102 protein-coding genes, 1 tRNA gene and 1 riboswitch (2 of these 104 only partly in view) are annotated in these 114,729 nt (G+C 65.1%); of the genes, 50 read left to right on the top strand and 53 right to left on the bottom strand.

The annotated features are described in order from the left end of the window. The 5 genes from QO014_RS12605 to QO014_RS12585 all read left to right on the top strand — a co-directional run. Positions 1-496, top strand: the 3' portion of a protein-coding gene (locus tag QO014_RS12605; RefSeq protein ID WP_266349054.1) for an aromatic ring-hydroxylating oxygenase subunit alpha. The gene continues 680 nt to the left of window position 1, outside the view; 496 of the gene's 1,176 nt are visible here — the last part of the coding sequence; the start codon falls outside the window, past its left edge; its stop codon occupies positions 494-496. A gap of 74 nt (positions 497-570) precedes the next feature. Continuing rightward, on the top strand, positions 571-1,545 hold the full coding sequence (locus tag QO014_RS12600; RefSeq protein ID WP_266349053.1) for an aldo/keto reductase: 975 nt from the start codon (positions 571-573) through the stop codon (positions 1,543-1,545). Positions 1,546-1,611: 66 nt separating this feature from the next. Continuing rightward, positions 1,612-3,273: an FAD-dependent oxidoreductase gene (locus QO014_RS12595; RefSeq protein WP_266349052.1), complete on the top strand. Its 1,662-nt coding sequence runs from the start codon at positions 1,612-1,614 to the stop codon at positions 3,271-3,273. Next, entirely contained in the window at positions 3,270-4,079 is an 810-nt protein-coding gene (locus tag QO014_RS12590; protein ID WP_307258134.1) for an SDR family NAD(P)-dependent oxidoreductase, read from the top strand. The genes QO014_RS12595 and QO014_RS12590 overlap by 4 nt, the downstream gene beginning before the upstream one ends. A 109-nt stretch (positions 4,080-4,188) precedes the next feature. Further along, entirely contained in the window at positions 4,189-5,016 is an 828-nt protein-coding gene (locus tag QO014_RS12585) for a TetR/AcrR family transcriptional regulator (RefSeq protein WP_266349051.1), read from the top strand. 43 nt (positions 5,017-5,059) lie between these two features. Here the strand turns inward: QO014_RS12585 and QO014_RS12580 are convergent, their stop codons facing one another. After that, positions 5,060-5,680, bottom strand: a complete 621-nt coding sequence (locus QO014_RS12580; protein WP_266349050.1) for a TetR/AcrR family transcriptional regulator — start codon at positions 5,678-5,680, stop codon at positions 5,060-5,062. Positions 5,681-5,817: 137 nt separating this feature from the next. Then, a complete protein-coding gene (locus QO014_RS12575) occupies positions 5,818-6,762 on the bottom strand; it encodes a nucleoside hydrolase (RefSeq protein WP_266349049.1) in 945 nt (314 codons plus the stop codon). Positions 6,763-6,865: 103 nt separating this feature from the next. Between QO014_RS12575 and QO014_RS12570 the strand changes: the two genes are divergently transcribed. The 10 genes from QO014_RS12570 to QO014_RS12525 all read left to right on the top strand — a co-directional run bounded on the left by QO014_RS12570 (position 6,866) and on the right by QO014_RS12525 (position 19,223). Beyond that, on the top strand, positions 6,866-7,879 hold the full coding sequence (locus QO014_RS12570; protein ID WP_266349048.1) for an isopenicillin N synthase family dioxygenase: 1,014 nt from the start codon (positions 6,866-6,868) through the stop codon (positions 7,877-7,879). 60 nt (positions 7,880-7,939) lie between these two features. Next, a complete protein-coding gene (locus tag QO014_RS12565) occupies positions 7,940-9,268 on the top strand; it encodes an NAD(P)/FAD-dependent oxidoreductase (protein WP_266349047.1) in 1,329 nt (442 codons plus the stop codon). 177 nt (positions 9,269-9,445) lie between these two features. Further along, entirely contained in the window at positions 9,446-10,306 is an 861-nt protein-coding gene (locus QO014_RS12560) for an ABC transporter substrate-binding protein (RefSeq protein ID WP_266349046.1), read from the top strand. Positions 10,307-10,378: 72 nt separating this feature from the next. Continuing rightward, the gene (locus QO014_RS12555) at positions 10,379-11,320 is read left to right on the top strand and encodes an amino acid ABC transporter permease (RefSeq protein WP_266349045.1); all 942 of its coding nucleotides are present in this window, start codon (positions 10,379-10,381) and stop codon (positions 11,318-11,320) included. Positions 11,321-11,367: 47 nt separating this feature from the next. Continuing rightward, complete coding sequence (locus tag QO014_RS12550) at positions 11,368-12,120, top strand: amino acid ABC transporter ATP-binding protein (protein ID WP_266349317.1); 753 nt, start codon at positions 11,368-11,370, stop codon at positions 12,118-12,120. Positions 12,121-12,249: 129 nt separating this feature from the next. Next, positions 12,250-13,188, top strand: coding sequence for an ArsR/SmtB family transcription factor (locus QO014_RS12545; RefSeq protein ID WP_266349044.1), 939 nt, complete (start codon positions 12,250-12,252; stop codon positions 13,186-13,188). 163 nt (positions 13,189-13,351) lie between these two features. Then, the gene (arfA, locus tag QO014_RS12540; RefSeq protein ID WP_266349043.1) at positions 13,352-14,860 is read left to right on the top strand and encodes an arabinosylfuranosidase ArfA; all 1,509 of its coding nucleotides are present in this window, start codon (positions 13,352-13,354) and stop codon (positions 14,858-14,860) included. 400 nt (positions 14,861-15,260) lie between these two features. Continuing rightward, positions 15,261-18,026, top strand: a complete 2,766-nt coding sequence (locus QO014_RS12535; protein WP_266349042.1) for a xanthine dehydrogenase family protein molybdopterin-binding subunit — start codon at positions 15,261-15,263, stop codon at positions 18,024-18,026. Continuing rightward, the gene (locus QO014_RS12530) at positions 18,023-18,538 is read left to right on the top strand and encodes a (2Fe-2S)-binding protein (RefSeq protein WP_266349041.1); all 516 of its coding nucleotides are present in this window, start codon (positions 18,023-18,025) and stop codon (positions 18,536-18,538) included. The genes QO014_RS12535 and QO014_RS12530 overlap by 4 nt, the downstream gene beginning before the upstream one ends. Before the next feature lie 106 nt (positions 18,539-18,644). Next, the gene (locus QO014_RS12525) at positions 18,645-19,223 is read left to right on the top strand and encodes an Isoquinoline 1-oxidoreductase subunit (protein ID WP_370877138.1); all 579 of its coding nucleotides are present in this window, start codon (positions 18,645-18,647) and stop codon (positions 19,221-19,223) included. A gap of 58 nt (positions 19,224-19,281) precedes the next feature. Here QO014_RS12525 and QO014_RS12520 read toward each other — a convergent pair whose 3' ends face one another. The 10 genes from QO014_RS12520 to QO014_RS12475 all read right to left on the bottom strand — a co-directional run bounded on the left by QO014_RS12520 (position 19,282) and on the right by QO014_RS12475 (position 30,570). Continuing rightward, positions 19,282-20,016 carry an ABC transporter ATP-binding protein gene (locus tag QO014_RS12520; RefSeq protein ID WP_266349039.1) on the bottom strand — a complete coding sequence of 245 codons (735 nt, stop codon included), beginning with the start codon at positions 20,014-20,016 and terminating at the stop codon, positions 19,282-19,284. Then, the gene (locus QO014_RS12515) at positions 20,013-21,776 is read right to left on the bottom strand and encodes a branched-chain amino acid ABC transporter ATP-binding protein/permease (protein WP_266349038.1); all 1,764 of its coding nucleotides are present in this window, start codon (positions 21,774-21,776) and stop codon (positions 20,013-20,015) included. The genes QO014_RS12520 and QO014_RS12515 overlap by 4 nt, the downstream gene beginning before the upstream one ends. Before the next feature lie 5 nt (positions 21,777-21,781). Then, positions 21,782-22,819 carry a branched-chain amino acid ABC transporter permease gene (locus tag QO014_RS12510; RefSeq protein ID WP_266349037.1) on the bottom strand — a complete coding sequence of 346 codons (1,038 nt, stop codon included), beginning with the start codon at positions 22,817-22,819 and terminating at the stop codon, positions 21,782-21,784. Positions 22,820-22,894: 75 nt separating this feature from the next. Continuing rightward, positions 22,895-23,923 carry a 4-hydroxy-2-oxovalerate aldolase gene (gene dmpG, locus QO014_RS12505; RefSeq protein ID WP_266349036.1) on the bottom strand — a complete coding sequence of 343 codons (1,029 nt, stop codon included), beginning with the start codon at positions 23,921-23,923 and terminating at the stop codon, positions 22,895-22,897. Positions 23,924-23,936: 13 nt separating this feature from the next. Next, on the bottom strand, positions 23,937-24,887 hold the full coding sequence (locus QO014_RS12500; RefSeq protein ID WP_266349035.1) for an acetaldehyde dehydrogenase (acetylating): 951 nt from the start codon (positions 24,885-24,887) through the stop codon (positions 23,937-23,939). A gap of 8 nt (positions 24,888-24,895) precedes the next feature. Beyond that, positions 24,896-25,705, bottom strand: coding sequence for a 2-keto-4-pentenoate hydratase (locus QO014_RS12495; RefSeq protein ID WP_266349034.1), 810 nt, complete (start codon positions 25,703-25,705; stop codon positions 24,896-24,898). A 50-nt stretch (positions 25,706-25,755) separates the two neighbouring features. Next, positions 25,756-26,916: an ABC transporter substrate-binding protein gene (locus tag QO014_RS12490; protein WP_266349033.1), complete on the bottom strand. Its 1,161-nt coding sequence runs from the start codon at positions 26,914-26,916 to the stop codon at positions 25,756-25,758. Positions 26,917-26,967: 51 nt separating this feature from the next. Further along, complete coding sequence (locus QO014_RS12485; protein ID WP_266349032.1) at positions 26,968-28,617, bottom strand: bifunctional 3-(3-hydroxy-phenyl)propionate/3-hydroxycinnamic acid hydroxylase; 1,650 nt, start codon at positions 28,615-28,617, stop codon at positions 26,968-26,970. Between the two features lie 62 nt (positions 28,618-28,679). Beyond that, positions 28,680-29,591: an alpha/beta fold hydrolase gene (locus tag QO014_RS12480; RefSeq protein ID WP_266349031.1), complete on the bottom strand. Its 912-nt coding sequence runs from the start codon at positions 29,589-29,591 to the stop codon at positions 28,680-28,682. A 31-nt stretch (positions 29,592-29,622) separates the two neighbouring features. After that, on the bottom strand, positions 29,623-30,570 hold the full coding sequence (locus QO014_RS12475) for a 3-carboxyethylcatechol 2,3-dioxygenase (RefSeq protein WP_266349030.1): 948 nt from the start codon (positions 30,568-30,570) through the stop codon (positions 29,623-29,625). Between the two features lie 157 nt (positions 30,571-30,727). Between QO014_RS12475 and QO014_RS12470 the strand changes: the two genes are divergently transcribed. Beyond that, positions 30,728-31,546 (top strand): IclR family transcriptional regulator domain-containing protein, encoded by an 819-nt coding sequence (locus tag QO014_RS12470; RefSeq protein ID WP_266349029.1) that lies wholly within the window; start codon positions 30,728-30,730, stop codon positions 31,544-31,546. A 65-nt stretch (positions 31,547-31,611) separates the two neighbouring features. Here the strand turns inward: QO014_RS12470 and QO014_RS12465 are convergent, their stop codons facing one another. The 7 genes from QO014_RS12465 to QO014_RS12435 all read right to left on the bottom strand — a co-directional run bounded on the left by QO014_RS12465 (position 31,612) and on the right by QO014_RS12435 (position 37,329). Next, a complete protein-coding gene (locus QO014_RS12465) occupies positions 31,612-32,199 on the bottom strand; it encodes a nucleoside 2-deoxyribosyltransferase (protein ID WP_266349028.1) in 588 nt (195 codons plus the stop codon). Position 32,200: 1 nt separating this feature from the next. After that, entirely contained in the window at positions 32,201-32,782 is a 582-nt protein-coding gene (locus tag QO014_RS12460; RefSeq protein ID WP_266349027.1) for an AAA family ATPase, read from the bottom strand. Positions 32,783-32,912: 130 nt separating this feature from the next. Next, the gene (locus QO014_RS12455) at positions 32,913-33,662 is read right to left on the bottom strand and encodes an ABC transporter permease (RefSeq protein ID WP_266349026.1); all 750 of its coding nucleotides are present in this window, start codon (positions 33,660-33,662) and stop codon (positions 32,913-32,915) included. Beyond that, positions 33,659-34,414 carry an ABC transporter permease gene (locus tag QO014_RS12450; RefSeq protein WP_266349025.1) on the bottom strand — a complete coding sequence of 252 codons (756 nt, stop codon included), beginning with the start codon at positions 34,412-34,414 and terminating at the stop codon, positions 33,659-33,661. Before QO014_RS12450 ends, QO014_RS12455 begins: the two co-directional genes overlap by 4 nt. Further along, complete coding sequence (locus QO014_RS12445; protein WP_266349024.1) at positions 34,411-35,202, bottom strand: ABC transporter ATP-binding protein; 792 nt, start codon at positions 35,200-35,202, stop codon at positions 34,411-34,413. Before QO014_RS12445 ends, QO014_RS12450 begins: the two co-directional genes overlap by 4 nt. A 4-nt stretch (positions 35,203-35,206) precedes the next feature. Then, positions 35,207-36,238, bottom strand: coding sequence for an ABC transporter substrate-binding protein (locus tag QO014_RS12440; RefSeq protein ID WP_266349023.1), 1,032 nt, complete (start codon positions 36,236-36,238; stop codon positions 35,207-35,209). A gap of 62 nt (positions 36,239-36,300) precedes the next feature. Next, the gene (locus QO014_RS12435) at positions 36,301-37,329 is read right to left on the bottom strand and encodes an ABC transporter substrate-binding protein (protein WP_266349022.1); all 1,029 of its coding nucleotides are present in this window, start codon (positions 37,327-37,329) and stop codon (positions 36,301-36,303) included. A gap of 101 nt (positions 37,330-37,430) precedes the next feature. On the opposite strand from QO014_RS12435, the gene QO014_RS12430 reads away from it, so the two are divergent. The 6 genes from QO014_RS12430 to QO014_RS12405 all read left to right on the top strand — a co-directional run bounded on the left by QO014_RS12430 (position 37,431) and on the right by QO014_RS12405 (position 43,911). Further along, positions 37,431-38,351: a MurR/RpiR family transcriptional regulator gene (locus QO014_RS12430; protein ID WP_266349021.1), complete on the top strand. Its 921-nt coding sequence runs from the start codon at positions 37,431-37,433 to the stop codon at positions 38,349-38,351. Positions 38,352-38,609: 258 nt separating this feature from the next. Further along, positions 38,610-39,572, top strand: a complete 963-nt coding sequence (ytfQ, locus tag QO014_RS12425; RefSeq protein ID WP_307258124.1) for a galactofuranose ABC transporter, galactofuranose-binding protein YtfQ — start codon at positions 38,610-38,612, stop codon at positions 39,570-39,572. Between the two features lie 107 nt (positions 39,573-39,679). Further along, a complete protein-coding gene (locus QO014_RS12420) occupies positions 39,680-41,173 on the top strand; it encodes a sugar ABC transporter ATP-binding protein (protein WP_266349315.1) in 1,494 nt (497 codons plus the stop codon). Then, positions 41,170-42,171 (top strand): ABC transporter permease, encoded by a 1,002-nt coding sequence (locus tag QO014_RS12415; protein ID WP_266349020.1) that lies wholly within the window; start codon positions 41,170-41,172, stop codon positions 42,169-42,171. The genes QO014_RS12420 and QO014_RS12415 overlap by 4 nt, the downstream gene beginning before the upstream one ends. Further along, positions 42,168-43,145: a galactofuranose ABC transporter, permease protein YjfF gene (yjfF, locus tag QO014_RS12410; protein WP_266349019.1), complete on the top strand. Its 978-nt coding sequence runs from the start codon at positions 42,168-42,170 to the stop codon at positions 43,143-43,145. The genes QO014_RS12415 and yjfF overlap by 4 nt, the downstream gene beginning before the upstream one ends. 1 nt (position 43,146) lies before the next feature. Further along, positions 43,147-43,911 (top strand): FadR/GntR family transcriptional regulator, encoded by a 765-nt coding sequence (locus tag QO014_RS12405; RefSeq protein ID WP_266349018.1) that lies wholly within the window; start codon positions 43,147-43,149, stop codon positions 43,909-43,911. Between the two features lie 18 nt (positions 43,912-43,929). Here the strand turns inward: QO014_RS12405 and QO014_RS12400 are convergent, their stop codons facing one another. The 9 genes from QO014_RS12400 to QO014_RS12360 form a co-directional block, all read right to left on the bottom strand. After that, entirely contained in the window at positions 43,930-45,033 is a 1,104-nt protein-coding gene (locus QO014_RS12400; protein WP_266349017.1) for an AI-2E family transporter, read from the bottom strand. A 179-nt stretch (positions 45,034-45,212) separates the two neighbouring features. Further along, positions 45,213-47,894 carry a bifunctional diguanylate cyclase/phosphodiesterase gene (locus QO014_RS12395; protein WP_266349016.1) on the bottom strand — a complete coding sequence of 894 codons (2,682 nt, stop codon included), beginning with the start codon at positions 47,892-47,894 and terminating at the stop codon, positions 45,213-45,215. A 26-nt stretch (positions 47,895-47,920) separates the two neighbouring features. Continuing rightward, complete coding sequence (locus tag QO014_RS12390; protein ID WP_266349015.1) at positions 47,921-49,000, bottom strand: TRAP transporter substrate-binding protein; 1,080 nt, start codon at positions 48,998-49,000, stop codon at positions 47,921-47,923. Between the two features lie 252 nt (positions 49,001-49,252). Beyond that, entirely contained in the window at positions 49,253-51,175 is a 1,923-nt protein-coding gene (locus QO014_RS12385) for an ABC transporter substrate-binding protein (protein ID WP_266349014.1), read from the bottom strand. Positions 51,176-51,211: 36 nt separating this feature from the next. Then, positions 51,212-52,090, bottom strand: a complete 879-nt coding sequence (locus QO014_RS12380) for an ABC transporter ATP-binding protein (RefSeq protein ID WP_266349013.1) — start codon at positions 52,088-52,090, stop codon at positions 51,212-51,214. Between the two features lie 8 nt (positions 52,091-52,098). Then, positions 52,099-52,935, bottom strand: a complete 837-nt coding sequence (locus QO014_RS12375) for an ABC transporter ATP-binding protein (RefSeq protein WP_266349012.1) — start codon at positions 52,933-52,935, stop codon at positions 52,099-52,101. Position 52,936: 1 nt separating this feature from the next. Then, positions 52,937-53,779 (bottom strand): ABC transporter permease, encoded by an 843-nt coding sequence (locus QO014_RS12370; RefSeq protein WP_266349011.1) that lies wholly within the window; start codon positions 53,777-53,779, stop codon positions 52,937-52,939. 5 nt (positions 53,780-53,784) lie between these two features. Further along, on the bottom strand, positions 53,785-54,783 hold the full coding sequence (locus tag QO014_RS12365; RefSeq protein WP_266349010.1) for an ABC transporter permease: 999 nt from the start codon (positions 54,781-54,783) through the stop codon (positions 53,785-53,787). Between the two features lie 107 nt (positions 54,784-54,890). After that, positions 54,891-56,021, bottom strand: a complete 1,131-nt coding sequence (locus tag QO014_RS12360) for a glycoside hydrolase family 172 protein (protein WP_266349009.1) — start codon at positions 56,019-56,021, stop codon at positions 54,891-54,893. 298 nt (positions 56,022-56,319) lie between these two features. On the opposite strand from QO014_RS12360, the gene QO014_RS12355 reads away from it, so the two are divergent. From QO014_RS12355 to QO014_RS12340, 4 genes are all read left to right on the top strand, one after another. Beyond that, positions 56,320-57,063: a GntR family transcriptional regulator gene (locus tag QO014_RS12355; RefSeq protein ID WP_266349008.1), complete on the top strand. Its 744-nt coding sequence runs from the start codon at positions 56,320-56,322 to the stop codon at positions 57,061-57,063. Between the two features lie 331 nt (positions 57,064-57,394). Next, on the top strand, positions 57,395-59,506 hold the full coding sequence (locus tag QO014_RS12350) for a hydantoinase/oxoprolinase family protein (protein ID WP_266349007.1): 2,112 nt from the start codon (positions 57,395-57,397) through the stop codon (positions 59,504-59,506). Next, entirely contained in the window at positions 59,410-60,981 is a 1,572-nt protein-coding gene (locus QO014_RS12345; RefSeq protein WP_307258118.1) for a hydantoinase B/oxoprolinase family protein, read from the top strand. The genes QO014_RS12350 and QO014_RS12345 overlap by 97 nt, the downstream gene beginning before the upstream one ends. Further along, positions 60,968-62,713 carry a hydantoinase B/oxoprolinase family protein gene (locus QO014_RS12340; RefSeq protein ID WP_266349005.1) on the top strand — a complete coding sequence of 582 codons (1,746 nt, stop codon included), beginning with the start codon at positions 60,968-60,970 and terminating at the stop codon, positions 62,711-62,713. Before QO014_RS12345 ends, QO014_RS12340 begins: the two co-directional genes overlap by 14 nt. Before the next feature lie 12 nt (positions 62,714-62,725). On the opposite strand, the gene QO014_RS12335 is transcribed toward QO014_RS12340, so the two are convergent. The 4 genes from QO014_RS12335 to QO014_RS12320 all read right to left on the bottom strand — a co-directional run bounded on the left by QO014_RS12335 (position 62,726) and on the right by QO014_RS12320 (position 65,630). After that, the gene (locus tag QO014_RS12335) at positions 62,726-63,931 is read right to left on the bottom strand and encodes a trans-sulfuration enzyme family protein (protein ID WP_266349004.1); all 1,206 of its coding nucleotides are present in this window, start codon (positions 63,929-63,931) and stop codon (positions 62,726-62,728) included. A 250-nt stretch (positions 63,932-64,181) separates the two neighbouring features. Beyond that, positions 64,182-64,258 (bottom strand) — tRNA-His (locus QO014_RS12330). A 162-nt stretch (positions 64,259-64,420) separates the two neighbouring features. Continuing rightward, a complete protein-coding gene (locus QO014_RS12325) occupies positions 64,421-64,921 on the bottom strand; it encodes a phasin (RefSeq protein ID WP_266349003.1) in 501 nt (166 codons plus the stop codon). 328 nt (positions 64,922-65,249) lie between these two features. Further along, on the bottom strand, positions 65,250-65,630 hold the full coding sequence (locus tag QO014_RS12320; RefSeq protein WP_266349002.1) for a phasin family protein: 381 nt from the start codon (positions 65,628-65,630) through the stop codon (positions 65,250-65,252). A gap of 264 nt (positions 65,631-65,894) precedes the next feature. Here QO014_RS12320 and QO014_RS12315 point away from each other — a divergent pair, with 264 nt between their 5' ends. Both QO014_RS12315 and QO014_RS12310 read left to right on the top strand, forming a co-directional pair. After that, positions 65,895-68,762: an ATP-binding protein gene (locus QO014_RS12315; RefSeq protein ID WP_307258116.1), complete on the top strand. Its 2,868-nt coding sequence runs from the start codon at positions 65,895-65,897 to the stop codon at positions 68,760-68,762. Between the two features lie 115 nt (positions 68,763-68,877). After that, positions 68,878-69,807, top strand: a complete 930-nt coding sequence (locus tag QO014_RS12310; protein WP_266349001.1) for a glutaminase — start codon at positions 68,878-68,880, stop codon at positions 69,805-69,807. Positions 69,808-69,825: 18 nt separating this feature from the next. On the opposite strand, the gene QO014_RS12305 is transcribed toward QO014_RS12310, so the two are convergent. Continuing rightward, entirely contained in the window at positions 69,826-70,467 is a 642-nt protein-coding gene (locus QO014_RS12305) for a chloramphenicol phosphotransferase CPT family protein (protein ID WP_266349000.1), read from the bottom strand. Next, positions 70,464-71,345 carry a LysR substrate-binding domain-containing protein gene (locus QO014_RS12300; protein WP_266348999.1) on the bottom strand — a complete coding sequence of 294 codons (882 nt, stop codon included), beginning with the start codon at positions 71,343-71,345 and terminating at the stop codon, positions 70,464-70,466. The genes QO014_RS12305 and QO014_RS12300 overlap by 4 nt, the downstream gene beginning before the upstream one ends. 289 nt (positions 71,346-71,634) lie before the next feature. Between QO014_RS12300 and QO014_RS12295 the strand changes: the two genes are divergently transcribed. After that, the gene (locus QO014_RS12295; protein ID WP_266348998.1) at positions 71,635-71,985 is read left to right on the top strand and encodes a DUF1127 domain-containing protein; all 351 of its coding nucleotides are present in this window, start codon (positions 71,635-71,637) and stop codon (positions 71,983-71,985) included. 162 nt (positions 71,986-72,147) lie between these two features. Here QO014_RS12295 and QO014_RS12290 read toward each other — a convergent pair whose 3' ends face one another. From QO014_RS12290 to QO014_RS12280, 3 genes are all read right to left on the bottom strand, one after another. Next, a complete protein-coding gene (locus QO014_RS12290) occupies positions 72,148-72,831 on the bottom strand; it encodes a DUF937 domain-containing protein (protein WP_266348997.1) in 684 nt (227 codons plus the stop codon). Positions 72,832-72,933: 102 nt separating this feature from the next. Next, entirely contained in the window at positions 72,934-73,758 is an 825-nt protein-coding gene (locus QO014_RS12285) for a universal stress protein (RefSeq protein ID WP_266348996.1), read from the bottom strand. A 73-nt stretch (positions 73,759-73,831) separates the two neighbouring features. Next, positions 73,832-75,202 carry a glutamate--cysteine ligase gene (locus QO014_RS12280; protein ID WP_266348995.1) on the bottom strand — a complete coding sequence of 457 codons (1,371 nt, stop codon included), beginning with the start codon at positions 75,200-75,202 and terminating at the stop codon, positions 73,832-73,834. A gap of 181 nt (positions 75,203-75,383) precedes the next feature. Here QO014_RS12280 and QO014_RS12275 point away from each other — a divergent pair, with 181 nt between their 5' ends. Both QO014_RS12275 and QO014_RS12270 read left to right on the top strand, forming a co-directional pair. Next, the gene (locus QO014_RS12275; protein WP_266348994.1) at positions 75,384-76,130 is read left to right on the top strand and encodes an SDR family NAD(P)-dependent oxidoreductase; all 747 of its coding nucleotides are present in this window, start codon (positions 75,384-75,386) and stop codon (positions 76,128-76,130) included. 90 nt (positions 76,131-76,220) lie between these two features. Next, complete coding sequence (locus QO014_RS12270) at positions 76,221-76,586, top strand: PepSY domain-containing protein (RefSeq protein WP_266348993.1); 366 nt, start codon at positions 76,221-76,223, stop codon at positions 76,584-76,586. Positions 76,587-76,591: 5 nt separating this feature from the next. Here the strand turns inward: QO014_RS12270 and QO014_RS12265 are convergent, their stop codons facing one another. After that, positions 76,592-77,506: a DMT family transporter gene (locus QO014_RS12265; RefSeq protein ID WP_307258112.1), complete on the bottom strand. Its 915-nt coding sequence runs from the start codon at positions 77,504-77,506 to the stop codon at positions 76,592-76,594. Positions 77,507-77,878: 372 nt separating this feature from the next. Here QO014_RS12265 and QO014_RS12260 point away from each other — a divergent pair, with 372 nt between their 5' ends. The 3 genes from QO014_RS12260 to QO014_RS12250 all read left to right on the top strand — a co-directional run bounded on the left by QO014_RS12260 (position 77,879) and on the right by QO014_RS12250 (position 83,156). Next, positions 77,879-79,183, top strand: coding sequence for an efflux RND transporter periplasmic adaptor subunit (locus tag QO014_RS12260; RefSeq protein ID WP_266348992.1), 1,305 nt, complete (start codon positions 77,879-77,881; stop codon positions 79,181-79,183). Further along, positions 79,180-82,323 carry an efflux RND transporter permease subunit gene (locus QO014_RS12255; protein ID WP_266348991.1) on the top strand — a complete coding sequence of 1,048 codons (3,144 nt, stop codon included), beginning with the start codon at positions 79,180-79,182 and terminating at the stop codon, positions 82,321-82,323. Before QO014_RS12260 ends, QO014_RS12255 begins: the two co-directional genes overlap by 4 nt. A gap of 131 nt (positions 82,324-82,454) precedes the next feature. Next, complete coding sequence (locus QO014_RS12250; protein WP_266348990.1) at positions 82,455-83,156, top strand: type 1 glutamine amidotransferase; 702 nt, start codon at positions 82,455-82,457, stop codon at positions 83,154-83,156. Positions 83,157-83,173: 17 nt separating this feature from the next. Here the strand turns inward: QO014_RS12250 and QO014_RS12245 are convergent, their stop codons facing one another. After that, positions 83,174-84,025, bottom strand: coding sequence for a LysR family transcriptional regulator (locus tag QO014_RS12245; RefSeq protein WP_266348989.1), 852 nt, complete (start codon positions 84,023-84,025; stop codon positions 83,174-83,176). 99 nt (positions 84,026-84,124) lie between these two features. Between QO014_RS12245 and QO014_RS12240 the strand changes: the two genes are divergently transcribed. Beyond that, positions 84,125-85,096, top strand: coding sequence for a quinone oxidoreductase family protein (locus QO014_RS12240; RefSeq protein ID WP_266348988.1), 972 nt, complete (start codon positions 84,125-84,127; stop codon positions 85,094-85,096). Between the two features lie 12 nt (positions 85,097-85,108). Here QO014_RS12240 and QO014_RS12235 read toward each other — a convergent pair whose 3' ends face one another. Further along, a complete protein-coding gene (locus QO014_RS12235; RefSeq protein ID WP_266348987.1) occupies positions 85,109-85,927 on the bottom strand; it encodes a FadR/GntR family transcriptional regulator in 819 nt (272 codons plus the stop codon). Between the two features lie 107 nt (positions 85,928-86,034). Here QO014_RS12235 and QO014_RS12230 point away from each other — a divergent pair, with 107 nt between their 5' ends. Together QO014_RS12230 and QO014_RS12225 are read left to right on the top strand one after the other, a co-directional pair. Then, entirely contained in the window at positions 86,035-87,174 is a 1,140-nt protein-coding gene (locus QO014_RS12230) for an alpha-hydroxy acid oxidase (protein WP_266348986.1), read from the top strand. Between the two features lie 56 nt (positions 87,175-87,230). Next, a complete protein-coding gene (locus QO014_RS12225) occupies positions 87,231-88,514 on the top strand; it encodes a DUF3422 family protein (RefSeq protein WP_266349313.1) in 1,284 nt (427 codons plus the stop codon). On the opposite strand, the gene QO014_RS12220 is transcribed toward QO014_RS12225, so the two are convergent. Further along, positions 88,511-89,437 (bottom strand): LysR family transcriptional regulator, encoded by a 927-nt coding sequence (locus QO014_RS12220; protein ID WP_266349312.1) that lies wholly within the window; start codon positions 89,435-89,437, stop codon positions 88,511-88,513. The two genes, QO014_RS12225 and QO014_RS12220, sit on opposite strands and share 4 nt — an antisense overlap. A 139-nt stretch (positions 89,438-89,576) precedes the next feature. On the opposite strand from QO014_RS12220, the gene QO014_RS12215 reads away from it, so the two are divergent. The 4 genes from QO014_RS12215 (at position 89,577) to glcF (ending at position 94,228) form a co-directional block, all read left to right on the top strand. Then, positions 89,577-91,004: an FAD-linked oxidase C-terminal domain-containing protein gene (locus QO014_RS12215; protein ID WP_266349311.1), complete on the top strand. Its 1,428-nt coding sequence runs from the start codon at positions 89,577-89,579 to the stop codon at positions 91,002-91,004. Next, entirely contained in the window at positions 91,001-92,167 is a 1,167-nt protein-coding gene (gene glcE, locus QO014_RS12210) for a glycolate oxidase subunit GlcE (RefSeq protein ID WP_266348985.1), read from the top strand. Before QO014_RS12215 ends, glcE begins: the two co-directional genes overlap by 4 nt. Before the next feature lie 334 nt (positions 92,168-92,501). After that, the gene (locus QO014_RS12205) at positions 92,502-92,918 is read left to right on the top strand and encodes an endonuclease domain-containing protein (protein ID WP_266348984.1); all 417 of its coding nucleotides are present in this window, start codon (positions 92,502-92,504) and stop codon (positions 92,916-92,918) included. 5 nt (positions 92,919-92,923) lie between these two features. Continuing rightward, positions 92,924-94,228: a glycolate oxidase subunit GlcF gene (gene glcF / locus QO014_RS12200; protein WP_266348983.1), complete on the top strand. Its 1,305-nt coding sequence runs from the start codon at positions 92,924-92,926 to the stop codon at positions 94,226-94,228. Positions 94,229-94,241: 13 nt separating this feature from the next. On the opposite strand, the gene QO014_RS12195 is transcribed toward glcF, so the two are convergent. The 3 genes from QO014_RS12195 to QO014_RS12185 form a co-directional block, all read right to left on the bottom strand. Further along, the gene (locus tag QO014_RS12195) at positions 94,242-95,051 is read right to left on the bottom strand and encodes a transglutaminase-like domain-containing protein (protein ID WP_266348982.1); all 810 of its coding nucleotides are present in this window, start codon (positions 95,049-95,051) and stop codon (positions 94,242-94,244) included. A gap of 113 nt (positions 95,052-95,164) precedes the next feature. Next, positions 95,165-95,428: a DUF1488 family protein gene (locus tag QO014_RS12190; RefSeq protein WP_266348981.1), complete on the bottom strand. Its 264-nt coding sequence runs from the start codon at positions 95,426-95,428 to the stop codon at positions 95,165-95,167. Between the two features lie 125 nt (positions 95,429-95,553). Further along, the gene (locus tag QO014_RS12185; RefSeq protein ID WP_266348980.1) at positions 95,554-96,189 is read right to left on the bottom strand and encodes a TetR/AcrR family transcriptional regulator C-terminal domain-containing protein; all 636 of its coding nucleotides are present in this window, start codon (positions 96,187-96,189) and stop codon (positions 95,554-95,556) included. Between QO014_RS12185 and QO014_RS12180 the strand changes: the two genes are divergently transcribed. Continuing rightward, a complete protein-coding gene (locus QO014_RS12180) occupies positions 96,116-97,507 on the top strand; it encodes a TCR/Tet family MFS transporter (RefSeq protein ID WP_307258106.1) in 1,392 nt (463 codons plus the stop codon). The two genes, QO014_RS12185 and QO014_RS12180, sit on opposite strands and share 74 nt — an antisense overlap. Before the next feature lie 22 nt (positions 97,508-97,529). Here QO014_RS12180 and QO014_RS12175 read toward each other — a convergent pair whose 3' ends face one another. Beyond that, complete coding sequence (locus QO014_RS12175) at positions 97,530-98,129, bottom strand: TetR/AcrR family transcriptional regulator (RefSeq protein WP_266348978.1); 600 nt, start codon at positions 98,127-98,129, stop codon at positions 97,530-97,532. Positions 98,130-98,198: 69 nt separating this feature from the next. Here QO014_RS12175 and QO014_RS12170 point away from each other — a divergent pair, with 69 nt between their 5' ends. Next, positions 98,199-98,696: a cupin domain-containing protein gene (locus QO014_RS12170; protein WP_266348977.1), complete on the top strand. Its 498-nt coding sequence runs from the start codon at positions 98,199-98,201 to the stop codon at positions 98,694-98,696. A 93-nt stretch (positions 98,697-98,789) separates the two neighbouring features. On the opposite strand, the gene QO014_RS12165 is transcribed toward QO014_RS12170, so the two are convergent. The 5 genes from QO014_RS12165 to QO014_RS12145 all read right to left on the bottom strand — a co-directional run bounded on the left by QO014_RS12165 (position 98,790) and on the right by QO014_RS12145 (position 102,726). Then, complete coding sequence (locus tag QO014_RS12165) at positions 98,790-100,172, bottom strand: ADP-ribosylglycohydrolase family protein (protein ID WP_266348976.1); 1,383 nt, start codon at positions 100,170-100,172, stop codon at positions 98,790-98,792. A gap of 217 nt (positions 100,173-100,389) precedes the next feature. Next, positions 100,390-100,998: an SCO family protein gene (locus tag QO014_RS12160; RefSeq protein WP_266348975.1), complete on the bottom strand. Its 609-nt coding sequence runs from the start codon at positions 100,996-100,998 to the stop codon at positions 100,390-100,392. 1 nt (position 100,999) lies between these two features. After that, the gene (locus QO014_RS12155) at positions 101,000-101,539 is read right to left on the bottom strand and encodes a copper chaperone PCu(A)C (protein ID WP_266348974.1); all 540 of its coding nucleotides are present in this window, start codon (positions 101,537-101,539) and stop codon (positions 101,000-101,002) included. 82 nt (positions 101,540-101,621) lie between these two features. After that, positions 101,622-102,002, bottom strand: coding sequence for a DUF2946 family protein (locus QO014_RS12150; RefSeq protein WP_266348973.1), 381 nt, complete (start codon positions 102,000-102,002; stop codon positions 101,622-101,624). Between the two features lie 121 nt (positions 102,003-102,123). Next, positions 102,124-102,726 (bottom strand): TMEM175 family protein, encoded by a 603-nt coding sequence (locus QO014_RS12145; RefSeq protein ID WP_266348972.1) that lies wholly within the window; start codon positions 102,724-102,726, stop codon positions 102,124-102,126. A 118-nt stretch (positions 102,727-102,844) separates the two neighbouring features. Continuing rightward, positions 102,845-102,958: riboswitch (TPP riboswitch) on the top strand. Between the two features lie 70 nt (positions 102,959-103,028). Here QO014_RS12145 and thiM point away from each other — a divergent pair. The 3 genes from thiM (at position 103,029) to aceB (ending at position 106,206) form a co-directional block, all read left to right on the top strand. Continuing rightward, positions 103,029-103,859, top strand: a complete 831-nt coding sequence (gene thiM / locus QO014_RS12140; protein WP_266348971.1) for a hydroxyethylthiazole kinase — start codon at positions 103,029-103,031, stop codon at positions 103,857-103,859. Beyond that, positions 103,859-104,500, top strand: a complete 642-nt coding sequence (gene thiE, locus QO014_RS12135) for a thiamine phosphate synthase (RefSeq protein WP_266348970.1) — start codon at positions 103,859-103,861, stop codon at positions 104,498-104,500. Before thiM ends, thiE begins: the two co-directional genes overlap by 1 nt. A gap of 110 nt (positions 104,501-104,610) precedes the next feature. Next, entirely contained in the window at positions 104,611-106,206 is a 1,596-nt protein-coding gene (gene aceB, locus QO014_RS12130) for a malate synthase A (RefSeq protein WP_266348969.1), read from the top strand. A 91-nt stretch (positions 106,207-106,297) separates the two neighbouring features. Here aceB and QO014_RS12125 read toward each other — a convergent pair whose 3' ends face one another. The 3 genes from QO014_RS12125 to QO014_RS12115 all read right to left on the bottom strand — a co-directional run bounded on the left by QO014_RS12125 (position 106,298) and on the right by QO014_RS12115 (position 110,823). After that, on the bottom strand, positions 106,298-107,797 hold the full coding sequence (locus tag QO014_RS12125) for an MDR family MFS transporter (protein ID WP_266349310.1): 1,500 nt from the start codon (positions 107,795-107,797) through the stop codon (positions 106,298-106,300). A gap of 213 nt (positions 107,798-108,010) precedes the next feature. Continuing rightward, a complete protein-coding gene (locus tag QO014_RS12120; protein ID WP_266348968.1) occupies positions 108,011-109,063 on the bottom strand; it encodes a LacI family DNA-binding transcriptional regulator in 1,053 nt (350 codons plus the stop codon). 104 nt (positions 109,064-109,167) lie between these two features. Beyond that, positions 109,168-110,823: a GMC oxidoreductase gene (locus QO014_RS12115; RefSeq protein WP_266348967.1), complete on the bottom strand. Its 1,656-nt coding sequence runs from the start codon at positions 110,821-110,823 to the stop codon at positions 109,168-109,170. 264 nt (positions 110,824-111,087) lie between these two features. Here QO014_RS12115 and QO014_RS12110 point away from each other — a divergent pair, with 264 nt between their 5' ends. The 4 genes from QO014_RS12110 to QO014_RS12095 all read left to right on the top strand — a co-directional run. Next, a complete protein-coding gene (locus tag QO014_RS12110) occupies positions 111,088-112,353 on the top strand; it encodes an extracellular solute-binding protein (RefSeq protein WP_266348966.1) in 1,266 nt (421 codons plus the stop codon). A gap of 130 nt (positions 112,354-112,483) precedes the next feature. Continuing rightward, on the top strand, positions 112,484-113,386 hold the full coding sequence (locus QO014_RS12105; RefSeq protein ID WP_266348965.1) for a carbohydrate ABC transporter permease: 903 nt from the start codon (positions 112,484-112,486) through the stop codon (positions 113,384-113,386). Continuing rightward, the gene (locus QO014_RS12100; protein ID WP_266348964.1) at positions 113,383-114,213 is read left to right on the top strand and encodes a carbohydrate ABC transporter permease; all 831 of its coding nucleotides are present in this window, start codon (positions 113,383-113,385) and stop codon (positions 114,211-114,213) included. Before QO014_RS12105 ends, QO014_RS12100 begins: the two co-directional genes overlap by 4 nt. Positions 114,214-114,257: 44 nt before the next feature. Beyond that, positions 114,258-114,729: the 5' portion of a sugar phosphate isomerase/epimerase family protein gene (locus QO014_RS12095; protein ID WP_266348963.1), read on the top strand. 449 nt of this gene lie beyond the right edge of the window; 472 of the gene's 921 nt are visible here — the first part of the coding sequence; its start codon is at positions 114,258-114,260; its stop codon lies beyond the right edge, outside the window.

The raw sequence follows: 114,729 nt of genomic DNA, 5'->3' as shown, positions 1-114,729 counted from the left end.
AAAGACGGCGGAGCCCCATGCGCCGGGTCGCTTCTCCTTTGGCGGCGATGGCGGCAAGGGCTGGACGGTCTGCTACGCGCCCTGGCGCCCGGACCTGCCGATCGAGGAGCGCCACAAGACCGGCCTGCCGGAATTCGAGGGGCTAAGCGAGGAAGTTCTGCGCAATGGCGGCCTCTACGTCATCTATCCGCTGACGCTCTTCAACACCAATTCCGACCGCATCCACTGGACGACGATCATCCCGGTCTCGGTCAACAAGTGCATCTGGTTCCGCCAGGTCCTGGTGAAGCCAGAGGCGCTCGAGCTGCCGAACTACCCGGAGATCATCGAGAATATCCGCGAGACCGGCATGGCGATCTTCATGGAGGATATCGAGGTCAACGACATGCAGCAGATCGGCGCCAAGTCGTCGCTCGCGACCGTCGGCCGGCTCAGCCATCTCGAAAAGACGGTCTGGCAGTTCGCCAATTACGTCCGCGGCCGCATGCGCGACTGATCGCCCGCCCGACTGCGCGACGCCGGCCGTCAAGGCCGGTGTCGCCGCTCGCATCATTCCAAGGAAATCGCCTGATGGACTACGTCAATCTCGGCAGGAGCGGCCTCAAGGTGTCGCGCCTCTGCCTCGGCTGCATGACCTATACGATCCCCGGCAATAGCGGCCATTCCTGGCTGCTCAACGAGGAACAGAGCCGCCCCTTCTACAAGCGCGCGCTGGAACTCGGCATCAACTTCTTCGATACGGCCAATGTCTATTCGGCCGGCGCGAGCGAGGAAGTGCTCGGCCGCGCGATCCGCGATCTCGCCAATCGCGACGAGGTCGTGATCGCGACCAAGCTCTATAATCCGATCCGTCCGGGCGCCAACGCCAAGGGCCTGTCGCGCAAGGCGATCATGACGGAAATCGACGCCAGCCTGAAGCGGCTCGGCACCGACTATGTCGATCTCTATGTGATCCATCGCTGGGACCCGACAACGCCGATCGAGGAGACGCTGGAAGCCCTTTCCGATGTCGTGAAGGCCGGCAAGGCGCGCTATATCGGCGCCTCCTCCATGTTCGCCTGGCAGTTTTCCAAGGCGCTGCAGATGTCCGAGCGCTACGGCTGGGCGCGCTTCATCTCGATGCAGAACCACATGAACCTGCTCTACCGCGAGGAAGAGCGCGAGATGATCGGCCTCTGCGCCTCGGAAGGCGTCGGCGTCACGCCCTGGAGCCCGCTCGCCCGTGGCCGGCTCGCCCGCACGACGCCGGAGACGTCGCGCGCATCGAGCGACCAGTACGCCAACACGCTCTATGCGGCGACCGAAGCGGCCGACAGCGCCGTGGTCGAGAAGCTGCGCGAGGTCTCCGGCAAGAAGGATCTACCACCCGCCCAGGTCGCACTCGCCTGGCTGCTGCAGAAGCCTGCCATCGCCTCGCCGGTGATTGGCGCCACCAAGCTGCAGCATCTCGACGATGCCGTTGCGGCGCTTTCGGTGAAGCTCTCGGCTGACGAGATCGCGGCGCTGGAAGAGCCCTACATCCCGCACGCGATCGCCGGCTTCTAGACAACAAACGAAACGCCAACGAAACGGCGCGGCAACGCGCCGTTGCCCCCCAATTTGCGGCACGTCATGCATCGAGATCTCGTCCAGTCCTGTGACGTCGCCATCATCGGCTCCGGCTCGGCGGCGCTCGCCGCCGCGCTGGTGACGTCGGCCGCCGGCCTGTCCACGGTCATACTGGAGAAGACGGCGAAGCTCGGTGGCACGACGGCGATGTCCGGCGCCGGCACCTGGGTTCCCGCCAATCATCACGCGGTCGCCGCCGGAATCGATGATACGCCGGCCAAGGCGCTTGCCTATATTCGCGCCGCTTCGCCGCCGGGATGGCAGGAGACCGAGGATGCGCTCTGGCAGGCCTTCACGGATTTCGCGCCGGAAATGCTCGCTTTCGTCGAGGCCAGGACGCCGCTCCGCTTCGCTCTGACGCCCGAGCCTGACCCTATGCCGGACCTGCCGGGCGCCCAGCTCCATGGTCGCATGTTGTCGCCGGAACCGCTCAGCCGGCGGCTGATCGGCCGCCTGCGCCATGATCTGCGCCCCCCGATGCTGCCGCATATCTTCACCTATCAGGAGGCGCAGCGGCTCGATGTCTTCCATCGTCCGATCGCGAGCGCGCTCAGCATCTGGCCGCGCCTGCTCTGGCGCTGGCTCACCAGCCAGCGCGCCAACGGCACGGCCCTGGTCACCGGGCTGCTGAAAGGCTGCATCGACCAGGGCTGTCGGATCGAAACCGGCGCGGCCGTCACGGAACTGGTCATGGACGAGGCCGGAGAGGCGGTTCGCGGCTGCATCGTCGAGCAGAATGGCCGGCGGATCGCGCTCGAGGCCCGACACGGCGTCGTCATCGCCACCGGCGGCTTCGAATGGGACGCCGAGCGGCGCGCCCGACATTTTTCCGGCCCGGTCGATTTCGTCACCAGTCCGCCCGGCAATACGGGTGACGGCCATCGCATGGCGGAGGCCGTCGGCGCAGCGCTGGCGCATATGGACCAGGCCAATCTCAGCGCCGCCGCGCCGCACCGCTATGAAGGCGGGCTGCAGGGTCTCAGCCTCTATTTCTTTCGCGAGCCCAACGCCATCGTCGTCGACCGGATGGGCGATCGCTTTGCAAATGAACAGGATTTCAATTTCGGCGAACGGCTCGACGCGCGTTCCGCCGAGACGGGCGAGGCGCTTCATCTGCCGGCCTGGGTGATCAGCGATGCGCGGTTGATGGCGCGCTCGCCGCTGCTGCGTCGGGCCGCACGCCTCCAGCCCGGCTGGCTGCGGCAGGCCGAAACGATCGAGGAACTGGCTGTTCAGATCGGTCTCCCCTCCGACCGGCTCGCCGAGACCGTGGCTCGCTTCAATCGTTTTTGCGCCGAAGGCCGCGATGCCGATTTCGGTCGCGAGGCGAGCGGGCGCGCGATCGGCCTGAAGCCCGCCAAGACCGTAATGCTGCCGATCGATCGGCCACGCTTCGTCGCCATTCCCTGCAATCGATCCTTCGTCTCGACCAAGGGCGGTCCGCGCACCGATGCCTCGGGCGCGGTCCTGCGGCGCGATGGCCGGCGCATAGGCGGGCTCTATTGCGCCGGCGTCGCCATGGCGAACCCGATCGGCACCCGCGCCGTTGGCGCCGGCACGACGATCGGACCCAACCTGACCTGGGGCTATATCAGCGGCCGCGCCATCGTCGCGGAAAGCCGCGTCGCCCATCACGCCTCGAACGATCCGGGAGAAACGACATGATGGAAACGCTTGCACCGCCGCCCGCAAGGCGGCGCCTGGAAGGCCGAGTGGCAATCGTCACCGGCGGTCGGCGCGGCATGGGCCATACCATCGCGGCCGAACTCGCGGCGGAGGGTGCCATCATCGCGATCGTCACCCATGGCGATCTCGCCGCCGCCGAGGCGATTGCTGGTACGTTCGGTCCGGATGCGATCGCGATCGAGGCGGATATCACCAACCAGGCATCGGTGAACCGGATGGTGGACGAGGTGGTGGCGCGCCTCGGCCGCGTCGATATCCTCGTCAACAATGCCGGCTATGGCAAAGCGGCGCCGCTGACTGAGCTTTCCGAGGATGATTGGGACGCGGTCTATGCGGTCAACGTCAAGGGCACGTTCCTCTGCAGCGCCGCGGTGGCGCGTGTGATGATGAAGCAGCAGTCCGGCTCGATCGTGAACATCATCGCGGCTTCAGCGCATCGCTCCTTTCCACGATCGGGCGCCTATGGCTCTAGCAAGGCGGCCGTGGTCAGCCTGACCCAGCAGATGGCGCTCGAATGGTCGCCCTTCGGCATCCGCGTCAACGGCGTCAGCCCCGGCGCGATCCGCGATCCCGAGACGAACTGGCAGGAGGCCGAGCCCTGGCTGATCAAGGAGGTGTCGCGCCTTCCCCTGAAGCGGGCAGGGCTGACGATCGACATCGCCAAGGCGGTCGCCTTTCTCGCCTCGGACGATGCGGCCTACATCACGGCGCAGACGCTGCCCGTCGATGGCGGCGGCGTCGCGACATGGCATCTCTCGGCCTATCTTTACGACGGCGACAAATGAAGCATTTCGAGATCGGCCGATGCGGCGTCCATTCAGGATGTCTCTGCCGCTACAATCCACAGTCGCGTTGCCCTAGCGGCAAACTTCCCTTGACAGGATCGCCGAGAGCATGACGGTCAAGGAAAGCAAGGAGGCGCCGAGTCTGCGCGGCGCCTCCGTGAACGCGCTCCGACAGGGCCACATCAAAGGCCGTCCGTCGAAGGCCAGGAATGACGGGATCCAGATGGTTACACGAGCAGCCTCCGCGCCGAGAGCCCGCAAGTCCGCAGTTGCTGCGGATGGTTCCGGCGAGGAGGTCCCTGCCGCGAAGGCGCCGCGCGGGCGGCTGAAGGCCGTGGCCAAGGGAGACGCGACCCTTTCCGCGTCCGATACGCTGCTCAATGCCGCGCTCGATCTCTTTGCCGAACAGAACTATTCGACCGTCACGATCAAGGATATCGCGCGCGCGACAGGCTTCAATCCGTCGCTGATCTATTATTATTTCGGCTCCAAGGAAGAGCTCTTCCTGCAGGCCGTCGAGATGACCGTCGCGACGGCCTTCGAAAAATTCGACCGCATCCGCGATCACGCCAATACGCCCGATGCCGTCATCTCGTCCTGGATCGAGATCCATGTCACCGAGTTCGCGTTGTTGCAGAAACTGGCCAAGGTCAGCCTTGACTATGCCAGCACCCGCAGCCGCAATGAGCGCATCGACAAGGCGATCCGCCAGTTCTACGACAAGGAATCGGTGGTGCTCGGCCAGGCGATCCGAGAGGGCGTCGAAAGCGGGATGTTCCGCCCGACCAAGCCGAAGCAGATGGCGGTGTTCATCTCGACATTCCTGGACGGCGCGCTGTTTCGCAACATGATGTTCCCGGAATTCAACTACCGGACCGCCATCCGCAACATGCGCACCATCATCCTGGATCGGCTCAGGACGGGGACGGAAATCTGAGCCGGAGCCTTCGAGCGAAGCGGTTAGCGCCGAGAAAAATGCCCTAGCTGGACGGGTCTCCGAGTGGGCCAAGCAGGACCTTGCCATAGAGGGGCTGGTAGCGCTTGCGGTCGGCCGCCGCTTCCTTGAACGACAGCGTGTAATAGCCGATCTGGTGGAAATAGGTGATGCGGGCGCGCACGAGGCTCTCGTCGTCGGGATAGTTCATGGCCCGAAACGCCCGTGTCAGCAGCGAGATGCGCAGATTGTCGATCGCGGCCATTTCGTCGGCGAGTTTGCGCGCTGTGCGCGACCAATCCCTGACGGCGAGATCGAGCAGCGGCCTGTAGGGGGCTTCGTCGACCCAGATCTTCACGATCCGGGTGAAGAAGGCGAGACCGTCCTGCTCCTCGATCCGGTCGAGCGCCTCGAAGGGGCGGCAGTTCCGCGCGCGCCATTCTTCCAGCAGCGCCTCGTGCAGATCCTTGATGCCGGTGAAATGGAAGTAGAAGCTGCCGCGCGTCACTTTGAACTGCTTGGCGAGCAGGTCGATCTTCACGTCTGCGATGCCACGCTTTTCCAGGGCCTTGAGGGCGGCAGCAATCCAGCTTTCCCGGCTCAGCGTCTTGCGCTTCGGCTCGGGTGTCGCCTCCGTTTCACTGGCCGATGAGATCCTCTTGGGCAAATCGGGTTCCTGCCGCCAGCGGGTTCGGTTGTACAACCATCGCAGGGTGTATCTTACGCAGCGTCGGCCTCGTCCGGCCAGTGGCAGGACGAGCCGCGCGCCACCATGCCGCTATGCGAGCGGCCGAGGTCCCGCTCTCACGCGAGCGCGCCGATCCGCTCCAGCATGAGCGCGAAGAACGGGTCGGGATCGATCCGACGCAACACCGTGCAGTTCTTGCGCTTGCCGGTAACGTGCCACCAGTCGACGAGCGTCATGCCGATCGTCTCGGGCGAGACGATGTCGATCGTGACGTTGCAGAGCCGCTGCTCGTAAAGCTCGGGCGCCAGCAGATAGCCGGTAACGCAGGCATCGTGAATCGGCCGCGCGCTGGTCGCGAATTTGTGGCTGCCATACTGGCGATAGAAATCGGCCATGTTGGCAGCCTCGATCGCGGCGCGCTTGCCGGTCGCGCGCAAGCGGTCGAGCCATTCCACCGTCATTTCGGCCGTATAGGTGCAGTCGATGGGGCACATCGTGACCGGCACACCGGATTCGAAGACGACATGGGCGGCGTGAGGGTCGACGAAGATGTTGAATTCGGCGGCCGGCGTCGCATTGCCGCCTTGGAAGAAGCCGCCGCCCATGAGCACGACTTCGCGCAGGCGCGGGATGATCCGCGGCTCCATGACCATGGCCATGGCGAGGTTCGTCATCGGTCCGAGCGTGCAGACCGTGAGCTCGCCTTCCGGCGCGTCCATGATCGCGCGGACGAGGTAGTTGACCGCATGTTCGTCCTGCAGCGGCGTGGTGGGGCGGGGCAGGTCGGCGCCGTCCATCCCGGTGGGCCCGTGCACATATTCGGCTGTCTTGAGCTTCTTGACCATCGGGCCGGGGCAGCCGGCATAGACCGGGATGTCGGCGCGGCCGGCCAGTTCGATGACCTTGAGCGCATTTTCCGCCGTCAGCGCCAGCGGAACATTGCCGCCGACCGTGGTGATACCGACGACCTCCAGCTCAGCTGGAGAGCCGAGCGCGAACAGGATCGCGAAGGCGTCGTCCTGGCCGGGATCCGTATCGATGATGATCTTGCGCGGTGCCACGGACTCTCCTCGTCATGTCGGATGGGAACGGCGCCCGGCGCTTGCCAAGCGGAAAGCGCCAGAATACAGTACTGTATCTTATGTTCAAGGTCGGGTGGAAGCCATGAATAGCGAGACGCGCGGGGACTTTTCAGAGATTCCGATCCTCGATGTCTCGGGGCTCTACACGGGCGATCCGGACGCCGTGGCGGCCGTTGCGGAGACGCTCCGCGGCTATCTGGAAAATGTCGGCTTCCTCTATGTCGCGGGGCATCAGGTATCCCGCGCCGATGTCGAGGCGGTCCGCGAAATGAGCAAGGCGTTCTTCGCGCTGCCCGACGAGGAGAAGCTCAAGCTCAAGATCGACAAGAACTTCCGCGGCTTCCTGCCCTTTGCCGGGTCGACGATCGTCACCTCGTCGGTTGCGAAAGTGAGCAAGCCGAACCAGAGTGAATCGATCTTCTTCATGCACGAGGTGGCGGCGGATGATCCCGGTGCGCTCGCCGGCAAGCCGCTCCAGGGGCCGAACCAATGGCCCGATGAAGCCGTGCTGCCTGGCTTCCGCGCGACCATCGATCGCTATGTCGCCGAGATGAGCGAACTGGCGCGCAAGCTGGTCCGCGCTATTTCGATTTCGATCGGCATGCCGCCCGACAGCATGGATCGCTATTTCGAGCACCCGACCACGTTCCTGCGCCTGCTGCATTATCCGACGCAGCCGGCGGAGGAGGGGCTGTTCGGCTCCGCGCCACATACGGATTACGGCTACATCACGCTGCTCGCGCAGGACAATGTCGGCGGGCTCGAGGTCAAGAACAAGGCCGGCGACTGGATCGCCGCGCCGCCGATCCCCGACACCTTCGTGATGAATGTCGGCGACATCCTCGCCCGCTGGTCGAACGACCAGTTCGTCTCGACGCCGCATCGCGTCATCAACCGGTCGGGGCGCGAGCGCTATTCGCAGCCCTTCTTCTTCGATCCGTCGATGGACGAGATGATCGAAGTGCTGCCGCCCTGTTTGCCCGCCGGCACCGAGCCGAAATACGCGCCCGTGCTCTATGGCGACTATCTGATGGAGCGCATCGACAAGAATTACCACTACCGCAAGGGTACGGCGGCTGCGCCCGTGGCGCCGTAGCGTTCGACTCGATCGTCTGGGCCGGCCCAATGCCGGAGACCGACCGCGAAAGGGCCGAGCTTGGGGCCGCCAATCGATCCCGTCCGATCCTCCGAGACGCTGCCGACATCCGCTGACGTCGTCATCGTCGGTGGCGGCATCATCGGCCTGAGCACGGCGCTGTTTCTGGCGCGTGCTGGCCTGTCGGTGGTCGTCTGCGAGAAGGGGACGTTTGCCGGCGAGCAATCCAGCCGCAATTGGGGCTGGGTGCGGCGCATGGGGCGCGATCCCAGGGAGTTGCCGCTGGTCATCGAGGCCATGCGGCTCTGGGACGAGATGGGCAGCCTTGTCGGCCGCGATGTCGGCTTCCGCCGCACGGGCATATTGTATCTCTGCGAGAGCGAGGCCGACGTGGCGCGGCACGAGGATTGGCTGCACCGCGCCGGACCCTATGCTCTCGATTCCAGGATCATCTCCGGTCCCGCGCTGGCGAGCCTGCTGCCCGGCGCGACGACGACCTTTCACGCTGCGCTCTATACGGCCAGCGACGGCCGCGCCGAGCCGCAGAAGGCGGCGCCGGCGATCGCCGCGGCAGCCGCGAAAGCCGGAGCGATCCTGCTCGGCGATTGTGCCGTCCGCTCGATCGAGACCGGTGCCGGTGCGATTTCGGCGGTCGAAACCGAGCGCGGACGGATCGTCACGCGGAACGTCGTCGTTGCCGGCGGCATATGGTCGAGCCAGTTGCTGCGCTCGCTGGGGTTGCGCCTGCCGCAACTCGGCATACGCTCCTCGGTGCTGCGAACGGGCCCGGTGCCGCGCGGGCCCGATGGTGCCGCGTGGGGGCCGCGCTTCGCCTATCGCAAGCGGCTCGATGGCGGCTACACGATCGCCGACGGCACGCGAAGCCTGCACGATGTCGTGCCGGACAGCTTCCGCTATTTCACCGATTTCCTGCCCATCCTGAAACGCGAATGGCGGCATATGCGCCTCGATTTCGGCGCGCCGCTCCTTGCGGGGCTGGGCCATGGCATGAAGGGGAAGGCTGCGGCCGCCCTCGCGTTCGAGAAGACGCGCGTTCTCGATCCGGCGCCGCGCACCGATACGCTCGATGCTGCCTATGCGGCGCTGAAGGTGACGTTTCCGGTGTTCGAGAACGTTCCGGTTGTCCAGCATTGGGCGGGCATGATCGATGCGACGCCCGACGCGGTTCCTGTCATATCGACCGTCGAGGCGCTGTCGGGTCTCGTGGTGGCGACCGGCTTTTCCGGGCACGGCTTCGGCATTGGCCCGGGGGCAGGGCGCCTCGCCGCCGATCTCGTGCGCGGCGCAACGCCGATCGTCGATCCCGCACCCTTCCGCTACGAGCGCCTGATCGACGGAACCAAGATGCAGCCGACCACGGGGGTCTAGGCGGATGATGATCCCCCTCCGTACCCGGCTCGCCAAGGCGACCATCCCTTTCGAAGTTCAGATCCGGACCCGGCCGACAGAGCGCGGGCCTGATCTTGAAGATCCCCGGCCAGGGCGTGAATCGCGCCGGGGGTGGCAGGCAATGCAGGTCCAGAAACAAATCCAGAGGACAGGGTCATGAAACACTATTTGCGGCACATGGCAGGGCTTGGGCTGGCGATCGGCGTCGTCGCATGGAGCGCGGGCGCGATGGCGGCTGAGATCACCAAATCGCCCGAGGTCGCCAAATCCGGCACGCTGGTCATCGCCAATACGCTCGACTACGCGCCGTTCGAATATCTCGATGCCGACGGCAAGCAGACCGGCATCATTATCGAGCTGGCCGGCGAAGTCGCCAAGATGGTCGACGCCAAGCTCGATATCCAGCGCACGCCGTTCCCATCGATGATCCCCGGCCTCGCCGCCGGGCGCTTCAAGATCGCCTGGGAGACGTTCTCCGCCAATCCCGACCGCTTGAAGCAGGTCGATTTCGTCATGTTCCTGAAGGCCGGCGTGGCCGCCTCGACGACGCCGGATCTGGTGGCGTCGTTCTCGGGCGATCATCCGCTCTGCGGCAAGCGCGTCGGCGTCTCGGCCGGCACGGCGTCCGATTTCCTCGTCGACAAGCTGGATGCGGAATGCAAGACGGCCGGTCTGCCGCCGATCCAGAAATCCGTCTTCAATGCCTCGACCGACATCATCCAGGCGGTGCTTTCCGGCCGCGTCGATGCGCGGCTCGACGATGCGACCGCATCGAGCTATTTCGAGGTGACGAGCGGCGGCAAGCTGGTCGTGCTGCCGACCCTCTATGACGTCGCGCCGCTCGGCATGGCGGTCGCCAAGGGCGATGCTGCGACGCAGACCATGATGGTCGAGGCGCTCGCGGAATTGTTCAAGAACGGCACCTATCAGAAGGTCCTCGATAAATACGGCATGGGCAAATATGCCATCAAGGAACCCTATCTGGTCGACAGCATGGACAAAGTCCGCAACGATTGATCGCGAGTGGCGCCGGGGCCTCTGCGTTCCCGGCGCTTCTTTCTGTCCCTACCTTTCCGGGGGAACATGCGGATGAGCCTGGCCGAGCCGGACAACATGATCGAGCGTCCTTCCGATCCCATTGACGATCTGGTCGTGGTGCCGCGCCGGCATTACGGCATCTGGATTGGCATGGTCGTCGCGCTGTTGTTCGCCTTCGTGATCATCCGTGCGCTCGCCACGAACCCAGCCTTCGCCTGGGATGTCGCTGCCGGCTATCTGTTCCATCCCTCGATCATGCGCGGCCTCGCCAAGACGCTTCTGCTCACTGTCGTGATCATGGCGGCGGCCATCGTCGTCGGCACGATCATCGCCATCATGCGCGTCTCGCCGAGCCTGGTGCTGCAGAGTTTCGCCAGCGCCTATGTCTGGTTCTTCCGTGGCGTCCCCGCGCTGATCCAGCTCATCTTCTGGTTCAACCTCTCGCTGCTCTTCCGCACCTTCTCGCTGTCGCTGCCCTGGATCGGGCCGGTCTTTTCGGTCAACACCAACGATTTCATGACGCCCTTCGTTTCGGCGGTGGTGGCGTTGTCGCTCTGCGAGGCGGGCTATCTCGCCGAGATCATCCGCGCGGGCATCAAATCCGTGCCGAGCGGCCAATCGGAAGCTGCCAGCGGCCTGGGCCTTTCCTACGGCCAGATCCTGCGGCGGATCATCCTGCCGCAAGCCATGCGCTTCATCGTGCCGCCGACGGGCAATGAGGCGATCAGCCTTTTGAAGATGACGTCGCTCGTGACCTTCATCGCCGTGGATGACCTGTTCTATACGGCGCAGAGCATCTATGCCCGGACCTTCGAGACCATCCCGCTGCTGATCGTGGTGGCGTTCTGGTATCTCTTCGTCGTGACCGTGATGTCGATCGGACAGCATTTTCTCGAGCGCTATTACGGGCGGAGCGACAAGCTCGACGAAAGCCCCTTCGCGCGGCTGATACGCCTCGCCTTTGCCCCGCGCCGTGTCGGAGTGCTGCCATGACGCCGAAGGCGGAAAACCAGGCGCGCTTCGGCGTGGCGCCCGATGCCATGGTCTTCGCCCGCGGGGTGCGCAAATCCTATGGTCCGCTTGAGGTCCTGAAAGGGATCGACGCGACGGTCCCCGCCGGTTCGGTCGCCTGCATCATCGGACCCTCCGGCTCGGGCAAGAGCACGTTCCTGCGCTGTATCAACCATCTGGAGCAGCTATCGGGCGGGATCCTCCTCGTGGACGGAGAGTTCGTCGGCTACGATCTGCGCGACGGCAAGCTCTATGAGGTCAAGAACAGCCTGCTCTGCAAGCGCCGCGCAGATATCGGCATGGTGTTCCAGTCATTCAATCTCTTCTCCCACATGACGGTGATGGAGAACCTGATCGAGGCGCCGCTGCGGGTGCGCGGCATGCCGGTCGGTGAGGCCAGGGCCAAGGCCGAGATCCTGCTCGCCCGTGTCGGCCTCTCCGACAAGGCGGCTCGCTATCCTCGTGAACTCTCGGGCGGCCAGCAGCAACGGGTGGCGATCGCGAGGGCGCTGGCGATGAACCCCAAGGTGCTGCTCTTCGACGAGCCGACCTCGGCGCTCGATCCCGAACTCGTCGGCGAGGTGCTGCAGGTCATGCGCGATCTGGCGGCGAGCGGCATGACCATGGTCGTGGTGACGCATGAGATCGGCTTCGCCCGCGAGGTCGGCGACCAACTGATCTTCATGGACCAGGGCGTCATCGTCGAACGCGGCGTGCCCCGCGAGATGATCGCCAATCCGCAATCACCGCGCACCAGGGAATTCCTCTCGCGCGTTCTCTAGCGGTGGCGAAAACGGCTGCTTCCATCGGCGCCGGCGCTGTCGTCGCCTGCGTGACCGTCGACATTATCGAAATTCCTGATATGTACCTTTGATCGCAAGGCCGGCGCATGGACCTTTGGGGATCGAAGCTTGAAGAGAAATTTCCTGACTCTCGACGTCGCCGACAGCTATGCGGCGCTGAAAGGCATCGCGTCCCCGGTGCGCATCGACATATTGCGCCTGCTCCACGACAAGGGGCCGATGAACGTGAACGAGATCAGCGCGGCGCTCAAGCTGCCGCAATCGAGCGTGGCGACGGCCGTGCAAATGCTCGAGGAAGCGGAACTGATCGACACCAAGACCGTGAAGGCGAAGAAGGGGCACCAGAAGCTGTGCTCGGCGCGCTATGACGAGATCGTCATCCGCTTCGATACGGCCTCGAAGACCCCGGATGAGGAGACGATCGAGGTCTCGATGCCGATCGGGCTCTATACGAGTTGCGATACCCGCGCGCCCTGCGGCCTCTGCTCCAGCGAGGGCGTGATCGGCCTGCTCGACGTGCCGAATTTCTTCCTTGATCCGAACCGCATGCAGGCCGGCCTGATCTGGTTTGGCCGCGGCTATGTCGAATACAAATTCCCGAACAACGCCAAGATCTTGAACGAGGCCATCAGCGCGATCGAGTTCTCGATGGAGCTCTCCTCCGAGGTGCCGGGAACCAATCCCGTTTGGCCCTCCGACATCACGCTCTGGGTCAACAATGTCGCCGTCGGCACCTGGACCTCGCCCGGCGATTTTGGCGACAAGCGGGGTGTCTATACGCCGCGCTGGTGGAAGCTCGAAGGCTCGCAATATGGCAAGCTCAAGACCTGGACCATTTCAGCGCGCGGCACGTTCATCGACGGTATCAGGATCTCCGATGTGACACTGGCCGATCTGGACCTGGAGAACCACCATTCCATCCGCATGCGCATCGGCATTGCCGACGAGGCGAAGCATCCGGGCGGCATCAATATCTTCGGCCGCGGCTTTGGCAATTACGATCAGGACATCGTGATGCGGCTCTATCGCGCGCCTGAACGAGCGTGAAAACCGCTGGACGATCCGGCGACGCCAGGCGTCACGGTGGACCGTCTTTCAGCATATGAAATGACCATTGGTTGATTGACACCTCGTCGGGTTCGAACCATACTCAGCGTTATGTATCGAAAATAATGATACAAATACCGGGAAAACGCAGAGTGAGGTTGCCGTGAAAGCGAACGTGACCGTCCATAGGGACTTCGCGATCTCTCCGATTGACGATCGGGTCTACAGTTCATTCCTCGAGCATTTGGGCCGCGCGATCTATACGGGCATCTACGAGCCCGGCCATCCGACGGCTGATGCCGACGGGTTTCGCGGCGACGTGCTCGATCTCGTCCGTGCGGTGAAGACGCCCTATGTGCGCTATCCCGGCGGCAATTTCGTCTCGGCCTATAATTGGGAAGATGGCATCGGCCCGCGCGACCAGCGCCCGACCCGCCTCGACCTCGCCTGGCGCACGCGCGACGACAACCGGATCGGCGTCAACGAATTCGTCGATTGGTGCAAGAAGGCCGACACCAAGCCGATGCTGGCGGTCAATCTCGGCTCGCGCGGCCTCGATGCAGCGCGCAATTTCGTCGAATATTGCAACCATCCGGGCGGTTCCTATTGGAGCGACCTGCGCCGCAGTCATGGCTGGAAGGACCCGCACAACGTCAAGCTCTGGTGCCTCGGCAATGAGATGGACGGTCCCTGGCAGGTTGGCCACAAGACGGCGGAGGAATATGGCCGCCTTGCCAATGAGACGGCGAAGGCCATGCGCCTGTTCGACAAGTCGCTCGAACTCGTCGTCTGCGGCTCGTCCAATTCCGACATGCCGACTTATCCCGACTGGGAGGCGACGGTCCTCGAACACACCTATGATTCGATCGACCACATCTCGCTGCACATGTACTTTGCCAATAACGAGCACGACACGCTCAACTATCTGGCTAAGGCGGAGAAGCTCGATCGCTATATCAACACGATTGGCGGCGTGATCGACTTCATCAAGGCGAAGAAGCGTTCGAAGAAGGACGTGAAGATCTCCTTCGACGAGTGGAACGTCTGGTATCATAGCCGCGAGCAGGACAAGAAGATCCTCGAGGGCGACGAGTGGCCGGATGCGCCGCATCTGCTCGAAGACCTCTATAATTTCGAGGACGTGCTGCAGGTCGGCGGCATTCTCAACACCTTCATTCGTCGCGCCGACCGGGTGAAGATCGCCTGCATCGCGCAGCTCGTGAACGTCATCGCGCCGATCATGACGGAAGAGGGCGGTCCGGCCTGGAAGCAGACCATCTACTATCCGTTCCTCTATGCCTCGCTCTATGGCCGTGGCACCTCGCTGCGCGCGGTCGTCGACGGCCCGACCTATGACAGCACGTCCGGCGACGACGTTCCTTATCTCGACGTTTCTGCGGTCCGCTCGCCCGAGGGCGACGCCGTCACCTTCTTCGTCGTCAACCGCCATCTGACCGAAACGCTCGATCTGACGGCTGCGCTCGAAGGCTTCCCGAAGGCGAGCCTCGTCGAGCACATCCAGATGACGCATCCGGATCTGCGCGCCATCAATACGGCGGCGAACCCGGACAACGTCGTGCCGAAGACCGTTTCGGGCACGCATGTCGAAGCGGGCACGCTCATGTCGAAGCTGCCGCCGCTCTCCTACAATGTGATCAGGCTCTCAGTCTGAGCCTCCCGTCGCGGCCGATGGCATCGGCCGCGACGCTTCATTCCGGATCGGTCGCCGATGCAGCGCTCGTCCTGATCCGCCGCGCGGCCCGGCTGCATCGCTGGACCGGCTCCGCCTCTCATTGCACGCGGTTGAGACCGTGCTTTGGGCTGCATTTCATCACGCGTGACCAGAACCGCATGCCGGCGCTTGATGTCGTCAATTGACGACGAGGACAATATTGGCTCCCGACAAAGCGTGATGCCGTAACTGTTCGGTTTGCGGTGCACAATATTATTTGGAAGACTGCGGCGCCTTCCACGTTCTATGCTGGCGATATCCTGTGCTTCGGAGATTTTCTGGACTATTGCGGCAATAGTCTTGATTTCCAGGAAGCGAAGCGTGTGGGGCGGGGGAAGCCATGAGACCGTCGCGACGCGAGTTTATGCGCTGGAGCATGGTGAGCGGCATTTCGCTCGGCCTGTCACGGTTGGCCTCGGCCGATACGCCGAGCTTTCTCGTGCGTGAGACCTTGCCGGGGCGGGGCGTTCCGAGGCCGGCGACGGGCCGCGTCGATGGCGTCGCCAAGGTCACCGGGGCCAAGCTCTACGCCTCCGATTTTCGCGCGGCCGATCTTCCGGGCTGGCCGGCCGAGACGTCCCATGCCCTGCTCGTACGCGCGGCCGACGCGACCCACTCTTATGAGGGCCTCGATCTGGCGCGGCTCGGCGCGATTGCAAAGCCGACTGTCGTGGTCACGGCCGAGGATCTCGATCGCATCGGGACACGGGTGCCGTCATTCTATGCCGGCGATCTGTTCTGTCCGGTCGGCAAGACGCCGCTCTATCTCGGCCAGCCGGTCGCCCTGCTGATCTTCGAGCGGTTCGACGATTTCGACAAGGCGCGGCTCGCTCTGCGCGACGGCAATTTCCTGAAGTTCGGGGCGGAGACGGGGCCGGTCGCGGTGCCGAACTATGCCGCGTTCCGCTTCACACGCGTTGCCGGAGCGACGCCGGATGCGCCCGACATCTATTCGCCGATCCAGGAGGGCTGGATCAGTCCGGGTTTCCTGGAGAGTTCCGGGCGCCCCATCTGGGCGCCGCTTCCCGTCGCCAAGGGCGGGGAATACGTCAAGGGCGCGGTCTTCGGCGAGAAGATCCGGGCCGAGCTCGGCAGCGGTGACCCGGCGCTGCTGACGCTCGACCGTGACTTCGAGACTCAGTCGGTCGATCCGATGTTCCTGGAGCCGGAATGCGGGCTCGCCTGGTACGATGCGGGGGAGGGCGATCTTTCGATCGTGCTCGGCGTGCAGTCTCCCTTCGAGGCCGCGAGCGCGGTGGCCTTCCTGCTCGGCGAGGCCGGTGACGGCTTCAAGCCGAAGCGCATCGATGCGCAGTTCGCCTATGTCGGCGGCGGCTTTGGTGGGCGCGATCACACGCCGTTTCCGCTCTATGTCGCGCTGGCGGCGATGTTCTATCCGGGCCACGCCGTGCGCCTCGCGCATGACCGCTTCCAGCAGTTCCAGGGCGGCATCAAGCGCCACGCATTCAAGATGCGTACGCAGATCGGCGTCGACCGCGCGAGTGGCAAGATCACGGCCTTTGCCGCCGATCACGTGCTCGATGGCGGCGGGCTGATGAACTATTCGGTCAGCGTCGCCGTCGTCGGTGCCACGGGCGCGATCGGCATCTACGACATACCGAAAGTCGATGTCACCACGGTCGCCGTCCATTCGCGCGGCGTCACGGCCGGATCGATGCGCGGCTACGGCACATTGCAGACCATGACGGCGCTCGAAGTACTGATCGACGAGGTCGCGACAACCCTTCCAATCGATCCGATCGCCTTCCGGCGGCTGAACGCGCTGAAGACCGGCGGCCGGACGATGGCCGGCAACCCCTATTCGGTCTCGGTCCGCACCCGGGAAATCCTCGACAAGCTCGAGGCGCACGCGATCTGGCAGAACCGCGGCGTGGAGAAGGCCGGAGCCAAGCCGGGCTATCTCGTCGGGACCGGGGTGGCGTGCGCGGCGAAGGATTATGGCACGGGGGCGGATTGTGCGCTCGGGACCGTCGAAATCGCGCCCGACGGCCGCATTTCGATCCACGGCGACGCCGTCGAGATGGGTAATGGCATCGGCACTGCGCTCGCGAACCGTGTCGCGATCCATATTGGCGGCATTGCCGACGCGGTGACCGTGGCGCAGGTCGACGTCTTCGACGCGCTGGAACTGTTCACGAGCGGCGATTCCTACACGATCAGTCAGGCGGAACAGGACACGGCCGCAAAGGATACGCGATGGGTGCCGGCGATCAGTTCCGCGACCAGCGCCTCGATCGGCGCCCATGTCGGCACGCAGGCGGCGGCGGAGGCGGCGCGGGTCGTGTTCCGCTTCGGCCTTTGGCCGGCCGCCCTGGCGCTCTGGGGCATTGCACCAACCGATCCAAGGGCGAAGCAGGCGGGCGAAGCCTATTGGCAGGACCGGCACCTCATCATGACCGGCCTTTCCCCGCTGCCGCTCGAAGCGATAGCGGCCAAGGCCCATGCGCAGAAGGGCGTGACCGGCGCGATGGCCCACGCCTTCTCGCGCTGGGCCTGGGCGCAGGCGACATTCGATATCGCCGGCGAGGCTTGGACGGGCGATATCGACGCGCTCGCCATCCGCCGTGGTGGCGATGCCTTCACGCGCCTCGATCGGTCGGTGGTCGCTTTCCCGCCCGCCGATTATAACCGGATCGGCACGGCATTTTCCTCGCTCTGCGGCACGCTCGTCCGCGTCGAGATCGAACGCGCAACCGGCCTGCTGCGCATCGCCAGCGCCTATAGCGTGCTCGAATGCGGCCAGGCGCTCGTGCCCGAGGTCGTGGTCGGCCAGGCGCAGGGCGGTTTCGCTATGGGCGTCGGCTATGCGCTGCTGGAGACGCTGCCGCCCTTCGAGGACGGGCCCGGCAACGGCCAGTGGAATCTCGGCCAATATCTCGTCGCGCGCGGTTCGGACCTGCCGCTGCACGATCTGGAGATCGAGGTGCTGCCGCCGCTCGCGGCCAACGAGCCGCCGAAGGGTATGGCCGAGGTCGTGATGATACCGATCGTGCCGGCCCTGCTGAACGCCATTTTCGACGCCACCGGCCACCGCTTTCAATCGCTGCCGGTGACCGGGGCCATGCTGAAGGGAGCGCTCGCGTGACGAACCTCGCCTTGACCATCAACGGCCGCGCCTATGGCCCGATGGATGTGCGCGACGAACTGACGATGAACGATTTCCTGCGCGAGTTTCTCGGCATGACCGGGACGAAATTCGGCTGCGGGGCAGCGCAATGCCTGAGCTGCGCAGTCATCGTCGATCGGCCGGATGGCAGCAGCTATACCAACCCGACCTGCATCGTTCCGGCGGTGAATTTCGACGGCAAGTCGATCCGCACCGTCGAGGGGCATGCGAGCGATGGCGCGCTCACTCCGCTGCAGACGGCCTTCATCGAGCATTTCGCCTTCCAGTGCGGCTATTGCACGGCCGGCTTCCTCAATGAGGGGCAGGTGCTGCTGGAGCGGCTGGCCCGGCAGAAGGTCGCGCGGGCGGATGTCGAGGCGACCATTGCCGAAGCGCTCGACGGCCATCTCTGCCGGTGCACGGGCTACGTCAAATATCACGAGGCCGTGCGGGCCGTCATACTGGCAGACCCCGGCCGCTATCTGATCTAGGCGCTCTGTATCGCGTGTATGGGCAAGACCCAACCGGTCCCATCGGGCTGAAGGATAGTCGAAGATGAAGCGCGAATGGCGGATTCCGGTCCTCGTCCTGGCGGTGATGGCGATCAATATCGCGGCCGCCTGCCTTGCCGGCTACACGGTCTCGGCGACGACGTCGAACGCTCTCGCCTCGCCCGAGAGCTTCGCCACGATCAGCGATCCGGCGAAGCGTTCGGCCGCCTATTTCACCGAACTCGGGAAGGTGCTGACCAATCCGCGCTGCACGAATTGCCATCCCGCCGGCAATCGGCCGCGCCAGGGCGATATGAGCCGCCTGCACGAGCCGCCGGTCTTTCGTGGTCCTGATGGCTTCGGGCTCGAAACCATGCGCTGTTCCACCTGCCACCAGGACGCCAATTTCGAGCCGGGACGCGTACCGGGGCACCCCGAATGGCATCTGGCGCCGCTGGAGATGGCCTGGGAGGGCAAGACCGTCTCGGAGATCTGCGCCCAGATCAAGGATCCGAAGCGGAACGGAAACCGCTCGCTGCAGGACCTCGTCAAGCATATCGGCACCGACACGCTGGTCGGCTGGGCCTGGGCGCCCGGCTTCGGCCGCACGCCGGCCCCCGGCACGCAGCAGCAGGCGGGCGCACTGGTCGCGGCCTGGGCCAATTCCGGCGCGGCCTGTCCCTGAGCCTGTTCTTCACGCGAGAGGATTCGCGTGAAGACGCCTCGCTCGAGCCCCGCCTGCCTCAGGCGGGGACTGCCTCGCGGAGACCCAGATAGCTCGCGACCACACGGCGGTCATGGATCAGGTCGGCCGCTCGGCCTTCGAGCGTGACCGATCCCGTTTCCATGACATAGGCATAGTCCGCGACCTCGAGGGCGGCGCGGGCATTCTGCTCGACGAGCAGGATGGAGACGCCGGTCGAGCGCAGTTCGACGATGATGCGGAAGATGTCCTTCACGATCAGCGGCGCGAGGCCGAGGCTCGGCTCGTCGAGCATCAGCAGCTTCGGCTCGATCATGAGCGCACGGCCCATGGCCAGCATTTGCCGCTCGCCGCCGGACAGCGTTCCGGCGAGCTGATGGCGCCGCTCGCCGAGGCGCTTGAAGCGGTCATAGATCCGGGCGAGCCGGTCGGCCTTTTCCCCCCGCGTGACCTTGGCGCGAAAGGCGCCCAGCGTCAGGTTGTCCTCGACGCTCATGGTGGAGAAGAGCTCGCGCCGCTCCGGCACCAGGCTCATGCCGGCCATCACGCGCGTCTCGACGGGCTCGTCGCTGCAATCCGCGCCGTCGAACTGGATGCGGCCTTCACCGCGCACCACACCCATGGCGGCATTGAGGAGCGTCGACTTGCCGGCGCCGTTGGCGCCGATCACGGTGACGATGCTGCCGGCGCTGATGTCGAGCGAGACGTTCCTGACCGCCTCGGCCTTGCCGTAGGAGACGGAGATATCGCGCAGGCTGAGAACGGTGCGGGTCATGCGACGCCTCCGAGATAGGCCTCGATCACGACCGGATTGGCCTGGATCTCCGCCGGCGGGCCTTCGGCGAGCTTGGTGCCGAAATCCATGACGACGAGGCGGTTGGTCAGTCCCATGACGAAATCCATGTCGTGCTCGACGAGGAGGATCGCCACACCTTCCTGCGACAGACGCTTCAGTAGCGCGGCCAGCGCCTCCTTTTCGAGGTGGCGCAGGCCGGCTGCCGGCTCGTCGAGCAGAAGCAGCACGGGATCGAGGCAGAGCGCACGGGCGATCTCGAGCACGCGCTGCTGGCCGAGCGCGAGGCTGCCCGCGGGCTTCGCCGCGAGATCAGCGAGGCCGACGCGTTCGAGTTGGTGTTCGGCCTCGCGGAAGATGCGTGCTTCCTCGGTGCGATCGAACCGGAACAGGCCGCGCATCGCACCCGCCTCGCCGCGCAGATGCGCGCCGAGGGCGACATTTTCGAGCACGCTCATGTCCGGCACCAGCTTCACATGCTGGAAGGTGCGCGAGACGCCACGCCGGGCGATCATCCGCGCCGAGAGGGTGGATATGGTCTCGCCGGCGAAGCGGACCGCGCCGCTGGTCGCATGCAGCACGCCGGTCACGAGGTTGAAGGTCGTGCTCTTGCCGGCGCCGTTCGGGCCGATCAGCCCGACGATCTCGCCCGCCTTCAGCGAGAAATTGATGTCGTTGACCGCGACCAGTCCGCCGAACGTCTTGCGCAGATCGGTGACGTCGAGCAGCGCCGAGCCGGCCTCCGGGAGCGAACGGCGAGGTAGCGGCTCGGCATAGCCGGATTTCCGCCGCCGTGCGCCCGGCAGCAGGCGCGCGAAGTGCGGCCACAGGCCGTCGCGCAAAGTCTGCAGCAAGACGATGATCAGGATGCCGAAGATGATCGTCTCGAAATTACCTTCCGTCTCGAAGAGGCGCGGCAGCAGTGACTGGAGCTGGTCCTTCAGCACGATGACGATGCCGGCGCCGAGGATCGCCCCGCCGACATGGCTCGCCCCGCCGATCACCGCCATGAAGAGATAGTCGATGCTTGCGCCGAGGCCGAAGGGCGTCGGGTTCACGGCGCGCTGCATATGGGCGTAGAGCCAGCCGGAGAGCCCGGCGAGCACGGCCGCATAGGTGAAGGCGACGAGGCGGATGCGGATCGTGTTGATGCCGAAGGATTCGGCCGCCCGTGCCGTGCCCTTCAGCGCGCGGATCGCCCGCCCGGTGCGGGAACCGAGCAGGTTGCTCGTTCCGACCGCTGCGAGCACCAAGGCGATCGCCACGACATAGTAGTATTCACTTGATGCGATCAGCGCATGGCCACCAACCGCCAGGGCCGGAATGTCGGCGATGCCGTCATGGCGGCCGAGAAAATCCAGATTGCCGAAGAGGTAGTAGAGGCTGATGCCCCAGGCCAGCGTGCAGATCGGCAGGTAGTGGCCGGAGAGGCGAAGCGTGACGGCGCCGAGGATCGCCGCCGCAATGCCGGTCACGACCAGCGAGATCGGCAGGGTCAGCCAGGGCGAGAAGCCATAATGCGTCGTCAGGACGGCGGTCGTATAGGCGCCGAAGCCGACAAAGGCGGCCTGTCCAAAGGAGGTCATGCCGCCGACGCCGGTGAGCACGACGAGGCCCATGGTGACGATCGAGGCGAGGCCGATATAGTTCAGCAGCGTGATCCAGTAGGGCGGAATGCCCGGGATGGACGGCAGCGCGAACAGGATGAGGATGGCGATAACGCCGAGCAGGCGACGGTCCATGCGGGTTACTCCTCATCCTCGGCGGGGCCGGCGCGCAACGAACGCCAGATCAGGAACGGGATGATCGCGGTGAAGACGATCACCTCCTTGAAGGCGCTGGCCCAGAAGGAGGAGATGGACTCCAGTATGCCGATCAGGATCGCCGCGACCGCCGCGATCGGATAGCTGATCAGCCCGCCGATGATCGCGGCGACGAAGCCCTTGAGGCCGATCAGGAAGCCCGTGTCGTAGTAGACCGTGGTGAGCGGCCCGATCAGTATGCCCGAGAGGCCGCCGAGCAATGCCGCGATCAGGAACACGGTCCTGCCCGAGAGGCTGGTGCTGATGCCGACGAGCCGGGCACCGAGGCGGTTGACGGCCGTGGCGCGGAGCGCCTTGCCGATCATGGTGCGCTCGAAGATGAGATAGAGGCCGAGCATCAGGACGAAGCTGACGGCGACCACCGCAATGCTCTGGCCGGTGATCATGGCCGGGCCGACATTGAACATGGCGTCGGAGAAGGCTTCGGTGCGCGAGCCCTCGGCGCCGAAGAACAGCAGGCCGAAACCGGTCAGCGCCACATGGACGGCCATGGCGGCGATGAGCAGCACCAGCACCGAGGATTCGGCGAGCGGCTGGAATACGATGCGGTAGAGATAGGGGCCGAGCGGCGCGACGAGCGCCAGCGACAGCACGATTTCGACGCCGAGGCCGAGCTTGAGTGGGGCGAGCCAGATAGCCAGGAACGCGAGCAGCACGGGAAGGCCGACATTCCAGCCGAGAATCCGCGGCACGGCCGAGAAGCGGCGATGCCGCAGCGCCTCGACCAGTTCGAAGATCGCTGCAAGACCACCGAAGCCGACGAGCAGCCAGACGATCGATGGCGCGGTGCCCTGCTGCAACTGTGAAAGGGTCAGCGCGCCAAAGGAGATGAACTCTCCCTGCGGAACGAAGATGATCCGCGTGACGGTGAAAACAAGCACGATGGCGAGCGCCAGGAGCGCATAGATCGCTCCTGTCGTCACGCCATCCTGCACGAGCATCAAGGCGATCGTGCCGTCCATTCGTCCTCCCTCGACCCGCCGGCAAGCAGCGGGCCGCTCCTCAGATATCCTCCCCTCCGGCTGCCCTCCTCAGGGTCAGACGGCAGCCTTCTCGGCCAGAAGATCCAGCGCTACGTCGATGATCATGTCCTCCTGGCCGCCGACCATGCGCCGACGCCCGAGCTCGACCAGTATGTCGAAGGAGGAAAGCCCGTATTTCTTCGCAGCCGCCTCGGTATGGCGCAGGAAGCTCGAATAGACGCCGGCATAGCCGAGCGCGAGGGTCTCGCGGTCGACGCGGACCGGGCGCTCCTGCAGCGGACGGACGAGGTCCTCGGCCGCGTCGATCAGGCGACGGACGTCGCAGCCATGATCGAGGCCCATCTTGTCGATGGCGGCGACGAAGGCTTCGAGCGGCGCGTTGCCGGCACCGGCGCCCATGCCGGTGAGGCTCGCATCGATGCGGTCGGCGCCGTGCTCAAGCGCGGTGATGCTGTTGGCGACGCCGAGCGCGAGATTATGGTGCGCGTGCATGCCGACTTCGGTCTCCGGCTGCAGCGTGTCCTTGAAGGCGCGGACGCGATCGGCGACGTCGTACATGTTCATGGCGCCGCCGGAATCGACGACATAGACGCAGGTCGCCCCATAGCTTTCCATCAGCTTCGCCTGCGCGGCGAGGCCCTGCGGCGTATTCATATGGCTCATCATCAGGAAGCCGACGGCGTCCATGCCGAGTTTGCGCGCATGCTCGATGTGCTGGCGGGCAATGTCCGCCTCGGTGCTGTGGGTCGCGATGCGGACGACGCGCGCGCCGGCCTTGTAGGCGGCATCGAGATCATGGGTCGTGCCGATGCCGGGCAGCAGCAGCGTCGCGATCCGCGCATTCTTGACGACCGAGGCGGCGGCCTCGATCCACTCGATATCGGTGTGGGCGCCGAAGCCATAGTTGAAGCTCGAGCCCTGCAAGCCGTCGCCATGGGCGACCTCGATGCTCGCGACGCCGGCGGCGTCGAGGGCGGCGGCGATCGTCTCGATCTGCTCGATCGAATAGCGATGGCGGACGGCGTGCATGCCGTCGCGCAGCGTCACGTCGGAAACATAAATCCTGCGGTTTGCGATGGTCATCGCGATCTCCCTGTCAGCCGGCGACGGCGAGCGACTGGCGCTCCGCCGCCATATGCTCGGCCGCGGCCAGCGCCGCGCTCGTCATGATGTCGAGATTGCCGGCATAGGCCGGGAGGTAATGGGCAGCGCCTTCGACCTCGATGAAGATCGTGACCTTGAGGCCGGTGCGGGTGCCGATGCCGGGGATGGTCAGAGGGTTCGACGCGTCGAAGGCGTCGAACTGCACCGCCTGCTTCAGCCGATAGCCGGGAACATAGCGCTGGACCGCCGCGGCGATCTCGGCGACCGAGGCGACGATCGCATCGCGGTCGGCGTCGAGATCGGTGAGGCAATAGACCGTGTCGCGCATCATCAGCGGCGGCTCGGCCGGATTGAGCACGATGATCGCCTTGCCGCGTGCGGCACCACCAACCTCGACGAGGGCGCGCGATGTTGTTTCAGTGAATTCGTCGATATTGGCGCGGGTGCCGGGGCCGGCCGATTTGCTCGCAATCGAGGCGACGATCTCGGCATAGGCAACGGGGGCGACGCGCGAGACGGCGTGGACCATCGGAATGGTCGCCTGGCCGCCGCATGTCACCATGTTGATGTTGCGCGCCTTGCTGTGCGCTCCGAGATTGACCACCGGCACGACATAGGGACCGACGGCGGCAGGCGTCAGATCGATCACGCGCACATCATGCGCGGCGAGCCGCTTGTCGTGCTCGACATGGGCTCCGGCCGATGTCGCGTCGAAGACGATGCCGATATCGGCGAAATCGGGCAGCGCCAGCAGGCCGTCTATGCCTCCGGCGGTGGTGGCCACGCCGAGGCGGGCGGCGCGGGCGAGACCGTCTGATTTCGGGTCGATGCCGACCAGTGCGGCCATGCGGAGGTGCTTGGCATAGCGCATGACCTTGATCATCAGATCCGTGCCGATATTGCCGGATCCGATGATCGCGACCGCGATCTTCTCATCACTCATGACAGTCCTCATGCGGTGAACACGGCCCTGACCGAGCCGAAACCTTCGATATTGGCGGTGTACGTGCCGGGCTCCGTCACGACGGCCATGGGGCCGAGCGCGCCCGTCATCACCACGTCGCCGGCGCGCAGCGGGGTGCCGATCGCGACCATCATGTCGGCGAGCCAGCAGGCGGCGTTGACGGGATTGCCGAGGCAGGCGGCACCGGCTCCCTTCGAGACTTCCTGACCCGCGCGGTCGAGCGACATGGTGCAGTTGAAGAGATCGACGGCGCCGAGCGACAGCGGCCTGGTGCCGAGCACGAAGCGCGCGCTCGAACCATTGTCGGCGACCGTGTCGAGCAGGCGGATGTCCCATCTGGCGATACGGCTGTCGACGACCTCGATGGCGGCAACGGCATAATCGACCGCGCGCAGGATATCGGCGGTGGTGTTGCGCTCGAAGGTCAGGTCACGGCCGAGGATGAAGGCGATTTCTGCCTCGACCTTCGGCTGGATCAGTCCGCCGAGCGAAATCTCCGCGCCGTCGCCGATCGCCATGGCGGCGAAGAGCGTGCCGAAATCGGGGGAATCGACGCCGAGTTGCTTCTGGACCGCTTTCGACGTCAGTCCGATCTTGCGGCCGACGATGCGTTCGCCTGCATCGCTGCGGCGACGGTTCACCTCGTTCTGCACGGCATAGGCGGCCGAGACCGCGTCGCCGACGGAAAGCGCCGCGATTTCCTCGCGGATCGGCGGGCAGGCGCTACGATCGGTTTCGGCGGCGATGAGCCTGTCGGCGAGCGATCGAATGGCCAGGCTGTTGCTGACGTCGTTCATTGTCCATCCTCAGGTAACGGACCGGGCCGGTTTTTCGGCCCGGTCCGGTCTCACTTCACGAGCTTCCACTGTCCGTCGACGATCTCGATCAGGACGCGAGCATTGTCATCGAGGCCGGTATGGTCCTCGGGTGTCATCGTGTAGACGCCGTGGACGCCGACGAGGCCCTTGGTGTTTTCGAGCGCATCGCGAACCGCCGCGCGGAATTCGGGCGTGCCGGGCTGGGCGGTCTTGAGCGCCGTTGGGACGGCGTTGGCGAAGAGCAGCCAGGAGTCCCACGCGGTTCCCGCCTGCGCCGAGCGCGAGTTGGGGCCGTTCGCATCCTCGATCGCCTTGTTGAAGGCGACGCCGGCCGCCTTGCTCGGGTGACCGTCCGGCAGTTGCTCGGCGACCAGGATCGGTCCGACCGGTATCAAGGTCCCTTCGACGGCCGCGCCGCCGACACGGATGAACTCGCGCGTCGTGACGCCGTGCGACTGGTAGATCTGGCCCTTGAAGCCGCGCTTCTTCAGCTCGATCTCCGGCAGCGTGGCCGGGGTGCCCGATCCGCCGACGAAGACGACCTCGGGATGATAGGCGAGCAGCTTCAGGACCTGCGCGGTCACCGTCGTGTCCTGCCGATTGAAGCGTTCGCTCGCCACCAGCTTGATGTCCGTACCGGCGAGGGCCTTGTCGAGCTCCTTGGCCAGCAGGTCGCCCCAGGCGTCGGCGAAGCCGATATAGCCGACCGTCTTGACCTTCTTCTCGGTCATGTCCTGCACGATGCGGCGGACCATGGAATCCGCGTTCTGCACCGAGCGGAAGACCCATTTCTGCTTGTCGGCCGGCGGCTGATAAGGCGTGAGCGCGATCATGGGTGTGCCGGATTCCTGCGCCACAGGCGTCACGGCCGCGGCGAGGGCGTTGATGCCCGGTCCCAGAATGACGTCGACCTTGTTCTCCGAGACGAGACGCTGGGCCGCGCGCACGGCGGCGGTCGGATCGGTCGCGTCATCGAGAATGACGACCGTGACCTTTTCGCCGGCCAACGTATCGGGGATCAGCGTAATCGCCCGCTTCGTCTCGGCGCCGAGTGCGGCGGCCGGCCCCGTGAGCGGCGCGAGCACGCCGACGGTGATGTCGGCCCGTGCCGCCAGGCTGCTCGCCCCCACCATGAGCAGGGCGACCAGGCCGGTCCCCAGATGCCGCATCGAACCATTGATCATCTTCATTCCATCCTCCCTCGAAAAGTCAGTCGGCCCCGGCTCCCTCCGGGGCCGCGATCAGGCGATCGCCTCCACGTGGCACGACATGGCGCGCGTCAGCGCCACGACGCCGTCATCGATGGATTGCGGCTTGCAGGCCGCGCCGACGAAGCGATCCGGACGGACGAGGATCACCGGATCGGCATTGCGGCCGAACCATTCCTTGAGCCGTCCATCGCGATCGCCGACCACGGTCACGTCGTTGTAGCGGGCATGTTCGTGCTGGAGCTGGACGCTCGGCACCACGGAGATGATGCGCGCCCCGAGCCGATCGAGCGTGCGCCGCGTTGCGGGCGACAGCCAGCGCGAGGGGTCGATGCCCCAGGCGATCAGCGCAAAGCCATTGCCGATGATGTCGTCGAGGCGCACCACGCGCCGGTCGGCGGTCTCGACCATGGGCTGGATGAACATGCGCCCGACAGGCGAGGCGGCGTCGAAACCGTGGCCATAGAAGAGCGCGCCGGATTTGTAGCGCGGCATCGGCTTGAAGCGCATTTCGAGGAAATAGCGCTTCACCGGCGGGATATAATTGAGGAGCCAGGTGATGGCGTCGCGCAGGCCGACGACGATCGGATTGGTCGGCGAGAAGATCCGTCCGGCAGTCTGCGACAGGTCGATCATGGCGCGGGCATGCTCACGCCGCTCTTCCTCATAGGTGTCGAGCAGTTCGTCGCCGGCTATGCCCTTCAGAACCAGAGCGAGCTTCCAGCCGAGATTGGCCGCGTCGCGCACGCCGCTATTGTAGCCCTGGCCCTGCCAGACCGGCATGATGTGGGCGGCGTCGCCGGCGAGCAGCACGCGGCCTTTGCGGAAGTGTTTCGCGAGGCGCGCATTATGCGTGTAGATGCGGGCGCGGATCAGGTCGATGTTGTCGGGGTCGGCGACGACCTTGGCGAGCATCTGGCGCAGCATTTCCGGCGGCACGACGTCGCCCGGTGCCTCGCCCGCAAACAGCATGAACTCGAAACGGCGAATGCCATGCGGCAGCGCGATCGACACATAGGGCCGCGCCGGGTCGCAATGCATGTAGGCGTTGGGGCTGGCGACGGGATCGTTGGCGACATCGATCACGATCCACCGGTTTGAATCGGTGGTGCCTTCGAAGGGAATGTCGAGCGCCTTGCGGATGGCGCTTTTGCCGCCGTCGGCGGCAACCATGTAGCGGGTGCGGATCGTCTGCGTCGTGCCGGTCCGGTCGACGACCTTGAGCGTGACGCCTTCATTGTCCTGCGTGAAGCTATCGAGCCGCGTGCCCAGTTCGAGCGAGACGCCGGGATAGCGTGAGAGGCCGTCGGCGAGCACGCGGTCGACGAGCGGCTGGATGAAGGCATTGCGCCGGGGCCAGCCGAATTCGTCGGTGCGCGGCTCGATCGAGGCGAAGCAGCGACCCTTGCCGGTGACGAAGCGCATCCACTGATTGGGCGTCGTGTGCGGCAGCACGCCGTCGACAAGGCCGACCGCCTGGATCGCCCGCAGGCACTCGTCATCCATGCCGACGCCGCGGGGATAATCGATCAGCTCTGGCAACTGCTCGAGCACCAGCACCGAGAGGCCCTGCGCCCCGAGCTGGTTCGCGATCAGCAGCCCGACCGGGCCGGCCCCGACAATGACGGCGTCCGGCTCGGCTAAGCCGGTCCAGTGATCCGCATCATGTGATGTAGTGCTCATGTCGCCTCCCTCTCATGGCAGGCGACGCGCCTCCGCACGTCGCCGCGTCCTCTCCCCCGTGCCTATGCGGCGACGGGCTGTGCCTCCGGAACCGTTTCTCCCTTGAGGAAGCCGAGATGAATCCGGTTGAACGTCTCGGCATCCTCGAATTGCGGCCAGTGACCACAACCTTCCATGACCGTGAACAGCGCACCCGGGATCATGGATGCGATGCGGCGGCCTTCGCTCACATCGGCCGTCGGATCATCCGAGGTCCATAGAACCAGCGTCGGCGCCTTGATGCGCCCATAGTCGGCCGGATACATGAGGTTCCGCTTCCGGACCTCCATCTCCTGCAGGATCATGTTGTGCTTCATGGCCTCGGCCATGCCGGGCTGGGCGTAGATCGCCTGGCGTGTCGCGACGAGATCGTCATAGGCCTTGGACTTGTCGGCCATCAGCCATTCGACGCGGGCCTTGATGAACTCCCAGGTCGGATCGCTGGCGGCGCGCAGCGAGAGCGTCTTCAGGCGCTCCATCACCACCGGGTCGGCCTGCGAGCCGCCGGCCGTGTTGAGAACCAGGCGGTCCACCTTCTCGGGATGGTCGGCGGCGATGCGCGACGCGACCCAGCCGCCGAGCGATTCACCGCTGAAGGACGCCTTCTCGAAGCCGAGGACCTTCATGACGGCGAGCACGTGCTCGACATAGTGCTTCACCTCGAGATCATGCGAGGCCTTGTCGGTCCAGCCATGGCCGAGCATGTCGATCGCCCAGACATCGAACAACTCGCCATGCGAGCCGAGATTGCGGACATAGGCCTCGGCATGGCCGCCGACGCCGTGCAGCAGGATGAGCGGCGGCAGGCCCGTGCGGCCCGAATGCAGATAGCGGGTCTTCACACCGTTGGCCTCGATGAAGCCCTGCGAGAAGGAAACACCGCGAAGATCGCCCCAGACGCTCTGGAACGGTGCCGGCTTCGCTGCCTCGGACATGAATTGGCTCCTCTTCTTGATAGGCTTGGGATCAGGTGGCCGAACGCGGCGTCGCGGTCGCGATCGCCATGCCGGTGATCCATTCCGGAACGGGCTCGTAGAATTCGACGGTTGTCTGGAAGTGGCCGGCCGCCGACAGGGCACCGAAGGCCGCGATCCAGCTGCGCACTTCATGCGCGCCGCGTCCTGCGGCCTCGGTGATGTCGTCGTCGCGCCAGTCGTCGCCGACCGTCAGGTCTTCACGCGTCAGATGATCGAGGAAGTCGCGATCCCAGGTCGGGTTGAGCGGACGGAGCGGGCTGGTGCCTGAGACATAGGCATGGCCGGCGCCGTGGATCCGCGTCTGGCGCGACAGGCGGGCCGCGTGGCTCGCGGCGCGGCCGTCGATCAGCTTGGCGCGCACATCCGGCGTCGCGCCCTTCATGGCCGGGATCGGCGGATCATGCGACAGGCCGCCCGAGGCCAGGAACAGCACGCGCTGGCTGGTCCGGTTGGCCCAGACGCCGACCGCCTCGCCGAGCGCGCGGACCCGCGCGAAGGTCGGGCGCGGCGGCGCTGCGCAGTTGATGAAGATCGGGACGATGCGCGTCAGCGAATGAAATTCCGAGAGCAGTTCTACCGGCTGCACGGCGCCATGATCGACCTGCATGCGATAGGACAGCGCAATATCGACGCCGGAGCGGGTGCAGGAGGTGGCGATGTCGACGGCAATATCCTCGGGAACATCGAGCTGGCCGGGGACGGAGCCGAAATCGCCGATCGAATTGGCGGCAGCACCGATGCAGAATGCCGGCATCAGGTCGTAGAAGAAGCCGTTGAAATGATCCGGGAAGAAGACGACGCAGAGATCGGGCTCCCACTCGGCGATCTTGCGCGACGCAGATTTCAGCGCCGCGTTGAAGCGGGCTTCGACGCCGGCATCGGCGCGATTGTGATCCATAAGCGGTGAATGGCTGAGGCAGACGGCGCCCGCGATCATCGGCTTATTCTCCCTGTTCGATGTCGTCGGCCGGGCATCGATAATCGCTGTGCGATCGACGTCCTCCCCGGCCGTGCTGGAAGGGAGCTATTCACAAGGGCATGACGTGTCACAATGGAGCTGTTAGAAATGTGCACTAGGTGCACAGAGGTCCGTGATGTCCGACTCGTCCTATCGCAATGTCCGCGCACTGGAACGCGGGCTCGACATCCTGATGGAGCTGAACCAGCGCGGTCATGCGCGCCCATCGGAACTGGCGGAGGCGACAGGGATCGACCGGACGACGGTCTACCGGCTGCTCGCGACCCTCGCCAAGCGCGGCCTGGTGGCCCAGCGCGCGGCTGACGACAGCTACGGGCTGCTTCCGGCCGTGCGCCAGCTCAGCGAGGGCTTCACCGATACGGACTGGATCGCCGCGATCATTGCGCCCGAGCTCGGCAAGCTGATGCCGCAGGTGCTGTGGCCCAGCGATTTCGCGACCTTCGAGAAGGGCTGGATGGTCATACGCGAGACGACCCATCGCTTCAGCCCGTTCTCCGTCCATCGCTCCATGATCGGCCGGCGCCGTCCGCTGACGCGCAGCGCGCTCGGGCTGGCGCTGCTTTCGGCGGCGAGCGAGGCCGAGCGAACCACCATGCTCGAGATCACCGCGCGTGCCGGCACGGTGGACAGCGAGGCGGCCGCCGATCGGCGCACGATCGATCGCGCCATCGCGGATGTGCAGCGCCGCGGCTATGCCTGGAGCATTGGCGGATCGGATAGCGCGATCAGCGCCATCGCCTTGCCGATCCGTGGCCCGCAGCATGTGCTGGGCTCGGTCAACGTGTTGTTCTTCCGCAGCGCCATGAGCATCGAGGATGCGGCGGAGCGCTATCTGCCGGCCCTCAGGGCCTGTGTCCAATCGGCCGAAGAGGCCATCGCGCGGACATCATCCGCCGAGGCGCCGGCGGGGAGCGAACTGCCGCAGGAGCCATAGGCCGTGTCGGTGACGGCGCTGGTCGCGCCGTCACCTTTCCTTTCGTCGAGCAGGCGATGATCGTCTCAGGCGGCGACGCCGAGCAGCCTTGCACGGGCGGCGGCGAGGCATTCCTCGAACGGACCGAGATCGTCGAGCAGGTGCTCGGGCGCGACGGAACGGCGAATGAAGACGCCGCCCATATGCTCGATGCCGCCATCGAGCATGAGGTTGTCGCCCATGTCGTTGTTCTCGACCATCAGCCCGTCCGGTCCGCGCATCATGCCGTCATCGGCCTTGGCGACGGCGCCCTTGTAGTAATCCGCCGTCAGCCGCTCGGCGTAGAGCCGGCCGTCATTGGAATAGCCGAAGGCCGGCTTGCCATGCGCGACCATGAAGCCGAGCTCATAGGCCGTGCCGACATCGGCGCTGATGCCGCGAAACGGCGTCAGGTTGGCGATGATGAAGTCGCTGTCGCGCATCACCGCCTCGTTGGCGGCGCTGATGTGGAGGCCGAAGGCGAACGGCGTCGAATGGGGCGCATCGTCTTCGCCCATCCAGACATTCGGCACGAAGCCATAGCGGCGGGTGAGTTCCTGCTTGGCCGCGATCACTTCGCGGCCATTCTTCAGGAACACGTCTGGACCGGCCAGATAGACCTTCATCGCGGCCATCTCAGCTGAGCTCGCCGGCTTCGATCGCGGCCATGATGCGGTCGCGATAGGTCGGGTCGACCTCGTTGGAGACATTCTCGGTCCGCGAGGCCTCTTTCATGAAATGCTCATAGCCGCGGCCCATTTCCCAGCCGCGCTTGGTGTGCATGTCGATGGCGAAATCGGGGATCGGCGGCGCCTTGTCGCGGCGCTCGATCTCGAGCTTGGCCCAGTTGACCATGTCGTCCGTCGTGCGGTCCTTGGCGCTCGAGGCGAGGATGCGGATCGCATGCGCGGCGAAGAGGAAGCGGTCGCCGATCGGGCGGGGATAGCGCGTGTGGTTGCGATAGAGCGTATCGACCAGAACCGGCGCCATCATGTTGCCGAAGCCGACATCCTCGACCGAGATCACCATCAGCCGGTCCCAGAGCATCTGCTCCAGCTGCGGGCTGGTGATGTACATCTCATAGGCGATGAGCAGCGCGTTCTCGGCCAGTCCGCGGCGCAGGCACTTCTGCAGGCCGGAGATCACCTCGTCGGCCGGCACGCCGTGCCACGTCTTCACATCCTGCCAGGGGTCCTTGGCGAGCGTCACTTTCGTCATGTTTTCTCTTTCCTTCGGGGTTGGTCGAAGGTGTCCGGTCTTGCGATCGGCGAACTTCGGCGGTTCAACGCGGCCCGCCCGGGTCGCGTCATGCGGGATCAAGGGCGACGGGTGTCGCCCTTGCAATGGGTCAGGTCCAGCGCTTCAGCACGGCGCGTTCGGCCGATAGCGCCAGGCCGAAACAGATGACCGAAATGATCGTCGCGACCACGCTGGTGCCGAAGGCGCGGTCGGTCTGGAAGTTGGAAGCGGCGGAGCGGAAGAGATAACCGAGCCCCGACGTTCCCATCAGGAACTCGGCCACCATCGCCGAGAGCACGGCTGGCGGCGCGGCGAGGCGGAAGGCGATCATCCAGTTCGGCACGGCCGAAGGCAGCACCAGCCGCACGAAGCGCGTCCAGCGGCTGGCGCCGAAGACCCGAAAGAGATCGTCGCTGCCGGCCGGCAGGGTCTTGAGCCCGGCCGAGGTGAAGACAAAGGCCGGGAAGAACGAGATGATCACGACGATCGCGAGCACGGTTTTGACGTCATAGCCGAACAGGCGTGCGATGATCGGGATCAACGCCACCACGGGGACCGAGGAGAAGACGAGGCCGAGTGGCGTCAGTATGCCGCTCAATATGTCGGACGACCAGGCGAGCACGGCGACCAGCGTGCCGAGCGCCATGCCGAGCACGAGGCCGAGGGCTGCGAGGAACAACGTCTGGCTGCCATTGCTCAGATAGACGCCGGGCTCGGTGACGATATCGCGTGCGACGTCGATCGGATGCGGCACCACGATGCTGTTGACGCCGGTGATCGTCACCCAGGCCTGCCAGAACAGCAGCACGCCCGCGACGCCCCAATAGCGCGAAACGAAGGTCTTGAGCATTTTCGTCATCGATAGCGCTCATAGGCGAGGCGTTCGGCGAGGCTCATCAGGCCGAAGATCAGTAGCGAGGCGGTCGAGGCGATCAACACGGCGCTCCAGAGCAACGGGATCTGGAAGTTCTGCATGGCGCTGACCATCAACAGGCCGAGGCCGCGGCTCGATCCGAACCATTCGCCGAGAATGGCGCCGATGAAGGCGGCGGGGACGGCGTATTTCATGCCGCTCACCAGAGCGGGCAGGGCGGCGGGCATGTCCAGGCGGCGAAGCTGCGTTAGGCGCGACGTCCCGAAAACCTGGAACAGATCACGATGCGCCGCGCTGCTTGCGGCAAGGCCGGAGGTCGCCGAAACATAGATCACGAAGAACACGCCGAGTGCGGCGATCGCCATGCCGGTCAGTTCGCGCGACAAGAGCACGATGAAAAGCGGCGCCAGCGCGATGGTCGGGATCGCGTGGATGATGCTCGCCAGCCGGTCGAGGCCGGGCCGGAGCGGGGGCACGAGATGGCCGAGCGCCGCCGCAGCAAGCCCGAGGACCAGGCCGATCGCATAGCCAAATGCGATCATGGAAAAGCTCGCGGTCATCGCGCGCAGGAACAAAGGCCGGCGCGATGGATCGAACAGGAAGGCGAGCACGGTCGAAAGCGGCGGCCAGGTCAGACCGGCCCAACCCCGGATGCCGATCAGTTCCCAAAGTGCGAGAAACAGCGCGATGCCGATCGCGCCGAGCGTGATGGTGCGGATGCGCTGGCGATGCTTCATCCGTGCCCTCCTGCCGGCTCGAGTGCGAGCGTGAGTTCATCGACGAGTTCGTGGAAGCGCGGCTCGCGGGTCACGTCGGGGTGGCGCGGACGGGCGAAGGGCACTTCGACCGTCTTCAGGATCTTCCCCGGTCGTCCGGTCATGACGACGACGCGGTCGGCCAGGAACAATGCCTCGTCGACCGCGTGGGTGACGAGCAGCGTCGTGATGCGCTGCTCGCTCCAGATGCGCTGCAATTCGACGTTCATCTGCCGCCGCGTGACGGCATCGAGCGCGCCGAACGGTTCGTCGAGCAGCAGCACGTCCGGCTTCAGCACCAGCGCGCGGGCGATCGAGGCACGTTGGCGCATGCCGCCGGAAAGTTGCTTCGGCCGCGCGGCCTCGAAACCGGCAAGGCCGACCAGCGCGATGAGCGCTGAGACGCGGGCCTTGTCGACCGGCTTGCCGGCCAGTTGGTAGGGCAGAGCGACATTCTGCGCGATGGTGAGCCAGGGCAGCAGAGCGTGGTCCTGGAAAGCGACGCCGAGCCTATGCTGGCGCGATAGTTCGACCGGCGCGCGGCCCTCGATCGTGACAGCGCCGGTACTCGGCTCTTCGAGTGCCGCGACCAGGCGCAGGATCGTGCTCTTGCCGCAGCCCGAGGGGCCGAGCAGGGCCACGAACTCGCCCTTGTCGATCTTCAGCGTCACCTCGCCGAGGGCCGCGATGGTGCCGCCGCCGTCGAGGGTGAACGACTTGCTGATATGATCGAGATGGATCGCCGTGACCGGCGCCGGAACGAGGCTCATCGGATCAGCCCAGAGCTTCCGTCACGACGGAAAAATCGACGATTTTGTCGATATCCGGCAAATTGGTTCGGCCCGTCGCCCTGGCGGCCGCCATCATGTCGCCGGCCATCAAGTCGCGATCCATCGACAGGAGCTTGAAATCGGGCTTCATACCGGGATGGATGATCGGGATCTGCAGCTCGTTCTGGCGCGTCTGCTGCGCGAGATCGAGGCCGAGATCGGCGCCATAAGTGTCGACGGCGAGCTTCGCGGCATAGGCGGGATCGGCTTCGTTCAGCTTCGAGGCGGCGATCAGCGCGCGGATATAGGCGACGATCGCCGGCCGGTTCTCGGCGAGGAACTGGCGCGTGACGAACGGAAGGCCGGCATAGCTCTTGAAGCCGAGCTCGTCGAAGGAGCGGAAGAAGAAGTCCTCGTCGCGCTTCAGGCCCATCTTTTCGAGCGTGATGGTCTGGTTGGTCGCAAAGGCCGTATAGCCGTCGCCTTCGCCGGCCACGAGCGGCTCGGGCGAGAAGCCAGCCGGGACCATGGTCCAATCATCGGTCTTGAGGCCGGCGAGCGCCAGCGTCGCCTCGATCGAGGTCTTCTCGTTCGGTCCCTGGGCCAGGATCTTCGAACCCAGAATATCCTTCGGCGTCAGGATCGGCTTCTTCTTCAGCGAGATGATGCCGAGTGGCGAGGACTGGAACAGGGTTGCGGTCAGCACATAATCATTGCCCTGCGCCACCGCATCGAGGAAGGGCAGCCATGAGGTGTAGCCGATCTGCGCGTCGCCGGCCGCCACGACCACCAGCGGATCCGGCGCGTTCGGCCCGCCGGGCGAGACGGTGACATCGAGCCCCGCCGCCGTGAACAGGCCCTTGTCGAGCGCGATCCAGTGCGCGGCGTGCTCGACATTGGACACCCAGCCCAACTGGACCTTGAGCTTGACCAGTTCCGCCGCCGACGCGGCGCTGGAGAAGAGGCTCGGCAGGATCGGCGCTGCCATGGCGCCGACGGCAAGCGATTTGAGCAAGGAGCGGCGATCGATGGTCATGAGTTTTCCCTGGAAGGCCCGTTTCGGGCGTTTTTGATGGAGGCGTGAGCGTGGTCGATGTGTCAGCTCGCTTTCAGCGCTTCGTCGAGCGGACCGAGATCGACGATCTTCGAAAGCGCGGGCACCGTGCGACCGGAGATCTTGGCGACATCCGTCATCGTCCCGGAGACGAGCGCGGTATCGAACCAAAGCAATTTGTTGGGGCCGTTGGCGGCGATCAGCGGGATCTGCAACTCGTTCTGGCGCAGCTGCTGGGCCGGATCGAGGCCGAGATCGGCGCCGTAATTCTCGGTGACGAGCCTGACCGCGAGACTGGGATCGGCCGCATTGTCCTTCCAGCCCTTGATGAGCGCCTTCAGATAGCCGACCACCTGCGGGCGGTGTTTCTCGAGGAATTCGCGCTTCACCACAATATAGCCCTGGACCACCTTGAAGCCGAGGTCGTCCCAGAGGGTGACGAAGAAATCCTTGTCGCGGACCATGCCCATCTTTTCCAGCGTGATCGGCTGGTTGGTTGCGAAGCAGAAATAGCCGTCGCCATCGCCATTCAGCAGCGGCTCGGGCGAGAAGCCGGTCGGCACCGTCTCATATTCGAGCGGCAGGCCGGCCTTGGTCAGCACGGTGTCGATGATCTGGCGATTATTGGGGCTCTGGATCAGGAACTTGCCGCCGACCAGATCCTTCGGCTCGCGCATCGGCCGCTTGGCAAGCGAGAGCAGGGCGGCCGGGCTCTTCGCCCAGCTGGCGCCGAGGATCACCAGATCGTTGCCCTTGTCGACCGCCTCGAGGAAGGGCAGCCAGTCGGGGCTCGCGACATCGGCGCTTCCGGCGACGAGCGTGACGAGGGCGTCGGGCGCGTTCGGCCCGCCGGGCAGGAACTTCGAGTCAACTCCTTCGGCGGCGAAGTAACCCTTGTCGAGTGCGATCCAGAAGCCCGCGAATTCGACATTGGAAATCCAGCCGAATGCCGTTGTGATCGGCAGGCTTTCGGCGGCGAAAGCGGGCCTGCCGCCAAGGCCGAATGCTGCTGCACCGATGCCGGCTGCCAGCACGGCGCGACGGTTTGGTCTGAACGAATTCGAGAAGGTCATTGGAGCCATCCGCATGAGTGGTTCCCTTGGCCTTCCTCCCCCTGTATTTTTGTTACAGATACGCTACCATATGTAATTATGATTACAAGAGGCGGTATACGATGAGCCGGGAATTCGGCAAGCCAGCGGTTCCGATGCTCCCCGCCAGCGCCATCGTGGCGGAACGCATCGCCGCAGCCTATCCGGAGCTGTCGCAGGCGCTGCGAACCTTCGCGGATTTCGTGCTGGCCGAGCCGCTGCGCATCGCGCGCATGAGCATCAACGACACGGTCGCGGCGTCGGGCGTCTCGGTCGCGACGGCGAACCGCTTCGCCCGGACGATCGGTTTCGACGGCTATGCGCAGTTCCGGCAGGAACTGATCCGGGGCTTTGAATCCGTCCTGTCGCCGGATGACCGGCTGAAGCGGAAGCTGTCGGAGGAATCGACCGCGCGCGAGGTTCTGGTCGCCTCGCTGGAGGAGGATATCGAGAACCTGAAGGCGACGATCCTCAATCTCGACGACGAGCGCTGCGCGCAGGCCGTCACCATGATCGCGCAGGCACGCAAGATCTTCATCATCGGTTTCGACAGGGCGGGAAGCCTGGCGGAATTGCTCGCCAATGGCCTCGAACTCGCCGGCTGCAATGTCCGCATGGTGGAGAATGCCGGGGGCGCTGCCGGCGCGGCGCGGCAGCTCTATCGCTTCGGCGACGAAGACCTCGTCATCTCGATCGCCTTTCCCCGCTATCTCAAGGATACGGTCGAACTGACCCATTATGTCCGGCAGCGCGGCCTCCGCGTGCTGGCGATCACCGACAACCAGAATTCGCCGCTCGCAGCCTTTGGTGATCTCACGCTCTATGTCCGCGCGGCCCGCCAGTACAGCTCCACCTCCGATACGGCGATCCTCGGCCTGATCGAGGCCCTCATCGCCGGCGTCACGCATCAGTGCCGCGCCGTGGCCGGCGAACTCGCCGATGCCTATCTCGATTTCTCCTATCCCTGGCTTTCGACGCCGCGCGGCGGTGGCAATGGCGGCTGATACGCCGCCTCAGCTTCGACGAAGACAGATCGTGCCGGCCGCTTTGAAAGCACGTGTGCCAGACATTGTCTCGCGCCTTCGTTGAGCGCAGGCCCGATATCATGACAGTGTGGGTTGGAGCCATCGGCCCGGATCGGCCGGTTCCCGCCATTCACGGTGCTATTCACTGCGCCGGGGCAGTATTTACATATAATAGTACTAATGGTATCGACTCTCATGCCGCCGAGGGAGGAACGCTCGCGGCTAAGGGAGGAAATCGTGACCTATTTCAAGAAGCTTGCCCTCGCGGCGAGCATCGCTACCGCCTTGTCTTCGTCGGCGATGGCGGCCGACATGACCATCGGCTTCTCGCAGATCGGCTCGGAATCCGGCTGGCGCGCCGCCGAGACTTCGGTCACCAAGCAGCAGGCCGAGAAGCGTGGCATCACGCTGAAATTCGCCGACGCACAGCAGAAACAGGAAAACCAGATCAAGGCGATCCGTGGCTTCATCGCCCAGGGCGTCGACGCGATCCTGGTTGCGCCCGTCGTTGCCACCGGCTGGGACGACGTCCTGACTGAAGCGAAGGAAGCCAAGATCCCCGTGATCCTGCTCGATCGCGGTGTCGATGCCTCGCAGGATCTCTATCTGACCTCCGTCGCATCCGATCAGGTCAAGGAAGGCAAGGTCGCCGGCGACTGGCTGGTCGGCGCCGTCAAGGACAAGGACTGCAAGGTCGTCGAGCTTCAGGGCACGGTCGGCTCGACGCCGGCCATCAACCGCAAGAAGGGCTTCGAGGAGGCGATCGCCGGCCACAACAACATCTCCATCGTCCGCAGCCAGACGGGTGACTTCACCCGCTCGAAGGGCAAGGAAGTGATGGAAGGCTTCCTGAAGGCCGAGAATGGCGGCAAGGGCATCTGCGCCGTCTATGCGCATAATGACGACATGGCGGTCGGCGCCATCCAGGCGATCAAGGATGCCGGCCTGAAGCCGGGCACCGACATTCTCGTCGTCTCGATCGACGGCGTGCCGGATATCTTCGCCGCCATGGTGGCGGGCGAGGCGAACGCCACTGTCGAGCTGACGCCGAACATGGCCGGCCCTGCTCTCGATGCGCTCGCTGCCTACAAGAAGGACGGCACGGTTCCGCCGAAGTTCATCATCACCGAATCGAAGCTCTATACCCCGGCGGATAATCCCCAGGGCGAGTATGATGCACGCAAGGGTCTCGGCTACTGATCGGGTAGCCTGATCTCGGCCTCGCCGGCATCGCGCCGGCGAGGCCATAGCCATGCGTGAACGGTGATCGGTGACAGGGGGGCGAGGTGGAGCAGACGGCCTTCAGGATGGAGGCGCGTGGGGTTTCCAAGATTTTTGGCAATCACACGGCGCTCGATGCGGTCGAATTCGGGCTGCTGCCCGGCGAAGTCCACGCCCTGCTCGGCGAGAACGGGGCCGGCAAGTCCACTTTGATCAAGATTCTCACCGGCGCCTACCAGCCGGATGGCGGCAAGATCCTCGTCGATGGCGAGGAGGTGGTGCTGAACAGCCCGCTGCACGCTCAGTCCTTCGGCATTGGCGCGGTCTACCAGGAAGTGAACCTGCTGCCGAACCGATCGGTGGCTGAAAACCTCTTCCTCGGCCATCAGCCGACGCGGTTCGGCTTGGTCGATCGGCGCCGCATGGATCGCGAGGCGCGCGTGCTACTGCAGCGCTACGGGCTCGGCATCGATCCGTCCAGCGAACTCGGCACCCATTCCGTCGCCGTGCAGCAGATCGTGGCGATAGCGCGCGCCGTCCAGCTTTCCGGCAAGGTGCTGATCCTGGACGAGCCGACGGCGAGCCTTGATCGCGACGAAGTCCAGCGCCTGTTCGAGGTCGTCGCGGGCCTGAAGCGCGACGGGCTCGCGATCGTCTTCATCACCCATTTCCTCGATCAGGTCTTCGCGCTCGCCGACCGCGTCACCATCCTGCGCAACGGCAAGCTGATCGATACGCGTCGTCTCGACGAACTCACCCGCACCGAGCTCGTGCGCAAGATGCTCGGCAAGGACATCGCCTTTTCCGGCTCGACCAGCCTCAAGACCGAACGGCCGGTCACGGATGTGCTGATCGACTATGAGGGCTACGGCAAGAAGCGCAGCGTCCATCCCTTCTCGCTCACGATCCACAAGGGAGAGGTGATCGGTGTCGCCGGGCTGCTCGGCTCCGGGCGGACCGAGATGGCGCGCATCATGTTCGGCATCGATCCCGCCGACCAGGGAACGGCCACGCTCAATGGCCGGCCGGTTGCGATCAAAACCGCCGTCGACGCGATCAAGCACGGCTTCGGTTTCTGTCCGGAGGATCGCAAGGCGGATGGCATCTTCGGCGAACTCTCCGTGCGCGAGAACATCGTCATCGCGCTGCAGGGCAAGCTCGGCTGGTTCCGCGCGCTGAACCGCGACGAACAGCTCGATCTCGCCGGCCAGTTCGGCGAGGCGATGGATATCCGCGCCGCCTCGCTCGACATGCCGGTGAAGCTGCTTTCCGGCGGCAACCAGCAGAAGGTCATCCTCGCCCGCTGGCTCGCCACCGATCCGGCCTTCCTCATCCTCGACGAGCCAACCCGCGGCATCGATGTCGGCGCCCATGCCGAGATCGTCCGCACTATCAACCGCCTGCGCGACGATGGCATGGCGCTCGTCGTCATCTCGTCAGAGCTCGACGAGGTCGTCGCCTATTCCTCGCGCATCGTCGTCATGCGCGACCGGGAAATGGTCGCCGAATTGCGCGGCGAGGATATCAGTCCCGGCGTCATCGTGCAGGCGATCGCCACGCATGGGGAGAAGGCGGCATGAACCGGCTCGCTTTCGGCCGCCTCGTCAATACGCAGACCGTCGCGCTTGTGGGCGTCCTGCTGCTGAACTGGCTGCTCTTCCCCGGCTTCTTCAAGATCGAGTGGCAGGATGGCCGCCTGTTCGGTAGCCTGATCGACGTGCTGAATCGCGGCGCGCCGGTGGCGATCCTCGCGATCGGCATGACGGCGGTCATCGCCACCAAGGGCGTCGACCTTTCCGTCGGCGCGGTGATGGCGATGGCCGGCGCGGTCGCGGCGACGCTGGTCGTGGCCGGCTATCCCACGGCGCTCGCGATTGTGGCCGCCCTCGCGGTCGGACTCCTCTGCGGCCTCTGGAACGGCATACTGGTCGCCCTGCTCGACATCCAGCCGATCATCGCGACGCTGGTCTTGATGGTTGCCGGCCGTGGCATCGCGCAATTGATCACGGAAGGCTCGATCGTCACCTTCTCTGATCCGGCTCTGATCTTCATCGGAACCGGCTCGCTGTTCGGCTTTCCCATGCCGGTCGTCATCGCCTTCACCCTGCTGGTGCTCGTCACGCTCGCGGTGCGCAAGACGGCGATCGGGCTCTTCATCGAGGCCGTCGGCGTCAATCGCTCGGCCGCGACGCTCGCCGGCATTCGCAGCCGCCTGCTGCTGATCGTCGTCTATGCGCTGAGCGGCCTCTGCGCCGCGATCGCCGGCCTGATCGTGACCGCCGACATCCATGGCGCCGATGCCAACAATGCGGGTCTTTGGCTGGAGCTCGATGCGATCCTCGCCGCCGTCATCGGCGGGACCTCGCTGCTCGGCGGACGGTTTTCCATCGCCATGTCGGTCGTTGGTGCGCTGATCATCCAGGCGATGAACACCGGCATCCTCGTTTCCGGCTTCCCGCCGGAGTTCAACCTCGTCGTCAAGGCCGGCATGATCACGCTCATCCTGGTGATCCAGTCGCCCTTCTCCAGCCAGTTCATGAACTGGCTCGGGCGGCGCAACCGGGGAGCGGCGCGATGAACCGCAGCCTTCGTCCGCTGATGGCGACCGTCATCATATTCGCCATCGCCTATGCCGCCGCCGTCATGCAGTTCCCGGGCCTGCTTTCGACCCGTGTGCTCGGCAATTTCCTGACCGACAACGCCTTCCTCGGGATCACCGCCGTGGGCATGACCTTCGTCATCCTGTCGGGCGGCATCGATCTGTCGGTCGGGGCGGTGATCGGCTTCACCGGCGTTCTCGTCGCCGTGCTGATCAGCTCGCTCGGGCTGCATCCACTTGTAGCTTTTGCCATCGCGCTCGTCGTGGCGGCGCTGTTCGGCGCCGCCATGGGCTTCGCGATCCACTATCTGCAGGTGCCGGCCTTCATCGTGACATTGGCGGGCATGTTCCTGGCGCGCGGCGGAGCCTCTGTCATCACGCAGGATTCGGTGCCGATCAACCACGCTTTCTACAGTTATCTCTCGTCGCTCTACTTCCGCCTCCCCGGCGGCGGGCGGCTCAGCTTCGTTGGCCTCTTGATGGTGGCCGTGTTCATCGTCGGCGCGATCGTCGCCCACCGCACGCGGTTCGGCTCCTATGTCTACGCGCTTGGCGGCAATACGACATCGGCCTCGCTGATGGGCGTCCCGGTCGCGCGCACCACGATCCAGATCTACATGCTTTCCAGTGTGCTCGCCGGTCTGGCGGGAATCGTCTTCTCGCTCTACACCTCTGCCGGCTATCCACTGGCGGCTGTCGGCGTCGAGCTCGATGCGATCGGCGCGGTGGTCATCGGCGGCACGCTGCTTACGGGAGGCTACGGATTCGTGTTCGGCACTTTCGTCGGCGTCATGCTGCTCGGCCTCGTGCAGACCTACATTATCTTCGATGGCACGCTGTCGAGCTGGTGGACCAAGATCGTGATCGGCTTCCTCCTGTTCCTCTTCATCGTGCTGCAGCGGCTGGTGTTCGCCGCCTCGTCCCGCGGAGACAGGGCGCCGCAGAAAGCCTGAAATGAGCGAGCCTGGCAGTCTCTTACGCTCGCTCTCGGGCCGGCCTGCGGCGCGGAATTTCCATACCTTCGTCATCAACGAAATCGGCGTCGCCATCGTCTCGGGCAAGTTCGCGGTCGGGACGATCCTGCCGAGCGACGCCGAGATGATGGCGAGCTACGGTGTTTCGCGCACCGTCCTGCGCGAGGCGCTGCGGACTCTCGAGGCCAAGGGCATGGTCGAGGCGCGGCCGAAGGTCGGCACGCGCGTCTCGCAGCGCAGCCGCTGGAACCTCTTTGACCAGCAGGTTCTCGCCTGGCATTTCGAGGCCGAGCTCGAGGCTGAATTCCTGGTCGGCCTGTTCGATATCCGCGCCGCGCTCGAGACGAGGGCGGCCGATCTCGCTGCCCGCCGGCGCACGGCCGAGCAGATCCGGTTGCTCAAATATTGGGTGCACCAGATGGAGCTGGTGAACGGCGACGTGGAATCGCACGCTCTCGCCGTGCTCGAAGTGCACCGTGTCATCGCCGAGGCCTCCGGCAATCCGCTCCTGCGTTCCGCGATCGGGCTGGTGGAACTCACCCTCGCGCTCGTGGCCGTGGCGGGATCCGAAGCCGAGCGCGCGGCGGCCCGGGTCGCGCTGACGACGCTGAGCCGGGAACTGATCGAGATGATCGAGGCGGGCGACGCGCCCGGCGCTGTCGCCGCCATGCGCGCGATCATCGAGTTTGGCGGCCGTCGCGCCCTGGAGGGCCGCAGGCCCGGCGCGGCGCGCGGCACGCGATGAGCTGAAAGCCTGCCGGCGTCACCCTTCGAGGAAATGGCCGAGCGGGTTCAGCGGCCTGATTCCGTCGCACACGATCTTGGTGATGGCGAGCATTGGTACCGCCAGGATCGCCCCCGGCACGCCCCACATCCAGAACCAGAAGATCAGCGATATGATCACGAGCACCGGATTGAGCGTGAAGCGACGTGCGAGCAGGATCGGCGTGACCGTCTCCCCCTCGATGACGTGGATCACCAGATAGAGCCCGGCCGGCAACAGGGATTGCCAGAACGCGTCGATCGAGAGCTGGCCTGCGAGCAGGAACAGGCCGACACCGACGAACGGGCCCATGATCGGCACATAGTTCAGCAGGAAGGCGACGCCGCCCCAGAGGATCGGATCGCCGAGCCCGCAGGCCCACATGGCAATGCCGGTTGCGACGCCGACGGCCGCATTCATCAGCGTGATCGTGACGAGATAGGCGGAGACATTCTCCTCGATCTGCTGCGACAGCTCCACCACGCGGCGCTTGTCCCGGAAGCTCGGCACGATCTCGACCATGCGGCGCAGGAACGTATCGCCCGATATCAGCAGGAAGAACAGGATCAGCAAGGTCTCGAAGAAGCCGCTGGCGAAATGCTGCGTGCCCTTGAGCAGCATCTCCGACATGGTCGGGCCCGTGCCTCCGGCCGACGCGCCGGCATCGAACTGGTGCAGGAAGGTCTGCAGCGTCTGGATCGGCCGGCTCAGGAAGCGCAGCCGCTCCTCCATCTTCGCGATGCCCTCGGGCAGTTTCGCGGCCCATGCCGCCGCCGGGCCGGACATGGCGGCCCCGATCGCGACGATGAAGGCGAAGATCGCGGTGATCAGAAGCAGCGCGGCCAGGCTGCGCGGCAGTCTCAGCTTCTCCAGCGCCCGCATGCCGGGCTGCAGCAGGAGTTTCAGCACGATGGCGAGCACGATGGGCAGGATGATATCGGCCGCGAAATAGGCGACGGCGAGCAGCGCGATGATCAGGAGACAGGTGAGAACGAGCAATTTGAGATCCGACGTGATCGGACCCGTCTCCCCGGCAAGGTCCGGCGGCTCGAGCGCTTGTGTCTCGGTGGTCGGAACCTCGAACTTCACCAACGGATCTGACATCTCTTCGGCTCAAGGCGTGCAGCATGCGGGGCTCGGGCTGCATCGGGCGCAACTCAATACGCAGACGTGAATTTCGATCCCGCGCGATCGAATAATAATACGAGGATCCGGCCTATGTGTTCTGGTCCTGATCCCGGGGCCCCGCCGCCGATCCACGACATCTCGTGCGCGGCCGTCAGTCAGGCCCCGATTTCAACCCTCGCCGAGCAGCGAACCGTCTCCAGAGCGGCCGCGATCGGCTCGGGGCGGCCGAGGAGGTAGCCCTGCGCCTCCGTGCAGCCGATGCGACGGACGACGGCCAGCTGTTCGGCCGTCTCTATGCCTTCTGCCGTCGTCGTCATGCCGAGCCGGCGGGCCAGGCTGGTGACCGCCTCGACGATCGCTGCGCTGTCGGGCCGGTCGACCATGTCCTGGACGAAGGAGCGATCGATCTTGATCTTGTCGAGCGGGAAGAGCCGCAAATGGCTGAGGCTCGAATAGCCGGTGCCGAAATCGTCGAGCACGATGCGCACGCCGAGCGCCTTCAGGCGTCGCAGCGCATCCAGATTGCGCTGGTCGTCGGCGAAGAGCGCCGTCTCCGTGATCTCCAGCTCGATACGGCTGGGGTCGAGCCCGGTCTCGCGCACGATGTCGGCGAGCGTCGTCGCGATATCGCCGACGGCGAGCTGTACCGGCGACAGATTGGCCGCGATCTTCAACTCGCCTGGCAGGCTCGCAATGTCGCGACAGGCTTGCCGGAGGACCCACGCCCCGATCTCGACGATCAGCCGCGTTTCCTCGGCGATCGGGATGAAGGCGGCCGGCGAAATCAGCCCGCGCTCGGGGTGCCGCCAGCGCAGCAGGGCCTCGAAGCCGCAGAGCCGGTCCGTCTCCAGATTGAAGATCGGCTGGTAGGCGAGGGCGAACTGCTGTTCGGCGAGCGCCACGCGCAGGTCGGATTCGATCTGGAGCCGATCGCGCAAGCGGGCCTCCATTTCCGGCGCGAAGACGCAGGTCGTCGAGCGTCCCTTGGCCTTCGCTTCGTAGAGCGCGAGATCGGCTTGCTGCAGCAGTGTGTTGGGATCGGTCACCGAGCCGTCGCCGAGGGCGATGCCGATGCTGACGCCGCTGCCGATCGTGTGGCCCAGAACGTCATAGGGCTCGCTGAGCGCGCTGATGATGCGGGCGCTCAGCGATTCCGCATCGCCCCGCGACATGGGCGCCGGGCTGATCACGGCGAACTCGTCGCCGCCGAGGCGCGCCACGGTCTGCGTATCGCGCACGCAGGTGCCGAGCCGTTCGGCCACCGTCCTCAGGAGGGCATCGCCGACCTGGTGGCCGAGCGTGTCGTTGACCTCCTTGAAGCGGTCGAGATCGAGATAGAGCAGCGCCATCGGCGCGCCATGGGCGCGGCTCAGATGGAGCGTCTCGCTGATCTGCTCATGAAAAAGCGCCCGGTTGGGCAGCCGCGTCAGCTCGTCATGGTGTGCCAGGAAGCGAATGCGGCCCTCGCGCTCGGAAAGCGCCTCGTTCTGGCGCTTTGCCTCTTCGGTCGCCGCATTGGCGCGCCTGTTGGCCTCGGCCAGCTTGGCCTCGGTCGCCTTGAGCGGCGTGATGTCGGTCCTGATGCTGACGATGCCGCCATTGGCCATCCGGCGATCCTGCATGAGCAGCCAGTGCTCGTCCGGCACGAGCAGCTCCTGCGGACCGTCGGCGCGGCGATGCCAGTCGAGCGTCCGCTCGATGAACCCGGCGGGATCGCTCTCGGATTGGGGATACTGGCCGAGCGCCACGCCGCGGCGCAGCAATTCCTCATAGCCGCAGCCGGGGACCATCAGGGGCGCAATCCGCGTATAGAGATCGCGATAGCGCTGGTTGCTGGTGACGAGCCGATCCTGCGTGTCCCACATGGCGAAGCCGTCGGACATCGTCTCGATCGCGCCTTCGAGCACGGCCGTGGACCGGGCGCGCTCGGCCTCGGCCCGTTCGCGCTGGCGGATTGCGAAGACGAGGGCTGCGGCGAAGGCCGCGATGAGGATGGCGCGGATCGTGAGTCCGACGATGCCGCGGCCGCGCTCGGCGCGCCAATCGGCCAGCACGGAGTTCAGATCCTGCGCCAGCACGACGCGCACGTCGGAATAGAGCGAGGCGCGGACGACGGCGAGCCGCTCGGTTCCGCCTGTCGCCGTGCTGATAAAGGCTTGGCCATCAGCCGATCGCAGGCCGAGCGCGGACGAATCGATGCGGCCCGTGCGGACCTCGTCATGGGGCAGCGCCGCGATCAGCTGCCCGTTGCGCCGCTCGAGTCGCAGCGTCGCCCCCGGGGGCATGCGTGTCTCGGCGAGTAATCCCATCAGCGTCAGCAGCGGCACCTCGGCGACGGCGATGACGCCGTGCCATTCGGGAATGCTGCGGGCGACATAGAGCGACCACTCGCCGGTCACCGTGTTGCGCGTCGGGCCGATCAGCGCGGTCGGGTTGGTGCTGAGTTCGGAAAGGTCGATGGCGAGGGGCTGATGTGGGCGGCGATAGCGCGCCGTGGCCAGGATGGTTCCGTCGGCGCGGACCAGCAGCAGATCGCGATAGGCGAGCGTCTGGAAGTTCAGCCCTTGCAGCAATTGATCCGAAATCTGCCGAGAATCCGGCGAGGCGCCGGCCGCGGCGAAGATCGACGGCACGCTCGCAAGCGCGCCGTGGACCTGGAGAAGCTGGCGATTGAGGGCATCCTCCACCGCCTGGGCCGAGCGTTCGAGCGAGGATTCGGCGATCGAGATCGTGGCGATGCGACCATGCTCGATCATGATTGCGGGCAGGGCGATGCTGACGATCAGGATGAGCAGGGTGGCCGCGGCAACGATCAGCTTGATGTGGCGCCAGAGCATCGATCAATCCCGCGCCAGGAAGGGGGTCACTCTGCGCCGACCTTGATGTCGTGGACGGCGGCGAGATAGCTGTTCCAGTCCTGCGCGCAGGCGTCGCCGCACCGCGCGATCCATCGGGGAAGCACCACCTCGGAAAGCAGTTGCCGCCGTCGCTCGGCATCGGCCTTCGACGTCGGCACCAGCGTCATCGGCCGCGCGGGTGCGGGCCCGCACAGCGATGCGCCAGTGTTGCAGGCAAGGCCCCGCTCGGTATCCTGCTCGGCCTGTGCCCAGATGCGCTTTTCGAGATCGGCGACACCGGCCCTGATGATCTCGCGATCCGCCGGCGGCAGTGCCTGCCAGGTCGTGACATTGGCGCCGAAGAATGACAGCCCCCAGCTGAGCGCCATGGCGTGGACATGCGTCGTATATTGATCGAGACCGATCTCATAACCGCTGAGCGTGCCAGTGATCGCGCAGTCGACCACGCCGTCGCGCAGTGCCGACGCGACCTCCGCGAAGGGGAGTTGCACCGGAACGGCACCGAGCGCCGTCATCAGCTCGGACTGGCCGACCGACGAGGTGCGGACCCTGCGGCCGGAGAGGTCGTCGAGACCGGAAAAGTCGGAGACGCAGAAGGCGACCTGCGCCGGGTAGGTGTAGATTCCCAGAAGCTCGATATCGTAACGCTCGCGCAGCAGGGTGCTGAGCCGGCCACGAAAGGCGTCGGCCGTCTTGCGGAGCGTCGCCATGTCGGGGTTGAGGATCGGCAGGTCGAGCGCATTGAACTCGGGCTCGTCGCCGGCGACGACCGCTGCGAGCGCCGTGCCGAAAGGCACCACGCCGAGGCGCATCAGCTGGAGCATTTCCTGGCCGCGCAGGCCGCTGCTGTCGAGCGGACGGATCGTGGCCTTGATGCGTCCGTTCGAGCGCTGCTCGATCTCCTTCTCCCAGAAGGGTTGTTCCAGCTTGGTATATTGGGTGACGGCATCAAGCCCGCCGACGATCTCCAGCTTGACGGGTCCGTCCGTGTCCTCGGCTTTGGCCGAAATGCAGAACCCCATCAGCACGACCAGGAACGCAAAGCCGTTCCAACCGAAGTGACGTCCCGACACGGCCTTGGTCAACGATCGCACGCCTCGCCTCTGGCTGACTGCGCCGGCCTTGCCAGTGCTCTGGCTGGCCGTGGCCGGCGGCTCGATTCCGGAATACTCCCTGCACGATAATGCTGGAGGGCGAGGGGACGCTACTTCTATCTGATGGCGCAGCCGATCCATGCCCGGCTTCTACCGAGCGATCTCTTCTTCCCATGTGCCCATGAAAAAAGGTGAGCGGCATGCCGCTCACCTCGTCTGGTTCAACTCTGGCGCAGCCGCGGGCTACTTTGCCTTGGGCTCGATCTTGGCGGCGATGAACTTGAAGTTCGACCACCACCACCACGGACCTTCATAATAGTTCGTGGCGCTCGGATAGTTGGTCCAGTAGGTCTCGTTCACGGGCACGAACTTCGACGTTCCGAACATCTCGATCGAGGGCAGGCCCTTCACGAGTTCCTTGAGGATGTCCGTACCGATCTCGACCACCTGCGGATCTTCCGACGGGACGGTCCGCAGCTTGTCGATCAACGCGCTCAGTTCGTCGTTCGAGTAGCGACCCTGATTGGACGAGGTTGCCGTGCCGTTGGGACGAACATAGTCCTTGTGCCATCCTTCCATGCGGACGAACGGGTCGGGAACGATGCCGCAGGACGAGCCCCAATAGGAGCCGACTTCATAGTTGCCGGTGTTCTCGGCGGTGAAGAACGGTCCGTCCTGCATCTGCTGGACGTTGGTCTCGATACCGAAGGCATTCCATTCATTGGCGACCGCGAAGGCGAGGCGCTGCGACTGGACCTCGAAATCGGCGGGCGCGTTGATGGTGATCGTCCAGGGCTTGCCGTCCGGCGTCTGCCACTTGTCGCCATCCTTCTTGAAGCCCTGCGCCGTCAGAAGCTTCGAGGCCTCGTCCGGATCGAACTTCCACCAGCCGACGCCGAGCAGATCGCGAACCTTGTCGGGATCGGTCGGGATATCGGTGGCGCCTTCCGAGCGGAGCTGGTCGGCGAGCTTCACCGCATAGTCCGGGTCGAAGGGCTTGTAGCCGTCCGACAGCGCGAAGTCGGTCAGCCACGGCACCATGGGCTTGTGATAGGTCTTCATCAGCACGCTGGTCGGCGGCATGCCGAGCGGGGACGCCCGCAGCATGCCCGAGAAGGTCGCGATGCTCGCCTGCTGCAGGTTGATCGCCAGCGCCAGAGCCCAGCGGGTCTCCGCCTTGTCGTAGGGCGCCTTGCTCGTGTTGAAGTGGATGCCGCGTTCGCAGGGATCGTCCAGATTGGCGTAGGGGAAGCCGTCATACCAGGCATGGACGTTCGGATTCTGCTTGCGCAGGATGTCGAGGCTTTCCGGCGAGATATCCGTCAGAATGTCCATATTGTTCTGCGCCATGGCGAGGACACGCTTTTCCTCGGTGCCATAGGAGCGGAACAGCACATATTGCGCCTTCGGCTCGCCGACGATCTGGCCGACATCCGAATTCTTCCAGTCCTCGCGCTTCTCCCACAGGAACCACGAGCCGTTCGGGTCGCTCGACTTGTATTTGTAGGCGCTGATCGTCACGGGCGGGAAGTTCGAGAACGTCGCGGGGTCTACCTTCTCCCAGACATGCTTCGGCACGACATGGAAGGGGTTGCCGTAGATCAGCGAGCCGAGCACGATCGGCAGGCGCGGCGTCGGCTTCGTCGTCTCGATCTCGACCGTGTAGTCGTCGACCTTGGTGAACTTCTTGATCGCATTGTTGAAGGCGGCGCTGTAGGCGATGCCGCTGGTCTTGGCGATCATGTCGGCGGTGAAGACGACGTCGTCGGCGGTGAAGGGCTTGCCATCGCTCCAGGTCAGCCCTTGGCGCAGCTTGACCTTGAACTTCGTGTAGTCGGAATTCAGCGCTTCCGGCATGTCGGCGGCCAGATCGGGGATCTGCTTGCCCGATGCCGTATCGATGTCCCACATCAGGGCTTCCGCCATCTGGTGCAGGCCCTGGTTGATGGTGACGCCCTGCTGGTAGGGGTTCATCGTGTTCGGATTGGCGACACGCGCATTCAGCATGTCGACGATCAGCGTCTGGTCGCGCGGCGTTCCGACATCGGTCATCTCCTGGGCGAGCGCCGGCACGCCTGCGAGCATGGAGCCAACCATCAGTGCCGCGGCTCCGAAGACGGCGATGCCGCCGCTTCGAATACCGGATCTGTTCCTCGTCTCGGACATTTCGTTCTCCTCCGGGTTATGTTTCTTCAGTCTTCTTCAGCCGCGCGATCTCATCGGCGCTGTCCTGGAAGGCGTCTCCTCAGCCGCCTTCAAGAGGTCGATCTCCGGCCAGCGCTCACCGAGACGCGGGATCGCGTCCATCAGTTCGCGCGTATAGGCCTCGGTGGGATTGTTCAGTATGTCCTGGGGCTTGCCGGCATCGACGATGCGGCCCTTGTTCATGATCACGACAGTGTCGGACAGGTAATAGGCCGTCGACAGATCATGCGTGATGTAGACGAAGGAGACGTCCTTCTCTTCCTTGATCTGCTTGAACAGGTTGACGATGCTCATGCGCAGCGAGGCGTCGACCATGGAGACCGGCTCGTCGGCGACGATCAGGCGCGGATTGGGAATGAGCGCGCGGGCAATGCTGAGGCGCTGCAATTCGCCGCCCGAGAACTGGCGGATATATTTGCCGCGAATGCGTTCATAGGAGAGCCCGACGGACCGCAGCGCGCCATCGGCGACCTCTTTGGCGCCCGCCTCGTTCGGCGCGATCTTCAGATTGAGCGCCGTCCGGATCAGATAGCTCTCGATCGGCAGATAGGCGCTGAAGGCCTCGAACGGATTCTGGAAAATCGGTTGCACCAGACGGCGAAACTCGAAATCGCTGATCCGTTCCACGCCCTTGCCGGCGAGCGGCCGGCCGAGCAGGCTGATCGTGCCTTCGGTCGGCTCGACCAGGCGCAGCACCATGCGCGCCAGCGTCGTCTTGCCGGAGCCGGATTCGCCGACGATGGAGAAGACCTGCGGCTTCGGGTCGAGCGTGATCGAGACATTGTCGACGGCGTTGAGCGTCTTGGCGGAGAACAGCCCGCCGGCCTTGTAGACCTTGCGGACGGCGCGGATATCGAGGACGGGGGCGTCAGTCATCTCGCCTCTCATACGATCACGCCGACAGCGCCACGGGCTGTCTCCTGGCGGGGCTGGCCGATCCGGGGCAGGGCCGCGATCAGCGCCTTGGTGTAGTCGTGCTGCGGGTTTGAGAAGACCTCGTCGGTCGGCCCGACCTCGACGATCTTGCCCTTGTAGGCGATCGCGATGCGGTCGGTGATCTGGTAGTGGACGCCGAGATCGTGCGAGACCAGCACCAGCGTGTTCTTCAGCCGGCGCTGGATTTCGACGAGCATGAGCAGGATGCGCTTTTGCACGACGACGTCGAGCGCGGTGGTCGGTTCGTCGGCCAGGATCAGTTGCGGATTGACGAAGGCCGCGATCGCGACGAGCACGCGCTGGCGCATGCCGCCCGAGAGCTGGTGTGGATAGGAATCGAGCACCGTCTCGGGCAGGCCGAAGCCGGCAAGGAAGCTGGCGAGGCGGCTGCGCAGTTCCTGCCGCGAGCCACGCTTTTCCCGCGCCGGCAAGCCGTCGGTCACCTGCTTCTCGATCTTCATGATCGGGTTCAGCACGCTCATCGAGCCTTGCGGCACATAGGAGATCACATCCCACCAGAGCTTCTGAAAGGTGGAGCTTTCGCAGACCAGCGGCCGGCCGGTCTCTGGATCTTTGAAATGGCCCGTCACCGATCCGTCGCGCAGCTTCAATCCGCCGGTGAAGTCGCCATAGATCGTCCGCAGCAGCGTCGACTTGCCGGAGCCGGATTCGCCGGCAATGCCGATGATCTCGTTATCGCCGATGGTCAGGCTGATATCGTCGACGGCGGGAATGAAGGCATCCGGCCGGCCATAGCCCGCACGCAGGTTCTTGATCTCGATCATCTCAGCCGATCCTCCGTGCGGCGGACCGGATGGCGAGGCCCGAGGAAACCAGGAACAGCGCGATGAACATCAGCACGATGGAAAGCACCGGCGCGCCGACCCAGAGATAACGCTGCGAGAGAAGCGCCTGATATTTGAGCGCCCAATAGATCATCGTGCCGATCGTCGCCTGCTGCGCGCTCGAAAGGCCGATGACGGCGAGGCTCGTTTCGGTGGCGATGCCGACGAGCACGGTGTTGATGAAGTTCGCCGCCGACCAGCCCGCAATATAGGGGAAGACATGCCGCCCCAGGATGCGCAGGCTCGATTCACCGGAGAACCAGGCGACATTGACGAACTCGCGCTCGCGCATGGTGAGCGCCACGGCGCGCACCTGCCGTCCCGGATAGGGCCAGTTGAACAGCACCAGCGCCATGCCGACGACCGGCAGCGACAATTGTCCGCCGAAAAGCGCCGCGAGCAGGATGAGGATGGGCAGGCTCGGAATGCAGAGCAGCGCATCCATCAGGAAGGAAAGTACCCGGTCGACCCAGCCGCCGGCATAGCCCGCGGCAAGGCCGGCGAAGACGCCGATCAGCGTCGAGAAGAAGGCGACGCTGAGGCCGAGCACGAGCGAATTCTGCAAGGCCCAGGTCAGCAGCCAGAAGATGTCCTGGCCCAGATTGGTGGTGCCCAGCAGATGATGCAGGCTGGCGCCCTGGTTGCGCGGGGATTTGTACCAGGTGAGCGGGTTGGTTGGCGCAAACCAGGGCAGGATGACGCCGAGCACCACGAAGATGAAGAGCAGGACGAGGCCCAGGCCGAGGCGAAACGAGCCGATTTCGGGAATCTTGAACTTGCGCATGATGATCATCTCGCCCGGATGCGCGGATCGAGGAGCGGGTAGATCAGGTCGATGATCATGGTCGCGGTGGCGACCGCGACGATCGACAGGCTGATCGTGCCCATGAGGAGGTTGTAGTCACCCTGGATCACGGCGGTGTAGATCAGGTGGCCGAGGCCCGGATATTCGAACAGGATCTCGGTGACGATCGACCCGTTGAACATCAGTCCGATCTGCAGCGCCAGGAAGGTGATCTGCGGCAGGATCGCGTTGGGCAGAATATACCGCGTGATGATCCGCCGATCGGAGAGGCCCTTGAGCCGGGCGTAGCGGATGAATTCTTCTTCAGCGAGCGCCGTGGTCTGCGCCTTGACGCTGATCACCCACCAGCCGAAGACGACGATGACGATCGAGGCAGCCGGGAGGATCGAGTTCCAGACGACGCTCTTCACGAAGGCCCACGACCAGGGTGCCCCGTGCACGGAGGTCGTGAGCGGAAAGACCGTCCAGATGTAGCTGAACAGGATCGAGAGAACGAGCGCCAGGATGTAGTAGGGGATCGGATAGATCGTGATCGCCACGGCCTCCATGATCCGCGATGATGCCTTGTTCGGCCGCCATCCCGCGAGAAGCCCGACGAAATTGCCGAGTACCCAGGCGATCAGCGTCGAGGACAGCAGCAGACCGAAGGTCCAGGGCAAGGCCCGCCCGATCAGTTCGCTGACCGGTGTCGGGTACATGGCGAGTGACGGCCCGAAATCGCCGGTGAGCAGGACGCGCTTCACGAAGCGTCCATATTGCTCGAGCAGCGAGCCCTGCAGGCCGAAGGCATCGGTCAGCGAGGCGCGCAGGGCGTCGGATTGCGCCGCGTCCATGAACGAGCCGGTCGACGAGACCTTGGCCAGCATGGCCTCGACCGGATCGTTCGGCGCGAAGCGGGGCACGAAGAAAATCGTGGTCAGGCCGAAGGCGATCACGAGAAAATAGGAAATCAGTCGCGTGGCGATCTGGCTCAGCAGTCTCATCCGGGACCCGTCCCTTCGTACTGTTTCCCGTCTCCTTCGGATGTTCCGAAGGAGACGGGTCATTTCCGTCGAATGCGCTCACCGCGACTGATCGCGGTCGCGGCCGGTCAGATGATCTCGAGGTAATCGTTGCCGGGGAGGGCGGGGAACGGTGCCGTGGGCAACGCCTGATACCAAAAGGCAACGGAAGCGATATCGTCCTGCAACGGAAGGTAACGCCGATCCTTCTTTTCCGTCCGCCAGCCGATCGCCTGGATCGTCACCTTGATGTCGTTCTCGAAGCGGATCGGATCGGCGATATGCCAGCGATACATGCCGAAACGGGTCTGGGACTGATAGGTTCCGTCGGGGCGGAGTACTTGCGGCAGGCCAGCATAGGGCGTCGTGAATTCCCTATAGGCGCTCGTCATGTTGGGATCGATCACGCCGCCGTCGAAATTATAGGCGCCGCAGAAATAATCCTCGGTTCCCGTGCCGCAGATCGTCGGGAATTCCTTGTCGCCATCAAGGAAGAACTTGATTTCGCCTTCGCCCCACCAGCCGGCATTGTTGACACCCCAGGCCATATAGGTGCCGACATAGTGGCCCTGACCCTTGATGCCGTCGAGGATCACATAGTCTTCGCCGAAGGGAAGCGGATTGGTCCTGCGAAAATGGGCGTGGAAGTAGGCCGCGTCTGCCGGAACATCCGTCAGCGCATAGTTGATCTGATAGTAGAGGATCACCGATTCATCGGGATCGCGGTTCTCAAGCGTGACGCGCGCCCGCTTGCGGAAGGGCATCTCCCAGTAACAATTGAAGGCGCGGCCCGGATTGACGCACACGGCCAGCGAGGAAACCTGCGCGAAACGGTTCCAGCCCGATGCAAAGAAATCGCCGAGTGGCGATTCGACTGAAGGATTCTCCTGGTCGTCCCAGTAGATCCGCAGGATCAGGTTGCGCCAGCGCACATTCGAAACGACGCACCAGATCTGCTGGATCGCTCCCGGACCATCGATGTCGGCGAGAACGCGCGTTTCTCCGGCCGCAATCGAGATCGAGGGCGAAACCTTCCAGCCCTGGCCCTTGCCGTCCTTGCCGAGGCCGCGCGCATGGATCGCGCCGGTTCCCTCGAGCGCCATCCCGCCCTTGCCCTTCTCGCCGGTGAAGTTCTCCGGGCTGATCGAGCGGGTCTTGGCATGGGACAATCGCGAGAGATTGCCGAGATGCATACCGAGACCCGAGAATCCGTCAGACATAATTCCTCCGCACGATTATTTACGACCAGGCATGCTCCAAAGACGAGCACGACAAGTCCGATCCATCGATTTCATTGTATTGCCTATCAAGTGTGCGCAAGAACGCGATTGCTGTGAACGTGACAGCATTCATGCGAGCACTAGAACAGGTATTATATTTGAGATTGTGGCGTCAGTTGCCTCGACTTAGGCGACAATTTCCAACCCGGTTACTCAGAGCTTTTATAAGCTTGTTATTGAACCGTAGACGGCTCTCTTATTCTGGCTATGATGCTAGGATCCTAGTTAGGGGGTGTCAATGGCGATTGCGCTGTCCGACCCGAAAAGAAGTAAGGCGCCCGGCCTGTCGGGCGGAGCCGATCCGTTCCCGCCGGGAGCGGAGATCGATCGTTCGCGCCCGATCGGCGAGCAGGTCTACCTGTTGTTGCGTCACGCGATCACGAACTGGCGGCTTCGTCCGGGCGACGTCATTCCGGAGGCGCTGGTGACGAAGCGGTTCGACGTGTCACGTTCGCCCCTGCGCGAGGCGGTGCGGCAGCTCGCGGCCGATGGACTGGTGGTTATCCGTCCGCAGGCCGGCACCTATGTGTCGTCGATCGACCGTGTTCGCTGGGAGGAGGGCCGGCTGATCCGCCGCGCTCTGGAGATCGAGGGCATTCGTCTCGCTGCCTCGCGGATCGAGGCGAGGCATATTGACGAGATCGACATGCTGATGACGCAGCAGAGGCGGGCGGTCGAAGCACGGGATTTCGAGCGCCTTCTCGATCTCGACGACCGTTTCCACGCTTATATCTGCGATCTCTCGGGCTTTCCCCGTCTCTGGAGGATGATCGACGGCGCCAAGGCGCAGATCGACCGCACCCGCTACATGGCGCTCCCGGCGATGGGGCGCGCCGATGCTACCTTGACCGAACACCAGGCGATCTTCGACGCTCTCGTGGCGCGTGATCCGGACGCCTCCGTCGATCGGCTGTTGCGCCATCTCGACAGTTCTGACCAGAGCATGGCGCAACTGTTCGACCGTGACGATTTCGACGTCTGACGACCAGTTCGCCAGGCGATCCGGCCGGAGCTGTCTGGTGGGGCGCTTGATTTTCAGCCTGTGGTGGCCGGCCTCTCCAACACGCCGTCGCGCCGACCCTCTGTGAGCGTCGCTGCGTGTGGAGACTCGGAGAATTTTTGCTACACTAAAATTCGCGTGGCTTTTCGCCAATCCGCCTTGGCCGATGAACCGAGGGCATGGCACTCGCCATGGCGCAGTTGGGCCGGATCTTCGTGTCCTGGAGGGGCATAGCGGACGGGGTCGGCAAGCTTCGAATGTCATTCCAGGCCTTGAGCGGTCCTGGCGAACCTGTGTTGCAAGGTAGTTCAGAATGAGCAGATGGATTGTCGGCATCGATGTCGGCGGCACCTTTACCGACCTCGTCGCCGTCGGACCCGACGGCAAGATCCACGCCACCAAGACGCCTTCGACCCGCGACCAGTCCGACGGCGTGCTGACGGCGCTCGCGCGCCTTGCCGCCGATCTCGGTATGGATCTCGATCAACTCCTCGCCGAACTGCCACTGATCGTCCACGGCACCACGGTCGCGACGAACTCACTGCTCGAATATGACGGCGCCAAGGTCGGCCTGATCACCACCTCCGGCTTTCGCGACGAGATCGAGTTTCGCCGTTCCTACAAGGAGAGCGTCTTCGACCCACGTCTGAAGGCGCCGTATGCCATCGTGCCGCGCCGCTACCGGATTGGTGTCAGCGAGCGTGTCGATCACAAGGGCACGGTGCTGACGCCGCTCGACGAAAACGAGGTTCGCGCGGCGCTGGCCGGCTTCCGGGCCGAGGGCATCGAGGCGGTCGCCGTGTGCTTCCTCTTCTCCTTCGTCAATCCCGCGCATGAGCGGCGTGTTGCCGAGATCGTCAGGGAGGTCATGCCGGAGGCGTTCCTGTCGCTCTCCTCGGAGGTTCTGCCCGAAATCCGCGAGTTCGAACGGGTCTCGACGACGGTGGTGAATGCCTTTGTCGGGCCGCGCATGAACGCTTATCTCACTCATCTGGAAAGCCGTTTGCGCGAGCGCGGCTTTGGTGGCGAGCTCTTTGTCATCCAGTCGAATGGCGGCGTGCAGTCGGCGGGCGAGGCCGGCAGCTTTGCCGTGAACGGGCTGCTCTCGGGCCCGGCCGGTGGCGTGACGGCGGGCAGCTTTCTCGGCGAGATCGCGGGCTATCCCAACCTGATCACCGTCGACATGGGCGGCACGAGCTACGATATCGCGCTGATCGAGAGCCTGCGCCCGGCCGTCACGACCGAGAGCTGGATCGGGCGCTACCGGATCGCGCTGCCCATGCTCGATATCCATACGATCGGTGCCGGTGGCGGGTCGATCGCCTGGATCGATGCCGGCGGCGCCCTGCAGGTCGGCCCCGCCAGCGCCGGCTCCAATCCGGGACCGGCCTGCTATGGCCGCGGCGGCACGCGCCCGACCGTCACCGACGCCAATGTCGTTCTCGGGCTGCTCAATCCGGATTTCTTCCTGGGCGGAGAAATGCAGCTCGACCGCAAGGCGGCCGAGGACGCGATCCTGCATGAGATCGCCGAGCCGCTCGGCCTGTCGGTGGTCGAGGCGGCGCTCGCCATCTCGGAGATCGTCAACAACAACATGGCCAATGCGACGCGGCTCGTCACCACCAAGCGCGGCCATGATCCGCAGCAATTCGCGCTTGTCGCGGCCGGTGGCGCCGGCGCGCTTCACGTGGGCAAGCAGGCCGAGGAACTCGGCATCCAGACCGTGATCGTGCCGAGTCTCGCGCCGGTCTTCTGCGCGCTCGGCGACACGGTGGCGGATCTCCGCGTCAGCGAGGCACGGACCCATATTGGATTGGCGGAAACGGTCGATTTCGAAGCGCTGAACGATGCCTTCCAGGAGATTGAAGCGCGCGCCCGCCAGCGGCTCTCGACCCAGTCGCTCGTCCGCAACTTCGATGTTCGCCGCAGCCTCGACCTGCATTATGCCGGCGAGGTGCATGAGGTGACCGTGCCGGTCCGCGCGCGTACCCGCCGCATCACCCGGCTGAATCTCGACGCGACCATCGCAGATTTCCACGCCCTGCATGAAAGGCTGTTCGCGCACAAGGACCTGGCCCAGCCGGTGGAGATTCTCACGCTGCGCGTCGATCTGATCGGCGTGCGCGAGAAGCCGCGCTTGCCGGCGGCGGATTTCGGCGACGAGGATCCGTCGGTGGCGCTGAAGAATGTCCGGCCGGTTCATTTCGACGTCGAGGCGCTGGAAGCATCGGTCTATGACGGCGCGCTGCTGAAGCCCGGCAATTTCATCGAGGGGCCGGCGATCATCGAGCAATGGGGCACGACCATCGTCGTTCATCCCGGTCATGAATGCCTGATCGACGCCTATGGCAACATCATCATCGAGATCGGCCAGGCGGCGCGGAACCGCAAGGCTACGCTCGAGCCGGAGCGGTTCCCCGGATGATCAGGTCTCAGGTTGTCTATAGCAGGCTCGCGGCGATCGTCCGGGAAATGTCCGATACGGTGGCACGGACGGCCCGCTCCAAAGGCCTCGCCGAGGGGCGGCGCTATGCCGTCGCTGCATTGACCGGCGCGCCGCGCATCGCCGCGCAAGTGCAGTTCGACGCCAGCCACTCCTATCTGATCCGTGCCAGCGCGGCGGCGCTGATCGACTATTTCGCTTTCGATCTCGCTGATGGCGACATCGTGGTGGTGGGCGATCCCTATAGCGGCGGATCGACACCGCAGGTTCTGACCTTCCTCGCTCCCTTCTTTCACGAGGGCGAACTGGTCCTCTTCCCCGCCATTCGCGCCGAACTCGCTGATCTCGCCGGCGAATATCCGGGCACGTTGCACCCGACCGCGAGCGAGACCTGGCAGGAGGCCATACGGGTCACGCCGGTGAAGCTCTATCGCAATGGCGTGCTCCAGCGTGACATACTGCGGTTTCTGCTCCGCAATAGCCGCGCCGCCGACCTCGTCCGCTCGGATATCGAGGCGATCGTTTCTGCGCTCCGCGCCGCCGGGCGCAATCTCGATACGCTGCTGCGGGATCGCGGCCGGCAGGCGGTCGAGGGCGCGATCGACGACGCCATCGACCATGGCCGGCGGCTTGTCGGCACTTATCTGTCGCGATGGAACGGCATGGAGCGCGCCGGTGCGACGACAATCGAGCGAATCGGCTCCAACCCGATCGCATTGAAGCTGCGGCTCTCCGCGGAGGGCGGAACGCTTCTGGCTGATTTCGTTGGTTCAAATCCGCAGGTCGCCGAACCTTACAACATCACGCGTTGGCATGTGCGGGGCTATGTGCTGGTCGCCGCCGTGGCCGAAATGCTCGACGACGTCGCGCTCAATGACGGCGTTCTCGATCGCCTCGAGGTTCGGGCGGAACGCGGGAGCATTGTCGACCCCATCCTTCCCTCGGCAACCGGCCTTTCCGATCTCGTGACGGGTCATGCCGTTGCCGGGCTCGTCCGCGCCATGCTTCAGGGCGATGGCGACGGCATGGCCCCGATCGACGGCCCCGCGCCGGCCATCGTTCTGTTTGCGCCGATCGGCTCGCGCGAGGACAATCCGCCATTTGCTCTCGATCCTGGCTTTGCCATATCGGGTGCCGGCTGGGGCTCGCCCGTCCTGGCTGGTCACCGCCTGCTGCCATCGGCGGAAATCCTCGAAGCGCGCGATGGCTTCGAGGTTCTCTTTCGCGAGCGTTCGCCGATGGGCGCCATCGATGTACTCGTCCGCAATCGACGCGGCGATCTCGAGGCGGCCGCCATCGTGCCGCAGCGGTCCGGCCACGCCTGTGGCGCGCTCGTCCTGGTCGAGGGCGACCGCGAAACGCCGCTCGACTGCGTGACCGGTGGCCCGATTCCCGATGGCGCATTGCTGCGCTTCACCTATCCTCGCTATGCAGGCGACCTTGATGACGAAACGTGACCTGATCCTCTCGCAGATCATCGGCGGTTCGCTCAACACCATTGCCGACGAAATGAGCGCGACCGTGACCCGCACGGCGCGCTCGCCCGTGTTCAACGAAGCGCATGATTTCACCACCGCGATCTTCGAGTTCGATGGCCAGAAATCGCGTCTGGTCGCCCAGTCGCCGGGCTGCACGCTCCATCTCTATGCCGTGGTGATGGCGGTAGACCGGGCCATCGAGGCCTTCAAATACGACCTTCAGCCGGGCGACGTGATTCTCGCCAGTGATCCCTATGATGGCGGCACGCATATTCCCGATCTCGTCGTGATCGCGCCGGTCTTTCATGATCGCAAGCCGGTGCTCTTTCCGGCGGTACGCGCCCATATGGGCGATGTCGGTGGGCCGGTCGCTGGCGGATACAATCCGCATGCGCGCGACATCTGGCAGGACGGTCTCGTCATGCCGCCGCTCAAGATCGTGAGCCGTGGCGAGCGACGGCGCGACGCTTTCGATCTCATCGTCGGCAATAATCGGCTGGCCCATTGGGTACAGGGCGATCTCGAATCGATGATCGGCGCGTGCGGTCTCGCATCGCGGCGCATCGGTGAACTGCTCGACCGCTACACCCTGCCAGTGGTTCGCAAGGCGCTGCAGTCGAACATCGACTATGCCGAAAAGCGCGTGCGGGCCGAGATCGCGAGCTGGCCGGACGGCGAATTCTCGGCCGAGACGTTCGTCGACCACGACTATGCCGGCGGCAGGGATATCCGCATCGCCTGCAAGGCGATCGTGAAGGGCTCGGACCTGACGCTGGACTTCACCGGCACGGCGCCGCAGGTGCAAGGCTTCATCAACAGCCCGATCGCCAACACGCTGTCCTTCGTCTTCCTCGCAGTCGCGGGCTGTTGCGACGAGGATATCCCGATCAACGAGGGCTATATGGCGCCGGTCAAGGTGATCGCGCCCGAAGGCACGGTCGTCAATCCGAGGCGTCCCGCGCCAGTCGGTAATTGCACCTGCGTCTCCGGCGCCGAGATCGCCGAGGTCGTGCTGCTTGCGATCGGCGGGCTCGCGCCGCAGCGCGTCGGCGTCAATTGCCACAAGAACCCGCTCGCCTTCTCCTTCGGGAATTACGCCGATGGGCGCATGTGGGTTCAGCTGAATTTCCTCGGCTTCACCGGCGGGGCGGGCGCGGCCTACGGCACCGATGGCTGGGGCCTCTATGCGCCTTTGATGACGGGCGTCACGACGCCCTCGATCGAGATGACGGAGATCCAGTATCCGAGCCGGATCGTGAAGCACGAATATATCCCCGACAGGACCGGACCCGGCTATTGGCGCGGCGCGCCGGGGCTCGAGACGGTCGTCGAGCACCTGACGGAGACGCGGAACAGCGTGATGATGGATGGCGTCCGCAACACGTCGCGCGGTTATGCCGGCGGTGGTGATGGCGGCGCCAACCGCGTGCTGCTGCGCGACGACGAAGAGAGCGCCGTCGAGGTCCCCGAGGCGGCTTTCCAACACCGCCTTCCGCCGCGCGGACGGCTGGAAACGATCCGCGGCGGCGGTGGTGGCTGGGGCGATGCGCTCGACCGTCCCGCCGAGCGCGTCCGCGAGGATGTGCGCGATGGCTATGTCTCGCGGGAAGGGGCGTTGCGCGACTATGGCGTCGTGCTGGACGAGCAGGGCGCCCTCGTCAGCGACGCGACAAAGCGGGAGCGCGAGCGGCGACGGGCGACGGGGACCTGACCAGCCGGCCCGTCAATCAAGGCAGCGCGCGAGATCGTCGATGAGATCGTCCTGATCCTCCAGTCCGACGGAGAAGCGGAACACGCCGCTTCCCGCGATCGCCCGGTACGAGGCCGCCGCCTCGCCTTCGAGGCGGAAGGACGAGCGTAGGATGTCCTCGGTCGGAATGTAGAACAGCAGGCTCTTGGTCTTCCCAAGCGACACTGCATAGGCGATGACCTTCAGGTCTCGCGCCAGCCTGTCGGCGAGTGCCTTGCTGTCGCCTTGGACGGTGAAGGAGAGCAGGCCGGAGGCGTTGCGCATCTGCCGGGCGGTGAGTTCCGCCTGCGGATGACTGTCGAGGCCTGGCCAAAGCACGCTCTTCACGGATCGGTGCTGGGAGAGGAAGTGCGCAAGGATCCGCGCATTGGCCTCATGAAGGCTCATGCGGCCCGGTAAGGTCTCCAGGCCGCGCAGCAGCAGCCAGGCGGCGAAGGGCGACAGCGCGCCGCCATGATGGATCAGCGCTCCGCTTCGCAGCGGCGCCAACTGATCGGCATCGCGCACCGTCACGGAGCCGCCCAACGCGTCGCCATGGCCGCAGATATATTTGGTCAGCGAATGCACGACATAATCGGCGCCGAGCGAGAGCGGTTGCGTCGCGATCGGCGTGGCGATGGTCGAATCGACCGATAGGGCAACACCTGCGCCATGGGCGATATCGGCGATCGCCGCAATGTCGCTGAGGCGCAGGATCGGATTGGCGGGCGTCTCGATATGGACGAGCCGCGTCACGCCGGGCCTGATCGCGGCTGCGACCGCGTCCGTATTCGAGGTATCGACCAATGTCGCCGTAATGCCGAAGCGCGGCAGGATATCCTGCGCCAGCTCGGCGACGCCGGCATAGCAGACATTGGAGAGGACGAGATGGTCTCCGGCGGAAAGGCGCGACAGGAACAGCGCCGAGATCGCGGCCATGCCGCTCCCAAAAGCCACGGTGCCGGCGCCGCCTTCCAGCGCCGTCAGCCGGTCTTCGAGCAGTTGCACGGTCGGATTGCCCCAGCGGGTATAGAAGGGGGGCGGCGTGCCGGCGAGATCGTTGGCCGAGAATCCGATCGCGTCGGGCTCGGTGTGAAAACTGGTCGCCGTCACGATCAGCGGAGAGACGGGATCGCCCGGCTTTGCCGGTCCCGCGCCACCATGCAGCGCCAATGTCCGTGTCCCGATGCGTCGTGCCATGAGCCTGATCCTCAAATCGCTGCCGCATCGTGTCAAACTGCGGCGGCATCGGCAATCAGACTGCCTGAGGCGACCTGCGTCTCAGGCAGTTCGGGTATCGCGCGATATGCTCGTCTCCACGCGCGCCTCTGTCCCCGGTCAGGCGAGGGCGGCCACATTGGTGGAGGCGTCACGAGGTGCAGAAACGCTCCCAGTTCGCCGTGGGGGGCGAAATCGTCAATTCAACGATGTGGGGGAGGTGCGTGGCGAATGGTACAGCTGGGTGGGCTCGAACCACCGACCTTCGGAGCCACAATCCGACGCTCTAACCAACTGAGCTACAGCTGCCTATTCGAAAGCGTGCGGAACCTAGAAGCAAAGCCGCCGCGATTCAAGGGCGAAAGCGGGAATTTTCCAGAGTGATCGTCGGCTGGACGTGCACTATGCACAGAAAAAGGCCCGGACGATGTCCGGGCCCCTTGCATTCGATCGTGTCTGGCTGTCGGCGGCTCAGTTGAGCTTGAACGCCTTCATGGCCTTCTCGACGCCTTCCTTGACCGGACGCGAAGCATCGGTCGTCAGCTTCTGCGAGAGGGCCTGGAAATCCTTGACCTGGGCGGCCAGCGTCTCAGCCTGCTTGCGGGCAAAGGCGGTCTGAAGCTCGATCACTTCGGCGAAGGTCTTGGCCGAGAGGAGATCCCTGGCGAGGGTGAAGGCAGCGTCGACATTGGTCTTGGCGGCATCGAGGGACTTGTGGCCGAACTCGAGCGTGCTGGCGCGCGTGGTCTCGTAGCTGTCCTCGAAGACCTCGGTGGCCTCTTCAGCCGCCGTCTTGAACTTGGCGTAGGCTTCCTTGCTGCTGTTCACCGACTTCTCGGCGAATTCGCGGAAGGCCGCCGGAATCTCGACGTTCGGGATGGTCACATTGAAAGCCTCGAACGGGGCTTCGAACGCCTTGGCGGTCTTGGCGGCGGCGGCTTTCACGGTCTTGGGGGCAGATGTTTCGGACATTGGGGCGCTCCTTGGGCTGAACTGCCGTTTCTCGGAGCTGCACTAGCCTTGACGGTATCAACCGATCAATCCAACGCCCCGATCGACTTCGATCAATACATAGCGCAGGTTGTTGGTGCATTGCAACATTATTTTGCAACGCACAAAAGCCGAGACGTTTCAAGGCGATAGAATGTTCGCGCAAAATGCGCCGTTTTCTGCGCTTGTCGAATTTATGACGGCGCTGTCGCCTCATTCACTGGCAGGAAGCGCAATTCAAAGGCGATCGATGCGCCATGGCGCATCGATTCCGGACTTTTCCGCTGTCGGCTCGTTGCGGCGCGTCCGCTCAACGCTCGGACTTATGTGCAGCTTGTCCTGCTACTTTGCCGAGTATCTCAGTCATGTTTTTGCCTTGCGCCTGCACCGACTCGACCTGCTGCTTCAGGAAGCTCTGCTGCAGCTCGCCGAGCTCCTCGATCGTCTTGACCCGCACCATCTTCTGCGCGAAGTCGAACGAGGCGGCGATGTTCTCCTCAATGTAGCCGAGGGCCTTGCGGTTGACGTCGAGCGCGCCTTCCTGCAGCGACTTGGTCGAGGTCTCGACCTTGTCGACGGCCTTGACGGTCGCGTTCATGAAGTCGTCGAACGCCTTCTTGGCCTGGTCGACGCTCTTGTCGGCGAAGGCGCGCATCTGTTCTGGAATCTCGAACGCGGTCTTGTCGGCCATCGGTTTCCTCCCTCGCTGGCTGTGGGGAGCATAGCGCTTGCAGGCGACGATCGAAAGACAGCTGGCCGTGATTAACCAAACCGCAGAAGAGTCCGCCGTCCAGGCCGCCCGTGCGTGGACCGCGAAACACCGGCGGTCTATTAGGATATTGTTAAGGATCGCGATGTTTCCGACGACGTCTTAGCGCGACCTTAAGCTCCGTCCGGCTTTCTCAGGAGCCGGAACGGCCGGTGGCGCAGGTGGAGCAAGGTGGCCCAGGTGGCGATGAGCGGGCGCAATCATGCCTATCTCGATCTGGCGGCATTGCCGCCGGTCGGGGCGGCGCTCTTGTCCGAACGACCGACCCTGCTTTGGGCGGCCGACGGCCGGCGCTTGCTCTGGGCGAACGCGGCCGGCATGCGCTTCTTCGGCGCCGCCGACATGGCAACGCTGCTCGATCGCCATTTTTCCGCGACGCTGCCCTCGACTGACCAGATCGCGCGTCTCGCGCGACAGGCGCCCGTCGATGTCGCGCGCATGGAGCGGATCAGTTTCGCAACCGGCGGCCGTCTGCTGAACCTTGCCGCGTCCTGCATGCGGCTGATCCTGCCGGATGGCGTCGCGGCCGTGCTCATGACGCTCGATGGCGAGCGGGGCAGGGTGCAGGCGCTTGGGGAGCGTGCCGAATCGCTCGTCGAGGCGATTGCGGCCGAGGACTGCCTCATCGCCGTGCTCGACGATGATGGCGAGGTGATCGCGGCGTCGGGTGGCTTCGGCGTGCTCTCGGCCGGCGAGGCCGCTATTGCCGAACTCGCCGCCGCGATGGAGCAGGGCGGCGGACCACTGGTCAAGCGCGCCTTCCGCATCGACGACAGCCGCCGGGCCGCCGGTCTTGCGCGGTTCGAGGCGCCGGAGGGCATATTCCATCTCCTCGTGGTCGGACCGGCCGAGCGGATCGTCGTGGAGCCTGTCTCTGCGCGCCCGGAGCCGATGGCCGAGGCCGAACCCGTCGCGAGCCCGGATGAAACTCAGGTTCAGGCGAGCGAAGGAGCCGAGAACGAGACCGAGGGCGATGAACAGAGCGCTCCGGCCTCTCCGGAGATCGTCGCGCCATCGCTGCCTGTCGATCTGCTTGCGGCGGCCGAAGAGCCAGTTCCATCGGCCGATATCGATGTGCCTGCCTCTATTGAGCAAAGCGCGACAGCCGAACCGCCGTCCGCTGTGCCGGCCGAGACGACCGATAGAGAAGCGGCGTTTCAATTCGAGCAGCCGGCCGGCCCGGTGCGGTTTGTTTTCCAGATGGATCAGGACGGGCGCTTCATCCTGGTTTCGCCCGAATTCGCGGCGGTGGTCGGGCCCCGATCCGGCGCGATCGTCGGCATGTCCTGGAGCAATGTCGCGGCCGCCCGCGGGCTCGATCGCGCGGGCGAGATCGCGGCCCTCATCGCGCGGCGCCAACCATGGAGCGGCGTGACGCTCGATTGGTCAGTCGATGGTTCCGGTGTGCGCGTCGCCGTCGATCTCGCCGCCTTGCCGGCCTTTGCGCGGGACCGTCAGTTCGAGGGCTATCGCGGCTTCGGCGTCATCCGTCCGATCGAACACCGCGCGCCGGCCGAGGCGGTCGTCGAAACGCCTGTGCCGGCCATTGCACCCCCGGCCATTGATGAGCCGGTGGAGGCGCCGTCGGCCCCGCCGTCCAATGTCGTGCGTCTCTCGCGTGCTTCGACGGTGGAAACGGAGCGGCTGAGCCCGCCCGAGCAGGATGCGTTCCGCCGCATCGCCGCGGCGCTCGGTGCGCCGGTCGCTGCCGCAACGCCGAAAGCCGAGCCGGAACAGCCCGAGCCCGTCGCGCTCCCGGTGCCGACCCCGCCTGAGGCCGAGGTCGTGGCCGCTGTTCCTGAGGCGCCGGCGGAGGTGACGATCGACGCCGCCTTGGTCGAACCCGTTGTCGCGTCTGTTCCAGAGCCGTCCGCCGCACCCGCCAGTGATGCGGCATTAGCCGTCATCGCGGCAATCGAGGCGCAATTGGCGCTGTCCGAGCAGAAGATCGTCGAGCTGGAACTGATCCTCGATACGGCGACGGACGGTGTTGTCGTGATCGATCGCGAAGGACGCATCGAGCGCATCAACCACAGCGCCGAGGCCCTGTTCGGCATCGATGCAGCGCGGGTTGCCGGGCTGCCCTTCACGGACCTTCTCGCCGAGGAGAGCTGGAAATCCGCGCTCGACTATCTCGATGGTCTTGCCAGCAACGGTGTCGCCAGCGTCCTCAATGATGGCCGCGAGGTGATCGGGCGCGTGCCGCAGGGCGGTTTGATCCCGCTCTTCATGACGATGGGCCGCCTCGGTGATACGGGCAAGTTCTGTGCGGTTCTGCGCGACATCACGCAGTGGAAGAATGCCGAGGAGGAACTGATCACGGCCCGGCGCACGGCCGAGACCGCGTCGATGCAGAAATCGGACTTCCTCGCCAAGATCAGCCATGAAATCCGCACGCCGCTCAATGCCATCATCGGCTTTTCCGAAGTGATGATGGAGGAGCGTTTCGGGCCGATCGGTACCGAGCGCTACAAGGAATATCTGCGCGATATCCATGTGTCCGGCGCGCATCTGATGAGCCTTCTGAACGATCTGCTCGATCTCTCCAAGATCGAGGCCGGCAAGCTCGACCTTTCCTTCGAAGCGGTATCGCTGAACGAGATCGTGATGGAGTGCGTGGCCCTGATGCAGCCGCAGGCCAATCGCGAGCGGATCATCATTCGCACCAGCCTGTCCAGCCAGGTGCCGAGCATCGTCGCCGATCCGCGCTCGATCCGGCAGATCGTGCTGAACCTCGTCTCCAATGCGATCAAGTTCACGCTTGCTGGTGGCCAGGTCATCGTCTCGACGGCGATGGAAGAGCAGGGCGAGGTAGCGCTCAGGATCCGCGACACCGGCGTCGGCATGTCGGAAAAGGACATCGAGACGGCGCTGAAGCCGTTCCGGCAGCTCGCCACGTCGAGCAAGCCGAGAAGCGACGGGACAGGTCTCGGCCTGCCGCTGACCAAGGCCCTGGTCGAGGCCAACCGCGCCGCCTTTGCGATCGACAGCGCAGTCGGACAAGGTACGCTGATCCGCATCACCTTCCCGACGAATCGCGTTCTCGCGAGCTGAGCATCTTCGAGCGAAGCGGATCGCGTGAAGACGATTCGATGAAACAAGGAGACGGAGCCCTTCGGGCGAACGGGTGTTCGCGAGAATGGCTTTGGTCGCAACCAGCCGATTGCCTATGCCCGAACTGCAGACCGTCCTCGACGAAATCGCCGCGTCCATGGCCTCCATGACCGAGCGCGGCCATGTCGCCCATTATATTCCGCAGCTCGCCAAGGTGGACCCGAACCAGTTCGGCATCGCCGTGCTGACCAATGACGGCCAGCTCTACGGCGCCGGCGACGCCGATGCGCCGTTTTCGATCCAGAGCGTCTCCAAGGTGTTCACGCTGACCATGGCGCTCGGCCAGGTCGGCGATTCGCTCTGGAAGCGCGTTGGGCGCGAGCCATCGGGCAATGCGTTCAATTCGATCGTCCAGCTCGAACACGAGCACGGCATACCGCGCAACCCGCTGATCAATGCCGGCGCCATCGTCGTCACCGATGTCGTCCTCGCCGGACACAAGCCGCGCGAAGCGATCGGCCAGATCCTGCGCTTCATGCGCTCGCTCGCCGATGATGAGGGGATCTATATCGACAATGCGGTGGCCCGCTCCGAGGAGGAAACGGGCTTCGGCAATCGCGCGCTCGCGAATTACATGAAAGCGTTCGGCAATCTGCATCATCCGGTCGAGATGACGACCGGGGTCTACTTCCATCAATGCGCGATCGCCATGAACTGCCGCCAGCTTGCGACGGCCGGCAGCTTTCTCGCCACCCAGGGCCGCCATCCGCTGACCGGCATCAAGGTGGTCTCAAGCGAGCGCGCGCGCCGCATCAACGCGTTGATGCTGACCTGCGGCCATTATGATGGATCGGGCGAATTCGCATTCCGGGTCGGCATTCCCGGCAAGAGCGGCGTCGGCGGCGGCATTCTGGCGATCGTGCCGGGCAAGGCGTCGATTGCCGTCTGGTCGCCGGGATTGAACAAGGTCGGCAATTCGCTTCTCGGCTCGCTCGCGCTGGAGCGGCTGGCGAAAGCCATGGACTGGTCGATCTTCGGGCCGTGATCCGGCCCCGCCGAGCGCTCAGATACCGCGCTCCAGTCGCTCGAAAGCGGAAGGGCCCGCCTGTCCGGCCGCAAGGCGTGCCAGAATAGCCTCTGCACAGGCTTCCGGGCTCATCAACGATGTGTCGAGTTCGAGATCATAGGCCTGATGCGCATGCACCGCCTCCTGCCAGCGTCGAACCGGCGCGGGAATGGCCCCATCCTCGCCGTCCGCGGCATAGAGGCCCTCGCGACCGGCAACAGGGACACGTCGCCGCGCCATGATCGTGTCGAGCGGGCAATGAACACCGACCAGCAGCGCCGGCAAGCCATGCAGGCGCCGGGCGCAATCGGCGAGAATGCCGAGGGGCTGCGAATAATCGTCGTGATGACCGAGATCGGCGACGACATCGAAGCCGAGCCGACTATGCGCCGCGATCGATTCGTAAAGGCCTGCGTAAAGGCGCGGCAGCAGCACTTCGAGACCGGGCATTTCACCGCCGGGTCGCAATCCGATACCCGGGCGCAGTCGTGGCGGCAGCATCGCGGCATTGTGCATGTCGACGCCGAAATTGACCCAGACGGCGTCCTCGCGCGCCTGCAGAGCGGCGACGATCGAGGACTTCCCGGATCGTGGCGCGCCGTTGAGGACAACGATGCGCCCCGCTTTGATCTCGCTCACTCCGCGGCGATCCGCATTGAGAGGTTGTCGAGCGACGATACGATATGCTCGGCCAACGCATCGACAATCGGCGAGGAAGGCTGGTTCCAGGCGCGCAGCAGGCCGATCTCACAGGGCGCGAGGCGCGGGAAACCGTCGGATTCGCCGAGGACCCGCATGCCTGGACGCAATGCTGATTCCGGCTGCACCGAGATGGCGAGGCCCGCAAGCACGGCCGCCGCGAGCGCGGTCGAATTGTTGCTCGCATAGAGAAGGCGATATTTCCGGCTCGATGATTGCAGCGCGTCGATCGCCGTGCGGCGCCAGCAGCAGGTGTTGCGGCCGAGCGCGAGCGGAAGCACCTCTTCCTCTTCCAGCCGGTGATGGTTGGAGACGACCCAGAGCAGCGGCTCCTGTCGCACCACCTCCGCCATCGGCGTTTCCTTGATGTTGGTGATGATGCCGAGGTCGAGCTCGCCGGCCCGCAGGCAATCCACCAGCTGCAAGGTCGGCTCGCAGACGACCGTCACTTCGACGCGCGGATTGGAACGCGAGAAGCGCGCCAGGATCTCGGGCAGGAATCGATCGGCATAGTCGTCAGGCGTGCCGAGCCGCACGCGGCCCGACAATTCGTCATCGTCGAAGGCTGCGACCGTCTCGTCGGAGAGGCGCACCATGCGGCGGGCATAGCCGAGCAGGCGTTCGCCATCTTCCGTCAGCTTGGCGCTGCGGCCGTCGCGGCCGAAGATCGGCTTGCCGATGCGCTCTTCCAGCCGGCGCATCTGCATCGATACGGCGGACTGGGTCTTGTGAACGGTGTCGGCCGCGCGCGTGAAGCTGCCGCTGTCGGCAATCGCGACGAACGTCCTAAGTTGATCGAGATCGAGCATATTGGCCATGTGCGAATCCTCACATTGCGTTCGTGCCTTCGCGCCGCCTTCTTCCGGTTCCAAATCATGAGCCGGCGTCGAAAACGGCAAGAATCGGGTGGTCTGCTCGTTGGCGCGGTGCGAAGAAGGAAAACGCCAACCGATGGACGCATCATGAATAGCGATGGCTGATATTAAAAACATTCGTTGGAATGATCAATCAGATTGAGCGATTGTTCGTTTGTTCCCAAGACGCGTTGCTGAGCAACCCCTTCCGAGTGGTGGAAGGCCCTCGCTGCGCTTGCCGATGGAGGCTGCCATGACCACCTATGAGACCTTTTCCACTTCGACCCGTGTTCGGCGTGGGCGCACGATCCTGACGATCGTCGCTGCTGTTGCCGCCCCGGTCACGGCGCGTGTCCGCGCCTGGAAAAATCGTCGCTCCGTGGCGCGGCTCCTCGAATGGGATGATCGCATGCTGAGCGATATCGGATTGACGCAGGGCGACGTCTATTGTGCCATGTCGGCTCGCGCCGATGAGGACCCGTCGGTGCAGCTTTCCATGCTGGCGCTCGAGCGCCGCTTCGCCCACCAGGCCCAGATGCGCGACAGGCTCAATCGCGGCAGTGAAGTCCGCGTCGCTTCGGCGCGCTATCGCCGCAAGGCCTGAATGCTACCTTTTGGATGACGGCCGATCCGTCATCCGTTTGCCTGCAGCCGGAGCCCCCCTTCAATCCCCTGGGTGGTTCCGAACTTGGCCCGCCGTTCGCACGGCGGGCCTTTTTGATTCAGGCGCCTCGTCCGCTCTGCGGCGACAGTCGACGACCGCTGCCTATTTCTTCGAGCTTTCGGCGAACTGATCGAAAATCCGTTCCATGGATTTGCGATAGCTGTCCTGCATGCTGCGCCCGGCGTCGAAGAGGCGGTCGATCACCTCTTCATTGCTCATCGGCTCGTTGTCGGGCTCGGGCTCCGGCTGTTTGCCGAGGAAGCTCTCCATCAGCGTCACGAATGGAAGGTCCGGCGCTTGTTTCTTCTTCGGCTTGGCAGCGCCCGGCGTCATGTCCTGCATGAAGCGAAGGAAGGGGTTTTCGTAACTCTCCGTCTGCCTCTGCATGCCGCCGACCATCATGTTGGCCATGACGGGCATCATGCGGCGTACGATGTCCTGCGTGATGCCGGTGGCGGCCTCGACCTGCAGGGCGACGGCCTTGGCCACTTCCGGCGAGCCGAACATCTTTTCCAGCAGGCCGTTCCCCTCCTTGAGCGCCGAGGGCGTCATGGCGGCGAACGGGTTGTCGAAATAGGACTTGTACTGGCCGGTGCCGAGCGATTGCCAGAAGGCCGCGACGCCGAACGGATCCGACGCGCTGCGCCGCATGCCGAGCCAGAACGCCGGCATCAGCGCTTCGAACGCCTTGGCCTGCTGTTCGGCCGTGATCCCGAATTCCTTCGCCATGACAGATGCCATGGCGTTCTGCTGGGCTTCCTGCATCAGATCATAGAAGGTTTTCATGGCTCTGCTCCGGCCGGCCTTGTTCGCTATGATCGGGCGGCAGGAGCAAGGCGTCAAATCCCGTAGGCAGGGGGCGGGACGCGCGGCTCTCGGCCGGCCGCCTTAGTGGGTCATGATGAGAGGAATCGTCAGGTCCTTGAGCATGCCGCGCGTCGCGCCGCCGAGAATCCACTCGAGCAGGCGGTTGTGGCCATAGGCGCCCATCACGATCAGGCCGGCGCCTGATTCGGTGGCGTAGTGCTTCAGGGCCGCTGCGACGTCCTTCTTCGGATTGGGAACCGTCGTCGGCGTGGCGGTGATGCCGTGGCGGGCGAGATAGGCCGTGACGCGCTGGCCGGTCGGCAGTTCCTTGCCGTCATCGACAATGGCGATGTCGACCTTCTCCGCCGCCTTCAGGAACGGCATGGCGGCGCGGACGGCGCGGGCGGCGGTGATCGAGCCGTCCCATGCGATCAGCACATGGCTCGTATCGACAGGGCCGCTCAGCTTGCGCGGGGTGATCAGGATCGGCGCGCCTGCATGGAAGAGGACAGCTTCGATCAGCGCGTCACGCACCGGCTCGGGCTGCTCGGGGTTATCTTCGCTGATGACGACGAGATCGGCGAGGCGGACGTCATGGACGATGCCGTCGAGGCCGCCGCCGGACATGACCTCGATGATCCGCGCCTCGGAGGAGATACCGGCTTCGGTCGCGAGCTTGGTGAAGGCCTGCTGGGCGTTCTTGGCCTCGTCGAGCGCCTGGTTGCGGGCGCTGATCATGAAATCGACCGGGACAGGGGTGACCGCATAACCCGGCACGACCGGATCATAGGCCAGCGCCAGGCCGGTCAGGTGCGCGCCGAGCTTCTGTGCCAGATCGATCGCCACCCCGGTGGCGGGACGATCGCCGCCGAGGTCGACCACGACGGTGATATCCTTGATATCCATAATCATTTTCCTCTTGCGCTAGCGGCGCGCCAGAACGGGCGGCACGCCTGCGGAACAAATCTCGAGCCTGAACTCAATATGCGTGGCGCCTGAACACTTCGCCAATATCGCCATTCCAATCGGTCGCATATTCGCGCAGCAGGCGCTCGGCCGGTGTCTCGCCGCTCGCAACGACTTCCTGCAGCGGCTGCAGGTAGACGCTCTCGTCAACGCCATCAGCATTCTTACGCCCACGGCGGGTGAGCCCGCCTTGAGCCAGCTCAAGCACGTCGCGCGCAATGTCGCGAACGATGCGATTGCGGAACGGGGTCTTGAGGGCCGTCACCGGTACGGCGTCGCGCAGCGCCTCGCGCTCATCCGCAGTCCAGTCCTTGACGAGGTCCCATGCCGCGTCGAGCGCGGCTCGGTCGTAGAGCAGGCCAACCCAGAAGGCCGGCAGCGCTGTCAGCGTCCGCCACGGGCCGGCATCGGCGCCGCGCATCTCGATGTATTTCTTGAGCCGGACATCGGGGAACAGCGTCGTCAGGTGGTTGTTCCAGTCGGAGAGTGTCGCACGCTCGCCGGGACATCCAGGCAATTCGCCGCGCAGCAGGTCCCGGAAGGACTGGCCGGCCACGTCATGGTATCGGTCACCGCGCTTCACGAAATACAGCGGCACGTCGAGCGCCCAGTCGACGTAGCGCTCGAAGCCGAAGCCATCTTCGAAGGCGAAGGGGATCAGGCCCGAGCGTTGATTGTCCGTATCGCGCCAGATCTCGGCACGATTGTCGAGCAGGCCGTTCACCTTGTTGTCGATGAAGGGCGAATTGGCGAAGAGGGCCGTCGCGATGGGCTGCAGCGCCAGCGAGACGCGCATCTTCTTGACCATGTCCGCCTCGTCGGCGAAATCGAGGTTCACCTGCACGGTCGAGGTGCGGAACATCATGTCGAGCCCGCGCGTGCCGACCTTCGGCATGTAGCGCGCCATGATCTCGTAGCGCGATTTCGGCATGACGGGCGTTTCGTCGAGCGACCAGATCGGCGAGGTGCCGAGACCGATGAAGCCGATGCCGAGCGGCTCGGCGCATTCGCGCACCTGCGCCAGATGGGCGTGCAGTTCGCGGCAGGTCTGGTGGATCGTCTCGAGCGGCGCGCCCGAGAGCTCGAACTGGCCGCCCGGCTCGAGCGAGATGGCGCCGCCACCGACAGGGTCGACGAGGCCGATGATCAGGCCGCGATCCTCGATCGGCTGCCAGCCCAGAAGCCCCTCCATCAGGCGCAGGATGCGCTCGATGCCGTGGGGCCCCTCATAGGGGACGGGCGACAGATCGGCGATGTTGAAGCCGAACTTTTCGTGCTCGGTTCCGATCCGCCAGTCCGCTTCCGGCTTGGAGCCGGACGCAATCAGGGCGACGAGATCGTCACGAGATTCGACGATCGTTGAATCGGAAGCGTCGCGAGCCATGGGAACTCCGAAGGGCAGGATAGGGCCGGCACATTAGCGGCGCTCCGGCGCGACGGCAATCTTCTCCGCGGTAATCGGCGATCGGCCACCGGCGGAGGCCGTTCGTCAGGCTTTCCATGGACCGGAGAGCCGGTTTCGTGCAGGGATTTCAGCCGGGTAATGCTCATCAGGGAGAGGGATCATGACCGAATCGGCGCGCCATGTGGCGATCATCACGGGTGGGACGCGCGGCATCGGCGCGGCGATTGCGCATGCGCTGGCGGCGCGCGATGTCGACCTGCTGCTTTCAGGACGAAACCGGGACGACGAGGTCGACGCGCTGATCGCCGCACTCGATACGAAGACGAATGTTGGATTGCATCTCGCCGATGCCGGCGATCCCTCGACCGCGACGGCACTGGTCGAGCTGGCGATGCAGCGCTTCGGCCGCATCGACTATCTCGTGCCGGCGGCGGGCGGGGCGGTGCCGGGCACGGCTCTCAGCGTATCGCCGGAGGCCTGGGAGGAGGCCTTCCGCGTCCACGTCCATGCGCCGTTCCATCTCTTCCGGGCCGCGCATGGAGCGCTCGCGGTTCGCGGTGGCGCGATGCTGCTGATTTCCTCCGTCGCCGGATTGCGCGGCTGCCCCGGCACGGTCGCCTACCAGACCGTGAAGGGCGCCCTGCCGCAGATGGGCCGTGCGCTGGCGCGTGATCACGGCCACGAGGGGATCCGCATCAATACGGTCTGTCCAGGCATCATCGAGACGCGCTTCCACGCCGCCATGACGCCCGAGGCGCGCAGGAACAATCTCGAAAACCGCATTCCGCTGCGCCATTTCGGCACGCCGGAAAACGTCGCGACCGCCTCGATCGAGCTTCTGACCAACCCGTTCATAACGGGCGAAACGCTCGTCATCGATGGCGGAATGAGCATGCGGATGGTGTGACCGGCGTCACCCCGCGCGGGAACCGGACCGCGCGGCATGACGTTTCCCAGGTCCAGACGGTCAGCCGTCAAACGATCAGGGATACGCATCATGACCTTACGCTCAGTTCTCATCGGCCTTGCCGCGGTCGCCTCGATCGCGGGCGCGGTTCCGGCCGCTTCGGCACAGGGAATCATCATCGACCAGGGTGGTGTCCGGATCGCGCCGCCGCCCGGCTATGACGATGGCGGCCAGCGCGGTTATGACCGCGGGCCGCAATATAATCATCGTGGCATCAGCCCGCGCGAGGCGAGCCGCATCGCCCGCGGTGCGGGCATGGCGCAGACCTATGATGTCGGTCGACGCGGTCCGATGTGGGTGGTCAGCGGCGCTGATCGCCGTGGGCGGGGGTTGATCGTGACGATCAGCAGCCGTACGGGCGATATCGTCAACGTTAATCGGCAGGGCCGAGGCTGATCCCTTCAGCGTCGTCCCAGCACGATGACGTTTCCGACCATGACGAGCACCAGTCCGGCGATCGCGAAGGCTGTCCAGTGATAGCCTTCAGCGACGGTCGAGATCAGGAGCGCGAAGACGGGGAAGAGCACGGTCGAGTAACCGGCTCTTCCCGAGCCGATCCGGCCGAGCAGGGTCAGATAGGCGAAGAAGGCTACGACCGACGACAGGATCGACAGCCAGAGCAGCGAGCCGACATAGCGAAGCGTCGGGTCGATCATGAAGGTCTTGCCCGAAACGCCGGCGATGATCGCGAGCAGCAGCGCACCATAGGCCATGCCCCATGCGTTCGCCGAGGCGACGGGCAGGCCGCGCCGCTGGTTTGAGGCCGAGATCATGTTGCCGACGCAGAAGAACAGCGTTCCGCCGACGCAGAGCAGGAAGCCGATCGCAGCGTCATGATCGATCTCCGTTCCGGCTATCTCCGGCCAGAACATCAACGCAACGCCGCCGAAGCCGAACGCCGCTCCTGCCAGCACGCGGCGATCGATCGGCTGGCGCAGGAAGATCGCGCCGAGGATCATGTTGAAGACCGAGGCGAGCGAGAAGATCACGGCGAGCAGGCCTGAGGCGAGCTTGGCGCCACCATGATAGAACTGCACGAAATTCAGCGAGAAGATGAAGACGCCGAGCCCAGCGAAGCGCAGATGGTCGGCGAGCGGAAAGGCGAGGCGATTGCCGCGCAGGGCCGCCCAGACGAACATGATCGCCGAGGCGAGCGCGAAGCGCCAGGTCAGCGACACCTCCGGCGCGACGACGCCGAGCTGCATCTTGAGAGCAATCCAGCTCGTGCTCCAGGCGAAGACGGTGATCGCATAGAGCGTATAGTCGAGCCCGACCATGGGTGCGGTCGTCGTGCTCGACGGTGGTTTGCTGGACAATCGGCTCGTCTCCGCCATCAAGGGTGCCGCAGGGCGCATATCCACGTCCGATCGATCGAGAAAGAGGCGGAAGATGCGCCGCCCGATCCATCACGTCCAGTCAATGCTGGTGAAACGAAAGATCACGGAGAGTGATGAATCGAAGCGGCTTCGCCCGCACATATTCGTGATCCGAAGCGTGATGGCGGCACCGACGGATATTCCATTTTGCCGGAACATATTGAGGCGCATGGCATTCGGCGAACCGCCCGCCGCCGCGCCCTCACGCGGTGCAGCATGGCGCCGATTTGCACCGCACAATCTTACACCGATTTAATGATCCCCGACCCTGAGGCGGTGCCATAGACGATCCGAGAAACAGGGGATTTCGTCATGCGCAAGGCCGCCGTGATTGCCGTAGGCGCCGCCATTCTGGTCGGTGGCGGGCTCAGTCTGGGCTACTGGCAACATAAACCATCCATTCTCTTCGGCCAGGCCGTCGCGGCACAGGGCACGCCCGACGTGGCAGCGGGATCGACGGGCGCTGCCTCAGGCGGCAAGGGCCATCGCGGCGGCGGCGCATCCGTCTCGGTGGCAACCGCCGTTGCGGGTGACCTGCCAGTGCGGCGCTCCACGATCGGGTGGATCCAGTCGACCGCGTCGACCACGGTGACGACGCAGCAACAGGGTGTCGTGACGGCGCTGCTCGCGACGAACGGCCAGGAGGTCAAGGCCGGCGACGTCCTCGTCCAGCTCGATGATCGCGCGGCGCAGGCGACGCTCGATCGGGACAGCGCGGCCATGCTGCGGGACCAGGCGACCGTAACCTCGACCAAGGCCGATCTGGTCCGTGCGCAGGACCTCTTCAACCGCAAATTCGACAGCCAGCAGCAACTGGACCAGGCGACCGCGGCGGCCGCGAGCGCGACGGCGGTCGTAGCGCTCGACCAGGCCAATATCACCGCCGACAAGGTGGTCGTCGACGAGCTGAAGATCCGCGCGCCGCACAATGGCCGCCTCGGCGCCTTCCCGATCACGGTCGGCAGTCTCGTGCAGCCGGGCAACCCGATCGTCACGCTCACCGACATCGACAATATCGAGGCCGTGTTCACCGTCTCCGATGCCGATGTCGATCTCTTGCGCCAGTCGCTCGCGATCGGCCCCGTCACGGTCCAGATATCCTCCGCCGATCCCGGCGTCGCGCCCGCCAGCGGCGGCGACGCAACCGCCAAGGCGACGGAACCCCCGGCTCCGACCGTGGTCGCCGGCAAGGTCGACTTCATCGACAGCACGATCACGTCGGGTTCGGGCACGATTGCCGTCCGCGCGGCGGTCGCCAATACGGATCGCGTCTTCTGGCCCGGGCAGGCGGTGAAGGTCGCCGTCGATCTCGGCGTCAACCGCAACATCGTCATCGTGCCGACGGTCGCAATCCAGCAAGGGCAGGGCGGGTCGAACGTCTTCGTCGTCAAGCCCGACAAGACGATCGATGTACGCCCTGTCCAGGTGGCGGGCATCGTCCGCGACAAGGCCGGCGTGAGCGCCGGGCTGAAGGCGGGCGACCAGGTCGTGACCGAAGGGCAGCTCTCGCTTGCAACAGGCATGACGGTCAATGTTCGCGAGCCGAAGGCGGCCGGTGTCGGGGCTGCCTCGCCTCCCGCCCATGGCGCGCCGGCCGTCGTGGGAGGGGCATCATGAATATTTCGGAGTTCTGCATCCGCCGACCCGTCGCCACCACGCTGTTCTTTCTCGGCATCGCGATGGGTGGCCTGTTCGCCTATCAGCAATTGCCGGTCGCGGCGCTGCCGGAAGTCAGCTTCCCGACCATCAGCGTCAGCGCCCAGTTGCCCGGCGCCTCGCCCCAGACCATGGCGACGGCTGTCGCCACGCCGCTGATCAAGCAGTTCGAGACCATTTCCGGCATCGATACGATCAGCGCGACGAGTTCGCTCGGCAGTTCGCAGATCGTGCTGCAATTCGCCTTGAGCCAGAACATCGATACGGCGGCCGGCGACGTCCAGGCCGCGATCGACCGGGCGCAGCGGCAATTGCCGTCGAACATGCAGAACCCGCCGAGCTACCGGAAGGTCAACCCCGCCGACGCGCCGGTGCTGTTCCTGGCGGTGCAGAGCCCGACTTTGCCGATGTCGACCATTGACGACTTTGCGGAAAACATCATTTCGCCCAGCCTCTCGACGCTGCCGGGCGTCGCGCAGGTGAGCGTCTATGGTGGCCAGACCTATGCGGTGCGCGTGCAGGTCGATCCGAGCAAGCTCGCGACGCGCGGCATCGGCCTCGACCAGGTGTCGAGCGCCATTGCCGGCGCCAACGACCAGACGCCCGTCGGCACCTTGATGAACAAGAGCCAGTCGCTCGTCATCGACGCGCCGACCCAGATGACCAGTGCCGACCAGTTCAAGCAGTTGATCATCGCCAATCCGAACGGCAGCCCGGTCCGCCTCGCGGACGTGGCCAATGTCGTCGATAGTGTCCAAAACACGCAGACAGCGGGCTGGTATGACGGATCACGCTCGATCGTGCTGGCGATCCAGCGCCAGCCGAGCGCCAATACGGTCGCGGTCGTCGATGCCGTGAATGCGGAGCTGCCGAAGCTCGAAGCTTCCATGCCGGCCTCGATGACGATCAGCGTCATGAACGACCGCTCGACCTCGATCCGCTCGGCGATCTCCGATGTGCAGATCACGCTCGGCATCACGATCGTCCTCGTCGTGCTGGTGATCTATCTGTTCCTTGGCAAGCTCTCCGCCACGATCATTCCCGCGCTCGCCGTGCCGCTTTCCATGGTGGCGGCCTTTGGCGGCATGTATTGGCTCGGCTTCAGCGTCGACAATATCTCGCTGCTCGGCCTGACGCTCGCCGTCGGCCTCGTGGTCGACGACGCCATCGTGATGCTCGAAAACATCATGCGCCACGTCGAGGAGGGACAGAAACCCTTCGCCGCCGCGCTTCTGGGCAGCTCTGAAATCGGGGCGACCATCATCTCGATGACGCTCTCGCTGGTCGCCGTCTTCCTGCCGATCCTGCTGATGGGCGGCGTCGTCGGCCGGCTCTTCAACGAGTTCGGCATCGTCGTGACGATGGCTATCGGCGCATCGGCGGTCGTGTCGCTGACGCTGACGCCGATGCTGGCTGCCCGGCTGCCGAAATCGGCGGCCGAACCCGGTCGCTGGGGACCTGCGGCATGGTTCGAGGCGGTCTTCCTCTGGATCGAGCGGCGCTATGACCGCGGCGTTGCGTGGTGCCTCGCCCATCGCTTCACCATTCTCGGCGTGTTCCTCGCGACGGTTGTCGCCTCGGGCTATCTGTTCATGACGCTGCCGAAGGGCTTCTTTCCGCAGGAGGATATCAGCCAGCTCTCCGTCTCGACGCAGGCGCGGCAGGATATCTCCTTCGATGCCATGACCGGCCTGCAGCGCCAGGTCGAGGCCGTGCTGAGAGCATCGCCCTATGTGGATCACGTCGCCTCCTTCGTCGGCGGCGGTCCCGGTTCGGCGACGATGAATGCGGGCTCGCTATCCGTGCAGCTGAAGCCGAAGGACGAGCGTCCCGCGCTCGATATCGTGACGGCGGACCTGCGGTCGCAACTCGGCCGCATCGCCGGCATACGCAGTTACATCGTGCCGGTGCAGAACCTGCGCGTTGGCGGCATGAACTCGCAGAGCATGTATCAGCTCGTCGTGCAGTCGCTGGACCAGCCGACGCTGAACGACTGGACTACGAAGCTCACCAACGCCATGCGGGCGGATTCTCATTTTGTCGATGTCGCGAACAACCTGCAGAACAACGCCCTGCAGGCCCGTCTCGTCATCGATCGCGACAAGGCCTCATCGCTCGGCATCACGGCCGCGACCTTGCGCCAGACGCTGGAGGACGGCTTCGGCACGGCGACCGCCGCGACGATCCAGAGCACGGGTTCCAGCTACGACGTCATCCTCGAATATGACCCGAACCTCGCCTGGTCGGACGACCTGCTCTCGACCATTCGCGTCCGCTCCTCATCGGGCAATCTCGTTCCGCTGACGAGCTTCGCCCATGTCGATCGCGTCTCGGGGCCGGTGACGGTCAACCAGCTCGGCCAGCTTCCGGCGGCGACGATCTCGTTCAACCTGCCAAACGGCGTCGCGCTCGGCGATGCGACCGATCAGGTCAACGTGCTGAAGCAGGACATCGGCCTGCCCGCCAATGTCTACACCTCCTATGCCGGCACGGCGCAGGTGTTCCAGGATTCGCTTTCGACGCAGGGCATCCTGATCCTCGCGGCGATCCTGACCATCTATGTCGTGCTCGGCATGCTCTATGAGAGCTTCATCCATCCGCTGACGATCCTTTCCGGCCTGCCGGCGGCGGCGTTGGGCGCGCTGATCGCGCTGAAACTCACCGGGCTCGATCTCTCCGTCATCGCGCTGATCGGCATATTGATGCTGATCGGTATCGTGAAGAAGAACGCCATCATGATGGTGGATGTGGCGATCGCCGGTCAGCGCGAGGAGAACATGGAACCGGGCCCGGCAATCCATCGCGCCGCCGTCCGCCGTTTCCGCCCGATCATGATGACGACCTTCGCCGCCTTGCTCGGCGCGCTGCCGATCGCGCTCGGCAGTGGTGCCAGCGCCGAACTGCGGCAACCACTTGGCATTGCCGTGGTCGGTGGCCTGGTGGTCTCGCAATTGCTGACGCTGTTCATCACGCCCGTCATCTTCGTCGAGATGGAGCGGTTCAGCCGCTTCCTCGGCCGCCTGCGCCAGGGCAGGCCGGTCGACGCTGGTGCGACGACGGACGTGGGGCACGCCTCGCTGCCGCAGCCGGCTGGGGAATAGTTTGCGGCGGCGCGTGGTGTTCGCGTTCGAACAGGCCGTCTGCCAGATGCAACTGGCGCAAATTGGGGCTGGCGCAATTGCGCCAGCCGTCTTCTATTTCACCGGAAAGCCCCCACCGGATGCCCCGACCCATGCGCGTTCTCGCCATACAGAACTTCGCCGACACGCCGCTCGGGCTTGTTCGCCCCGCGCTCGAAGCCGCGGGCGCCAGGATCGACCTGAGGCGCGCCGATCTCGACGAGCCCTTGCCCGTGGATCATCACGGCCATGACGCGCTGGTCGTGCTCGGTGGCGGCCAGAGCGCGATCGATGATGACGATTATCCCTATCTGCCGCATTTGAGCGAGCTGACCCGCCGCTTCGGTGAGGCGGACAAATCGGTGCTTGGTATCTGCCTCGGCTCGCAGATCGTGGCGCGCGGCCATGGCGCAACCAATATTCTTGGTCGTCCGGTCGAATTCGGATGGCACGAGGTCAGGCCCACCGATGCGGGGCGGGCAGATCCCGTCATCGCGTCGATCGGCGATGCCGCGCCGCTCTTTCACTGGCATCTTGACACGTTCACGCTGCCGCCCGGCGCGGTCCATCTGGCGACCAGCGCCATGACGCCCTACCAGGCCTTTCGCATCGGGCGCGCGGTCTATGGCATCCAGTTTCATTTCGAGGCGGATACGACCCTCGTGCGCGACTGGAACGTCGCCTTCGCCGAAGAGATCGAGGCGATCGACACGAATTGGGCGGCGCGTCATCGCATCGAGGCGATCGAAAAGGGCGTTCACGCCGACCGGGTCGGCCAGGCACTGGCCGCAGCCTGGGTCGCGACGATCCGCTGAGGCGGCTTCTCGGCCTTCTATTGCCTGAGTTCGCCGAGGATGACGGCGAGATAGTCGAGCACGGCTCGCACGCGCGGCGCGCGGGCGACATCGCGATGCGCGACGAGCCATATATCGCGCGCTGCGCGCTCCGACCGGGCGAGGCACACCATGTCGGGCACGTCGGCCACCATGAAATGCGGTATGGCGGACAGCCCGATGCCGGAGCGCACCGCCTGAAACAATGACGCCAGATCGTTGGTGCGGAAGGCAAACGGCCGGCCGGCCGCGACCTCGGCCAGCCAAAGCTGCTGCGGCACATGTGCCAGGGCCGCGTCATAGCCGCAAAAGACCCAATCCGCCTCCGCCGTTCGGTCCAGATAGTCCCGCGCGCCATAGAGGCCATAGCCGAGCACGCCGACCTTGCGCAGCAGGAGATCGCCTTCCTCCGGTCGGCTCAGCCGAACCGCGCAGTCGGCCTCGTTGCGATCGAGCTGCACCAGTTCTGCCTGACCCAGCAGTTCGATCTCGACCTGCGGATGAGCCTTGCGAAACGCCGCGAAACGGCCCGCCAGGAAGTGGCTCGCGACCACCGGCGAGGCGCTGACGCGCACCGTGCCCCCGAGCATGGCGTCCGAGCCGGCTGCCAGGCGCTGCACGGCCAGCACGGATCGCTCGATCGCCCCGGCCTCAGCTGCGATACGGTCCGCTTCCACTGTCGGGAGGTAGCCACGTGGCATCCGGTCGAACAGCTTCACGCCGAGCGCCTCTTCGAGCGCCGTGATGCGGCGAGCCACCGTGGCGTGGTCGATATGAAGTTGGCGCGCCGCCTCGGAGAGGCTGCCCGATCGCATGACGGCAATGAAGATGCGCAGGTCGTCCCAGTTCATCTGTGCATTATCGCACAGATCATGTGGAGAAACATGGAATTCTCGGGTGAAGGCTCCCGCGACAGAATGCGGCTCCAAACCTCATCAAAGGAGTTCATCATGCGTGCCGTCATTCTCGAAACAACTGGACCTGCCGAGAATCTCCATCTCGTCGAAACGGCTCCCGGCGAGCCGGGGCCGGGCGAAATCCGCATTCGGCACGACGCGATCGGTGTCAATTTCGTCGATATCTACCAGCGTCGGGGCCTCTATCCGCTGCCCGGCCTTCCGGCCGTCCTGGGCGTCGAGGGCGCCGGCGTGGTGGAGGCCATCGGCGCCGGCGTCCAGGGCTTCGGCCTCGGAGACCGCGTCACCTATGCCGGTCTCCCGGTGGGAGGCTATCAGGAGACGCGCGTGATCGGCGCCGGCCGTCTCCTGCACCTGCCGGACGCCATCGCCTCGCGCACGGCCGCGGCGGCGATGCTGCGCGGGCTCACCGCCTATATGCTGCTCTTCCGTGTCTATCCGGTCGGTCCAGGCACGACCGTTCTCGTCCATGCGGCTGCGGGCGGGCTCGGCCTCATCCTGACGCAATGGGCCAAGCGCCTCGGCGCCACGGTGATCGGCACGGTCGGAAGCGAGGAGAAGGCGGAGATCGCGATCGCCCATGGCCTCGACCATGCGATCCTCTATCGTTCCGTCGATGTCGTGGCCGAGACGCGCCGCCTGACCGATGGGCGCGGCGTCGATGTCGCCTATGACGGCATTGGCGGCGACATGCTGCAGCGCACGCTCGACTGCGTGCGGCTGTTCGGGACGGTGGCGAGCGTCGGCCAGGCCGGCGGCGCCATCCCGCCGATCGATGTCAACGAGATCGGACCGCGCCGCTCGCTTTCACTGGCGCGGCCGAGCGTGCTCCATTTCGCCAATGATCCGGTTGCTTATCGAACGGCCGCCAAGGCGGTCTTCGCGGTTCTGAAGGAGGGGCTCGTCGTGACGATCGGCACGGAGCTCGACCTCGCCGACGCGGTCGAGGCGCATCGCATCCTGGAAAGCGGACGTTCGTCCGGTTCGGTGCTGCTCAGGCCTTGATCGACGGGCCGATCAGCTTTCCAACTTCGTCGCCTCGGCCTTCCGCCCACCGCGGCGGGCCGAGGCGCGTTCCTCGAACTGCATCAGGCGCAGGCTGGCGATTTCCTGACGGGCGCCGGCCTCCGCCCCTTCGCGCAGCGCGGCCTCGACATAGGCGATGTGCGCCGTTGCCGCCTTGCCGGCCGCATCGGCATCGCCCGCCACAATCGCGTCGCGAATGGCGCGGTGCTGCGCGAGCAGCCGGTCGCGCGAGCCGGCATGGCCATAAAGCCGGCTGCGATTATAGAACACGCCATCGGCGAGCAGGCGGTAGCAGGCGCGCAGCACATGGATCATGACGATGTTGTGCGTGGCCTCGCCGATCGCCTGGTGAAACTCCACGTCGAGCGCCGCCTCGCGCCGGAAATCGGCCTTGTCGTGCTCGGCTTCCATCGTCTCGAAAATCCGCGTGATGATCGTCCGGTCGGCCTCGGTCGCCCGTGCCGCCGCCATGGCCGCCGCCGTCGCATCGATCTCACGGCGAAACTCCAGATAGTCACCACTGGCCTTGGGGGAATGGGCGATCAGATCGACGATCGGCGCGGCGAACACCGAGCCCTCGATGGCCGCGACATAGGTGCCACCGCCATGCCGGCTCTCGATCAGTCCCCGCGCTTCGAGCGCCTTCAAGCCATCGCGCAGGATGGGGCGCGAAACGTCGAGCAGGGTCGCAAGTTCGCGCTCGCCGGGCAGACGATCGCCGGGATGCAGCACGCCCTCGAGGACGAGCATCTCGATCTGGCGCGCGACCTCATCTGCTGTCGCGCGTGAAGGGACGGGTTGAAACACCATGCCGATGAGCCTATCAGCATATTCCGCCAAGTGGTAAGAAAACTGATCCAGTTTGCCCGTTCGGGGCGGGTCCGAGAGGCCGTGATCAGAGAGGTCTGGAGCTTCCGATGAAGGACGTGACGAGCGTTGAAGATCTTCGGCTCATGGCCAAGCGCCGCGTGCCGCGCGCCTTCTTCGAATATTGCGATCGTGGCTCCTACAGCGAAGAGACGCTCGATGCCAACCGCGCCGACTTGAAGGCATTGAAGTTGCGCCAGCGCGTCATGGTCGATGTCTCGAACCGTTCGACCGAGACGACGATCCTGGGCGAGAAGCGGGCCTTTCCCTTCGCCTTCGCACCGACGGGCCTGACCGGGATGCAGCATGCCGATGGCGAAATCCTCGCTGCGCGCGCCTGCGAAAAGGCGAACATCCCGTTCTGCCTTTCCACCATGTCGATCTGCTCGATCGAGGATGTGGCTGCGAACACGTCGAAGCCGTTCTGGTTCCAGCTCTATGTGATGAAGAACCGCGACTTCGCCCGGCAACTGGTCGAGCGCGCCATTGCCGCCAAGTGCTCGGCGCTGGTGCTCACGCTCGACCTGCAGGTGCAGGGCCAGCGCCACCGCGACATCAAGAACGGCCTGACCGTTCCGCCACGGATCAAGCTCGGCAATGTGCTCGACATGGCGACGAAGCTGCCTTGGGCCTTCGAGATGCTCGGCAGCAAGCACAAGACCTTCGGCAATCTGGCCGGTCGCATCGAGGGCATGAGCGGGGTCAAGTCGCTCGGTCAGTGGGTGGCGGGACAGTTCGACGCGACGCTCAACTGGAACGATGTCGCCTGGATCCGTTCGATCTGGCCGGGCAAGCTCATCCTGAAGGGCGTGCTGGATGTGGGTGACGCCAAGAGCGCGGCGGCGACGGGCGCCGACGCGATCGTCGTGTCCAATCATGGCGGCCGCCAGCTCGACGGCGCCCCGTCGGCGATTTCGACGCTGCCGCGCATCGCCGATGCGGTTGGACACCAGACCGAGATAATGTTCGACAGCGGCATACGCTCGGGCCAGGACGTGCTGCGCGCGCTCGCGCTCGGCGCGCGGAGCTGCCTGCTCGGCCGGGCGTTTCTCTATGGCCTCGGGGCGGGTGGCGAGGCGGGCGTTTCCAAGGCGATCGACGTCATCGGTGCCGAACTGGACATCTCCATGGCCTTGACGGGTCGTCGCACCATCGCCGAGATCGACGAAACGGTGATCGACCGGGGTTGAGACGCGGTCGCTGCTGCCTTACTGCTTGGTGAGGCCGCACCGCGATCGAGGGGATGATGCGCGAGGGACCGAGGCGTTTCGCGGACCATCCGCTCCGGACAGCGGTGCTGCACGAAGTGCATGCGCGACCTTTCCACATGATGGAGGCGCCGCGCATCGTCCTGCATTTCGCCTTCATGACCGATGGCGAGCAGACGGCGGTTGCACGGGCACGGCTTTCGGAACTCTGCCTGCGCAACGGCCTCTCTCCGCCGACCGAACAGGCGCGCCATCATGTCGTGGCCCTGCTCGGCGGCACGCTGCGCTGGGAAAGCCACGCCGAATTCACGACCTATAGCTGGGATGTGCGGGGCGGCATCGGCGCGCTGCCGCCTGAAACGCCGTTCGGCGACGCCTTTGATCCGCCCGGGCCGCTGATGGTGGCTGTCCGCCTCGATCTGGTGGCCGACGAGCGGCCGCCGGCCGAGATCCTTGAAGCGCTGGACCCGGGCTCGCTCGCGGTATCTCATGTCGCGGGCGGTCGTGGCATCATCGCCACCGATTTTCGCGAGGATGGCGACGGCTTCACCCGGTTGCTCGTCATCGATCGCGGTCTCGGCGCCCAGGAAGCGGGCCCCGTGGTGCAGCGGCTGCTCGAGGTCGAGACCTACCGCACCCTGGCCATGCTCGGCCTGCCCGAGGCCCAGCGCCTGCAACCCGATATTCGCCGGATCGAGACAGAGCTTGTCGCCAATACCGGCCGCTTCCGCGCCAGCGAGGGCTTCGAGGCGAACCGCGCGCTGCTCGACGATTTGACGGCGCTGGCCGGCGAACTGGAGGCCGGGGCGGCCGAGAGTGCCTTCCGCTTCGGGGCGAGCCGCGCCTATGCGGAGATCGTGCGCCTGCGGCTCGAGGCGATGGGTGAACACCCGATCGAGGGCTATTCGAGCTTCACCGCGTTTCTCGCGCGCCGCATGGCGCCTGCCATGCGCACATGCCAGACGCTCGAAAGTCGCCAGCAGGATCTGTCGCGAAAGCTCGCACGGGCGGCGGCTTTGCTGCGCGCCCGCGTCGATGTCGAGCTGTCGCAGCAGAACCGCGCGCTGCTCGATTCGATGAACCGCCGCGCCCGCCTGCAATTGCGCCTGCAGCAGACGGTGGAAGGTCTCTCGGTCGCCGCGATCAGCTATTACATCATCGGGCTGCTTGGCTATTTCGCCAAGGGTTCCGGCATGGTGGGTCTCGACATCGACCCGACCCATTTGACGGCCGTGGCCGTCATACCGGTCGCGTTCGCCGTGTGGTTCGTGGTCCGCCGCGTCCGCTCGCGCCACAGCGATGGACATGGCGACGGCGTCTAGCCGCTTCCGACGATCCCCTCCAGCCCCTGGTCCCAGGCCGGGTGCTCGCCATAGAGGCTGCCGAGATAGTCGATGAAGAGCCGCACCTTGGCGGCCAGGAAGCGGCGGCTCGGATAGACCGCATGAACGGCCACGCGGCGCGAGGCGCGATAGGCCGGCAGGACATGGGCGAGTTGCCCCGAGCGCAGTTCCGGCCCGACATCCCAGGTCGAGCGAAACGCGATGCCGAGGCCGGCAAAGACCGCCTCGCGCACGACCTCGTTGGAATTGGTGCGAAGCCGTCCCTCGACATGGACCGTGACCGGCCCGGACGGCCCTTCGAGCCGCCAGGGATCCTGGCCGGCGGTGGCGAGCAGGGTGTGCCGGGAAAGATCCGCGATCGTCCGCGGTTCGCCATGCGTCGCGAGATAGGCCGGCGTGGCACAGAGCAGGCGATGGTTAGGCGCCAGACGGCGGGCGACGAGGCTCGAATCCGTCAGTTCGGCGATCCGGATCGAGACATCGATCCCCTCGCGCACGAGATCAACGAAATCGTCGGAGAGCACGAGATTGACGGTGAGGCCGGGATGGGCACCGAGGAAGGGGCCGAGATAGGGTGCGATGTGCAGACGGCCGAAGGTGGTGGGCGCCGAAACCTTGAGCGTGCCGCGCGCCACATCCGATCGGCCGCTGGCGAAGCCCTCCGCCTCGTCGATCGAGGCGAGGATCTGGATGACGCGCTCGTTGAAATCGCGCCCCGCCTCGGTCAGCGCGATCTGGCGCGTCGTGCGCTGCAGCAGCCGCGTGCCGAGCCGGTCTTCGAGCCGCTTCAGCCGCTTGGAGACGACGGCCGGCGACAGGCCGAGCTCGCGTCCTGCGGCGGAAAGGCTCCCTGCCGTGACGACGCGCGCGAAGATCTCCATATCATTGAAAGCACTCATGATCGTATAGTGGCAAAAAAACTGGACCACTTTCAATCGCAAAGCAAAAATGATTGTCGCGATCGCGACTTTCGCAGCGCGACGCGCCAAGCGTAGAGTGACTTCAGGAAAGGGCGAGGAGGAAGCCGTGTCCGCCATTCTGATGCCGAAGCCCGACCAGCGCGTGCTGGCGCGCCGTGACGAGATCATTGCCGGCCTCGCCAGGCTCGTGCCGCCCGCCTCGCTGATTACGGCGGAGGATGAGCGCCGCGCCTACGAGACCGACGCGCTCACCGCCTATCGCCAGATTCCGCTCGCCGTCGTGCTGCCCGAGACGACTGAGCAGGTTTCCGCTGTCCTCGCCTTCCTGAACCAGGAGGGCGTCAAGGTCGTCGCGCGCGGAGCGGGAACCTCGCTTGCCGGCGGTGCGCTGCCGGCGGAGGACGCCGTCGTGCTCGGCGTCTCCAAGATGAACAAAGTGCTCGATATCGACCTGCCGAACCGGACGATCCGTGTCGAGGCCGGCGTGACCAATCTGGGCGTGTCGGGCGCGGTCTCGCATCTCGGCTTTTTTTACGCGCCCGATCCGTCGAGCCAGCTCGCCTGCACCATCGCCGGCAATATCGCGATGAATTCCGGCGGGGCGCACTGCCTCAAATATGGCGTCACGACCAATAATGTCCTCGGCGTGAAGATGGTGCTGATCGACGGCACGGTGGTCGAGATCGGCGGGCCGCATCTGGATAGTCCGGGCTATGACCTGCTCGGCCTCGTGGTCGGGTCGGAGGGACAGCTCGGCGTCGTCACCGAGGCGATGCTGCGGATCCTGCCGATGGCAGAGGGTGCGCGGCCCATGCTGATGGGCTTCCAGTCCGCCGAGGAATGCGGCGCGGCCGTCGCGGCCATCATCGGGTCGGGCATCATCCCGGTCGCGATCGAATATATGGACCGTCCGGCGATCAAGGTCTGCGAGGCCTTCGCCCATGCCGGCTATCCGCTCGATGTCGAGGCGCTGCTGATCATCGAGGTCGAGGGCTCGGAGGCCGAGATCGAGGATCTGATCGGCCGGATCACGACGATCGCCGCCGATTTCAATCCCTCCAACCTCAAGGTTTCGCAATCCGAGGCCGAGAGCGCCGCCATCTGGAAGGGTCGCAAGTCGGCTTTCGGCGCTATGGGCCGGATCGCCGATTACATGTGCATGGACGGCACGATCCCGACCGGGCAATTGCCGCGCGTGCTGACGGGCATTTCGGAGATCTGCGCCGGCTATGGCCTGCAGGTCGCCAACATCTTCCATGCCGGCGACGGCAATCTCCATCCACTCGTACTGTTCAACGCCAACCAGCCGGGCGAACTGGAGAAGGCCGAGGCAGCCGGCGCGGATATTCTGAAGCTGTGCGTCGAGGTCGGCGGCTGCCTGACGGGCGAGCACGGCGTCGGCGTCGAGAAGCGTGAGCTGATGATCCACCAATTCAACACCATCGACCTCGATCAGCAGATGCGGGTGAAGACCGCTCTCGATCCGCAATGGCTGCTCAATCCGCACAAGGTGTTTCCGCTCGCCGCGCGGGAAAGGGCGGTCGCGTGACCTCGATCCTCCTCCCCGAATCCGAGGCCGAGCTCGAAGCCATCGTGCACGAGGCGGCCGCGAGCCGGAGCCCGCTGGCCATTCATGGCGGCGGCACGCGCGATATCGGCCGCCCGGTCCAGGCGGCGCGCATTCTTTCAACGCAGGCGATGACCGGGATCACGCTCTATGAGCCGACGGAACTCGTCATCGCCGCCCGCCCGGGCACGAGGCTTTCCGAAATCGAGGCCGCGCTGGCGCAGAACCGCCAGCGCCTCGCCTTCGAGCCGATCGACTATCGCCCGCTGCTGGGCGCGCATGGCGAGCCGACGATCGGCGGCGTCACGGCGTCGAATGCGAGCGGTCCGCGCCGCATCCAGGCCGGCGCCGCGCGCGATCATCTGATCGGCGTGCGCGCCGTGACGGGCCGGGGCGAGACGATCAAGTCCGGTGGCCGCGTGATGAAGAACGTCACCGGCTATGATTTCGTCAAGTTGCTCGCCGGATCCTGGGGCACGCTCGGCGTGATGACCGAGGTCACCTACAAGCTCCTGCCCGAGGCCGAGACCGAGACGACGCTGGTGATCGAGGGCCTCTCGGCCGAACGCGCCGTCGAGGCGATGGCGGCGGCGCTCGGCACGCCATTCGAGATCACCGGTGCGGCGCATATCCCCGGCGCACCGTCGCGGACCTATCTGCGTTTCGAGGGTTTCGCCGCGTCCTGCAGCTACAGGGCCGAGCGACTTCGGGCCATGTTGCGCCCGTTTGGCGCTGCCGAGGCGGTCGAGCACGCGGATTCGCGTGCCATCTGGCGCTCGATCCGCGATGTCGAGCCGCTGCGAGCCGCGCATGACGAGGTCGTCTGGCGCATTTCGGTGAAGCCGAGCGACGGGCCAGCGATCGGCGCCAAGCTCGCCTTCGCGCTCGACAGCCGCCTTCTCTATGACTGGGCCGGCGGGCTCGTCTGGGCGACAGCCCCGGCAAAGGGCGATGGCGGCGCCGAGATCGTCCGCGCCGCGGTCGCGCTGGTCGGCGGCCACGCAACCCTGATCCGCGCCCCCTTCGCGCTCCGCGCCGCCGTCCCGGTTTTCCAGCCTGAGACGGCTGGCGTTGCGGCAATTTCGAAGAAGATCAAGGCAACATTCGATCCGTCGGGCGTGCTCAATCCCGGGAGGGTGAGCTGATCATGGCGTGCCGCGCGCTCGACGCCAAAGGCCCCCCTCTCCAACTCTCCCCCACAATGTGGGGAGAGGGCCGGCCGGCGCGTCGCATCGAACTAGAGCCTCCACGGTTCCCGTCCCCTCTCCCGCGTAGCGGGGGAGGGCCAGGGAGGGGGCCCGCTGCCGAGGCCTTCGCGTTTGGAACACCCCCTCTCCAGCTCTCCCCCGCTTTGCGGGAGAGAGGGCGGGCCTGTGCGCTTCATCGAGGGCGTGGCCAGGCTATGTCATTCCCTCTCCCGCGCAGCGGGGGAGGGCTAGGGAGGGGGGACGCCGCCGAGGCCTCGCCAGGGAGCGCATCGTGACGAAGTCCGTGACAGCCGTCCTCCGTCAGCGTTCTCGCGCCCTCCGAACGACGATGTCCGGCGCAGAGCAAGTCATGTGGACGCATCTCCGCGCCGATCGCTTTCACGGACTGAGCTTTCGCCGACAGGCGCCAATCGCCGGTTTCATTGTCGATTTTGTCTGTCACGACAAATGGCTGATCGTCGAGATCGACGGCGCCACGCATGGGGACGACATCGCAGTCGCGCGCGATGCTGCCCGTACACGTCGGCTGCAAGACGTAGGGCTTCGCGTCGTGCGCTACTGGAACAACGACGTCATGATCAACATCGAGGGCGTGTTGCTCGACCTCGCGTCGAAGCTTGATCTGCAAGAGCCTCCGTCCGACCTTCCCGCCGAGCGGGACAGTGTCAGCATCGAGCAAGCCGGCTAAACATCATGCAAACCTCTTTCTCCCTCGCTCAGCTCGCCGATCCGGATACGCGGGAATCCGAGAAGATCCTGCGGACCTGCGTTCATTGCGGCTTCTGCACGGCGACATGCCCAACCTATGTGCTGCTCGGTGACGAGCTCGATAGTCCGCGCGGGCGGATCTATCTGATCAAGGACATGCTGGAGGGTGGCAAGCCGGCCAATGACGAGGTCGTCAAGCATGTCGATCGCTGCCTGTCCTGCCTCTCCTGCATGACGACGTGCCCATCGGGCGTGAACTACATGCATCTTGTCGATCATGCCCGCGCGCATATCGAGAGGACCTACAAGCGCAGCCTCGCCGATCGTGCCACGCGCTCCGCCATCGCGGCGGTGCTGCCCCACCGCAACCGCTTCCGTGTGGCGCTTGTCGGCGCCGCGGCGGCGCGGCCGGTTGCAGGCGCGATCGCGAAGGTGCCGGGCTTCAAGCGCATCGGCGCGATGCTGAAGCTCGCGCCGCGCTTTCCCCATGGCCGCTCCCATTCGGAAGGGCCCGGAACCTTCCCGGCGCTCGCGGAGAAGCGGGGCCGGGTCGCGATGCTCTCCGGCTGCGTCCAGCCCGTGCTCGATCCCGGCATCAACGAGGCGGCGATCCGTCTGCTCACGCGCGTCGGCGTCGAGGTGGTGATCGCCAAAGGCGAGAGTTGCTGCGGCTCGCTCGCCCACCACATGGGCAAATCCGACCAGGCGCACGAGACCGCCAAGCGCACGATCGATGCCTGGATCGCCGAGATGGATGGCGAGGGACTCGACGCGATCATCATCACGGCGTCGGGCTGCGGCACGACGATCAAGGATTATGGCTTCATGTTCCGCGAGGATGCGGCCTATGCGGAGAAGGCGGCGCGCGTCTCGGCCATCGCCAAGGATATTACGGAATATCTGGAGAGCCTGAAGCTCGCGCCCGTTGCGGCGCCGGAGCCGCTGACGGTCGCCTATCACTCCGCCTGCTCGATGCAGCACGGCCAGCAGATCAAGACGACGCCGAAGACGCTGCTCACCAAGGCCGGCTTCACCGTCCGCGATGTGCCGGAGGGCCATCTTTGCTGTGGCTCGGCCGGCACCTACAACATGCTCCAGCCGGAAATCTCCCAGCGCCTCAAGGCGCGCAAGCTGGACAATATCGCCAAGACAGCGCCGGACCTCGTGGCCACGGGCAATATAGGCTGTATCACGCAGCTCTCCGATGGCGCGGGCGTGCCGGTGATCCACACGGTCGAGCTGCTCGACTGGGCCTATGGCGGTCCGAAGCCGGCGCGGATCGGCGCTTGACCCAAGCGGTGCCTTACCCCGCCAGTTCCTCGGTCACGACCTTGAAGCGGACCAGCGTGTTCGGGCCGAACGTGTTGGTGATCGGCACATCGGCGGCGTCGCGGCCCTGGGCGATCAGGATGCGGCCAATGCGGCGCTTGTTGTTGCGCGGGTCGAAGACGTGCCAGCGACCGCCGAGATAGACTTCCATCCAGGCGGCGAGGTCCATCTCCGCATAGGGCGGCGGCTCGCCGACATCGCTGATATAGCCCGTGCAATAGCGCGTCGGGATGTTCATGCAGCGGCAGAAGGCGACGGCGAGATGCGCGAAATCGCGGCAGACGCCCACGCGCTCGGCATAGGCCTCGGCCGCCGTGCGGGTTGCGCGGGCATTCTGGTAGCCGAAGGTGATATGCTGGTTGACGAAATCGCAGATCGCCTGCACGCGCGCCCAGCCGGTCGGCGTCTGGCCGAAGAGGCGCCAGGCTTCTTCCATCAGCCGGTCGGTCTCGCAATAGCGGCTGCCGAGCAGGAACATCAGCGTTTCCGCCGGGAGGTCCTGCACCTCGTGCTGGACGGCGCCATAGTCGACGGGGTCCGGCTCGCCATTGTCACGGATGACCGTATCGGTCCCGAGCGTGAACAGGCCCTCCGGCGCCACCAGACGACAGACCCAGTTTCCAAAGCTGTCGCGATAGCTTTCGATGGGAACCGGCGGGTTGGTCTTCAGGAGGTCGGGATATTCGAGGCTCGACGCACGCGAATAGTGGACGTTGAGGACCACGATCATCGGCGTAGGGTTCGGAAAACTGTAGCTCAGCTCGCAACCCAGCTTAAGGCGCATCAAGCGTCCCTCTCGTCACGGTGTGGGGGTATGGGTCATATGGGCGACACAGGTCGCCCGGGCCCGCCTCCGATGGATCTTTCGATGCACGGTGCGGGCCAGTATCGGGCCGATCAGAGATCGGCTGCCGTCAGCGTGTAGGAGGAGCCGGAGCGGCGCGAATAAATCCGCGCGGCGGCCTGCTCGATCCGGTCGCGATTGGCGTCGAAAACGCCGAGTGAACCCGTCTCGTCGCGAGCGGCCGAGGGGTTGATACGCTGCAAGGCGCCAGCATCGAGGAAGAACGAAACCTCGATCGTGCTGTCATATCCCCAAAACTGGATACGACCTCGAGTTTCATTGTAGCTGCGGCTGCGATTGGGAAATTGAATATCCATACCGCAGCATACGCCTTATCGAGGTGATCTGCGGCGATTTGTTTGTATAATCATTAGGCAGTTCGTCCGCAGTAGACGTTTCGTCGTCCGGCAATTTCAGCCGCCGCTCAAATACTGACGGAACATCATGCCTCGTCGCGGCGGCCGACGGCGCCGTCCTGCGCCAGACCCTCGATGATCATGCGGAGTCCAGCCTCGAAAAGGGCGTCGGGCGGCAGCGTCTCGGCCAGGGCGAACATCTCTACCATGTGCGGAAAGGTCTGCGCCGAGATTGCGGCTGGCGCGCCGGTGTGCTCTCCGGCCAGCGATTGCTCTTCCAGCACCCAGCCGACGGTATAGCGGCTGACGGCGAGCAGCACGGAAAGCGCCTGCACCCCGCTGAAGCCGGCCGCGCGGAGCAGGGCGACCTTGGCCTCGGCTGAAGGCAATTGCCGCAGGCTCGGGCGCGCCATGGCGTGCACCCGCGCGCCGTCGCGATGCGAGAGCATGGCGCGCCGAAAGCTGCGCCCGCTTTCGAGCAGCATGGCGCGCCAATCCGTGCCGGGCGGCGGCGGCGAAGCGATGTGCTCGGCCATCATCTCCTCCGCCATGGCCTCGAGCAGGGCGCGCTTGTTCTTGAAATGCCAGTAGAGCGTCGGCGAGCGGATCTGCAGCTTCTCCGCCAAGCGACGGGTCGTCAGATCGTCCATGCCGACCTCGTCGAGCAGATCGAGCGCCGCGGCGACGATCGAGGATCGCGTCAGATTGATCTTGTCCTGCAAGCTTGACTCCCTATCAATGATCGGGCACATGTCCCTATCAGTGATAGGCAGGCTATGCGATCCGGCCGGCGCCCGGCAAGGGCAGATCGCCTCCCCATTTCATCAGGCAGGATCGATCATGAATCGCGGTCTCTTCGTGGTGCTGGCAGCCGTGACGCTCGATGCCGTCGGCATCGGGCTGATCATGCCGATCCTGCCAGGACTGTTGCGCGATCTTTCTGGCCATGAACTGATCGCCAATCAGTATGGCGTGCTGATCGCGCTCTATGCGCTGATGCAGTTCATCTTCGCGCCGATCGTGGGCATCCTCAGTGATCGCTTTGGTCGCAAGCCGGTGTTGCTGGTTTCGCTCGCTGCCGCCGCGATCGACTATGCGCTCATGGCGCTGTCGCCGAGCCTCTGGTTTCTCTATGTCGGACGCATCGTCTCCGGCATTGCCAGCGCCAATGCGGCCGTCGCCTCGGCCTATATTGCCGATGTCACGCCACCTGACGAACGCGGCCGGCGCTTCGGCTGGATGAATGCGTGCTTCGGTCTCGGCTTCGTGGCCGGGCCGGCGCTGGGTGGCTGGCTTGGCGAATATTCGGCCCGCGCGCCGTTCTGGCTCGCCATGGCGCTGAACAGCGCATTGGTGCTGGCGGCCATGGTCGGCATGCCTGCGCGCCAGCCGGCGAGCGCCAAGCCGTTCGACTGGAAGGCCGTCAATCCCTTTGCCTCGTTGAGCGCGGCGCTTTCCGTCCGGACCATGCTGCCGCTGATGGCCATCTTCGTCATTGTCCAGATGGTCGGGCAGATCGGCGGCGTGCTCTGGGTGATCCATGGGCAGGATCGCTATGGCTGGTCGCCTGCCATCTCCGGGCTGACGCTTGCTTTGTTCGGCATTCTCCATGCTGTCGTGCAGGGCGTGTTGACCGGACCGGTGATCCGCCGTCTCGGCGAGCGCGGCGCGTTTGCGGCCAGTGTCGCGATCGATGCGGTGGCCTTTGTCTGTGTCGGTCTGGCGAGCCAGGGCTGGATGGCGATTGCCGCCATTCCGCTGCTCTGCCTCGGCGGCATGGAGCAGCCGGCGCTGCAGGCGCTCTTTTCCCGCCAGACCAGCGAGGAGCGGCAGGGCGAATTGCAGGGCCTGCTGGCAAGCCTGAGCAGCCTCGCCGGCGTGATCTCGACCATCGGCGTCACGGCACTCTATGCCGCGACTGCGCCGTCGGCCCTGGGGCTGGTCTGGATCGTCGGCGCCTGCCTCTATCTCTTCTGCCTGCCGATCTTCATCCGAGGCGGACGGCGGGCTCGTTTAGAACGCGGTTCGACCGTGGCGTGAGGGCGCGTGCCGCGCCCAGCCGTCAATCCGCGAGCACGCCCTGCACCAGGGTTCGGGCAAGAGCGCGCGCCGTCTTCTCGGCGGCGGCGTCATCCATCCCCATCACGTCCTTGAGCACGACGATGGTCTCGATCCCGGTCAGGAGGGCGAGGCCAGCTATGAGCCGCTTCATCTGCTCATCCGAAAGATCGGTCGAAACCGGCGCCAGCGCCTCCTCGATCCAGCCCATGCGCCGACCTCCACGCTCGGCCGGCTGACGCCCGCCGCCGCCGACGGAGACGCTGAGAAACGTGCGGAACAGCGCCTCATGGGCGATCACCATCGCCAATATTCCGGCGACGACGCTTTCAGCACGCATGGCGAGATCGGCATCGGCCGGGCCGTCGCGAAAATGGACGGCGGTGAACTCCCTGGCGATCGCGTCGAGCACCGCTTCCTGCGCCATCGCATCAGGCGCGGAGAAATAGCGATAGGCCGTCGCACGCGAGATCCCAGCCCGATCGGCCGTTTCCGCGACCGTCGGATGCTTGCCCTCGGCCAGAAGTTCCCGCGTGGCCGCCAGAAGGGTGGCACGGGTTCTCTGCTTCTGCGCCACCCGTTCGAAACTCTCTTGACTACTCAAGACGACCTCTTATAAGACAAATATCTCGTTACGAGAAAACTATATCGTAAACATAGGACAATGCCAATCATGAACGCACATAACGCTCCTTCTCCTATCCCGTCTTCCGGTCTCGATCCCAAGACCGGCACCACCGTTCATCTGCTCGGCACGCTCGTCACCTTCAAGGCGACGGCGCTCGACACCGAGGGCACCTTTTCGCTCGTCGAGGCGACGACCGCGCCGGGGCAGGGCACGCCGCCGCATATTCAGCGCGACGATGCCGAAGCCTTCTACGTGCTCGAGGGCACGTTCGATTTCATGGTCGGTGGCCAGACGTCGAGAAGCGGCCCCGGCAGCTTCCACTATATCCCGCGTGGCGCGCCGCACGGCTTTGCAAACAATAGCGACAAGCCGGCGCGCATGCTGATCATCAACCTGCCGGGTGGGCTGCATGAGAACTTCTTCGTGGAGGCCGGTGATCCGGTCGCGGATGCCACGGTGTTTCCGCCGATGAGCCCGCCGGACATTCCGCGTCTGATCAAGGCGGCGAGCCGCTACGGCATCGAGATGCTGCCTCCGGCGTGATGCCGTCGTCGCACGACGGCACCAAATGAAAGCCCCGGAACCCGTCGCATGCGATGGGTGTTCCGGGGCTGAAAGGCCATGCGGGCCTTTCGGTCAGTTCGCCTTGCGGATCGCCTCGACCGTCATGGCGATCAGTGCGCTCGTCGTCGTCTTGGCCGGACGGCGCATATAGGTGACCAGTTCGTCGCCGATCGGCTCGATCCAGCGCTTGTCGATCGAGGCGAAGCCTTTGGCGATCGCGACGGCGCAGAGCATCTGCGCGGCGTTGCAGTCGACGTCGTGGCCGCAGCCGCCGATGATGGCCAGCGTCTTGTCGAAATCGTTCTCGCCGAACCAGAGCGCGATCACCTGCGCGGCCGCGTTCGGATAGGCGTGGATCCAGTTATATTCGACATATTTCTCGTCGCAGAGCCGCCAGGCGGTTTCCCATTCATTGGAAGTCTGCGCCGCCTCCAGCGCGAAGCGGACCACGGCGCCATATTCGGTCTCGGCCGGCATGAGCGCGACCGTCTCCGTGACGATCTTCCTGAAATCACCTTCGACGAAGGCGCGGGCGACGATGATCGCGTTGAAGACCTCGCCGAGAATGCCGTTGCTGGTATGCGAGATCTCGCCGTCAAGCCAGGCGAGGCGCGCCGCCTCATGCGGGCGGCCGGGCGCAACCATCCCGCAGATCGCGCCGCGCATCTGCGCGCCGATCCATTCATCGAAGGGATTGCCGTCCTCGGCGCTCACTGGCGGATAGACGCCGCGCTTCAGGTTTTCGAGCGCGACCGCCTCGGCCGACCAAGCGAAGGGGATGAGGCTCACCCAGCGATCGGCGACATCGGCGCTCGTCACCGCATAGCCCTTCTCCTCGAAGGCATAGAGGAAGGCGAGCTCGAAGGTGATGTCGTCATTATAGGTGTTCGGCGGACGCATATAGCGATCGATCGTGCCGAAGGCCGCCTTGAGCTTTTCCGTCGTGTAGCCTTCGAGCGCGGTGCCGACTGCTGCACCGATGATCTGGCCCCACCATGCGGCCGCGATGCGGTCGGCGAAATCGGCGCTGTGGACATCGACTGCTACATCCTGCGGCCATGCGATCGCGGCTTCGAACTCGGCGAAGTCCTTGAAGCGGCGGGTCTTCTGCGAGGGATGCTCGGGGTCGGGAACGGCCTGGCGCATCACGGCCTTGAGGCGGGCATGGACGGTGTGCAGCGTTTCGAAATCGCTGGCCGCGACGGCGGCGAGGCCGGCATCGAGCAGATGCTGGTTCGGCGGGACGACATAGCCCTTGTTTTCGAGCGACTGGATCGCCGCGACGGCGAGGCTTTCCGGCGCGCCCGAGCCCGGCACGTTCGAATTCCAGAACAGCTTCAGGATCGCGTCCTGGTCGCGGATCAGCGCCGAGGCGTCCCAGGTCTGCTCCTCCTCCGAGAGGAGTACCGGTTCCGCATTGCGGAGGAGGTCGCGCGCATATTCCCAGGCCTTCATCGTCATTCCCTGCTGTTCTCTCGGAGGGCGCCGAAGCGCGGCGCGCAGCCTAGATCAATTCAGCGTTTCACGGAAAGGCTGAATTGATCTATCTATTTGATCTGTCGCGTTTCCTTCACGCGAACCGGTGCCCACTTCGCGCGGAAACGCGCTTGCGGCGATGGAGACGGGCAGCCAGAGCGATCCGCCGCCCGTTCTCTTGTTTGATGGCGCAAAATCAGCCGTTTGCCAGACGCTTCAACTTCGCGATCTGCACGTCGCGCTCCTCCTCGAAGCTGATCGTGCCGGTAAACTCGCCCTTGGCGTTCATGAGGTAGACGCCGGCCGTATGGTTCATGGTGTAGTCGCCATCGGCCGTGGGCACCTTCTCGTAGAAGACGTGGTAGTCCTTTGCGATGGCGGCGATCTCGGTCGGCGTGCCGGTCAGGCCTATGATGCGCGGATCGAAGGCGGAGAGATAATCCTTCATGATCTGCGGCGTGTCGCGCTCCGGATCGACCGAGACGAAGAGCACCTTGAGCCTGTCGGCGAGCGGGCCCAGATCGTCGAGATCGAGGGTCAGGTCCGAAAGCGTCGTCGGGCAGACATTCGGGCAATGGGTGAAGCCGAAGAAGATCGCATGCGGCTTGCCCTCCAGATCGGCGGATGTGAAGCGCGCGCCGCTGGCCGCGACGAGGTTGATCGGCCCGCCAATGCCGAGGCTGGCCACGGTCGAACCAGCGGGCGCCTTTTCCGTCTCGAACGCCCTGTAGCCGACCGCGGCCGCGATCCCGACGGTGACGATCGCCGCCGTGAGGACCAGGAGAAGCCGGGTTCGTCCGGCCATGCTACTGGCTCATGTTCATGCCCGGCATGGCGTTGCCGCCATGACCGGAATGATCCTCCTTCGGCGTGGCGCCGATCGCATCGACGTCGAATTCGACGGCAACGGTTCCGGCCTTTTCGAAGGTCAGCGTGCCGGCGATCTTCTCGCCCTTCACCAGCGGCTTCGCCAGCTTCACGAACATCAGGTGATAGCCGCCGGGCGAGAAGGTAACGCTGCCATGGGCGGGCACAGCCACGCCATCGGGCACGGGGCGCATCGTCATCACGCCGTCCTTCACCGCCATTTCGTGGATTTCCGCGCGGTCGGCCGCCGAAATGGTCGCCGAGACGAGGCGGTCGGGTGTGTCGCCATCATTGGTGATGGTCAGATAGCCGCCGCCGACGGAGGCGCCGGGCGGCGTCGCGCGCGACCAGGGGTGGTCGATCGTGATGGCGCCGGCCTTGAAGTCATGGGCGGAGGCGGTTTCGGCGCTGATGGAAAGCAGGGCCAGCGCGGCGAGACCGAGCGCGGCGCGGCGAAGGGAGACGAGGGAACCAAACATGGAAAGACGTCCAGGAAGATCGAGAACGGCCGCGCAGCCATGCTGACGCGGCGCGATGAAGGGCGAAGGCCGTTTGTCGGGATCAGCTCACACGCGGCGGAGCACGCGTGTGGAGCGGTGCGAGCTCGGCGCGCTGCAATCCGGCTGCATCCAGTCGTCCGCGCAGACCGGCGGCTACGGGGCGTGCCGTGGCGAAGGGCAGCGCGGCCGTCTCGGGCAGCGGTTGGCCGCCGACCATGCTGCAGCCGAGCGTGCAGCAATCGACCAGATGATTCCGCCCGGCCGGCTGCTCGATCGGGGCGCTTCTCGTGCCGATGGTCGAGCAGAGCACGCCTGTAGCCAGTTCGGCGGCCACGGCCTTCGAGCCGATCGAAAGTCCGCTGAAGAACGCCTGGACGAGCAGCAGCAGGGCGACGAGCAGTGTCACCTCTACAGAAAGTCCCTGGCGCCGTGCTGCGTTCAAGCCAAATGATCCTGTCGACCCACGAGGTCTATCAGTTCGGCGCGGGTGCGCAAACCAGCGGCGACGGCGGCATGGTGCTGCATGGGGCGAGACAGCAGCCGGCTGTGCGGCGTCGCGCCTGTTATTCGGACTGGTCGCCGGCCGCGTGGTGGGCGGCCAGGTTGCGCTCGATCCGGCGGTCAGGCACCAGCCAGATCAGCGCCACCAGCACATAGCAGGCAATGCCGAACCACGGGCCGACAAAAGCGAGCGCCATGCCGGCGAGATAGATCAGGATCGAGATCTTGCCCTTCCTGTCATTGCCGATCGCGGCCGCCAGCGCCGAATTGGCGCCTTCGCAGCGTTCCAGCGTGCGCGCCAGGATGAGATAGGCGACCGCACACATCAGCAGGACGAAGCCATAGATCGCGGCCGGCGCGGATTCGAGATGGTTCTCGCCCATCCAGTTCGTCACGAAGGGGACCAGCGACAGCCAGAAGAGTAGATGGAGATTGGCCCAGAGCACCGCGCCGTTCACGCGGCGCACCAGCTGGAACATGTGGTGATGGTTGTTCCAGTAGATGCCGACATAGATGAAGCTCAGCACATAGCTTCCAAACACGGGCGCAAGCGGCCAGAGCGCCGCGATGGTCGGCTCGTGCGGTGCACGAAGTTCCAGCACCATGATCGTGATGATGATGGCGATGACACCATCGCTGAACGCCTCGACCCGACCCTTGTGCATCGTTTCTTCCTTGCCTGGTGCACCAGCTTCGCGCCTGCGCTTCGTCGACGCAATGGTGTGGCCACGTCCTGGCGATACGCACAAGGCTTGCGCTCAGGCCTCACCATGCTAGTTTGCCGCCGTCTCATCGGGGTGCCCTGATCCGGCTTCGGATCCTGGCTGAGAGGTCTTCGGACTAACCCGCGAACCTGATCCGGATCATGCCGGCGGAGGGATTGAGCAAAGGCGCGAGGCGATCATTCGCCTCGACAAGAAGCGCCGAAGCCGTCTTCCGTCCTGCGCCCAAGCAAGGACGACAGTGAATGTCAGATCATACCGAATTCAGCATTGCCGCAGCCGCCAAGGCTCTCGACGACATGCGCGCCGCGCGGCCGCTCGTGCAGAATATCACCAATTACGTCGCCATGACGATCTCGGCCAATGTGCTGCTCGCCGTCGGCGCGTCGCCGGCCATGGTGCATGCGGTCGACGAGGTCGAGGATTTCGTCGCCATTTCGAGCGCATTGGTCATCAATATCGGCACGCTGTCGGCGCCCTGGGTCGAGGGCATGCGCCGCGCGGCGACGCAGGCCGTAGCCCTCGGCAAGCCCTGGGTGCTCGATCCGGTCGGCTGCGGCGCGACCAAGTTCCGCACTGATCTCGCGGTCGAGCTCAGCCGGCTGAAGCCCGCGATCATTCGCGGTAATGCCAGCGAGATCATGAGCCTCGCGGGTGCTGCCGGGGCAGGGGGCAAGGGCGTCGATTCGACCGCCGCCTCCGATGCGGCGATCGAAGCCGGCAAGGCGCTTTCGCTCGCCACCGGCGCCGTCGTCGCGATCACGGGCGAGACCGATTATGTGACCGATGGGGCGATCGTCGTCGCGATCGAGGGTGGCGATATGCTGATGCCACTCTCGACGGCGCTCGGCTGCGCGCTCTCCGCGACCGTGGGTGCGTTTGCAGCCGTCCGTCCGCCCCTGGAGGCGGCCGTCTATGCGCTCGCGGTCTATGCCGCGGCCGGTGCCGAGGCATCGACCCATGTCGCCGGACCCGGCCATCTTCCGGCCGAGCTCTGCGACGCGCTCTACGCGGTCGATGCCGCCATGCTCGAACGCCGGGCCGCCATCAGCGTCCTCGAGACGGAGGCGGCGTGATGGCGCGTCCCTTCGATCTCTCGCTCTATCTCGTCACCGATGAGGGCCTCGCCGGCCCGCGCGGCGTGGTCGAAACCGTCCGCGCGGCGATCGAGGGCGGCGTCACGCTGGTGCAATTGCGCGATCCGCACAACAAGACCCGCCATCTGATCGAGACCGCGACCGCGCTGCTTCAGCTGCTGAAGCCGCGGGGCATTCCGCTCATCATCAATGACCGCGTCGATGTCTGCCTCGCCATCGATGCGGACGGCGTCCATGTCGGGCAGAGCGACATGCCGGCTTCGATGGTCCGCGGCCTGATCGGGCCGGATCGCATCCTCGGTCTCTCCGTTTCGACCTTTCCGGAACTCGAGGCGAGCGACGTCGCCTATGCCGATTATCTCGGCGTCGGGCCGATCTTCGCCACTGCGACCAAGCCCAATGCAGCGGCGCCGATCGGCTTTGACGGGCTCGCGGCCATGGTTGCCGCCAGCCCGAAACCGGTCGTCGCGATCGGTGGCGTCAAGGCCGACCATGTCGAACCGACGCTGGGCGCGGGGGCCGATGGCCTCGCCATCGTCTCGGCGATCATGGCGGCGGACGATCCTGCGGCTGCGGCGTCGTCCTTCGCCGAGCGCATCGCGCGCTATCGTGCGGAATAGCGGGCGACTTGTTCCAATTTAGAAAAAGTTCTGCCCTGTTCGCGCCGGTTTTGTTGAAGACCGGCGCGTGCCATAGTCGCCTCCAAGGTGCCAATCCGAGGAGCTGATCCATGTCCGCGACCAATGCCGAACGCCTCGTCGTCAAGGGGGCGCTCGGCCCTCGTTTCGACGAGATCCTGACGCCCGAAGCGCTCGATTTCCTGGCGCTGCTGCACGAGAACTTCGATGCCAAGCGTCGGGCGCTGCTCGAGTTCCGCAAGGAGCGGCAGCAGTTCTTCGATGATGGCGGCCTGCCGGATTTCCTGCCCGAGACGAAATCCATCCGCGAGGGCGACTGGAAGGTTGCTCCGATCCCGGCCGATCTCACGGACCGCCGCGTCGAGATCACCGGTCCGGTCGACCGCAAGATGATCGTCAACGCGCTGAATTCCGGCGCCAAGGTCTTCATGGCCGATTTCGAGGACGCATCCTCGCCGGTCTGGGCCAACATGATCGAAGGCCAGATCAACCTGAAGGATCGCTGGGCCGGCAAGATCGATTTCACCGATGCGAAGACCGGCAAGGACTACAAGCTCGGCGCCAAGCCGGCCGTCCTGATCATCCGCCCGCGCGGCTGGCATCTGCCGGAGCGCCATATCGGCTTCGACGGCCTGGACGCCTCGGGCTCGCTGGTCGATTTCGGCCTCTATGTCTTCCATAACGCCAAGGCCGCGCTGGCGCAGGGCTCGGGCCCGTATTTCTACCTGCCCAAGACCGAGAGCCATCTGGAGGCGCGGCTCTGGGACGAGGTCTTCACCTATGCGGAGACGCATCTCGGCCTCGCCCATGGCACGATCAAGGCGACCGTCCTGATCGAGACGCTGCCGGCCGCCTTCGAGATGGACGAGATCCTCTACGAGCTGAAGGACCATATGGTCGGCCTCAATTGCGGCCGCTGGGACTATATCTTCTCGTTCATCAAGACGCTCAGGAACAACAAGGCCTTCCTGCTGCCCGATCGCGGCCAGGTCGTCATGGGCAAGGCGTTCCTGCTCGCCTATTCCGAACTGCTGATCAAGACCTGCCATCGCCGTGGCGCCTTCGCCATGGGCGGCATGGCGGCGCAGATTCCGGTCAAGAACAATCCGGCCGCGAATGAGGCCGCCTTCGCCAAGGTCCGGGCCGACAAGGAGCGTGAGGCCAATGCCGGTCATGACGGCACCTGGGTCGCGCATCCGGATCTGGTTCCGGTCGCCATGGAAGTCTTCGACCGCCTGATGCCGACGCCGAACCAGTTGTCGCGGAAGCGCGACGAGGTCTCCTACGGCCAGAAGGACATGCTGGAGATCCATGCCGGCACCCGCACGGAAGAGGGCCTGCGCCACAATATCCGCGTCGGTGTCCAGTATATCGAGGCGTGGCTGCGCGGCCGTGGCGCCGTGCCGATCTACAACCTCATGGAAGATGCCGCGACCGCCGAGATCAGCCGCGCGCAGATCTGGCAGCAGCTTCATTTCGAAGCGACGCTCGAAGACGGCCAGAAGGTGACGGACGCGCTGTTCCGCCGTTGCCTTGCGGAGGAGATGGAAGTCGTGAAGGGCGAAATCGGACCGGACAATTATGCCGCCGGCCGCTTCCCGGAGGCGATCGACCTCTTCACGACGCTTTCGACCGCCAAGACCTTCGAGGCCTTCCTGACCGTCCCGGCCTATAAGCTCATCGACTAAGCGCCGGGATCACTGCGGAACCATATCGGATGGCAGGCTGGCCGACAGCCTGCCATTTGCATTTCATGGGGCGGACGACGATAGCCTGCCGTCAGAGCTCCAGCGCCGAGCTGGTGGCCGGTGCCTGGCCGCGGATCGGGCGCTGTTCCATCAGCAGGAGCAGCACGAACGCGGCCAGAATGCCGATCGCGGCGGCGGTGAATACGCCGCTGAAGGCGCCGCCGAGCGACACGCCGGCCGCCGTCGCCGAGGCGATCTTCTCCTCGACCGAGGTACCGCTCGCCCCCGCAATCGCACCGACGCCGCCGAGGAAGATCGCGCCGAAGGTCGCGACGATGATAGCGCTGCCGAGCGAACGCATGAAATTCACTGTCGCCGTCGCCGAACCCATGTGATGCGGGGGAACGGCGTTCTGCACGGCCACGATCGTCACCGGGAACAGCGTCCCGAGCCCGAGGCCGATGATCGAGAGCAGCACCTCGATCTCAATCAGGCTCGCCGAATGGCTGACGACGGCGAGAATGCCCGTGGTCACGGCGGCGACGCCGAGGCCGATCAGCGGCGTCCGCTTATAGTGCTCGACACGGGCCATGACGCGGCCGGAGAACTGCGCCCCGATGACCGTGCAGATCGAAAGCGGGATCAGCGCGACGCCCGAGGCGCCCGCCGTCAGATGCAGCACCGACTGGAAGAAGAGCGGCAGGTAGATCGACAAGCCGACCATGGTGCCGATGCCGAAAAAGCCCGCCAGCGTCGCATAGGCGACGACCTTGTCGCCGAGGACGCCGAGCGGCAGGAACGGCTCGGGCGCGGTCAGCAGGCGGATCACGAACAGCACCCAGGCGACGATCGACGCCGCGATGATGCCGAGAATGGTCGGCGAATCCCAGGCATAGGTCACGCCGCCCCAGCTCAGCGCCAGCAGCAGCAGCACCGAGGCGAGCACCAGCAGCAGCGCGCCGATCGCATCGATCCGGTGCGGCCGCTCATGGCGCGGCAGCTTGCGGAGCGCGTTTGCCGTCATGGCGAAGGCGAGCAGACCGAGGGGAATATTGATCCAGAAGATCAGCGACCAGTGAAACGCCTGCGAGAGGACGCCGCCGAGTACCGGCCCGGCCATGCTGGAGAGCGCGAAGACGGCGCCGAAATAGCCCATATAGCGGGCGCGTTCCTTCGGCGACATCGCATCGCCGATGATGGTGTGGGCAAGCGAGATCAGCCCGCCGCCGCCGAGCCCCTGGACGAAGCGCGCGATGATCAGCGCCAGCATGCTCGGCGCCAGCGCGCAGGCGATCGACCCGAGGATGAAGATGCCGATCGCGGTCAGCAGCGTGGTCCGGCGACCGTAAATGTCGCTCACCTTGCCATAGAGCGGCGTCACGGCCGTCGACGACAGCAGATAGGCGGTCACGATCCAGGAGAGGTTCTGCAGGTCGCCCAAGTCGCGACCGATGGTCGGCAATGCGGTCGCAACGATCGTCTGATCGAGGGCCGCGAGCAGCATGGCGAGCAGAACGCCAAAGACGATCGTCCGCTTCGTTGCGTCGTCGAGCTCAGCCCGTGCCTGGGGCGGAGAGAGTGTGGCGTCCATTGTCATGCGGCCAAATCATTGCGCGCCGCCGGAAGCGGCGGCTCATCGGTGTCAAAAAGGGGGCGGATTCCGAAATGAGAGCGGACCATAGTGGTTTTGCCGATCGGTCGCAATCGAGCGGCCGGCTGCTCTCTTTCTTGTGTTCGGCTGGCTAGCAGCGCCTCGGGGGCGCCGGCGAGGGCGTCGGCCCGCGGCCTGAATGACGGAACCGGCCTACAGCAACGGCCCGACGCTTTCGCGCAGGACGAGGGTGGCGGGCACCACGAAGCGCTGCTCGTTGTGCAGTTGCTCGCCAAGAACCATGTCCATCAGGATCGTCGCGGCCCGGCGTCCGAGTCCGGGCGTATCCTGCTGGATGGTCGCAAGGGCCGGTGTCAGGAAGGGGGCGACGGCCGCCCCGTCGAAGCCGATCACCGAGACGTCCTCGGGAATTCGGACACCCTCATCGACGACGCTGCGCATGAAGCCGATGGCCATATCGTCATTCGCGCAGACCACGGCCGTTGGCCGCTCGTCCGCGGGGAGGGCCAGGAAATCCTTCGCCGCCGCAATGCCGCCGCTGAAGTTGAAGTCGCCTTGGCTGAGGTGAAGTGCGCCTTCCTGCAGGCCGCTTTGGGCGAGTGCATCGCGGACGCCCGCGAGGCGCTCGCGTTCGTGATAGTTGCCGAGCGTGCCGCGAATATAGAGGAAGCGCCGGTGACCGAGCGCGACCAGCGCCCGCGTCGCCTCGGCGATGGCGTCGTGATCATTGCTCACGACGCTCGGCACGCCCTCGCCGGACAGATCGAAATGCAGCGAGACGATGGGAAGCCCGGTGTCGGCGAGGCTGCGGCCCTCTGCCTTCGGCATATCGCTCGCCATGAGCAGCACGCCGGAGACGGTTCCCCCCTGCGCGACCGAGAGGATATGCGCGTCAGTGTCGGCCGCTCGGGAGACATTGGCGATGAGAAGCGAGAAACCGCGGTCGGTGAGGCCTTCGGCCGTCGCCCGGAGCACCTCGGAAACGGTCTGCGAGGCGCCGATATAGATCTCGTCGGGAAGCACGATCATGATCGTGCGCGGGACGCCGACACGCAGATTACGCGCCGTCTGGTTGGCGGTGTAGCCGAGCTTGCGCGCCGCCGCCTCGACCTTGAGGCGGGTCGGCTCGGCGACGCGGCCGGGGATCGTCAGAGCCCGGCTCACCGTCGAGGTCGCGACGCCGGCCTCACGCGCGACATCAGTGATCGAGGGCCCCGGCGCCCTGATACCCGTCTGTTTCGGCATTCTTCGCCGCCTTTCCCGCGCCCCAGGAGGAATCATTGCAGATCGTGGGGTCCCTTATAGCGCTCCGGCCGGCGTTTGGCAGGAAGGGACGCGCTGTGCATCGCTCAGCCATCGCCCTCCTTCAAGGTCGCGGCGAGGCGTCGGCAGGCACGAACCGTCATCGCCATGATCGTGAGCGTCGTGCCGGCGACGCCGCTGCCGGCAAAGGCGCTGGCGTCGGTGACGAGAAGGTTCGGCACGTCCCAGCTACGGTTGTAGGTGTCGAGCACAGACTCCGCCGGGTTCGCCCCCATCCGCGCACCGCCGCTCTCGTGGATCGCGGCGCCCATGGCGATCGTGCGGCGGAAGAGCGCGCGGAAGGCCGTGCGGCTGAACCAGTCCGCATCGGGATAGGCGCCCCGACCTTTTTCATTGAGCCCGAGCGGCGAGCCTACGAACTCGACTTCGCAGCCGGCGCCCTCGGCCGTCTCTTCGAGCGCAGCCATGGCTCGCTTCGCCGTCTCCGTATCGACCGGGCCCATCTTGCAGCGAATATGCGGGATCGGAATGCCCCAGCGATCCTTGCGGTTGGGATTGAGGGTGATGCGGTTGTCGGCGTCTGGCTCCATCGTGCTGAATCCGAAGAAGTTGAACCGTGACAGGCCCGAGGCCGAAGGCGGAATGCGACCGACCGACCCCTGGAACGCGTAGTCGCCGGTTCCGGAGACGCCGTCCTCGCCGATGAAGCGTGGCAGGAAGATGCCGCCCGACGGCCCGTAGAAGGGATCTGTCGGCGCGGTGTCGGCCGTGGAAGTGCCGCGCGTCCGCGGGAAGACGCCCGCCGCGACGATCGGCACCTGGTCCATGAAATAGCGTCCAAGGGCACCCGAACTATTGGCGAGCCCGTTCGGATGACTTGGCGATGCCGAGTTCAGCAGCAGCCTTATGCTCTCGATCGGCGAGGCGCAGACGATGACCGACCGCGCGCGCAATGTCTCGACCTGGCCTGTGCGCGTGTTGATCACCTCGGCGCCGATGGCTCGTGTGCCGATCTCGTCGGTGAGGATCTTCCTAGCGATCGTCTCGTAGCGGATATCCAATCGCCCGCTGGCGAGCGCATCGCGCATCGGCGTCAGCACGCGTGTCGGTTCCGGCCCGAGATAGCGCCAGGTGACGACACGGCGCTCCGGCCATCGCGTTTCGACCGCCTGCTTGAAGAGGTGTTCGGCCTCGGTCAGTTCCGACCGGTGCGCATAGATGCTGTCCGGCATGGTCGGTACGCCTTCGACCTGGCCGTAGAGCTGCAGTACGCGCTCGACTTCCTCATAATAGGGTTCCAGAGCGCGGTAGTCGATCGGCCAATCGACGCCCTTGCCTGTGCGGCTGCGCATCTTGAAGTCGTCATCCGTCCAGCGCACCAGCACGCGACCGAAGGTGTGGGTGCGCCCTCCGGCCTGGCGACCGCGAATCCAGAGGAAGGGCGCGTCGGGCGGCGTCGAATAGGGGTTCTGCCGGTCGCTGACGAAGAGGCGGCGCATCCGTCCGTCAAAGAAGGCGGCGCGGGCCTGGATGGCCTGGCCGAGCGCCGTCGCCTTGGCCCTTTGCCAGAGATTGATCTCCGTCTGGCGCGGGTTCTTCGTCGCGTCGAAATGGGCGGGCCCGATCTTCGGTCCCGCCTCGATCTGCACGACCGAAAGGCCCTGAGCCGTCAATTCGCGGGCAGCAAACATCCCGGCCGCTCCCGACCCGACTACCAGGGCGTCAAATTCAACATCCGCCATCGCGGCTTGCTCCATTCCGATGCGCTGCCGACGCCCGAGGGATGCCGGCAGAAGGAGGCGGGATGGCCAGAAAAAGGCGGCGGCACCGAAGCGCTGCCGCCTATGGCTTGGGCATAAATCCCGCTTGCGTACAAAAAGAGCATATGCAATCAATGCCGCGATAGCAATCGATTGCCAAATCAATCTGGTCCACGGAAACAAGAAAATTAGCTGGCCGAAGGACCTGACCTGCATGCCTATCCCGGCTTCCAGACAGAGGGTTCCATGTTCATCAACCGCATCGTCCATTCTGCCGCCTTGCTGGCGGTGACGTCTCTCCCGGCCATGCTCGCCGGCGGCGCCATCGCCGCACCGATCGACGCAGCGCCCGCGACCGGTACGCTCCAGATCTGGATCGGCGGCGCCGAGGGCGACAAGCTTCCCGCCTTCCTTGCCGATTTCGAGAAGGCCAATCCCGATCTCAAGGTCCAGATCACGCAGATTCCCTCGGATCAGGCCGACGCCAAGCTGCTGACCGCCATCGCCGCCGGTACGGTGCCCGATGTCGTGCGCCTCTTTTCGCAGAGCCAGGCGAGCCTCATGGCGACGGGCGCTTTCGCGCCGGTGCCCGACGGGCTGGTGAAGCCTGACGATTTCTTTGCCAGCGCCTATGAGACGAATGTCAAGGACGGCGTGGCTTATGGCGTGCCGTGGGACGCCTATGCGACCACGTTCCAGTATCGCAAGGATCTCGCGGAAAAGGCCGGCCTCGACGCGCCGAAGACCTGGGACGAGCTGAAGACCTTCGCCAAGGCGATGAAGGCCCAGGGCGCGACTTGGGGCATTTCGGCCGATGTCGGCTACGACATCTACAACGCCCAGGGGCTCAACGAATTCGTCCACCAGAACGGCGGCAGCTTCCTGAACGCCGACAAGACGCAGTGGACCATCAATTCCGAGGCCAATATCAAGGCGCTCGAATTCTGGGGCTCGCTGTTCACCGAAGGCCTCGCCTCGCCCGACGGGCCGAAATTCCTCGACACGGTGCCGTGGTTCACCTCGGGCGAGATCGCCAGCAAGGATATCGGGCCATGGTTCGAGCAGTGGCTGGTGCAGGCGAACGGCCAGGACTGGGTCAACGCAAAGCTCGCGTCGGCGCTGATGCCCGCCGGTCCCGCCGGCAGCTTCTCCGCGCTCGGTTCGGGCAGTCTCGGCGTGCTCAAGGACGGCAAGAATCCGGACGCCGCCTGGAAGCTCGTGCGCTACTTGACGCAGCCGGAAGTCCAGGTTGCCTGGTACAAGGCCTTCGGCAGCCTGCCAGCGGTCAAGTCTGCGTGGGATGATCCGGCAATCGCCGGCAATCCGCTGCTGGACGCCGAGCGTCAGGCCCTGCAGACGGCGGTCGACATTCCCCAGGTGCCCACCTGGAACCAGGTCGGCACCTATATGGGCCAGCAGATGGAACTCGTCGCCCGTGGCCAGGCCTCCGCCAAGCAGGTTCTCGACGATGTCCAGTCCTTTGCCGAGTCCGCCGGGCTCGGCACGAAGTAAGCCCCTGCTGCGAGCCGGGAGAGTGATGCTCTCCCGGCTTTCTGCCGCCGCACCTTCTGCGCATCTGCATTCGATCTCCTGAGGTGCTTACGCCTCACCCCGCGACGGCGGACATCGGGGAGCCAAAACGATGAGCCAGACCGATATCGGACACGAGCGGCCCAGCCTGTGGCAGGCGACCATCGGCTGGACCTTCGTCTCCCCCTTCCTCGTCATCTTCCTCGTCTTCACGGCCATTCCGGCGGTGATCGCGCTCATCTACAGCTTCACGGATATCGGCGTCGCCGATATCCGCCATCCGCTTGATGTGCACTTCACCTATTTCGAGACCTTCGCCCGCGTCCTGACAAATGCCGGCTTCCTGAAATCCCTGGTCACGACGGGGATCTTCGTCGTCGTCGGCGTGCCGCTGACCATGGCGATCGGCCTCGCGCTGGCCTTGGCGCTGAACAGCGGCATCAAGAGGCTGCGCGCCACCTATCGCGCGGCCTTCTATCTGCCCGTGATCACCAACATCGTCGCGGCCGCCGTGATCTGGCAGTACGCCTTCACGCTTCGCGGGCCGGTGAACACCTTCCTCGCCGAGCTTGGCCTTCAGGGGCCGAACTGGCTTGGCAATCCGAACATGGCGATCACCACCGTCATTCTGCTGACGGCCTGGCGCAATGTCGGCACCTGCATGGTGCTCTTCCTGGCCGGCCTGCAGGCTATCCCCGGCGACGTGCACGAGGCGGCAGCGATCGACGGCGCTTCGGCGCGCAAGCGCTTCCTCTACATCACGCTGCCGCTGCTGAAGCCGGCGACGCTGCTCGTCACCGTCCTGATGACCGTCTCCTACATGAACATCTTCGACGAGCCCTATCTTCTTACGAAGGGGGGGCCGCTCGGCGCGACGCGCTCCGTCGCGCTCTGGGTCTATGAACAGTTCGGCCATGGCAACATCGCCGCCGCGATGGCCGGCTCCTACGTGATGCTGATCATCGTCGCGCTGCTCGGTATCCTGCAGCTTCGCATGCTGAGGACGAGCCAATGAACGAGGAGCGGACCGCAGGCAGCCTCGCGCTTTATGGGATACTGACCCTCGTCGCGGCGGTGATGCTGCTGCCATTCGCCTGGGTCTTCTTCGGCGCCTTCAAGTCGCAGGCGGAAATCCTCGCCGCGCCCGGCGCCTGGCTACCGGAGAGCTTCACGGATTTCAGCAATTTCGTCGAGCTGTTCACGCATCGCCAGTTCGGGACCTATCTGGGCAATTCGCTGATCGTCTCGACGCTCACCGTCGTCTCGAACCTCTTCTTCTCCGCGCTCGCAGGCTATGCGCTCGCCAAGATTCCGTTCCGCGGCCGCGGCTTCGTCTTCGGCTGCATCATCGCCGCGATGATGATCCCCTATATCGCGCTCTTCGTGCCGTCCTTCTTCATCATCGTGCAGATGGGGCTGCTGAACACGCTCTTCGCCATCTTCCTGCCGATTGCGGTCATGCCGATCGGCGTCTTCATCATGCGCCAGTTCGCGCTCTCCGTGCCGAACGAACTGCTCGAGGCGGCGCGGCTCGACGGGGCCGGCGAATTCCGCATCTTCTTCACGATCTTCCTGCCACTGGTCGGCCCAGCGCTCGCCACCGTCGCGATCATCACCTTCCTGAATTCATGGAACTACTTTCTTTGGCCGCTGATCGTGGCGCAGAACCAGGACATCTTCACGCTCCCGGTCGGCCTCGCCGTCGCCTCGCAGGGCGCGAAGTCGACCGAATTTGGCCTGCTGCTTTCCGGCGCGATCATCGTCCTGCTGCCGGTGCTCGTGCTCTTCCTGTTCCTGCAGCGCTATTTCGTCCGCGGTATCGCAGCGACGGGGCTGAAATAGCCGATCACGCTTCGCCTGAATTATCCCGCAAGAGAGGACTTCCGATGCCCGCCATCTACGCGACCGACATGATCACCTTCTATCAGCCGGGATTCTGGGGGCTTTCATCCGGCGCCGAGCTCGAGGCCTTCGCCGCCGCGAAGCCGGATGCCTTCTGGGACAAGGTGATGGCCACCCTCGCCGAAACAGACGTGACGGGTATCGAGCTGACCTTCGGCCCCGGCAGCATCGGCAATGTTCTCAAGGCTTTCGGCAGCGCGAAGGCCTTTCGCGAGACGCTCGCGAGCCGGGGGCTCAGCGTCGTCAGCGCCTTCATGGCGGACGCGCCGGCCTGGGCGGACGGGGCCGATCTCGGCGCGATCATCGCGGATGCCGAGGCGCGGGCTGCCTTCGTCGCCGAAGCGGGCGGCAGCCTGCTCGTCACGGGACTCCCGATGCGCCGCACGGTCGGCGTCCGGCCGCCGCTCTTCATCGATGCGGCCTTCATGAGCCACAAGGCGGGTATCGCGCATGCGA

It is taken from the genome of Kaistia dalseonensis, assembly GCF_030814715.1.
In the GTDB taxonomy this organism is placed as follows: domain Bacteria; phylum Pseudomonadota; class Alphaproteobacteria; order Rhizobiales; family Kaistiaceae; genus Kaistia; species Kaistia dalseonensis.
Note: the sequence above shows the minus strand (reverse complement) of the source record. Positions and strands in the feature narration are given on the sequence as shown.

Excerpts from the sequence above, each read along its gene's own strand:
- QO014_RS12405 (WP_266349018.1), top strand. The coding sequence starts at position 43,147 with ATGAGCGAGCCTGGCAGTCTCTTACGCTCGCTCTCGGGCCGGCCTGCG.
- QO014_RS12280 (WP_266348995.1), bottom strand. The coding sequence starts at position 75,202 with ATGGCTCGCGACGCTTCCGATTCAACGATCGTCGAATCTCGTGACGAT.
- QO014_RS12435 (WP_266349022.1), bottom strand. The coding sequence starts at position 37,329 with ATGACCTTCTCGAATTCGTTCAGACCAAACCGTCGCGCCGTGCTGGCA.
- QO014_RS12360 (WP_266349009.1), bottom strand. The coding sequence starts at position 56,021 with ATGTCTGACGGATTCTCGGGTCTCGGTATGCATCTCGGCAATCTCTCG.
- QO014_RS12385 (WP_266349014.1), bottom strand. The coding sequence starts at position 51,175 with ATGTCCGAGACGAGGAACAGATCCGGTATTCGAAGCGGCGGCATCGCC.
- aceB (WP_266348969.1), top strand. The coding sequence starts at position 104,611 with ATGTCCGCGACCAATGCCGAACGCCTCGTCGTCAAGGGGGCGCTCGGC.
- QO014_RS12260 (WP_266348992.1), top strand. The coding sequence starts at position 77,879 with ATGCGCAAGGCCGCCGTGATTGCCGTAGGCGCCGCCATTCTGGTCGGT.
- QO014_RS12375 (WP_266349012.1), bottom strand. The coding sequence starts at position 52,935 with ATGATCGAGATCAAGAACCTGCGTGCGGGCTATGGCCGGCCGGATGCC.
- QO014_RS12535 (WP_266349042.1), top strand. The coding sequence starts at position 15,261 with ATGAGACCGTCGCGACGCGAGTTTATGCGCTGGAGCATGGTGAGCGGC.
- QO014_RS12400 (WP_266349017.1), bottom strand. The coding sequence starts at position 45,033 with ATGTCAGATCCGTTGGTGAAGTTCGAGGTTCCGACCACCGAGACACAA.
- QO014_RS12195 (WP_266348982.1), bottom strand. The coding sequence starts at position 95,051 with ATGCGCCTTAAGCTGGGTTGCGAGCTGAGCTACAGTTTTCCGAACCCT.
- QO014_RS12125 (WP_266349310.1), bottom strand. The coding sequence starts at position 107,797 with ATGGACGCCACACTCTCTCCGCCCCAGGCACGGGCTGAGCTCGACGAC.
- QO014_RS12550 (WP_266349317.1), top strand. The coding sequence starts at position 11,368 with ATGGTCTTCGCCCGCGGGGTGCGCAAATCCTATGGTCCGCTTGAGGTC.
- QO014_RS12165 (WP_266348976.1), bottom strand. The coding sequence starts at position 100,172 with ATGAAGGCCTGGGAATATGCGCGCGACCTCCTCCGCAATGCGGAACCG.
- QO014_RS12365 (WP_266349010.1), bottom strand. The coding sequence starts at position 54,783 with ATGAGACTGCTGAGCCAGATCGCCACGCGACTGATTTCCTATTTTCTC.
- QO014_RS12600 (WP_266349053.1), top strand. The coding sequence starts at position 571 with ATGGACTACGTCAATCTCGGCAGGAGCGGCCTCAAGGTGTCGCGCCTC.
- QO014_RS12295 (WP_266348998.1), top strand. The coding sequence starts at position 71,635 with ATGACCACCTATGAGACCTTTTCCACTTCGACCCGTGTTCGGCGTGGG.
- QO014_RS12395 (WP_266349016.1), bottom strand. The coding sequence starts at position 47,894 with ATGCTCTGGCGCCACATCAAGCTGATCGTTGCCGCGGCCACCCTGCTC.
- QO014_RS12245 (WP_266348989.1), bottom strand. The coding sequence starts at position 84,025 with ATGAACTGGGACGACCTGCGCATCTTCATTGCCGTCATGCGATCGGGC.
- QO014_RS12250 (WP_266348990.1), top strand. The coding sequence starts at position 82,455 with ATGCGCGTTCTCGCCATACAGAACTTCGCCGACACGCCGCTCGGGCTT.
- QO014_RS12325 (WP_266349003.1), bottom strand. The coding sequence starts at position 64,921 with ATGTCCGAAACATCTGCCCCCAAGACCGTGAAAGCCGCCGCCGCCAAG.
- QO014_RS12560 (WP_266349046.1), top strand. The coding sequence starts at position 9,446 with ATGAAACACTATTTGCGGCACATGGCAGGGCTTGGGCTGGCGATCGGC.
- dmpG (WP_266349036.1), bottom strand. The coding sequence starts at position 23,923 with ATGACCATCGCAAACCGCAGGATTTATGTTTCCGACGTGACGCTGCGC.
- QO014_RS12420 (WP_266349315.1), top strand. The coding sequence starts at position 39,680 with ATGGAGGCGCGTGGGGTTTCCAAGATTTTTGGCAATCACACGGCGCTC.
- QO014_RS12235 (WP_266348987.1), bottom strand. The coding sequence starts at position 85,927 with ATGGTGTTTCAACCCGTCCCTTCACGCGCGACAGCAGATGAGGTCGCG.
- QO014_RS12495 (WP_266349034.1), bottom strand. The coding sequence starts at position 25,705 with ATGAACGACGTCAGCAACAGCCTGGCCATTCGATCGCTCGCCGACAGG.
- QO014_RS12105 (WP_266348965.1), top strand. The coding sequence starts at position 112,484 with ATGAGCCAGACCGATATCGGACACGAGCGGCCCAGCCTGTGGCAGGCG.
- QO014_RS12230 (WP_266348986.1), top strand. The coding sequence starts at position 86,035 with ATGAAGGACGTGACGAGCGTTGAAGATCTTCGGCTCATGGCCAAGCGC.
- QO014_RS12170 (WP_266348977.1), top strand. The coding sequence starts at position 98,199 with ATGAACGCACATAACGCTCCTTCTCCTATCCCGTCTTCCGGTCTCGAT.
- thiE (WP_266348970.1), top strand. The coding sequence starts at position 103,859 with ATGGCGCGTCCCTTCGATCTCTCGCTCTATCTCGTCACCGATGAGGGC.
- QO014_RS12430 (WP_266349021.1), top strand. The coding sequence starts at position 37,431 with ATGAGCCGGGAATTCGGCAAGCCAGCGGTTCCGATGCTCCCCGCCAGC.
- QO014_RS12450 (WP_266349025.1), bottom strand. The coding sequence starts at position 34,414 with ATGAAGCATCGCCAGCGCATCCGCACCATCACGCTCGGCGCGATCGGC.
- QO014_RS12335 (WP_266349004.1), bottom strand. The coding sequence starts at position 63,931 with ATGGCACGACGCATCGGGACACGGACATTGGCGCTGCATGGTGGCGCG.
- QO014_RS12310 (WP_266349001.1), top strand. The coding sequence starts at position 68,878 with ATGCCCGAACTGCAGACCGTCCTCGACGAAATCGCCGCGTCCATGGCC.
- QO014_RS12500 (WP_266349035.1), bottom strand. The coding sequence starts at position 24,887 with ATGAGTGATGAGAAGATCGCGGTCGCGATCATCGGATCCGGCAATATC.
- QO014_RS12275 (WP_266348994.1), top strand. The coding sequence starts at position 75,384 with ATGACCGAATCGGCGCGCCATGTGGCGATCATCACGGGTGGGACGCGC.
- QO014_RS12445 (WP_266349024.1), bottom strand. The coding sequence starts at position 35,202 with ATGAGCCTCGTTCCGGCGCCGGTCACGGCGATCCATCTCGATCATATC.
- QO014_RS12270 (WP_266348993.1), top strand. The coding sequence starts at position 76,221 with ATGACCTTACGCTCAGTTCTCATCGGCCTTGCCGCGGTCGCCTCGATC.
- QO014_RS12415 (WP_266349020.1), top strand. The coding sequence starts at position 41,170 with ATGAACCGGCTCGCTTTCGGCCGCCTCGTCAATACGCAGACCGTCGCG.
- QO014_RS12470 (WP_266349029.1), top strand. The coding sequence starts at position 30,728 with ATGTCCGACTCGTCCTATCGCAATGTCCGCGCACTGGAACGCGGGCTC.
- QO014_RS12585 (WP_266349051.1), top strand. The coding sequence starts at position 4,189 with ATGACGGTCAAGGAAAGCAAGGAGGCGCCGAGTCTGCGCGGCGCCTCC.
- QO014_RS12215 (WP_266349311.1), top strand. The coding sequence starts at position 89,577 with ATGCCGAAGCCCGACCAGCGCGTGCTGGCGCGCCGTGACGAGATCATT.
- QO014_RS12345 (WP_307258118.1), top strand. The coding sequence starts at position 59,410 with ATGCCTGATCGACGCCTATGGCAACATCATCATCGAGATCGGCCAGGC.
- QO014_RS12315 (WP_307258116.1), top strand. The coding sequence starts at position 65,895 with ATGAGCGGGCGCAATCATGCCTATCTCGATCTGGCGGCATTGCCGCCG.
- QO014_RS12520 (WP_266349039.1), bottom strand. The coding sequence starts at position 20,016 with ATGACCCGCACCGTTCTCAGCCTGCGCGATATCTCCGTCTCCTACGGC.
- QO014_RS12525 (WP_370877138.1), top strand. The coding sequence starts at position 18,645 with ATGGCGATCAATATCGCGGCCGCCTGCCTTGCCGGCTACACGGTCTCG.
- QO014_RS12180 (WP_307258106.1), top strand. The coding sequence starts at position 96,116 with ATGCCGACCTCGTCGAGCAGATCGAGCGCCGCGGCGACGATCGAGGAT.
- QO014_RS12110 (WP_266348966.1), top strand. The coding sequence starts at position 111,088 with ATGTTCATCAACCGCATCGTCCATTCTGCCGCCTTGCTGGCGGTGACG.
- QO014_RS12465 (WP_266349028.1), bottom strand. The coding sequence starts at position 32,199 with ATGGCCGCGATGAAGGTCTATCTGGCCGGTCCAGACGTGTTCCTGAAG.
- QO014_RS12440 (WP_266349023.1), bottom strand. The coding sequence starts at position 36,238 with ATGACCATCGATCGCCGCTCCTTGCTCAAATCGCTTGCCGTCGGCGCC.
- QO014_RS12460 (WP_266349027.1), bottom strand. The coding sequence starts at position 32,782 with ATGACGAAAGTGACGCTCGCCAAGGACCCCTGGCAGGATGTGAAGACG.
- QO014_RS12120 (WP_266348968.1), bottom strand. The coding sequence starts at position 109,063 with ATGCCGAAACAGACGGGTATCAGGGCGCCGGGGCCCTCGATCACTGAT.
- QO014_RS12190 (WP_266348981.1), bottom strand. The coding sequence starts at position 95,428 with ATGGATATTCAATTTCCCAATCGCAGCCGCAGCTACAATGAAACTCGA.
- QO014_RS12595 (WP_266349052.1), top strand. The coding sequence starts at position 1,612 with ATGCATCGAGATCTCGTCCAGTCCTGTGACGTCGCCATCATCGGCTCC.
- QO014_RS12155 (WP_266348974.1), bottom strand. The coding sequence starts at position 101,539 with ATGTTTGGTTCCCTCGTCTCCCTTCGCCGCGCCGCGCTCGGTCTCGCC.
- QO014_RS12285 (WP_266348996.1), bottom strand. The coding sequence starts at position 73,758 with ATGGATATCAAGGATATCACCGTCGTGGTCGACCTCGGCGGCGATCGT.
- QO014_RS12240 (WP_266348988.1), top strand. The coding sequence starts at position 84,125 with ATGCGTGCCGTCATTCTCGAAACAACTGGACCTGCCGAGAATCTCCAT.
- QO014_RS12100 (WP_266348964.1), top strand. The coding sequence starts at position 113,383 with ATGAACGAGGAGCGGACCGCAGGCAGCCTCGCGCTTTATGGGATACTG.
- glcF (WP_266348983.1), top strand. The coding sequence starts at position 92,924 with ATGCAAACCTCTTTCTCCCTCGCTCAGCTCGCCGATCCGGATACGCGG.
- QO014_RS12290 (WP_266348997.1), bottom strand. The coding sequence starts at position 72,831 with ATGAAAACCTTCTATGATCTGATGCAGGAAGCCCAGCAGAACGCCATG.
- QO014_RS12475 (WP_266349030.1), bottom strand. The coding sequence starts at position 30,570 with ATGATCGCGGGCGCCGTCTGCCTCAGCCATTCACCGCTTATGGATCAC.
- QO014_RS12255 (WP_266348991.1), top strand. The coding sequence starts at position 79,180 with ATGAATATTTCGGAGTTCTGCATCCGCCGACCCGTCGCCACCACGCTG.
- yjfF (WP_266349019.1), top strand. The coding sequence starts at position 42,168 with ATGAACCGCAGCCTTCGTCCGCTGATGGCGACCGTCATCATATTCGCC.
- QO014_RS12480 (WP_266349031.1), bottom strand. The coding sequence starts at position 29,591 with ATGTCCGAGGCAGCGAAGCCGGCACCGTTCCAGAGCGTCTGGGGCGAT.
- QO014_RS12515 (WP_266349038.1), bottom strand. The coding sequence starts at position 21,776 with ATGGACCGTCGCCTGCTCGGCGTTATCGCCATCCTCATCCTGTTCGCG.
- QO014_RS12455 (WP_266349026.1), bottom strand. The coding sequence starts at position 33,662 with ATGACGAAAATGCTCAAGACCTTCGTTTCGCGCTATTGGGGCGTCGCG.
- QO014_RS12370 (WP_266349011.1), bottom strand. The coding sequence starts at position 53,779 with ATGCGCAAGTTCAAGATTCCCGAAATCGGCTCGTTTCGCCTCGGCCTG.
- QO014_RS12350 (WP_266349007.1), top strand. The coding sequence starts at position 57,395 with ATGAGCAGATGGATTGTCGGCATCGATGTCGGCGGCACCTTTACCGAC.
- QO014_RS12490 (WP_266349033.1), bottom strand. The coding sequence starts at position 26,916 with ATGAAGATGATCAATGGTTCGATGCGGCATCTGGGGACCGGCCTGGTC.
- QO014_RS12510 (WP_266349037.1), bottom strand. The coding sequence starts at position 22,819 with ATGGACGGCACGATCGCCTTGATGCTCGTGCAGGATGGCGTGACGACA.
- QO014_RS12145 (WP_266348972.1), bottom strand. The coding sequence starts at position 102,726 with ATGCACAAGGGTCGGGTCGAGGCGTTCAGCGATGGTGTCATCGCCATC.
- QO014_RS12355 (WP_266349008.1), top strand. The coding sequence starts at position 56,320 with ATGGCGATTGCGCTGTCCGACCCGAAAAGAAGTAAGGCGCCCGGCCTG.
- QO014_RS12160 (WP_266348975.1), bottom strand. The coding sequence starts at position 100,998 with ATGGCCGGACGAACCCGGCTTCTCCTGGTCCTCACGGCGGCGATCGTC.
- QO014_RS12570 (WP_266349048.1), top strand. The coding sequence starts at position 6,866 with ATGAATAGCGAGACGCGCGGGGACTTTTCAGAGATTCCGATCCTCGAT.
- QO014_RS12555 (WP_266349045.1), top strand. The coding sequence starts at position 10,379 with ATGAGCCTGGCCGAGCCGGACAACATGATCGAGCGTCCTTCCGATCCC.
- QO014_RS12320 (WP_266349002.1), bottom strand. The coding sequence starts at position 65,630 with ATGGCCGACAAGACCGCGTTCGAGATTCCAGAACAGATGCGCGCCTTC.
- QO014_RS12115 (WP_266348967.1), bottom strand. The coding sequence starts at position 110,823 with ATGGCGGATGTTGAATTTGACGCCCTGGTAGTCGGGTCGGGAGCGGCC.
- QO014_RS12590 (WP_307258134.1), top strand. The coding sequence starts at position 3,270 with ATGATGGAAACGCTTGCACCGCCGCCCGCAAGGCGGCGCCTGGAAGGC.
- QO014_RS12225 (WP_266349313.1), top strand. The coding sequence starts at position 87,231 with ATGCGCGAGGGACCGAGGCGTTTCGCGGACCATCCGCTCCGGACAGCG.
- QO014_RS12340 (WP_266349005.1), top strand. The coding sequence starts at position 60,968 with ATGACGAAACGTGACCTGATCCTCTCGCAGATCATCGGCGGTTCGCTC.
- QO014_RS12485 (WP_266349032.1), bottom strand. The coding sequence starts at position 28,617 with ATGAGCACTACATCACATGATGCGGATCACTGGACCGGCTTAGCCGAG.
- QO014_RS12380 (WP_266349013.1), bottom strand. The coding sequence starts at position 52,090 with ATGACTGACGCCCCCGTCCTCGATATCCGCGCCGTCCGCAAGGTCTAC.
- QO014_RS12300 (WP_266348999.1), bottom strand. The coding sequence starts at position 71,345 with ATGGCCAATATGCTCGATCTCGATCAACTTAGGACGTTCGTCGCGATT.
- thiM (WP_266348971.1), top strand. The coding sequence starts at position 103,029 with ATGTCAGATCATACCGAATTCAGCATTGCCGCAGCCGCCAAGGCTCTC.